Origin of the sequence: Paenibacillus turicensis, from assembly GCF_017873435.1 — a bacterium.
GTDB classification, from domain to species: Bacteria; Bacillota; Bacilli; order Paenibacillales; family Paenibacillaceae; genus Fontibacillus; species Fontibacillus turicensis.
Map to the genome: position 1 here is coordinate 1 of NZ_JAGGKG010000020.1, position 89,339 is coordinate 89,339.

At 40.3% G+C, this 89,339-nt stretch carries 69 protein-coding genes and 1 riboswitch; of the genes, 60 read left to right on the top strand and 9 right to left on the bottom strand.

Features of this window, described 5'->3' with window-relative positions:
- The first annotated feature begins 322 nt into the window (after positions 1-322).
- From J2Z32_RS17655 to J2Z32_RS17680, 6 genes are all read left to right on the top strand, one after another.
- Positions 323-1,180 carry an ABC transporter ATP-binding protein gene (locus tag J2Z32_RS17655; protein ID WP_210090515.1) on the top strand — a complete coding sequence of 286 codons (858 nt, stop codon included), beginning with the start codon at positions 323-325 and terminating at the stop codon, positions 1,178-1,180.
- 452 nt (positions 1,181-1,632) lie between these two features.
- Complete coding sequence (locus J2Z32_RS17660; protein WP_210090516.1) at positions 1,633-3,003, top strand: FAD-dependent oxidoreductase; 1,371 nt, start codon at positions 1,633-1,635, stop codon at positions 3,001-3,003.
- 221 nt (positions 3,004-3,224) lie between these two features.
- Positions 3,225-4,037, top strand: a complete 813-nt coding sequence (locus J2Z32_RS17665) for a formate/nitrite transporter family protein (RefSeq protein WP_210090517.1) — start codon at positions 3,225-3,227, stop codon at positions 4,035-4,037.
- Positions 4,038-4,213: 176 nt separating this feature from the next.
- The gene (locus tag J2Z32_RS17670; protein WP_210090518.1) at positions 4,214-5,431 is read left to right on the top strand and encodes an MFS transporter; all 1,218 of its coding nucleotides are present in this window, start codon (positions 4,214-4,216) and stop codon (positions 5,429-5,431) included.
- Positions 5,432-5,459: 28 nt separating this feature from the next.
- Positions 5,460-5,951 (top strand): GNAT family N-acetyltransferase, encoded by a 492-nt coding sequence (locus J2Z32_RS17675; protein WP_342453976.1) that lies wholly within the window; start codon positions 5,460-5,462, stop codon positions 5,949-5,951.
- A 111-nt stretch (positions 5,952-6,062) separates the two neighbouring features.
- Positions 6,063-7,754, top strand: a complete 1,692-nt coding sequence (locus tag J2Z32_RS17680; protein WP_210090520.1) for a glutamine--tRNA ligase/YqeY domain fusion protein — start codon at positions 6,063-6,065, stop codon at positions 7,752-7,754.
- Between the two features lie 460 nt (positions 7,755-8,214).
- Here the strand turns inward: J2Z32_RS17680 and J2Z32_RS17685 are convergent, their stop codons facing one another.
- The 3 genes from J2Z32_RS17685 to J2Z32_RS17695 all read right to left on the bottom strand — a co-directional run bounded on the left by J2Z32_RS17685 (position 8,215) and on the right by J2Z32_RS17695 (position 14,067).
- Complete coding sequence (locus J2Z32_RS17685; protein ID WP_342453975.1) at positions 8,215-9,456, bottom strand: MFS transporter; 1,242 nt, start codon at positions 9,454-9,456, stop codon at positions 8,215-8,217.
- Between the two features lie 424 nt (positions 9,457-9,880).
- Positions 9,881-13,123, bottom strand: coding sequence for an efflux RND transporter permease subunit (locus J2Z32_RS17690; RefSeq protein WP_210090521.1), 3,243 nt, complete (start codon positions 13,121-13,123; stop codon positions 9,881-9,883).
- A gap of 44 nt (positions 13,124-13,167) precedes the next feature.
- Entirely contained in the window at positions 13,168-14,067 is a 900-nt protein-coding gene (locus J2Z32_RS17695; protein ID WP_210090522.1) for a TetR/AcrR family transcriptional regulator, read from the bottom strand.
- A 241-nt stretch (positions 14,068-14,308) separates the two neighbouring features.
- Here J2Z32_RS17695 and cls point away from each other — a divergent pair, with 241 nt between their 5' ends.
- From cls to J2Z32_RS17725, 6 genes are all read left to right on the top strand, one after another.
- Positions 14,309-15,817 carry a cardiolipin synthase gene (gene cls, locus J2Z32_RS17700; RefSeq protein ID WP_210090523.1) on the top strand — a complete coding sequence of 503 codons (1,509 nt, stop codon included), beginning with the start codon at positions 14,309-14,311 and terminating at the stop codon, positions 15,815-15,817.
- 19 nt (positions 15,818-15,836) lie between these two features.
- A complete protein-coding gene (gene fni, locus J2Z32_RS17705; protein WP_210090524.1) occupies positions 15,837-16,865 on the top strand; it encodes a type 2 isopentenyl-diphosphate Delta-isomerase in 1,029 nt (342 codons plus the stop codon).
- 160 nt (positions 16,866-17,025) lie between these two features.
- A complete protein-coding gene (gene ychF, locus J2Z32_RS17710; protein WP_210090525.1) occupies positions 17,026-18,126 on the top strand; it encodes a redox-regulated ATPase YchF in 1,101 nt (366 codons plus the stop codon).
- Positions 18,127-18,216: 90 nt separating this feature from the next.
- Positions 18,217-19,284, top strand: a complete 1,068-nt coding sequence (prfA, locus tag J2Z32_RS17715) for a peptide chain release factor 1 (protein ID WP_210090526.1) — start codon at positions 18,217-18,219, stop codon at positions 19,282-19,284.
- 22 nt (positions 19,285-19,306) lie between these two features.
- Complete coding sequence (prmC, locus tag J2Z32_RS17720) at positions 19,307-20,239, top strand: peptide chain release factor N(5)-glutamine methyltransferase (protein WP_210090580.1); 933 nt, start codon at positions 19,307-19,309, stop codon at positions 20,237-20,239.
- Positions 20,240-20,273: 34 nt separating this feature from the next.
- Entirely contained in the window at positions 20,274-20,885 is a 612-nt protein-coding gene (locus J2Z32_RS17725) for a GNAT family N-acetyltransferase (protein ID WP_245251580.1), read from the top strand.
- A gap of 99 nt (positions 20,886-20,984) precedes the next feature.
- Here J2Z32_RS17725 and J2Z32_RS17730 read toward each other — a convergent pair whose 3' ends face one another.
- Entirely contained in the window at positions 20,985-21,860 is an 876-nt protein-coding gene (locus J2Z32_RS17730; RefSeq protein WP_210090527.1) for an AraC family transcriptional regulator, read from the bottom strand.
- Positions 21,861-21,879: 19 nt separating this feature from the next.
- Positions 21,880-22,998, bottom strand: a complete 1,119-nt coding sequence (locus J2Z32_RS17735) for a C45 family autoproteolytic acyltransferase/hydrolase (RefSeq protein ID WP_210090528.1) — start codon at positions 22,996-22,998, stop codon at positions 21,880-21,882.
- 235 nt (positions 22,999-23,233) lie between these two features.
- On the opposite strand from J2Z32_RS17735, the gene J2Z32_RS17740 reads away from it, so the two are divergent.
- The 28 genes from J2Z32_RS17740 to J2Z32_RS17875 all read left to right on the top strand — a co-directional run bounded on the left by J2Z32_RS17740 (position 23,234) and on the right by J2Z32_RS17875 (position 49,737).
- Positions 23,234-24,412, top strand: coding sequence for an FtsW/RodA/SpoVE family cell cycle protein (locus tag J2Z32_RS17740; RefSeq protein WP_210090529.1), 1,179 nt, complete (start codon positions 23,234-23,236; stop codon positions 24,410-24,412).
- A gap of 172 nt (positions 24,413-24,584) precedes the next feature.
- Positions 24,585-25,223: a stage II sporulation protein R gene (gene spoIIR, locus J2Z32_RS17745; RefSeq protein WP_210090530.1), complete on the top strand. Its 639-nt coding sequence runs from the start codon at positions 24,585-24,587 to the stop codon at positions 25,221-25,223.
- 61 nt (positions 25,224-25,284) lie between these two features.
- Positions 25,285-26,568, top strand: a complete 1,284-nt coding sequence (locus J2Z32_RS17750) for an L-threonylcarbamoyladenylate synthase (protein WP_245251581.1) — start codon at positions 25,285-25,287, stop codon at positions 26,566-26,568.
- A gap of 35 nt (positions 26,569-26,603) precedes the next feature.
- Positions 26,604-28,631, top strand: coding sequence for a Na+/H+ antiporter (locus J2Z32_RS17755; protein WP_210090532.1), 2,028 nt, complete (start codon positions 26,604-26,606; stop codon positions 28,629-28,631).
- 103 nt (positions 28,632-28,734) lie between these two features.
- A complete protein-coding gene (locus tag J2Z32_RS17760) occupies positions 28,735-29,295 on the top strand; it encodes a manganese efflux pump MntP (RefSeq protein ID WP_210090533.1) in 561 nt (186 codons plus the stop codon).
- 74 nt (positions 29,296-29,369) lie between these two features.
- On the top strand, positions 29,370-29,933 hold the full coding sequence (locus tag J2Z32_RS17765; RefSeq protein WP_210090534.1) for a low molecular weight protein arginine phosphatase: 564 nt from the start codon (positions 29,370-29,372) through the stop codon (positions 29,931-29,933).
- A gap of 61 nt (positions 29,934-29,994) precedes the next feature.
- Positions 29,995-30,076, top strand: a riboswitch (ZMP/ZTP riboswitch).
- A gap of 69 nt (positions 30,077-30,145) precedes the next feature.
- Positions 30,146-30,736 (top strand): TIGR01440 family protein, encoded by a 591-nt coding sequence (locus J2Z32_RS17770; RefSeq protein ID WP_210090535.1) that lies wholly within the window; start codon positions 30,146-30,148, stop codon positions 30,734-30,736.
- A 57-nt stretch (positions 30,737-30,793) separates the two neighbouring features.
- Complete coding sequence (locus tag J2Z32_RS17775) at positions 30,794-32,044, top strand: serine hydroxymethyltransferase (RefSeq protein ID WP_210090536.1); 1,251 nt, start codon at positions 30,794-30,796, stop codon at positions 32,042-32,044.
- A gap of 183 nt (positions 32,045-32,227) precedes the next feature.
- Complete coding sequence (gene upp / locus J2Z32_RS17780; protein ID WP_210090537.1) at positions 32,228-32,857, top strand: uracil phosphoribosyltransferase; 630 nt, start codon at positions 32,228-32,230, stop codon at positions 32,855-32,857.
- Positions 32,858-32,907: 50 nt separating this feature from the next.
- Complete coding sequence (gene wecB, locus J2Z32_RS17785; RefSeq protein ID WP_210090538.1) at positions 32,908-34,050, top strand: non-hydrolyzing UDP-N-acetylglucosamine 2-epimerase; 1,143 nt, start codon at positions 32,908-32,910, stop codon at positions 34,048-34,050.
- Between the two features lie 378 nt (positions 34,051-34,428).
- The gene (locus J2Z32_RS17790) at positions 34,429-34,806 is read left to right on the top strand and encodes an ATP synthase subunit I (RefSeq protein ID WP_210090539.1); all 378 of its coding nucleotides are present in this window, start codon (positions 34,429-34,431) and stop codon (positions 34,804-34,806) included.
- A 32-nt stretch (positions 34,807-34,838) separates the two neighbouring features.
- The gene (gene atpB, locus J2Z32_RS17795) at positions 34,839-35,606 is read left to right on the top strand and encodes a F0F1 ATP synthase subunit A (RefSeq protein ID WP_210090540.1); all 768 of its coding nucleotides are present in this window, start codon (positions 34,839-34,841) and stop codon (positions 35,604-35,606) included.
- 97 nt (positions 35,607-35,703) lie between these two features.
- Complete coding sequence (gene atpE, locus J2Z32_RS17800) at positions 35,704-35,916, top strand: F0F1 ATP synthase subunit C (protein WP_210090541.1); 213 nt, start codon at positions 35,704-35,706, stop codon at positions 35,914-35,916.
- A gap of 141 nt (positions 35,917-36,057) precedes the next feature.
- A complete protein-coding gene (atpF, locus tag J2Z32_RS17805) occupies positions 36,058-36,549 on the top strand; it encodes a F0F1 ATP synthase subunit B (RefSeq protein WP_210090542.1) in 492 nt (163 codons plus the stop codon).
- On the top strand, positions 36,546-37,094 hold the full coding sequence (locus J2Z32_RS17810) for a F0F1 ATP synthase subunit delta (RefSeq protein WP_210090543.1): 549 nt from the start codon (positions 36,546-36,548) through the stop codon (positions 37,092-37,094). Before atpF ends, J2Z32_RS17810 begins: the two co-directional genes overlap by 4 nt.
- A 15-nt stretch (positions 37,095-37,109) precedes the next feature.
- The gene (gene atpA / locus J2Z32_RS17815; RefSeq protein WP_210090544.1) at positions 37,110-38,624 is read left to right on the top strand and encodes a F0F1 ATP synthase subunit alpha; all 1,515 of its coding nucleotides are present in this window, start codon (positions 37,110-37,112) and stop codon (positions 38,622-38,624) included.
- A 146-nt stretch (positions 38,625-38,770) separates the two neighbouring features.
- Positions 38,771-39,631, top strand: coding sequence for an ATP synthase F1 subunit gamma (atpG, locus tag J2Z32_RS17820; RefSeq protein ID WP_210090545.1), 861 nt, complete (start codon positions 38,771-38,773; stop codon positions 39,629-39,631).
- Positions 39,632-39,704: 73 nt separating this feature from the next.
- Positions 39,705-41,105 carry a F0F1 ATP synthase subunit beta gene (gene atpD, locus J2Z32_RS17825; protein ID WP_210090546.1) on the top strand — a complete coding sequence of 467 codons (1,401 nt, stop codon included), beginning with the start codon at positions 39,705-39,707 and terminating at the stop codon, positions 41,103-41,105.
- Positions 41,106-41,166: 61 nt separating this feature from the next.
- Positions 41,167-41,580 (top strand): F0F1 ATP synthase subunit epsilon, encoded by a 414-nt coding sequence (locus J2Z32_RS17830; protein WP_210090547.1) that lies wholly within the window; start codon positions 41,167-41,169, stop codon positions 41,578-41,580.
- 225 nt (positions 41,581-41,805) lie between these two features.
- Positions 41,806-42,051, top strand: coding sequence for a DUF1146 family protein (locus J2Z32_RS17835; protein ID WP_210090582.1), 246 nt, complete (start codon positions 41,806-41,808; stop codon positions 42,049-42,051).
- Between the two features lie 266 nt (positions 42,052-42,317).
- Positions 42,318-43,661 (top strand): UDP-N-acetylglucosamine 1-carboxyvinyltransferase, encoded by a 1,344-nt coding sequence (gene murA / locus J2Z32_RS17840; protein ID WP_210090548.1) that lies wholly within the window; start codon positions 42,318-42,320, stop codon positions 43,659-43,661.
- 165 nt (positions 43,662-43,826) lie between these two features.
- Positions 43,827-45,014 (top strand): stage II sporulation protein D, encoded by a 1,188-nt coding sequence (gene spoIID / locus J2Z32_RS17845; RefSeq protein ID WP_245251583.1) that lies wholly within the window; start codon positions 43,827-43,829, stop codon positions 45,012-45,014.
- A 60-nt stretch (positions 45,015-45,074) separates the two neighbouring features.
- Positions 45,075-45,818 carry a M23 family metallopeptidase gene (locus J2Z32_RS17850; protein ID WP_210090549.1) on the top strand — a complete coding sequence of 248 codons (744 nt, stop codon included), beginning with the start codon at positions 45,075-45,077 and terminating at the stop codon, positions 45,816-45,818.
- Between the two features lie 216 nt (positions 45,819-46,034).
- The gene (gene spoIIID, locus J2Z32_RS17855; protein WP_210090550.1) at positions 46,035-46,319 is read left to right on the top strand and encodes a sporulation transcriptional regulator SpoIIID; all 285 of its coding nucleotides are present in this window, start codon (positions 46,035-46,037) and stop codon (positions 46,317-46,319) included.
- Between the two features lie 272 nt (positions 46,320-46,591).
- A complete protein-coding gene (gene mreB / locus J2Z32_RS17860) occupies positions 46,592-47,590 on the top strand; it encodes a rod shape-determining protein (RefSeq protein WP_342453977.1) in 999 nt (332 codons plus the stop codon).
- 104 nt (positions 47,591-47,694) lie between these two features.
- Positions 47,695-48,576 carry a flagellar hook-basal body protein gene (locus J2Z32_RS17865; protein ID WP_210090552.1) on the top strand — a complete coding sequence of 294 codons (882 nt, stop codon included), beginning with the start codon at positions 47,695-47,697 and terminating at the stop codon, positions 48,574-48,576.
- A gap of 15 nt (positions 48,577-48,591) precedes the next feature.
- A complete protein-coding gene (locus tag J2Z32_RS17870) occupies positions 48,592-49,467 on the top strand; it encodes a flagellar hook-basal body protein (protein ID WP_210090553.1) in 876 nt (291 codons plus the stop codon).
- Positions 49,468-49,479: 12 nt separating this feature from the next.
- Complete coding sequence (locus J2Z32_RS17875; RefSeq protein WP_210090554.1) at positions 49,480-49,737, top strand: DNA-directed RNA polymerase subunit beta; 258 nt, start codon at positions 49,480-49,482, stop codon at positions 49,735-49,737.
- A 127-nt stretch (positions 49,738-49,864) separates the two neighbouring features.
- Here the strand turns inward: J2Z32_RS17875 and J2Z32_RS17880 are convergent, their stop codons facing one another.
- Positions 49,865-50,788, bottom strand: a complete 924-nt coding sequence (locus J2Z32_RS17880; RefSeq protein WP_210090555.1) for an Rpn family recombination-promoting nuclease/putative transposase — start codon at positions 50,786-50,788, stop codon at positions 49,865-49,867.
- Positions 50,789-51,138: 350 nt separating this feature from the next.
- On the opposite strand from J2Z32_RS17880, the gene fabZ reads away from it, so the two are divergent.
- The 6 genes from fabZ to J2Z32_RS17910 all read left to right on the top strand — a co-directional run bounded on the left by fabZ (position 51,139) and on the right by J2Z32_RS17910 (position 58,691).
- Positions 51,139-51,561 (top strand): 3-hydroxyacyl-ACP dehydratase FabZ, encoded by a 423-nt coding sequence (fabZ, locus tag J2Z32_RS17885; protein ID WP_210090556.1) that lies wholly within the window; start codon positions 51,139-51,141, stop codon positions 51,559-51,561.
- Positions 51,562-51,612: 51 nt separating this feature from the next.
- On the top strand, positions 51,613-53,331 hold the full coding sequence (locus tag J2Z32_RS17890; protein WP_210090557.1) for a phospho-sugar mutase: 1,719 nt from the start codon (positions 51,613-51,615) through the stop codon (positions 53,329-53,331).
- A 108-nt stretch (positions 53,332-53,439) separates the two neighbouring features.
- Positions 53,440-55,461 (top strand): DUF5693 family protein, encoded by a 2,022-nt coding sequence (locus J2Z32_RS17895; RefSeq protein WP_210090558.1) that lies wholly within the window; start codon positions 53,440-53,442, stop codon positions 55,459-55,461.
- On the top strand, positions 55,431-56,696 hold the full coding sequence (gene csaB, locus J2Z32_RS17900; RefSeq protein WP_210090559.1) for a polysaccharide pyruvyl transferase CsaB: 1,266 nt from the start codon (positions 55,431-55,433) through the stop codon (positions 56,694-56,696). Before J2Z32_RS17895 ends, csaB begins: the two co-directional genes overlap by 31 nt.
- A gap of 5 nt (positions 56,697-56,701) precedes the next feature.
- Positions 56,702-57,460, top strand: coding sequence for a WecB/TagA/CpsF family glycosyltransferase (locus tag J2Z32_RS17905; protein WP_210090560.1), 759 nt, complete (start codon positions 56,702-56,704; stop codon positions 57,458-57,460).
- A 112-nt stretch (positions 57,461-57,572) separates the two neighbouring features.
- Complete coding sequence (locus J2Z32_RS17910) at positions 57,573-58,691, top strand: glycosyltransferase family 4 protein (RefSeq protein WP_210090561.1); 1,119 nt, start codon at positions 57,573-57,575, stop codon at positions 58,689-58,691.
- Between the two features lie 102 nt (positions 58,692-58,793).
- Here the strand turns inward: J2Z32_RS17910 and J2Z32_RS17915 are convergent, their stop codons facing one another.
- The 3 genes from J2Z32_RS17915 to J2Z32_RS17925 all read right to left on the bottom strand — a co-directional run bounded on the left by J2Z32_RS17915 (position 58,794) and on the right by J2Z32_RS17925 (position 61,252).
- Complete coding sequence (locus J2Z32_RS17915) at positions 58,794-59,375, bottom strand: stalk domain-containing protein (protein ID WP_210090562.1); 582 nt, start codon at positions 59,373-59,375, stop codon at positions 58,794-58,796.
- Positions 59,376-59,525: 150 nt separating this feature from the next.
- Positions 59,526-60,875: a M56 family metallopeptidase gene (locus tag J2Z32_RS17920; protein WP_210090563.1), complete on the bottom strand. Its 1,350-nt coding sequence runs from the start codon at positions 60,873-60,875 to the stop codon at positions 59,526-59,528.
- Positions 60,875-61,252: a BlaI/MecI/CopY family transcriptional regulator gene (locus J2Z32_RS17925; RefSeq protein WP_210090564.1), complete on the bottom strand. Its 378-nt coding sequence runs from the start codon at positions 61,250-61,252 to the stop codon at positions 60,875-60,877. The genes J2Z32_RS17920 and J2Z32_RS17925 overlap by 1 nt, the downstream gene beginning before the upstream one ends.
- Positions 61,253-61,563: 311 nt before the next feature.
- Between J2Z32_RS17925 and J2Z32_RS17930 the strand changes: the two genes are divergently transcribed.
- The 14 genes from J2Z32_RS17930 (at position 61,564) to J2Z32_RS17995 (ending at position 88,763) form a co-directional block, all read left to right on the top strand.
- The gene (locus J2Z32_RS17930; protein WP_210090565.1) at positions 61,564-65,526 is read left to right on the top strand and encodes an S-layer homology domain-containing protein; all 3,963 of its coding nucleotides are present in this window, start codon (positions 61,564-61,566) and stop codon (positions 65,524-65,526) included.
- 161 nt (positions 65,527-65,687) lie between these two features.
- Positions 65,688-66,029, top strand: a complete 342-nt coding sequence (locus J2Z32_RS17935) for a hypothetical protein (protein WP_210090566.1) — start codon at positions 65,688-65,690, stop codon at positions 66,027-66,029.
- 848 nt (positions 66,030-66,877) lie between these two features.
- Positions 66,878-70,210, top strand: a complete 3,333-nt coding sequence (locus tag J2Z32_RS17940; protein ID WP_210090567.1) for an S-layer homology domain-containing protein — start codon at positions 66,878-66,880, stop codon at positions 70,208-70,210.
- 246 nt (positions 70,211-70,456) lie between these two features.
- A complete protein-coding gene (locus J2Z32_RS17945) occupies positions 70,457-72,976 on the top strand; it encodes a hypothetical protein (protein ID WP_210090568.1) in 2,520 nt (839 codons plus the stop codon).
- Positions 72,977-73,139: 163 nt separating this feature from the next.
- Entirely contained in the window at positions 73,140-73,676 is a 537-nt protein-coding gene (locus tag J2Z32_RS17950; protein ID WP_210090569.1) for a hypothetical protein, read from the top strand.
- Positions 73,677-73,855: 179 nt separating this feature from the next.
- Positions 73,856-74,131 carry an alpha/beta-type small acid-soluble spore protein gene (locus tag J2Z32_RS17955; protein ID WP_210090570.1) on the top strand — a complete coding sequence of 92 codons (276 nt, stop codon included), beginning with the start codon at positions 73,856-73,858 and terminating at the stop codon, positions 74,129-74,131.
- Positions 74,132-74,591: 460 nt separating this feature from the next.
- The gene (locus tag J2Z32_RS17960; RefSeq protein WP_210090571.1) at positions 74,592-74,891 is read left to right on the top strand and encodes a hypothetical protein; all 300 of its coding nucleotides are present in this window, start codon (positions 74,592-74,594) and stop codon (positions 74,889-74,891) included.
- 247 nt (positions 74,892-75,138) lie between these two features.
- A complete protein-coding gene (gene metK / locus J2Z32_RS17965) occupies positions 75,139-76,341 on the top strand; it encodes a methionine adenosyltransferase (RefSeq protein WP_210090572.1) in 1,203 nt (400 codons plus the stop codon).
- A 259-nt stretch (positions 76,342-76,600) separates the two neighbouring features.
- Positions 76,601-77,998 (top strand): helix-turn-helix domain-containing protein, encoded by a 1,398-nt coding sequence (locus J2Z32_RS17970; RefSeq protein ID WP_425343017.1) that lies wholly within the window; start codon positions 76,601-76,603, stop codon positions 77,996-77,998.
- A 316-nt stretch (positions 77,999-78,314) separates the two neighbouring features.
- Complete coding sequence (locus tag J2Z32_RS17975) at positions 78,315-82,388, top strand: SwmB domain-containing protein (RefSeq protein WP_210090574.1); 4,074 nt, start codon at positions 78,315-78,317, stop codon at positions 82,386-82,388.
- Positions 82,389-83,358: 970 nt separating this feature from the next.
- A complete protein-coding gene (locus J2Z32_RS17980; RefSeq protein ID WP_245251584.1) occupies positions 83,359-86,100 on the top strand; it encodes a stalk domain-containing protein in 2,742 nt (913 codons plus the stop codon).
- A 48-nt stretch (positions 86,101-86,148) separates the two neighbouring features.
- The gene (locus J2Z32_RS17985; protein ID WP_210090576.1) at positions 86,149-87,321 is read left to right on the top strand and encodes a sensor histidine kinase; all 1,173 of its coding nucleotides are present in this window, start codon (positions 86,149-86,151) and stop codon (positions 87,319-87,321) included.
- A complete protein-coding gene (locus J2Z32_RS17990) occupies positions 87,314-88,030 on the top strand; it encodes a response regulator (protein WP_210090577.1) in 717 nt (238 codons plus the stop codon). The genes J2Z32_RS17985 and J2Z32_RS17990 overlap by 8 nt, the downstream gene beginning before the upstream one ends.
- A 232-nt stretch (positions 88,031-88,262) precedes the next feature.
- Positions 88,263-88,763: a hypothetical protein gene (locus J2Z32_RS17995; protein WP_210090578.1), complete on the top strand. Its 501-nt coding sequence runs from the start codon at positions 88,263-88,265 to the stop codon at positions 88,761-88,763.
- Positions 88,764-89,339: the final 576 nt, after the last annotated feature.

The following is an 89,339-nucleotide window of genomic DNA, read 5'->3' on the forward strand; positions in this document are numbered from 1 at the left end:
TAATTGTTGTTTTGGTAGACACCATTATCTTAAGGGAGTGCTCGTTTTATTTCAAAGACCAAATTTAAGGGAATACAGGAATGCTCTTAAAATCATATTCTAGCCATAAATATACTTCAATAAAGGGAATATGATTTTAACAACAACCGCAACAACTTTCTGGAACGTAGCTCGCTCTCTAGTGGCACTCAAGTATTAATTTCATAAATAATAGTTGACATCTGATAATGATTATCAGTATCTTTAAATTAATAAATTATTGTTCGTTATCTGTTTAAAGAGCAGCTCGTCAGTTTTGGTTCATAAAGAAAGGAAGAAGAAAATGTCCTTATTAAATACATCACATTTAGATATCGCATATGAAGATCGACTAATCGTCAAAGATCTGAATGTATCCATTCCCCAAGGCAAAATTACGGCACTTGTTGGCGCAAATGGTTCAGGTAAATCAACGATTTTAAAAACGATGGCACGCATCATGAACCCTAAAGGTGGAAGTGTTTTACTCAATGGGAAATCTATCCATAAGCAATCGACACGTGAGGTCGCTAAGCAGTTAGCAATTTTGCCACAAAACCCCACGGCGCCCCAAGGCTTAACCGTATATGAGCTTGTTTCCTATGGACGTTTTCCCCATCAAAAGGGCTTTGGTGGTCTAAAAAGCGAAGATAAAAAAATAGTAGAATGGGCGATTGAAGCTACAAAAATGGAGCAATTCGCAGAACGTGCCTTGGATCAATTATCTGGTGGACAACGTCAACGTGCTTGGATTGCAATGGCTTTAGCGCAAGAGACAGATATTTTATTCCTTGATGAGCCAACTACATTCCTCGATATGGCGCACCAGCTTGAGGTATTGCAGCTACTCGAGGAATTAAATCAGATGTCCAAACGTACGATTATTATGGTTGTGCATGATCTTAATCATGCGGCTCGTTATGCGCATCATATGATTGCAATTAAACAAGGGGTTGCTGTAGCGTCAGGAACACCTGAAGAAGTTGTTACTACCCCAGTACTTCGTGAAGTATTTGGCATTGAAGCAGATATTGTGACTGATCCGCGTAGTGGTGTGCCTCTGTGTCTTCCGTATGAACTGTATCGTGCGGCAACCAGCAAACGTAATGGTGTAACCCGTGAAGGTGAGTTAGAGCAGGCACCTAAATCTGCTTTGTTATAAGGTTCCTTTTCAAAGCTGTCCAATTTCAGCAAGTTCAGCAATTTCATTTTCTGAGGTTCATTTTCTCACCCATCAGGCTTCTCCCTTTATCAAACAGGGAGAGGTCTTTTTGGCGCTATTTAGCTTTTACATCACTTGATTATGCCTAACTTTAAAGTATGAATGAGAATGGCTGTTTTTCGGGCATATTATACACCGTAAGGTAGCTGATTTAAGTTCAGGTTCCGCCTACATATTTATGCTAAGGAAATCTGAATTCTTAAAAATAAATATTTAAAAATTTAATAAAAGTGTTGCAATGTGAAAAATGTCACACTATAATAGGGTTATAAGGTGAATAAATTCACAAGATTGAAGAATTGAAAGTGATAGTTTTCACAAAGTGAGTTTTGTAGCTGAGTTGCAATCATTATTAAACAAATAAATTTAACAGCATAGAGGAGGCACTACCTATGAAAGTTGCAGTAATTGGATGTACACATGCCGGAACAGCCGCTATTGTTAATATTGCTAAATTATACCCTGAAGCTGAAATCACTGTATTTGAACGTAATGATAATATTTCGTTTTTATCTTGTGGGATTGCATTGTATGTTGGTGGTGTAGTTGAGGATGCAGCAGGTTTGTTTTATTCCTCTCCGCAGCAGTTAGCAGACTTAGGTGTTACAACAAAAATGTTGCATGAAGTGACCAAGGTAGACTCTGATGCTAAATATTTAGAGGCACGTAACTTAGAGACTGGCGAGCAATTCCGCCACGAATTTGATAAATTAGTTGTGACTACAGGCTCTTGGCCAATCGTTCCGAAGCTAGACGGAATTGAACTCGACAACATTATTTTGTCTAAAAACTTCAATCATTCCAATACGATTATCGAAAAAGCGAAGGATGCTAAACGTATTGCAGTTGTGGGTGCAGGTTATATCGGTGTTGAACTGGTTGAAGCCTTCCAAATGAATGGCAAGCAAGTGACTTTAATTGATGCAGAGGATCGTGTGCTAAGTAAGTACTTAGACGAAGAATATACGAATGAAATTGAAGCTTCCTTACAATCACAAGGAATTGCACTTGGCCTAGGTGAGAAGGTAACTGGCTTTGTCGGTGAAAATGGCAAGGTAAGCCACGTGATTACGAGTCATGGCAAGCATGAAGCAGACTTAGTTATTTTGTGCATTGGTTTTCGTCCAAATACAGCATTGTTAGCAGGACAGGTGGATATGCTTGAAAATGGTGCGATACTTGTAGACGAATATATGCGTACCAGCAAAGCGGATGTATATGCAGCTGGCGATAGCTGTGCCGTTCATTACAACCCTACAGGTAAACACGCCTACATTCCACTTGCAACAAATGCAGTGCGTATGGGAACATTAGTAGCTAGAAACCTTGTTCAACCAACCGTAACATATATGGGTACACAAGGAACATCTGGTATTAAAATTTATGAAGATCATATTGCCGCTACAGGGATGACGGAGGCAGCTGCACAGGCAGCAGGCATTAATGCAGAGTCAGTGTCTGTAAAGGATAACTATCGTCCTGAATTTATGCCAACCCATGAAGAAGTGAAGCTGAAGGTTGTGTATGATAAAAAAACAAGAGTTATTTTAGGCGCACAAATTATGTCTAAAGTAGATCTTACCCAATCGATCAATACGTTATCGGTTTGTATCCAAAACAAAATGAAGATGGAAGAGCTCGCCTTTGTTGATTTCTTCTTCCAACCTCATTACAATAAACCTTGGAATTTCTTGAATACCGCTGGCTTAGCCGCATTGCCAGAAGTGATTAGTGAAAAAGTGCCGGTATCCGTAGGTAACTAAAGCTATAATTTACAGCCATTCCTCTGTAGGGATGGCTTTCCTTTCTTAGATTTATGTGAAATAATTCACTAAAGCCTATAAATTGTATATAATTAAGGGCGCAAACGTGATCTTTGTTATTTTTTAAGAATAAGGCCCACGTTACAATGGTTAGTGGATATTTTAGAGAGAGATTAGGGCTATAATGGGTGAATAGAGAAGAGAAAAAGGAGAATGGTGTCATGGCGTATTATAAACCTCACCAGATCGCGGCGATAACGGTGGAAAATGGAACAAAAAAAGCACATAATTCATTACTTGCAGTTTTGATTTTGGGTTTTTTGGGTGGCGCATTTATATCACTCGGTTTTTTACTTGATATTCGGGTTATTGCAAGTATGCCTAAGGAATGGGGAAGCTTTGCTAATTTTATTGGTGCGGCTGTCTTCCCGCTTGGTTTGATTCTAGTTCTACTTGCCGGTGGCGAGCTTTTAACTGGAAATATGATGGCTGTTCCCATTGCTAGAATGGCCAAAAAGATTAGTACAGTAGAAATGCTTAAAAACTTAATTTTGATTACACTAAGCAATTTTGTTGGTGCTTTATTTGTTGCTTATTTTTTTGGACATGTGGCTGGGTTAACGGCAGATGGAGCCTATTTAGAAAAGCTAGTTTATTTTGCAGAACATAAAATACATGATGGGTTTATTCCTGCCTTTGTGTCAGGTATTGGCTGTAACTGGTTAGTTGCTTTGGCAGTTTGGTTGTCCTATGGTGCAGATAATATGAGTGGAAAAATATTAGGGATCTGGTTCCCAACGATGGCGTTTGTTGCGATTGGCTTCCAGCACGTAGTTGCAAATATGTTTTTAATTCCGGCAGCTATTTTTGAAGGTTACTTCACATGGGGAGATTATATTAGAAACTTTGTCCCTGTATGGCTTGGTAATTTAGTAGGTGGCGGTATCTTTGTAGCTGGTGCTTATTATGCTGCTTATTTAAAAAATGATGATACAAATAAAGGAACTCACAACGATCAGCAAATGAGTGCTTAAAATCTACTTAAAGTAGACTAGCTAGAAACTTCGCAAGACTTCCTATCGAATGGGTGGATAGGGAGTTCTTTTTTTTGTTAAGAGTTATCTTGACGGGTTTCCTATTTTTAGACATACTATTATAATCTTGAATTTTACACTCATCGTTAAGGTGTGATATGTAAGGGGGAACAACAGTGAGATGGCTATCTACATATCCAAGGGAAATTAAAGCTTTTTTAGTTGCAAGTCTGATTAACTCTGTAGGTAGCTCAATTATGTGGCCGTTAATTACGATGTTCGTGTTTAAGCAGTTAGGTAGAACGGTTGCAGATGCTGGCATGGTCGTGATGTTTATGTCACTCGGCGGCATTATCGGTCAGCTTATTGGTGGCAGCTTGTATCATCGGATCGGTGTGAAGGTACTTATTGTAGGTGGATTAGGGCTAAATGCCTTGTCCTTAATATTTGTTCCATTTGTTAGTCATAATTGGTTGTTTTTTATGATCATGATGACATTATCAGGATTTTTTAATGCAATTTCAATGCCAGCAATTCAGGCGTTTATTGGATATCGATTTAAAAAGCAACGTTCAGAGCTATTTAACATCATTTATGTGGCGAACAACATTGGAGTGGCAATTGGGACCTCCTTGAGTGGTGTGCTTGCTTTTGTATCGTATGAATTAAGCTTTGCGCTAAATGGATTTACTTCACTTATTTTTGCGATCTTCTTTTTAATATATTTGAAGCAAATTGATAGTGATGATACGGGAATGCAGACCACTCAGCGCAAAACAATACCAAAAGAGCTATCCACATGGCAGCTACTCATGAACTATAAATTTTATCTATTTATGGGTCTAGGCTCCTTCTTAATTTGGTTTGGAAATTGTATTTGGAATAATGGGGTATCCCCGTATACGATTAATCAAGGAATGGCAGAATGGAATTATAGCATTTTATGGACATTGAATGGGGTATTGATCTTTGCAGGTCAGCCGATTACGTTGTGGATTAAAAATATGGTGGCAAAAACATCTGGCGTACAGCTTATCGTGAGTGCAATTTTTTACCTACTTGGTTATGCGGTTATATTGGTATTCCAAGACTATCCTAGTATGGTGTTGGGCATGGTGTTAACTACATTTGGTGAAATGTTGGTGTTGCCCGCAATCCCTACCTTTATTTCAGAACGAGGCGGGGCACAGGCTCCATTTTATTTAGGGCTGGTGGGCGGAATCGGTATAGGGGGTAAAGTGTTAGGACCTTATGCTTTTGGTGCGTTATTTGATTGGAATGGCTTACCACCAGTAGCATGGGTATCCCTTAGTTCTGCGATACTGGCAGTCCTTGTGTTTGCCATTCATGCCATTCTTCATAAAGGTGAAGAACAGCAGCTTGCTAGCATGTAATGAAGACAAGGTGGAGGTGTCTAGGTTAGTGACAAAATTACAAGACATTGAGCTTCGATTATCTCGATTTTCAGATGCAGAAGATATTATGGAATTAGATAAGCTGGTTTGGGATGAATCTACAACCCCAGGGCAAATTAAGTGGAACTCAAGGTCTCATTTTTTGCAGACATGTCCGCCAGGCAGTCAACTTGTTGCTGTTCTAAATGGGGGAGTATGTGGTTACCTTGGCTTTGCGCCACCTACCCCACTCCCAAGTAACAAGCATGTATATGAAATTAACATTGCCATCCATCCTAATTTTCAGGGTTATGGGGTTGGAGTGCAGTTAATTACTGAACTAAAGGAGTTAGCACGCCAGCAAGGGGTAAGGAAGCTGTCCCTGCGTGTATTATCTACGAACAAACGAGCGATTTCATTTTATAAACGTTGTGGTTTTATAGAGCAAGGCCGACTAGTGAAGGAATTTTATCTTCAAGGTCATTATGTGGATGATATATTAATGTATTATCTTTTATAGAGATCTGGAGACGTGAATTACTGGATTTATTATGTATCCTTAGGTATATTAATAAGAAGAAAAAACTAGACACTGATTAGTGCTGATTAGTCATTATTCGTGCTCTAAACCATGGAAAGGTTGATTTTCGTGAAGGATCATTTAACACCTCCCAATTTTATTAAAAATATTATTACGGAAGATTTAAAAAGTGGCAAGGTTCAAACCGTAGTAACACGTTTTCCTCCTGAGCCTAACGGTTATCTACATATTGGTCATGCGAAAGCGATCTGGATTGATTTTACACTTGCAGACGAGTTTGGTGGTAAAACCCATTTACGCTTTGATGATACGAACCCTGTGAAGGAAGACGTGGAATATGTAAATTCCATTAAAGAAGATGTAAGATGGCTTGGCTTTGAATGGGAAGAGCTTCGTTTTGCATCGGATTATTTTGACGAAATGTACGAGCGTGCGCTTATCTTAATTAAAAAAGGTAAAGCGTATGTTGATGATTCCACGCCTGACCAAATTCGCGAAATGAGAGGGACGTTAACCGAACCTGGGGTAAACAGCCCTTATCGTGATCGTTCTATCGAAGAAAACTTAGATTTGTTCACACGGATGAGAGCGGGCGAATTTAAGGACGGAGAAAGAGTTCTCCGCGCGAAGGTGGATATGGCATCACCAAATATGAATTTGCGTGACCCTGTCATTTACCGTATTTTACATGCTACACATCACAATACAGGAGATAAATGGTGCATTTATCCGATGTACACATTTGCCCATCCACTAGAGGATGCCATTGAAGGTGTGACTCACTCATTATGCTCCATGGAGTTTGAGGATCAACGTCCGTTTTATGATTGGGTTGTCAGAGAGACAGAGATGCCTCATACGCCTCACCAATATGAGTTTGGTCGTCTCAACCTTACCCAAACCATTACAAGTAAGAGAAAGCTAAAGCAGCTTGTAGACGAAGGTCATGTAGATGGCTGGGATGATCCAAGAATGCCAACTTTATCTGGTCTACGTCGTCGTGGCTTTACACCAGAGGCGATTAAGGCATTTGTGTACGAGACAGGAATCTCGAAGTCAGATGGTGCTGTAGACTGGAAAACACTAGAGCACTTTATCCGTGAGGATTTAAAGCTGAAGGCTCCTCGCACAATGGCCGTGTTAGACCCGCTTAAGGTGGTTATTACCAATTACCCTGAAGGTCAGACTGAAATGCTTCAAGCTGAAAACAATAGCGAAAATGAAGAACTGGGTCATCGTGAAATTCCGTTTTCTCGTGAGATTTATATTGAGCGTGAGGATTTTATGGAAAATCCGCCAAGTAAATATTTCCGCTTATTCCCGGGTAATGAAGTACGCTTAAAACATGCTTATTTCATCAAATGTAATGATGTTATTAAGGATGCTGAAGGGAATGTCACTGAAATTCATTGTACGTATGATGTGGAAACGAAAAGTGGTAGTGGCTTTACAGGACGTAAAGTAAAAGGCACAATCCATTGGGTTGATGCTAGCCAAGCTGTTCCTGCTGAATTCCGTTTATACGAGCCGCTAATTGCGAATGTAGAAGAGGATGACGAGCAATCTGAGGACAAAACCTTCCTAGATTACATCAATCCAAATTCACTCAAAATTGTACAAGGCTTCGTTGAGCCAGGAATGAAGGAGGTAAAACCACAGGATAAATTCCAATTTTTCCGTCATGGTTATTTTAATGTGGACTCCAAGCACACGACACCGGAAAAACCAGTGTTTAACTTGGTTGTTTCCTTGAAGAGCTCCTTCCAATTGCCGAAGGCATAAGGATAAATAAGCTTAGATGATCCAATGTTAAGGTGATCTGCTCTAAACGATAAATAGAGCAGCTGATAAGATGCCCCCTGTATGTGTGCAACAATCTAACACATACAGAGGGCTTTTTTACCCTGATATAAAGGAGGCTGGGACATAACTCATTTTAATGTTGTTAAAGTCGAATAATAGTTACTTCATGTAAGCATTACAAATTTTTCATTAGCTGAAATGCTTTTGTCCCAGCCTCTTATTTTATTTGGTTCATTATTAAATTAGGGGTTGTCAACATCCCAACCTAGCGGAGGGACAGAGGGATTTTGGAGAAGTGAAACGTTCATCTCTTAAAACCATGATTTCAACCCTCAAGTTGTCATAAATAATAAGAAATCTGGTTTTAACAATGATCGGAAGAACCCTCTGTCTTGTAGCTTCCATCCCCACCATTGACAACCACTAATTTTTTATTGTGCTACATGATTTCATGCTTAATAATCGGTTTATAGCCATTTTTATAAATGCGATACCACATCGCAGCAAGACCTATACCCCCTAACAGAGATGAAAAGCTCCCGAATTTGTACATGAGCACCCCGCCTAAATTTTCGAAAATCCATCCACCTAAAAAGGCCGCGATGATCGTAGCCAAGCCACTTAATGCAAAGGCATATACAGCTTGCCCTGATGAACGAAGAGGACGTGGCACAAACAGAGCTGTTAACAATGTACCGACATAAAAGTAGCCGCCATAAGTAACAGTATGTAATAGCTGAATAAAAATAATTTGGACAGGGAGTGTTGCAAATGACATGAGCTGCCAGCGGATCGTAAATAACAAGCTGACGACAACAATAGACCCCATGAGATAAGTAATTTTGTGCTTTAAAAGCCGCTTGAGTAACACAAAAACAGCAATTTCTAAAATCGTTGATAAAAAGATGGCTGCTCCTATTTGTACATAGGACCCACCTAGATCAAGAATATATAATGGCATGTAAATCACGTTTACAGTATTGGGAATAACAACGAGCATACTTAAGCAAATAAAGCTGACAAAGTATTTATATCTGAGCACCTGCTTAATGTCCCTTGCCTTAAACCATGGAGTAATGGGTGTAGAATTGCTCTTAGGAAGCGATAACACCATAATTATAGCTATAGATAATAGCACAATAAAAATATAAAACAGTTTATCCATTTCGTAATAGTCCAAAATAATGCCAGTGACAATGGCGGTAATTCCCCACCCTAATGAGCCCCAAAGGCGGTAGCTTGCAAATTTATCATTATTGTTATCGATATAGCTTAGCGTTACATTGTTGGACTGTGACATTAAGGCACTTTGGAAAAAGTAAAGCAGGGCAATACTCACATATAACATATAATACGTATGTACAGTAAACACAAAATAGCCAGTAACAACAAGTCCAAGTAGCATCAAAAACAAAGATAGCTTTACATTGCTGTATTGGTCAGTGAGTTGTCGCCAAAAGGGGTGTGCGATTAAAGAAACAAGGGGACCAAGTGCTAATAAGCTACCGATTTCCAGTATTCCCATGCCAATTTCGTGTAAGTAAACCTGAAAAAAGGCAGCAAATAAAACCATGTTTCCATATATAGCAAAGTTCAATATTTCTAGTGTAAATAATGAGCCATAGGGCTTTTTATTACTTTTGCTTAAGAACAAATAACCCATTCCTTTCATGCAATGCATATAATAAATCCTTGTGTCTAATTTTTACATGATTATCTTGTTATATACTACAACCGCTATGTTCAATGTAACACATGCATAAAAAAGGTGACAATCTATTGGTTGAGGAAACTTACCAACTTATGAAATGTTTATGAATCATTTAAAAAAATGATGTATCCGCTTACATTATACTATATAATTGAACCAGTGATACATAATCCCCTTAATTGTGTATCCGGTGGTATAAGTGGTATATGTGTTTAGATGATTTCCTCTGGTATAAGGAAGTCATCTTTTTTTATCTCTTATTAGCAGGACGAAGTGAGGTAAGAGCTAAAAATGTAAAGAAAGAAGCCCAGAATAAATACTGAGCTTCTTTATGCTGTTAATGTTGAGTAAAGCTTATAAGGAGTTTACATCAAATAAAGCAATAAAGGACAAATTATTTCGTGCTGTTGTTCGCTAAAACTTGTTTGTTCCCTTTGGTTCCTTTACGGTTTTTAAAGCCCATCAGGAATTCATACACGATAGGTACAATCACTAGCGTTAACAGAGTGGAGCTGATTAGACCACCAATTACAGTGACCCCTAGTCCCTTAGAAATAATCCCTGCACTACGCTCTAGTCCTGTAATTAACGGTAGTAATGCTCCGATTGTTGCTAAAGCCGTCATTAGAATTGGACGTAGACGTGTAGCCCCTGCTTCAAGCAACGCTTCGCGTGTAGATAAGCCTTCACGCTCTTTATGAATGACGCGGTCAACAAGGACAATCGCATTCGTAACTACGATACCAATGAGCATGAGAACGCCCATGAGCGCGGAGACGTTGATCGTTTCGCCTGCAAGCAGTAATGCAATCATTGCACCGATAATAATAAACGGTAATGAGAACAAGACTGCAAATGGTGCAAGCCCACCACCAAAGGTGACAACTAGGATGAAGTAAACGATCGCAACCGCAGCGATCATGGCAATCCCTAATTGACTAAATGTATCTGCGATTTGCTCTGTTACCCCACCAAACGTTACTTTAACGCCTTCAGGAAGCTTCAACGTATCAATTTTTTTCGAGATAGCATCAGAAGCAGATTGAACATTATCAGTTAAAATATTTGCATTCACGGTTACAACCATTTTTCCATCTATACGCATAATGGAGTTTGGTGATGTTCCTTTTTCAATTTTAGCAACATCTTTAATTTTTACTTCCATGCCTAGTGGAGAGGTGATGGTTGCATTTTCCATATCCTTAATGGAAGAATAAGCTTCACTGTCAGCATTCACATAAACTTTATATTCCTTGCCATCGACTTCAACATTGGTGAGTACAGGACGTTCACGTTCAGGGCTTAGCTTCATTGCAATTTGCCCTGCCGTTAAGCCTAAACTACTTAGCTTCTGTTGATCGGCAACGATTGTGTATTGCTCATAAGAAGTTGATAGACTTGTTTTTGCCTTTTCAAATGTTTTGGTGTCTTCCTTAATCCAAGTCAAAATCTGCTCGGATACCGGTTCAATATCCTTTAAGTTATCGCCAAACACATTAACCGTTAAGCCATTTCCGGTAAATCCACTAAACATTGCTGCGGAGTTATCCGCCCAAGTCCCTTTTGGAACCTCTGCTTCAAGGCCAGCGATTAACTCTTTCTTCACATTTTCAAAGTCTTTGACATCGTTGTGATAACCAACAAAAAATAGCGCAGATTTACTATTAGCGGACGCCATTGTTAATTGGTTGCCTCCACCAATTGAATATTGGACTTTCTCTACATCTTTTTGCTTCAATACATATTTTTCAGCCTTAAGCATTTTTTCCTGTACGTCCTCTAGCGTATCCCCAGGACCTGGTGTATAAGCAACGATGGCATATTTGTCACCTTGCTCAGGAATAAAGCTAACCCCGATAAGTGGGTACAACGCTGCACTACCAATAAGTAAAACAATCGCAGCTCCAAACGTAATCAGCTTATGAGAAAGGCTCCAGTTTAATATTTTTTGATATTGCTTTGCAAGACCACGTGGCTTGCCTTCATGATTATGTTGCTTACCCTTTACCCCATTACGGAATAAAGTATGTGCAAGTGCAGGCACAAGCGTAATCGCAACAACAAAGGAGGCTAGTAATGAAAATACCATCGTTAATGCAAATGGTTTAAATAATGCACCTACCATCCCACTCACGTAAGCTAACGGAAGGAATACGGCGATGGTAACAATGGTTGAAGATAAAATTGGGACAAGCATTTCGCGAGTAGCATCAATAATTAGCTCTCCGCCTTTAATCTTCTCATTTTTTAAGGAAAGACGACGATATACGTTTTCAATGACGACAATCGAGTCATCCACTACCCGACCAATCGCTACGGTCATTGCGCCAAGCGTCATCATATTTAATGAAATGTCCATTTCCTTTAAGGCTAAAACAGCAATTAACAAGGAAAGTGGAATTGAAATAATAGAGATAATAGTTGAACGAATATCACGTAAAAAGATTAAAATAATAAATATTGCAAAAATCGCACCAAATAATGCTTTAGATAACATCGTATTTACAGAATCAGTTACAGGTTGACCTTGATCCATAATGACATTAAATTGTACACTCGGATAATCTTTACCAAGCTGATAAATGGTATCCTTTACTGCGTTAACTACTTCTACAGTATTTGCGTCGTTAGATTTTACAACTTGAATACCAATCGCATCTTTTCCGTTTGTGCGAGAAATGGAGTGAACCTTCTTCACCGTTTCAATTTTAGCAATTTCACTTAATTTTACAGTTGGAATCCCTGTAGGAATTGCACCTTGAGGTGCTTGATTTGCTTGAGCCCCTTGAGCCGCTCCTTGTGCACCCTGAGCACCTTGCGCATTTGGCATTCCTTGTGCGCCTTGTGCACTTTGAGGGTTTTGCATGCCTTGAGCACGAGGGTCTTGGGTAGGCATATAAGGAATTTCAAGATTTTTTAGATTATCAATTGTGATAATATCGCCATCAACTACGACAGCCTTTTGTGCATCCTCCATCTCAAATAAACCAAGTGGGGCACGTAATACGGAGCCTTGAACGATCCCTTTAACGGTATCCTCGTCAAGGCCAAGCTGAGTCATTTTTTCTTTGTTAAAAGAAAGAACAACTTCCTTATTATAGTTACCTAATAGCTGGACAGCAGCTACTCCACTTACATCCTCAAGCTTAGGTACGATTTCATTTTCAGCCGTAAGAGTAAGCTTCTCTAAATCAGAAGAATCCTTATCGGATAAGCTTAATGTCGCAACTGGCATGGAGTTCATGCTGAAGCGTGAGATTTGTGGTTTATTAGCACCATCAGGTAATACGAATTCATTTAACACTTCACGTACCGTTGCGGTAGCGTTATCTAGGTTCGTATCATATTCAAATTCAATAAGTACAGATGATACGTTTTCCATCGAGGTGGAGGTTATTGTTTTTACGCCTTCAACGCCGTGGAGTTTTTGTTCCAGTGGCTTGGAAATATCCTTTACCACACCTTCTGGTGCAGCACCAGGATAAACGGTTGTAATGTTCAAATAAGGTACGTTGATATTCGGTAGTATCTCTTGCTTCATCGTAAGTCCACTGTATAGACCCACAGCAGTTACGATGATCGTAAGCAGCCATATGGCAAACTTATTTTTCAAAGAGAACTGAATTAAATTTTTCATCACAGTAGGGTAACTCCTCTCGCTTGCTATAAGCGTGTTGATTTTTAAAAGTATGAATCAAGTAATTGTTGTAGCTCTTGAATATAAGTATGTGTCTCAGGGAATTGACTAATATTAGCAAGCATGCCTGAAATAATTGCTCTTCTAGGCTTAAGCTGCTGCAATTCAAGCTCCAAGATAGCGACCGATTCAATCGCTTGTTGGACCTCGTTGTCGATCGTTCCTTGTTTAAGTACATGCTTGATATCCTTTAAAATGAGCAACGGATGTCTTTTGGAGCTGAGCTTGGAGCTAGAGGAATTAAACCATTCATGTATCATTTGTGATGAAATCAGGGGCTTAATTTGCTTGTCAACTGCTCCATTGGCTGAAATATCTAATATGTCTGTTGCAAACTCAGCCATTTGCTTAGTACCAATTTTCACCTCTGCATCGAGAAAAAGGTTGATATAGGTAAAGAGCAGTCCGTATATAATGGTGAGTAAATCTAAAGTGTAAGGCGAAACCTTCTCCCCATACATTTTAATAAGGTGATCGATAAAGTAGCCAGTAAGCTGCTTTAATTGCTCTTGATGCATCAGTATCTCCCCAGATGGACTTTTGCCATTTGCCATAATCTCGCGAGAGTAGTTCACGATCAAGTCCTTTAACTCTAGAACAAGCTCCAAAATGACTTCGATGTAACGCGTGAACCTTTGTCTTGGATTAAGCCCTTGTTCTTGTTCCACAAGTCTAAGCTGGTTTTTTAGCATGTCAAAGCAATACATATGAATACTTTTCTCTAGTTCTTCCTTCGATTTAAAATGCAGATACAGGCTTCCTTTAGATACACCACAAGCTTTAGCGATTTCCTGCATCGACGTTAACGCAACGCCTTTACTCGAAAAAAGCTGCATGGCTGTTCGTAATATCAGACTTTTTTTATCTCCTGACTTACTGATCAAGGTACAATCATCACCCTTTCTGACTATCCGGTTCTACACATGACTCATTAGTCAAAAAAATTATATTACAAAATTTTATGAATATCAATGGCGGATAAGCTCTAGGAAGAAGGACAATGTTACTGTACAATAAATCTATTACAATTTAATTGAGATTTATGAAATGAATTGAGATTAATGAAACGAACAGATACGATCGTTCGTATTGGCATATATGACATAAAGACAGAGGGGGCTTCTAATGAGGCGAGGATTGCAAATTATTTTAATTGTGGCTACATTATTTGCCTTTTATTATTTTGGTTTTGGCGTTTTTGGTAGCTTTGGCGGGACCTTACTAAGTATTTTTCAGACCTTAACGGTGATCACGATCGGACTTGCCATTTTTATGGAAAACCGCAACCCCTCCAGTACTGTCACTTGGATGCTCTTATTAGCCTTGTTGCCCGTCGTTGGACTTATTTTATATTTCTTTTTAGGACAAAATTATTTTAAACGCCGGAAATTTGATAAAAAGGCACAAGAGGATCGTAAGAGCTATGAGGCTCTTGATCGTCCGGGAAATCTCGCCCCACGTGACTTGTCGCAATTTACGCCTGAACAGCAACGACTGCTGCAGTTATCTCAGCGAATTGCTAGAACACCATTTTCAATGGCAACAACTACGCAAGTGCTGACTAATGGGGAAGAAACGTTCACTTCTCTTTTACAAGAGCTAAAAAAGGCAAAACATCATATTCATATGGAATATTATATTTACCGGGCAGACATGATTGGACGTGAAATTCAAAAGACATTGATCGAACGTGCACGTGCTGGGGTTGAAGTTAGATTTATGTATGATGCGGTAGGGAGTATTGGCTTGCCAGAATCCTTTGTGAAGGAGCTTAGAGATGCTGGTGTATCTGTAGGTATTTTTGGCGAGGTTCGTTTCCTTGCATTATCTAGTCGCGTGAACTATCGCAACCACCGCAAAATTGTTGTGATTGATGGCGATACGGGATTCATTGGTGGACTTAATGTAGGAGATGAGTACTTAAGTCGGAATAAAACGTATGGCTTCTGGCGTGATACCCATATGTTAGTGAAGGGCGAAGCGGTTCGTTCGCTTCAAATTATTTTTCTACAGGATTGGCAATATGTCACCGGTGAAAAAATTATGGATCTGAAATATTTTGCACCTGTTCCACGATTGGGCGAGATGGGTGCTGTACAAATCGTACCAAGTGGACCTGATAATGAGAGCAGTACACTTAAAAATATATTTTTCTCCATGATTACAACGGCAAAAAAATCAGTTTGGTTAGCAACGCCTTATTTTATTCCTGATGATGATATTTTAAGCGCTTTGCGAATGGCGGCGTTATCGGGTCTGGATGTCAGCATCTTGTTCCCTGCAAAACCTGATAAATGGTTGCCGTTTCTTGCTTCACATTCATATTTTCCAAGTTTACTTGAAGCAGGAGTTAAAATTTTCGAATATGAGAAAGGTTTTTTACATTCTAAAATATTGATTGCGGATGGTGAGGTTGCAACAGTTGGGACTGCAAATATGGATATGCGTAGCTTTCATTTGAACTTCGAGGTTAATGCGTTACTCGTTGGAACGGATACGGTGGATAAGGTGGTTAAGGATTTCCAACGTGATTTATTATCAGCCAAGCTACTGCGACCTGAGGATATTAAACGGAAACGGATTATGGTTCGCTTCATGGAATCCGCAGCACGTTTGATGTCTCCACTGTTATAGTGCAAGGAGGAAATCATAAATGAATGAGACGGAAAAGAGAAAAACGGAGCATATACGTATTTGCTTAAATGAGCAGGTCGCTGCGCAAGGTATTCAAAATGGATTGGAACGTTATCGCTTCAGACATAATGCCCTACCTGAAATCAATTTTGATGATATTGAACTTGGGACAAGCTTTTTAGGGGCACGTATACGTACTCCATTGTTAATGAGCTCCATGACAGGTGGTAGTGAGCTTGCAGGAGTTATTAATGAACGATTAGCGAAGGCAGCACAGCGGCGTGGCTGGAGTCTTGGCGTAGGTTCTGTACGTGCAGCTGTCGAAAACCGTGATCTTGCCTCCACCTTTCAGGTTCGGCGATTTGCACCGGATATTCCTGTAATTGCGAACATTGGGGCAGTTCAGTTTAATTATGGGTTTGGCATTGATGATTGTATGAGTGCCGTAAACATCACCGAAGCCGACATGCTTGTATTACACCTCAATAGTATGCAGGAGGTATTTCAGCCGGAGGGGAACACTTCTTTTAAAGGGCTGTTACAACAAATCGAAGCATTATGTTCCGCTCTTCCCATCCCGATTGGGGTAAAGGAAGTAGGCTGGGGAATTGATACAGATACTGCAAAACGATTGTATAATGCAGGTGTTTCATTTATAGATGTAGCTGGAGCAGGAGGAACGTCTTGGAGTCAAGTCGAGAAGTTTCGAGGCGATGATGTTGTCCGTCAAGCGGCTGCGGAGGCTTTTGCAGATTGGGGGATTCCAACGGCAAATTGTATACGTGAAGTACGGGCTGCTGTGCCAGAGGTTGCGTTGATTGGAAGTGGAGGTATAAGTACTGGGGTGGATGCTGCTAAAGCTATCGCATTGGGTGCAGACCTCGTCGGGATAGGCAGATCGCTACTTGCTGCTGCGGTGGAGTCAGAAGAAGCGCTAGATGCAGTGCTAGAGCGCATTGAACTAGAGCTGCGGATTGCGATGTTTGGGATTGGCGTAGAGCAAATCGAAGACTTACGCCATACACCAAGATTAGTACGCTTAGAATAATGTTTGTTTAACTTGGAATAAAATCTTCCTTGAAATATATGAGCTAGATATGTACTATGATTGAAGAGGATAAGCAAAAACGTACAAGTTAGCGTGAAATCATCCGATATAATGTAAAATAGTTTAGATAAATCAGATTAATGAGGAGTTGTCAGTTGTTATGGCTTTAAAAGCAGGAATTGTAGGTTTGCCTAACGTTGGGAAATCTACACTGTTTAACGCAATCACACAAGCAGGTGCAGAATCTGCAAACTATCCGTTTTGTACGATCGACCCTAACGTTGGTGTGGTAGAGGTTCCAGACGAACGTTTAAATAAATTAACGGAGCTTGTTGTGCCTAATCGTACTGTGCCTACTGCATTTGAATTTGTAGATATCGCAGGTTTAGTGCGTGGTGCAAGTAAAGGGGAAGGTCTTGGTAACAAGTTTCTTGCTCATATTCGTGAAGTGGATGCGATTGTCCATGTGGTTAGATGCTTTGAAGATGAGAACATCACGCATGTTGATGGTAAAATAAATCCGATTAGTGACATCCAAACGATCAATCTTGAGTTAATTTTAGCTGACTTGGATAGTGTAGAGAAAAAAATTGATCGTACCCGTAAAAACATGAAGGGTGGCAACAAGCAATTTGTTCAAGAGGTTGAAGTGCTTGAGCGTGTGAAGGAAGCCCTTTATAATGATCAGCCTGCACGTAGTGTAGAATTAACGGACGACGAATTGCTTATTATTCGTGATTTGCACTTGTTGACCTTAAAGCCTGTATTGTATGCGGCAAATGTAAGTGAAGGTGAAGTTGCAAACACAGAAGGTAACCCTTATGTACAGCAAGTGAAGGAATTTGCGGCTGCTGAGGGGGCAGAGGTTGTGCCGATTAGTGCGAAGGTGGAAGCGGAAATTGCTGAGCTAGAAGGCGAAGATAAAGAGATGTTCCTAGAGGAGCTTGGCTTGTCTGCATCAGGTCTTGATCGTTTGATTCAAGCTGCATATCGTCTGTTAGGTCTTTACACGTACTTTACAGCTGGTGTGCAAGAGGTTCGTGCTTGGACGATTCGTAAAGGAACAAAAGCACCTGGCGCAGCAGGTGTCATTCACTCTGACTTTGAGCGTGGCTTTATTCGTGCGGAAGTGGTGTCCTATGATGATCTTCTTGCGGCAGGCAGCATGAATGGTGCGAAGGAACGTGGACAATTACGCTTAGAAGGTAAGGAATATATTGTGCAAGATGGCGATGTTATGCACTTCCGTTTTAACGTATAATTATGATATAATTAAAAGTCGTCTACCCTCCCAGTTGATGTTGGTGAGGGTACGTTGACATCAGGAAATGTTAAGGTGAGGTGATCTTCCTTGTTGGACCGACTTCAATCCTTAGCTGATCGCTATGAGAAGCTGAGCGAATTATTATGTGATCCCGATGTAGCTAGTGATACGAAGAAGCTAAGAGATTACTCCAAGGAGCAATCTGATTTACAGCCTGCGTATGAAGCTTATACGGAATATAAAAATGTCATGTCAGAGCTAGAAGCTGCAAAAGCAATGCAAGCGGAAAAGCTCGATGATGAAATGCGTGAAATGGTAAAAATAGAGATTGATGAGTTAAGTACAAGACAACGTGAGCTAGAAGAAAATATTCGTGTATTGTTGCTCCCTAAAGATCCCAATGACGATAAAAACGTTATTGTGGAAATTCGTGGTGCAGCAGGTGGGGATGAGGCGGCATTATTTGCAGCAGACTTGTACCGAATGTATACACGTTTTGCAGATACACAAGGCTGGAAGGTCGATTTGATGGATGTGAATGAAAGTGATCTTGGTGGATTCAAAGAGGTTATTTTCATGATTAACGGACGTGGTGCTTACAGTAAAATGAAATACGAAAGTGGTGCACACCGTGTGCAACGTATTCCTGCGACAGAATCAGGAGGACGTATCCATACTTCAACTTCAACTGTAGCAGTAATGCCTGAGGCAGAAGAGGTCGACATTGAAATCTTGGACAAAGACATTCGTGTTGACACATTTTGTTCGAGTGGTGCAGGTGGTCAGTCCGTTAATACAACCAAATCAGCGGTACGTGTAACCCATATTCCTACAGGAATAGTGGCAACTTGTCAGGATGGAAAATCTCAAAACTCTAATAAAGATAAAGCATTACAGGTGCTTCGTGCGCGTATCTCGGATATGATGCGTCAAGAAGAGGAAGCCAAATATGCAGGTGAACGGAAAAGTAAGGTGGGTACAGGAGATCGTAGTGAACGTATCCGTACTTACAACTATCCACAAAGCCGCGTAACGGATCATCGTATCGGTTTAACTTTGCATAAATTGGATTCTGTGATGAACGGTGAAATTAATGAGTTTGTATCTGCATTAACGATTGCAGAGCAAGCAGAATTGATGGATAAAGGAGAATAACTCATTGAACGATTGCAGATATATGTTATCTGATTCGCTCAATATTGCAGAAGCCCGTAATGAGGCTTCTTCTTTTTTAGAGCGAGCAGGTGTGAGTGAGGCTAAATCTAATGTAGAGCTATTGCTTAGACATGTGTTAGGTCTGTCAGGTGCAGCTTATTTAGCTGCGCTTCGTGATCCTTTTCCACAGGATAAGGCGGCTTTATGGCAAGAGGTTATTGAGCGCAAAGCGAAGGGAGAACCCGCCCAATATATTATTGGGGAGCAGGAGTTTTATGGACTGCCCTTTAAGGTGACGCCTGCAGTGCTGATTCCACGTCCAGAGACGGAATTGCTTGTTGAAGCTGTGATTGAAGCGGGGGATGAGGTATGGTCGCGACAGAGATCGTCTACAACTACTTCATCTTCAACATTAAGAGAAGTGAAGCTCGATCAATTTGATACACAGCTTTTTCCCAAGGTGGTGGACATCGGTACAGGTAGTGGCGCCATTGCGGCGGCAGTGAAGCATCTACGTCCACAGTGGCAGGTAGAGGCAAGTGACATTTCTCCTGAAGCACTCCAAGTGGCGCGTGAAAATGTGGCTACACTTGGACTCGATGTTTCATTTCGTCAAGGTGATCTACTAGCTCCTTTTACAGGTGAGATGGTGGATATAGTCATTTCCAACCCTCCGTATATTCCTGCGTCTGATATGGAGGAGCTACAGCCAGAGGTGCGTGATTATGAGCCTAGAGGTGCACTGGATGGTGGGGATGATGGACTAAATCCATACCGAATCATGATGGAGCAGCTTCCTCTGTTGGCACAACCGCCTAAAGTAATCGGCTTTGAGCTTGGAATGGGACAAGCGGGAGAGGTAGCCGAGTTATTAAAGGAAACAGGGTTATTTAGAGAAATTCGCATTATACGTGATCTGGCGGATATAGAGCGACATGTTATTGGACTTATTTAAGTTTTGTTAAGTGGAAAAGGTAGGGGATATTAGTATGAATCTAGATTTAAATCAAAATGAAAGCATGAACACGAAACAAACACCTGCTATACAGTTTCAATTTGATCAATTCCCTATGCTTCATACAGAGCGTTGTAATTTAAGGGAAGCCATGGACGAGGATCATGTTTTGCTACTAGAATTGTATGGCAATCCTAAGGTGGTGGAATTTTTACCACTGGATACCTTCACATCACTAGAGGATGCTGAGGGAGAGATTAGTTGGTATCGTTCCATTTTTAAAAATAAAACTGGGCTACGCTGGATTATTGAGGATCGAGAATCTGGCAAAGCGATTGGCACTTGTGGATTTTTAGGGTACGAGTCCGAGCATTATCGGGCTGAGCTTGGTTATGATCTGCTTGAAGACTATTGGGGAAAAGGGATTATGCGAGAGGTTATACAGGAAATCTCTACTTTTGGCTTTGAAAATCTAGGCCTAAATAAAATTGAAGCCAAAATCACACCTGAAAATATAGCCTCACAACGGCTGCTAGAAAAGCTAGGGTTTTCCCGTGAAGGCCTACTAAGACAACATGAATTTGAAAAAGGAAGCTTTGTTGATATATTAGTGATGGCTAAGCTAAAAGCAGAACATCTTGGTTAATAAAAGGAACGTATTAGTTTATAAGATTGATATAACGGGGTCATGTGAGGTGTATACACAAGGCTCTTTTTTTATACCTTCATCCACGCATAAACAGAGCTATTTTATTGGAATATATAAATCTATCATAGAATCAGGATGATCATATCCTAAGTATCGGTGATCATATAACTCTAGATCCTCTCGATCATCGACCTCCTCTTTGGTGTTAAGAAGCCATGTCCCCCAAATATAATTAAAGGTCTGGAGAAGATTGCGTATAGAGCCCTTATGGGTGAATACAGCGTAACGTCCACCTGTAATCATCTTTTGAACAAAATGTCCAGGAAGCCCATTAAAAGAGTCCACTTCTATACCCACAACCTCTGTATATCGTATTTCAGGACTCATTGAATAGATATCGTTTTCGTTACAAGCTTCACAGATCCCAAAACAACGCTTTGGCACAGAGAGATGCGGAATCTGAGTATGCATATTAGAAAATTGATGCCATAGCATTGCGATTTTATTGTCCTGAAGTGAGGTCTCTCCACGTATTCCAGCCACCTTAATCTCAGGAAGTTCTACAATTTCAGGATGTACAGTCACATTTGAAGTAATGTGCTCAAGTAAGTCGGAGTGGAGCTTAGTTTTAGATCCAACAAACGTTTCAAGTCGATTGATACGGTATTCCTGTGGACTAACCTTATATATAAATTTAAAGGCACGACTATACGACTCAGGCGATTCAAAGCCGCTTTCAAGGGCAATATCTATAATCTTTTTGTTGGTAAATAGCAAGCTCTGTGCGCTATTCGCTAAACGACGTTTCTTAATGTAGCTACCGATACTTTCACCTAATATCGCAGTGAATTGACGGTTTAAATGATAATATGAGTATCCAGCCGCCTTCGCTACATCCTCTACCTTGATTGCCCCACCAAGGTTTTCCTCGATATATACAATTGCCTGTTCTAAAGTTAATCGATAGTCCACAGGAGCCCTCCTCTAATAATTACAATAAATTATGAACTTGAAACATCTCCTTAGGTGCTTTCTCCATAACAATTTGAATTTGGTTCGTAGTATCTGGTAAGGGATGCTTGATATCATATGTTCTCCATCCATTCTCAGCTCGGCCACCCCAACATAGTTCTAATAAACCGTCTGCGGGTGAAATCACCATACTTTTTGTCGTGCCAAAGAAGTCCTCAAAGTAATGAGCGCATAGCCCTTGGGGGTATTTAGACAGTAGCATATTCTTCAGATGTTCGCTGGTTATCCCAGATAACCCTTCTAACTGTGACTCGATCCATTTGCCTCGCACCAGTGAGTGAACTGCTGCTATAGGCTCATGGGGAAATAGCTCTGGGAAAACGGGATGATTGGTTGTCCAAAGGGATTGATCTTGTGTATCCGAATGAATCCATTTGGTTGCCTGATACCCGTCTATTATTTCTACTAAGGCAGCATTCCCCTTTTTATCTACTAGCATTAGGTTAACATTGCATGCAATTGGCATCCCCTTCATATACTTTAGACATTCTTCTACATCCTTACAATTCTCAAGTAAAGCCCGAATGACAGCCCAGAAATGAAGTCCCTTGATTTTTGGTGCACGCATAAAGGGGAGAGCTCCTACGGGGAATCCACAAGCGCTCATGGTTACAGCAAGTCCGTGTTCATTAAATCCATCATCTCGCCCGAAGCCGATCGTACTAGTACCCATGTGTGTATATTTGCCTTTCACCGAAGTTCTAACGAGCACAAAATCTTCAATCTGGTGATTAAATTCATAGTTACGGGCTAATAGAGGCTTATTATTTGCAGTTATGCTTGGTAAAACAGCAATTTGACTACATCTCGGAACCAGATATGTCATTGCATAGTATGCGATTTGTCTTGAATCCACTTCAAGTGCATCTGCGAAGCCTTGAATTTCTTCTGTAACTCCGAGACACCACCTATCTAATAAATTCATTGCTTCTTGAACCTGTTTTTGACCAAATCCTTCAAGTGGACGAGTGTGACTCTCCTTGAGTGCAGGAATTTGGGCAGCTATTGTCCCCAACTTAAAGCCGATCTCATAGTTGGAACCTTGTAAATTAAGTGTATGAGTTGGAATATTTAACATGGTGTTTGCCTCCTTTTTTTCAGTGTAACGTCAAGAAGGAAGGTATACATGATATTTTCTGCTGTTTTTAATTGTAAAGCTCATTAGAAACTTTTCCGTGTTTATTTTCGTTTAACTATTCATAAGCAATGGAATAGCCATGAAATCAAAATTTTTGTTATTAGACTTAACCACCTTTGTGCCGTACAATACAATAGAACAGAAATGAGCTAGTGGCTAGGAGGAGAACATACAAATGCTAAATAAGCTCAAAAAAATTGATTTTGTCATTGTAGTTATTCTGGCGCTGTTAATGGTGATCAGTATAACTGTGTTATACAGTGCAACGACAAACACAGCCTATCATGGGTATCATATAAAAATGCTTCGTTTTTATTTGTTAGGTTTTGTTGCCTTCGCTGGGATTTCATTAATTGATTTTAAAATTTTTATGAAATATGCACCTTATATTTACGGAGTGGGTTTGTTACTAATCATAGCAGTTATGTTTATTGGTAACACGTATTACAATGCAACAGGTTGGATGACCTTGCCTGGTGGGATTAGCTTTCAGCCTGCCGAATTTTTTAAATTAGTACTAATTATTTCATTGGCATATGTGCTTATTCGCAAGCGCAAGCAGAGCTTACGTTTTTGGCGCGATGTGATGCCGATTTGCCTCATCACCTTTATCCCTTTTGCGATCGTTATGAAACAAAACGACTTGGGGAATGCACTAAGCTACCTTGTTATATTAGTTGGCATGCTGTGGATTGGGAATGTAAAGTATACTCATGCGTTGATCGCATTGGCGATATTTGCAGGTTCTCTGTTTGGGGGAATTACTGCGTATAAAACCTATCATGATGATCTCTATAAATATTTTGAGAAAATTAATCGTGAGCACTGGGTTGAGCGGATTGATCCTTGGTTGGTGCCAGAAAAGGCGACAGACAAAGCGATTTATCACACCAAAAATGCGAAGCTAGCGATCGCATCTGGTGGTATGACAGGTGAAGGTTTTATGAAGGGCGAAACCGTTCAGTCTGAGCGTGTACCACTCACCTATTCAGATTCTATTTTTGTTGTGGTCGCAGAGGAATTTGGATTTATTGGTTCATCGATTTTGTTATTACTGTATTTTGTCCTTATTCACCGACTTATTTTGATTTGTTTGGAATCGCGAGACCATACAGGGCCGTACCTAATTGTAGGTATTGTAGCTATGCTACTGTATCAGATTTTTGAAAATATCGGTATGTTCATTGGCTTAATGCCATTAACAGGAATCACATTGCCATTTATAAGCTTTGGCGGTACGTCACTGATCATTAATATGGCATGTATGGGTGTAGCGATGAGTGTTAAAATATATGGTAACGAAAAAGAAGCGGAGCATGTTAGCGAATCTGGTTATACAATGTCCAAAGTATAAATTTTTGATAAGAATGATCGAGCTATTACTTCAAGCACACAATTATTGTGCAAGTAATGGCTCTTTTTTTTGAACTCTTTTAAAAGTTTAATAGATTACTAGTTTAGATCCCCTAATTGCTGGACATACTGAAAACATAAAGCAACGAAGTAATGAAGGGGTGTTTGTAATCATGAATTCATCTAAAAAGCAAGCTGCAATTATTGTATTTATTATTTTTATGTTAGTGATGTCATGGGAGTCTCAAAAAATAGATGCTGCTGTCGTAGACAATCAAATTCCGAGTGATGCGATTCGTCTTAGAATTTTAGCTAACTCTGATGGAGCAGGCGATCAAGTATTGAAACGTCGTGTGCGTGATGCGGTTGTTGAACAAATGAATGAGTGGGTGAAGCAGTTAGATGAACCCCAAAACGTTGAACATGCCCGTAAGCTGATCGCTTCCCATTTATCAGAAATCGAAACGACAGTAGGTAATACTTTGAAAGCAAGCGGGTATAACTATACTTATCATGTAGAGCTAGGTAAGGTTCCTTTCCCTACTAAAATGTATGGGGGCGCTGTTTATCCAGCAGGTGATTATGAGGCGGTTCGAGTAACTTTAGGCAAAGGGGAAGGGAAAAACTGGTGGTGTGTATTGTTTCCGCCGCTTTGCTTCGTAGATGCAGGAAGTGGAGATGCATTAGCTTCTGCGGATGCTGCAAATGTAACTGAGGGGACACAAGCAAGTCCAGAAAATACAGAAGTGCGCTTTTTCCTTTGGGACATGCTTACCTCCTTATGGGGATGGGTTACAGGTTTGTTTGCCTAATCCTTCGTGTTATAATCTAATATTATTAAACTATAATTGACATAGATTCGGGATGATAGAATTGACAAGTACAGATAACAATGGTGAACAGTATAATTTTAAGGCTGTCGACAAGCAAGGCTGGGGAGAGACACATTGGTGGAATGTGTTGCCCCTAGTTTCTAGCTTTGATCTAAGCTATGAGGGCGAAGGTCATGATGAAAATTACGTTGATGACAGTTCAGGTGAGCTAGAGGATGCTAGAGCAGCGATGCTAGAAGCGGCGGAGGTGCTTGCGCATGGGGGGACTGTTGCATTTCCGACAGAAACCGTATATGGGCTTGGGGCAGATGCAAGAAATACAGAAGCGGTACAGCGTATTTTTACTGCAAAAGGTAGACCCGCTGACAATCCACTTATCGTCCATATTGCGAAAAAAGAGCAGCTAGCTGAATTGGTGATGGGTATAAATAAAACCGAAGAGGTACTGATCCAGCATTTTTGGCCAGGACCGTTAACCTTAGTGCTCCCTGTAAAGCAGGGGGCTGTTTCGCCGTTGGTCACAGCAGGCTTATCTACAGTTGCGGTACGAATGCCTGATCATGAGATCGCATTACAGCTTATAGCAGCGTCTAACTGCCCAATCGCCGCACCAAGTGCGAATCGTTCTGGTCGCCCAAGTCCAACAAAAGCAAGACATGTTGGGGAGGATTTAGCTGGATCAATTTCTGGAATCGTGGATGGAGGAGCAACGGGAGTTGGTGTCGAATCTACAGTAGTGCAGGTGGAAAAAGAAGGGAATATCACGATCCTTCGCCCAGGTGGAATTACAATCGAGCAGCTATCTGCGCTCCAATTAGGTGAGGTTAAGCTTGATCCAGCTCTGCTAGTAGATACAACGAACCTAAACCCTGACGGAACACTGCAAAATGACATAAAAAGCTTCTTCATGGAAAATGCATCAAACAAAAATCAGGAACAAGCTTCTGTGACACCTAAGTCACCAGGCATGAAATACAAGCATTACGCACCACGTGGGCAATTATACATTGTTAGAGGGGAAGACCCTAACCAAATTTCCACTTATATTCAGGCAGGGCTAGCACGAGCCAAGGCACAACAGGAAAAGACTGGTGTAATTGCGTTTGAAGAACAGATTGCCAACTATGATGCAGATGTAGTGGTTTCTTTAGGGGCAATGAAGCATTTGGAAACGGCGGCTCATCGGCTCTATGATGCATTAAGAACAATGGACGAGCAAGAGGTCACTTTTATATTAGCAGAAGGTTGCTCAGAGCAAGGGGTTGGCGCTGCAATTATGAATCGGTTGCTAAAGGCGGCGGGCCATCGGATCGTTGATCTTTAACTTTTATATAAAAAACGAAAGGAGAGTGATCGCCTATGGAGATGTTTGAAATTGTACTCATTATGCTTATATTAATTGGGCTTTCTAACGTGCTTAATCGCTTTATTCCATTTATTCCGGTTCCCTTATTCCAAATTGTATTAGGAACAGGAGTTGCATTGCTCCCTACAGGCATACATATGGAGCTAAATACGGAGCTGTTTTTGCTCATGTTCATTGCTCCGCTACTTTATAACGATGGAAAAAGAACGCCTAGAGAAGAATTGTGGAACTTGCGCTCGCCTATATTGTTGTTAGCATTAGGGCTTGTATTTGTAACTGTATTTGCTGGTGGTTATTTGATTCATTGGTTAATTCCAACGATGCCGATGCCAGCCGCATTTGCACTTGCCGCGATCTTATCTCCTACAGATGCTGTAGCTGTTAGTGCTTTAGCGGGGAGAATATCGCTACCTAAAGGCATATTACGCTTGCTTGAAGGAGAATCGCTTGTTAATGATGCTTCAGGACTGGTTGCTTTTAAATTTGCAGTTGCGGCGATGGTCACAGGCACATTTTCGATAGGTGAAGCGACATGGAGCTTTATTTATATTGCTGTTGGAGGGTTTGTGTGTGGGGTTGTTGTCTCCTTTCTTATTGTATGGTTAAGAGTATTCTTACGCCGACTTGGGATGGAGGATGTGACGATCCATATGCTTCTACAGCTACTCACGCCCTTCGTCATTTATTTATTTGCGGAGGAGTTAGGGTTTTCAGGGATTTTAGCGGTGGTTGCAGGTGGAATTGTGCATGCGATTGAGCGTGATCGTACAGAATCGCTTCAGGCGGAGCTTCAGGTTGTGTCTAAAAATACATGGAGCGTCATCATTTACATTTTAAATGGACTCGTGTTTGTCATTATGGGATTGCAAATCCCAGATGCGACGGCAACGATTTGGCAAAATCCTGATTATAGCAACCTTCAAGTGTTAGGGTTTATCGGCATTATTTCTTTATCCTTGATTTTAATCCGCTTTATTTGGGTGTATTTATTTTGGGAAGGCTCTTGGTTGCTGGGGAGTGGCGAACAGATGGGGAAACCGAAGCTCATGTCTTCAGTGCTCATTTCCTTGTCAGGTGTACGCGGGGCAGTCACCCTTGCGGCAGCATTGTCAATTCCTTATGTTATATCAGGAGGTGCCCCTTTTCCAGAGAGGGATCTCATTATTTTCATCTCGGCTGGTGTCATTTTATTTTCATTAGTGATCGCAAGTGTCATGCTTCCGCTCCTATCTCAAAACCCGTCGGAGCATGCCGCAGAAGAAGCTAAGTGTGAGGATGAGGCTAAGGCCGCTTTGCTTAAAGCGGGTATTGTAGCTATTCGGGAACAAACGACCCCAGAAAATAGCTTTGCTGCCAATCTCGTTGTAGCACAATATGAGGAACGGTTGAGAAAATTGGAGAACAATGAAGAAGAAATCCCTGACGCAAAACGTCATAAGCAAGAGATTAAGCTTAGAATGATTGGGCTTGAGGCGGAACGAGCTGCCATTCAAAAAATGATAGATAATGAAGAGCTTACAGGAGAGCTTGCCCAGCGAATTGAACAAACGATGAATCAAATGGAGATGATTATTTCTAGTCGTTTCAAAATGTTGATCATGGTTTCTTGGATTCGTTTGCGTCGACTGCTCTTTAAACAGTTTTATAAAAAGCAAGCTGAATTACATGAATGTGATCTGCAGCGATTAAGACAAGTTCGGGTCGTGTCTTCTCAAGCTGCAATTAAAGCGATAAAAGGTCAGATGAATGTGACCAATCGAGTTGCGGGGTTAAACATTATTCAGCATTATAAGGATCTCATTGCACGATTGGAGCAGCAGGATATGACACGATCGGCGCAGGATGAATGGTTTAGTGAGCACAAAAATGAGCTACAAATAGCTGCCATTCAAGCAGAACGAAATGAAATTCAGCATATGTTCCAGCGTGGTGAAATTACGCGAGCCTATGCTGCTAAGCTTCGTCAATACATTAATTATATCGAAGCGGGCATTTTGTATTCTGATTTAGAAGAAGAATAGAAGAAAAGCTGAAGAAAAAATGTCTGTTTTAGCTCTGATAAGGTCTGATTTTCCTCCTTTGTGCATAGGTTGTACAAGACTAGTGAACATGGGGGAAAAGATAATGGCAGTTGCTTATGCTTATCTAGGTGAATGGGTAACAATTATATTGATGGCCTTAGCACTAGGTATGGATGCCTTTTCATTGGGGATTGGCATCGGAATGAAAGGGATTCGTAAAAAAGAAATTCTACTTATAGCAAGTGTTGTTGCTTTTTTTCATATATTAATGCCGTTGTTAGGCGTAGCAACTGGACAATATGTAGGTCGATTGCTAGGAGAGCTATCACAATACGTGGCAGGTGGCTTACTAGCTTTACTTGGTGGACATATGATTTATAATGCAATGAAGGAGGGGGAAGCTCAGATGATCTCCCACCAGTCCTTTCTTGGTATTGTATTGTTTTCACTCAGCGTAAGCATTGATTCCTTTTCGATCGGGATCACACTAGGGATGTTTCATGCCAATCTGTGGCTTATCGTCTTGTTGTTTGGATTTTGTGGTGGCTTATTGTCTATGATGGGTCTAATGTTAGGCAAAAAAGTAGGTCGTTCTTTAGGGGAATATGGTGAGGCGGTGGGCGGCGCCATCTTGTTAGCATTTGGACTACTGTTTATATTTTGATTAATAATACGAATTTGATAAACTATACGAATAAGTGTAGCAAAACAAGACAAGCTTCTGGGGGTGAACAATCAATGCTGCGAATCTTATTTGTTTGTACAGGGAATACATGTCGTAGCCCAATGGCAGAAGGAATATTACGTAAATTAGCAGCGGAGCGCAAGCTTGAGGTTGAGGTGTCTTCTGCGGGTGTAGCTGCGGTGGACGGGATGCCGATTTCGAAACATGCACAAGGTGTACTCGCAGATCAAGGCATCACAGATCAGATCAGTTCTAAGCAATTAAGCGCAGAGCTAGTAGGATGGGCGGATATCATTTTAACATTAACGAGTGCTCATCGTCGTTACGTTATTCAGAGCTTTCCAGAGGCAGTGGAGAAGACATATATTTTAAAGGAATACGTGACAGAGGATACAGAGCAAACTGAACTACGTGAGCTTATGGCTGAATTTGAAATGAATAAGGCGATCGGAAAGGAGCTTGAGCCCGCGCGGTTAGAGCGACTTAGAGATTTATACCATGCGATGCCAGGTTATGATGTTTCAGATCCGTTTGGTGGCTCAAGAGAAGATTATGATATTGTAGCTCAGGAGATTACAGAAGCGATTAATAAGCTATTGGACAAGCTTACTGAGTAAACTGCCAAAAAATCAAGGTTGCTTTTACTGCTATCATGTTTTATTCTTAATGAAGATAGCAAGGATCCGATGTAACTGGCGACGAAATGGAGTATACCATGATGGAGCATCGGAACATACGGCCGGTCGCCTGGGCAAAGAGCAAAACACAGTTACCTGTGTTCTGCTCTTTTTTTCAAAATATAGAGATATATGAGAAAGGACTTGCAGAAATGGAAACAGCTTTCGTACCAGATCAAATTGCAAAGCAAGCAACACTTGTATTAAAGGAGTTAGTTGAAGTAGGTCATCTTGGTCAAGGTAGCTTAGTCGTAATTGGAGCTAGCACAAGTGAGGTGGCGGGCAAAAAAATTGGAACAGCCGGTCAAATCGACATTGGTGCAGAGTTGTATGCAGGATTAACGGAGGTAAGCCGCGAGTTTGGGCTGCATCTTGTCTTTCAATGCTGTGAACATTTAAATCGTGCGCTTGTTGTCGAACGTCAAGTTTTGCGGCAGTTCAATTTAACAGAGGTTGCGGCGGTGCCGATTCCTGGCGCTGGGGGTTCAATGGCAGCAACTGCGTACAAATTGATGAATACTCCTTGTTTAGCTGAGAGCATTCAAGCTGACGCGGGCATCGATATTGGTGAAACGATGATTGGTATGCATCTTCGCCCTGTTGCAGTTCCAGTAAGAACCTACATTCGTTTTATTGGTCACGCTAGAGTAAACGCCGCTTGGACTCGTCCGAAGCTTATTGGTGGGGCAAGGGCGCAATATGCGCAAGCAGAGACATCTGGTAATACAAGTAGCTGTGAGTAAGGTATTAACAACTTTATCATAAATAATCAAATTCACTTATTCGGGAGGAAATGGAACATGGATCAATTGAAGAAGCAGGACCCTGCTGTATTAGAGGCAATGAATTTAGAGCTACATCGTCAACAAAACAATATTGAGCTAATTGCCTCTGAGAACATCGTCAGTGAAGCAGTAATTGAAGCAATGGGTTCTGTACTAACGAACAAGTATGCAGAAGGCTATCCGGGAAAACGTTACTATGGTGGCTGTGAGCATGTGGACATTGTTGAAAATATTGCTCGCGACCGTGCGAAGGAATTGTTTGGCGCAGACCATGCTAACGTACAACCTCATTCTGGTGCACAAGCGAATCTTGCGGTTTATTTGACAGCGTTAAAGCCAGGCGACACGGTACTTGGTATGAACCTTTCTCATGGCGGCCACCTTACGCATGGTAGTCCTGTAAATGCTTCAGGCTTACTTTATAATTTTGTTTCCTATGGCGTTCAAGAGGATAGCTTCTTGATTGATTATGATGAAGTACGGAAGGCAGCATTTAAGCATCGCCCTCGTCTAATTGTAGCTGGAGCAAGTGCTTATCCGCGTATTATCGATTTTGAAAAGCTAGGTCAAATTGCGAATGATGTAGGCGCATTGTTTATGGTGGATATGGCACACATCGCAGGTTTAGTTGCTGCGGGTCTTCATCCAAATCCAGTACCTCATGCACATTTTGTGACCACAACTACGCATAAAACGTTGCGTGGACCTCGTGGAGGTATGATTTTATGTCGTCAGCCATGGGCAGCAGCGATTGATAAAGCGGTATTCCCTGGTACACAAGGGGGACCATTGATGCATGTTATCGCTTCTAAAGCGGTAGCGCTTGGTGAAGCCTTAGCACCTGAATTTAAGACATATGCACAAAATGTAATTGATAATGCAGCAACTTTAGCGGAAACACTTATTGCAGAAGGTTTAAATCTTGTATCTGGCGGTACAGACAACCACTTAATGCTGATCGATACGCGTAATTTGAATATTACAGGTAAAGACGCTGAGCATGTGCTTGATGCTGTGGGTATTACTGTAAACAAAAACTCTATTCCATTTGATCCAACAAGTCCATTTGTAACAAGTGGAATTCGTGTAGGTACACCTGCGGTGACTTCCCGTGGTATGGATCAGGAAGCGATGAAGGTGATTGGTAAAACGATCGCACTTGTGTTAAAAAATCCGAAGGATGAAGCAAGCTTAGCAGAGGCTCGTAAAAATGTAGCAGAATTAGCTGCTAAGTTCCCGATTTACACAGGACTTCGCTACGAATAAAAGAGGATGCTCCTAGCTCATAATAGTTGAAGCTACTCTACCGTTGTTAAACAAACCTCTAGTCATAATGAACATTGTGATTAGAGGTTTTTGTTTGTATGCTCATGGCATTCGCTTAGCGACAGTGATATAATAAACGGGATTTGTAGAAAAAGACTCAGCAATATACCGGAGGGACTAACAATGCCAAAATTGGTGGTATGCGATCATCCGTTGATCCAACACAAACTTACAATGATTCGCGATATGCGGACAAACACGAAAGACTTTCGTGAATTAGTAGATGAAGTAGCTACATTGATGGCTTACGAAATTACGCGCGAAATTCCTTTAGAGGAAATTACAGTACAGACTCCAGTGGCAGAAGCGAAGGTGCGCGTGATTGCAGGACGTATGCTTGGGCTAATTCCAATCTTAAGAGCGGGACTTGGTATGCTTGATGGTGTTCTGAAATTGTTACCAGCAGCAAAGGTGGGGCATGTTGGTCTATTCCGTGATCCTGTCACTTTACAGCCTGTAGAGTACTATTTGAAGCTACCTACAGATGTACAAGAGCGCGAGCTTATTGTCATTGATCCTATGCTAGCTACTGGGGGATCTGCGATTGCTGCGATTGATGCACTTAAAAATCGTGGTTGTACTCAAATTAAAATGATGAATCTTATTGCAGCACCTGAAGGTGTACAAGCCGTACATGAAGCGCATCCTGATGTTGATATTTATGTCGCCGCTTTAGATGAACGATTAGATGAACATGGCTACATTATTCCAGGTCTTGGAGACGCTGGTGACCGTCTATACGGAACGAAGTAATATACCCTTGTAGGTGACTATAAGAGATAATCTATGGAAAGGAAGCCATTATGTCTAAAATTAAAGTGATGACGATATTTGGTGTGCGACCTGAAGCGATTAAAATGGCGCCACTTATTCTCGAATTACAAAAGCATCCTGAACATATTGAATCAATTGTATGTGTAACCGCACAGCACCGTGAAATGCTGGACCAAGTGCTTGATGTATTTAAAATTGAACCTGACTATGATTTGGATGTCATGAAGCCAAGCCAGACGTTAAACGAGATTACAATTCGTGTGCTCCAAGGCTTGGAGGGAGTGCTGCGTGAAGCGAAGCCTGATATTGTGTTGGTGCATGGAGATACACTCACTACTTTCCTTGCCAGCTATGCCGCCTTTTTACAAGGAATTAAGGTTGGACATGTGGAAGCGGGCTTGCGCACGTGGAATAAAATGTCTCCTTATCCAGAGGAAATGAACCGTCAATTAACGGGTGTTTTAGCTGATTTACACTTTGCGCCAACCTCAGGTGCAGCTGGGAATTTGTTAAAGGAAAATAAGCCAAAGTCAAGCATATATATCACAGGCAATACAGTAATAGATGTGTTTCAATATACTGTACAGCCCGATTATAGGGATTCTGTGCTTGAATGGGCCCAAGGCAAACGCCTTATTTTAATGACGGCTCATCGTCGTGAATCGCAAGGAGAACCACATTTAAACATTTTCCGTGCAATCCGTAGAATTGCAGATGAATTTGAGGATATTGCCATCGTTTATCCTGTTCATCCAAGCCCTGCGGTTAAGATTCCGGCGTATGAACACTTGGGAAATCATCCTAGAATTAAGCTCATCGACCCTCTTGATGTTGTGGATTTGCATAACTACTATCCACATACACATCTGATCCTAACGGATTCTGGTGGTCTGCAAGAAGAAGCGCCTACACATGGCGTACCTGTACTCGTCTTGCGTGACACAACAGAGCGTCCAGAAGGGATTGAGGCCGGTACGCTAGAGCTTGTTGGCACCGATGAGGAGATGGTTTATGAACGTACGAAGGTATTGCTCAGTGACAAGGAAACCTATAACAAGATGAGTCTTGCAGCCAATCCATTTGGAGATGGGCATGCATCAAGAAGAATTGTGGAAGCAATTTTACATCATTTTGGAGTAGTAAGTGAGCGTCCTGAGGAATTTAAGGTATAAAATGGAACAAAAGTACTAATGTTCTAGTCCAGAAGCACTGACCATACATATGAACTGTATGGTTTGACGCTTTCACAGTGATCATTATCACATTTGTTTGCTTTTTTAAGTAATTGACAAAAAGTCGTCACATTCAGTAAAATGAGTTGGGATTAGTTGAAATAAGCTTAAAGGCTTATGAACAAGCTGCAATAGCGGTAGAATTGTGTCGAATTTTGTACAATCTTCTAAAATGTAGCTCCATGCATAAACTCCTTGCCAAAAAATTCCGATTATAATAAGGGAGCAAAGCGGTATATGCTGGTAAGGGTTATCGTTTTATATGCGTGTGACTGATATGCAGGACTTTTAATGATCAAAGTCAATGGAGGGAATGAAATGGATCAGTTACACTCCATTACTGTGACCGTAACGAGGATCACGATAATTATATTATCTGCCTTGTTTATGGGATGGGCTTTTCTTCCTGCACACCGAACTATCCTATCTGGAGTTATGTTGGGTCTGGTTGTTGGTTTGGTGAATACCACCTATCTTTCTAACAGAGTACGTAGACTAGCTCAAATTGTGGTAACTCAGGAGAATAGTCGCTTTAGTTTTGGCTTTCTAACGAGAATGTGTCTTGTGGTGCTTACCTTTGCGGTTGCATTTAGGCTTGATACTTTATCTATGGAAGCAACGATTTGTGCGCTATTTGTCCCACAGCTTCTTACGATCCCTGTCGGTATTTTTGTATCGCTTCGGAACAAGTCTTAACCAGTCTAAAGCGAAAGGAGGGAATCATATTTATGCATGATGCACCAATTATTAACCTTGGAGGCTTTCACCTAGATCTGTCTGCGGTTTTAATGTTGCTTGTTACGATGATTATCGTATTTGTTTTATGTTGGTTGGCAACAAGAAACCTGTCAGTTGAAAATCCATCTAAGATTCAAAACTTTATGGAATGGATCGTTGAATTTGTACAAGGGATTATTGGAAGTGCCATGGATTCAAAGAAGGGAAGACCTTATTTATCTTTAGGTTTAACACTTATTCTTTTCATCTTTGTATCTAACTTGCTTGGTTTGCCACTAGGTATTGCCACAGAAGCACATGAACCGGTCAGTATTTTTGGTTATGTGATTGAGGCAACTCGAAGTTTATCAGGCGGAGCACATGCCGAGATAATGTGGTGGAAATCACCAACCGCTGATATTTCTGTGACTGCAGGTTTAGCGATGATTATCTTCATCCTGATGAACTATTTAGGTATTAGAAATAATCGCAAGCATTATTTCAAGCATTTTATTGAACCATTCCCAATCTTCTTGCCTCTAAATATTATCGAGAACTTATCGAAGCCAATTGCGCTTGCTATCCGGTTGTTCGCGAATATTTTTGCAGGTGAGGTACTGATTACCGTAATTCTTAAATTGAAATTTATTGGTATTCCGTTCATGGGATTATGGCAAGGGTTCAGTGTTTTCGTAGGTGGACTTCAAGCATACATTTTCACCATTCTAACCATGGTGTATATTGCTCAATATACAATCCATGATGAGAAGGCGCATTAAGGAAAGACATTAATAAACTCTAAAGGAACATCATGATGTTCATATGAAAGAGTTATTATATTAAAAAAACTTTTCAAATTCTAAGGAGGATTTTTAAATGAACTTTTTAGCAGCAGCAATAGCAGTTGGTCTAGGAGCACTTGGTGCAGGTCTTGGTAACGGTATGATCGTAAGTAGAACAGTAGAATCTATCGCACGTCAACCAGAAGCTACAAGCTCACTTCAAACAACAATGTTTATCGGTGTAGGTATCGTAGAGGTTGTTCCTTTGGCAGCAACAGTAATTTCATTCCTAATCATGTTTTCTTAATAATAAGGTTTGGCGGGGACGGCCGATGCCATCCGCGCCTTCGTTTTTAAAATGTAGATTTGTTGAGTAGTAACAGAAAGCTAACAATCTATATTTTCTACACGAAGCACCATAGTGCTTAATGGAAAGGGGTGCCATCAGTTGACAGTCTTATGGGAAAATATTTTGATTACCATGCTTGCATTTGGAATCTTGTATTGGCTATTGAATAAGTTTGCATTTGGGAAGCTATTTGCAGTTATGGAGCAACGTCGTGAACTGGTGCTTGGCCAATTAGAGGAAGCAAAGAAAACCAGAGAACAAGCTACTGTATACGTAGAAGAGCAAAAAGATGCGCTTAAACAGGCACGTCAAGAAGCCTTTGAAATTATCGAGCAATCGAAGCAAAGCAGCAGCAAGCAAGCTAAAGATTTGCTTGAACAAGCTAAAGTCGATGCTACTCGTATCAAAACAGAGGCAGTGCGTGATATCGAAAGTGAACGTAACAAAGCAGTGGAGGCATTACGTGCTGAAATTGGTTCGTACTCCGTAGATATCGCATCTAAATTAATTCAACGTGAGGTTGAAACTAATCCGGCAGAGCAAGAAAAACTCGTTGATCAATATCTCGAAGAGGTAGGTAAAAAATCATGAGTCGCGAGGCTGTAGTTGCAAGCAGATATGCTAAAGCAATGTATGAAATTGCAGCACAGGAAGGTCGCACCTTAGAAACTGAGGATGAACTTCGTAGCTTAGTGGTCGTGTTAAATGAAGATCAGCTAGTGAAGCAATTTATTGACAGTCCTAACGTTTCTGAAGCTGAGAAATGGAAGGTTCTTGCGGCTGGATTAGAAGAAAAGGTTTCTAAGCCTGTTTTATCATTAGCGAAATTGATTATAGAACGAGGTCGTGTAGAGATTTTGCCGGAGCTTTTGAACAGCTATATCAAAATCACTAGTGATGCACTAGGTTTGGCTAATGCTACTGTCTATACAACATATCCTTTGAGCGAGCAGGAAAAGGACAATGTAGCCACTGAGTTTGGCGCTTTACTAAACAAAAAGATTCGTGTCATTAATGAAATTGACTCGGAGCTATTGGGCGGGATGAAGGTCAGAATTGGTGATACATTGTATGATGGTAGTTTGGCTGGTAAATTAAAACGGCTTGAGAAGTCGTTTCGAAGACAAGCACTGTAGATAGGGGTGAAACACTTGAGTATCAGACCTGAAGAAATCAGTACACTGATTAAAAGTCAGATTGAACAATATAAATCAGAAATTGAAGTGGCCGAAGTTGGTACCGTTATTCAAGTTGGTGATGGTATTGCTCGTGTACATGGACTTGAGAACGCCATGGCAAACGAATTGCTTGAGTTTGAAAACGGCGTTTTTGGTCTTGCCCTCAACCTAGAGGAATCTAATGTCGGGGTCGTTATTTTAGGACCATACAGCGACATTCGTGAGGGGAATCAAGTGAAGCGGACTGGACAAATTATGCAGGTTCCAGTTGGTGAAGCATTACTAGGACGTGTTGTAAATCCATTGGGCCAACCTGTTGATGGTAAAGGCGCAATTGAAACAACGGAATTCCGTCCAGTTGAAAATAACGCACCAGGCGTTATTGATCGTAAGTCTGTACACGAACCAATGCAAACAGGGATTAAAGCGATTGATTCCATGGTTCCAATCGGTCGTGGACAACGTGAGTTGGTTATCGGTGACCGTCAAACAGGTAAAACTGCGATTGCGATCGATACGATCATCAATCAAAAGGGCAACGGCGTAAAATGTATTTATGTTGCTATCGGTCAAAAGCAATCCACTGTCGTAAACGTGGTTGAAACATTACGTCGTCATGGCGCTTTGGATTATACCATCGTAGTTACAGCAGCTGCTTCTGAGCCATCTCCACTCTTGTACATCGCTCCATATGCTGGTGTAGCTATGGCTGAGTACTTCATGTACAAAGGTGAGCATGTGCTGATCATCTATGATGACTTGTCTAAGCAAGCAGCAGCTTATCGTGAATTGTCCTTGCTGCTTCGTCGCCCACCGGGTCGTGAAGCGTTCCCAGGTGACGTATTCTACTTGCACTCCCGTTTGTTAGAGCGTGCAGCTAAACTAAGTGATGAGCTAGGTGGAGGTTCCATTACAGCACTTCCATTTATCGAAACTCAAGCATCTGACGTATCGGCGTACATTCCGACGAACGTAATTTCCATTACAGATGGACAGATCTTCCTTGAGTCTGACCTATTCTACTCCGGTCAACGTCCAGCGATCAACGTTGGTATTTCCGTTTCCCGTGTAGGGGGTTCAGCACAGATCAAAGCGATGAAGAAGGTTGCTGGTTCCTTGCGTCTAGACTTGGCGCAATATCGTGAGCTTCAAGCGTTCTCTCAATTTGGCTCTGACCTTGATAAATCAACACAAGCTCGTTTGACTCGTGGTTCTCGTATGATGGAAATCCTGAAGCAAGGTGTTAACCAACCACTTCCAGTTGAGAAGCAAGTTGTGTCCTTGTACACTGCCGTTAAAGGATATCTTGATGACATTGCATTAAACGATGTTAGACGTTTTGAAGCAGAATTTTTAGCATTTGTAGATAGCGAGCATCCAGAAGTGTTGCAATCTATTACAGATACTAAGGATTTAACTGCGGACAACGAAGCAGCATTAAAAGCAGCAATCGAGAAATTTAAACGTGGATTTGCATCCTCTCATTAATTTTTTCGCGTAATAGCTGTGAAATATAGATTTATGCTTACGAAGTAACTTTGACCTCGTCAAAGTTTAAGTTAATGCTTACGAAGTAAAGTTAATGCTTACGAAGTAACTTTAACCTTCAGTTAAAGTTTTGAGGTGGTGAAATCATGGCAAAAGGGATTCGTGAAATTAAGCGTCAGATCAAAAGTATTCAAAGTACACGTCAGATTACTAAGGCGATGGAAATGGTTGCTTCGGCAAAGCTTAGAAAAGCACAAGAGAAAGCGCAAGCCTCTCGTCCTTATGCTGAGAAGCTAAAGGAAGTCGTGTCTAGTATTGCAGCAGCAGGTTCTGATGGTATTACTCATCCGATGTTAGTCACTCGTCCAGTTAAGCGTGTGGCATATATCGTTATTACGTCTGATGGTGGCTTGGTAGGTGGTTATAACACTAACCTATTGCGTAAAGTAATGGACCAATTAAAGGGTCATGCCTCCAAAGATGAATACGGCTTGTTTGTCATCGGACGTAAAGGTCGGGACTACTTTAATCGTCGTGAGCTTCCAGTCGTGAATGAAATTACAGAATTGACGGATACCCCTAAATTCGCTGATATCAAATCATTAGCTTACGCTGCTGTTCAAGGCTTTGAAAATGAAGAGTATGATGAGCTATATGTGTGCTATAACAAATTTGTGAATGCCATCACACAAGTTCCAACAATCGAACGATTGCTTCCTTTTGATCGTGTAGAGGTGCATGGAACAGCGGCAAACTATGAGTATGAGCCTTCACCTGAGGTAGTACTTGAAGTATTGTTGCCAAAATATGCAGAAACTCTGATTTTTGGTGCTCTTCTGGAAGGTAAAGCAAGTGAGCTTGGTGCAAAAATGACAGCGATGGGTAGCGCAACAAAAAATGCAACAAAAATGATTGGTGAGCTTACCTTGACGTTTAACCGTGCTCGTCAGGCTGCAATTACCCAGGAAATTACGGAAATTGTTGCTGGCGCTAATGCGCAGAGCTAATCAATTTCATATTTGGTACATGGATGTATGAGATTGATTCGTAATAGTACGGATTTTTAGGAGGGAAACATAAATGAACAAAGGACGCGTGGTTAGCGTAATGGGTCCGGTTGTTGATATTGAGTTTGAACGTGGACAACTTCCGGAAATTTTTAACGCTATTAAAATTGTGAATCCAAACGCGGAAAATGGTGCTGGCGACTTAATCTTGGAAGCCTCCAACCATCTTGGTGATAATCTTGTACGTTGTATTGCAATGTCTACAACAGATGGTCTCGTTCGTGGAACAGAAGCTATTGACATGGGATCACCAATTTCCGTACCTGTAGGTGAAGCTACACTTAGCCGGGTATTTAACGTACTTGGTAATACGATTGATAATGAAGGCGATGTGGCAACAGATGCTAGAAAGCCAATTCACCGTCAACCTCCTTCATTTGAAGAGTTATCAACCCAATCTGAGATCCTTGAAACAGGGATTAAGGTTATTGACTTGTTAGCTCCTTATGCTAAGGGTGGTAAAATCGGATTGTTTGGTGGTGCCGGTGTAGGTAAAACCGTTACAATCCAAGAATTGATTAACAATATCGCGCAAGAGCATGGTGGTATTTCCGTATTTGCCGGTGTAGGTGAACGTACTCGTGAAGGAAATGACTTGTACCATGAAATGAAAGATTCTGGCGTTATCAACAAAACAGCGATGGTATTCGGACAAATGAACGAACCACCTGGCGCACGTCTTCGTGTTGCGTTAACTGGTTTGACCATGGCAGAATATTTCCGTGACGAAGAAGGCCGCGACGTGCTTCTGTTCATCGATAATATTTTCCGGTTTACTCAAGCTGGTTCAGAAGTATCCGCGTTATTGGGACGTATGCCATCTGCGGTAGGTTACCAACCAACACTTGCAACTGAAATGGGTCAGCTTCAAGAGCGTATTACTTCCACGAAAAAGGGTTCGGTTACATCAATTCAGGCGATTTACGTACCTGCGGATGACTATACTGACCCTGCTCCTGCAACAACGTTTGCTCACCTTGATGCAACAACGAACTTGGAACGTAAAATTTCTGAAAAAGGGATTTTCCCAGCGGTAGATCCGTTGGCATCCAGTTCTCGTATGCTTGCACCAGAAATCGTAGGTGAAGAGCACTATAACGTTGCGCAAGGCGTTAAACAACTATTGGCTCGTTATAAAGAGCTTCAGGATATTATTGCGATCTTGGGGATGGATGAATTGTCTGAAGACGATAAATTGATCGTTGCTCGCGCACGTAAAATTGAACGCTTCTTGTCACAACCATTCCACGTAGCTGAACAATTTACTGGCTTCAAAGGTAAATATGTACCTATTGCTGAAACTGTACGTAGTTTCAAAGAAATTCTTGATGGTAAGCATGATGATCTTCCTGAAGCAGCATTCTTGTTCGTAGGTACAATTGAAGAAGCTGTTGAAAAAGCGAAGACCTTGTAGAAGAAACCGTTAAGGCGGATACTTCAGAAATGAACTGTCCCGCGAATAGGAGGGATAATAGGTGAGTACCTTTTTATTAGAAATCGTTACACCAGAGCATGTCGTGTTCTCGCAAGAGGTGGATAGCTTAGCTGTCCGTGGTCTTGAAGGAGAACTAGGGATTTTAGCAAAACATATTCCACTTGTCACTCCACTTCAAGTTGCACCTATTACTGCGAAGATAAATGGTAAAGCAATATCCATCGCGGTACATGGAGGATTTGTTGAAGTACAAGGCGACAAGGTCATTGTTCTTGCTGAGAGTGCAGAGCTACCTGAAGCAATCGATATCGAGCGCGCCAAGGCAGCACGTGAACGTGCAGAACGCCGTTTATCCGCACGTAGCAATCAAGATCGTATTGATCATCGTCGGGCAGAGCTTTCTTTACAGAGAGCGATCACTCGCATTAATGTATCTAGTCGTACAAAGGAATAGAAGGATACCGGGCATCTTTAAGGATGTCCGGTCTTTTTTCAGAAATAATATTAAAAATATTTCAAAAAATATATAGTGTAAGCCCTCTCAATGACAAACTAGGACTGGATTATTATTACAAGTCCAAGTATGATATATAAGGTCACTATTTTTATAGAGGATTAACAAAAGCTAGGTGAGTAGCATAGATATATACATGAGTAGGAGGTACACTTAGCGGTGGAGATGAGAGATACATTTCAAGGGATGGCTGGAATAAGTGGTCTTACTGCAATTATTGTTTCTTTAATTTGTATTGGATTATCCTGGTGGGCCATGCAAAATGTGAAATGGGAATTATTCATACGACATCCACAAGGAGCACAAGGTAAATTATTGCAATTGCTATTTGCCATAATCATCGGTCATTTTGTAGCTGCCTTTGTTATCGACTATTTAAGCTATACGATCATGCTACGTTACATGTTTTGACATAATCTATGTAGTTAGACCTACAGTCTTTGAGCTAACTGGTTCTAAAATTGTCGAATAACATCAGCACAAATTGCTAACAATGGGGAATAAGGACTATATCTTATTACTTATGGAATGTGGCATAATATTTCAGAATGCGACATTAGTGTTTTAATTATGAGTTTATTCGACAGCAATAGAGCCTTGTATGTATGGGGTATATAATGCTATTATGAAGTTTAGGGGATTTTAAGGAGAAAATGATACGCGCGGAGGGAACCAAGATGAGCAAATTTATCGTCCGCGGTGGCAATGTTTTGACCGGGAACGTTAAAGTTAGCGGAGCAAAAAATTCAGTGCTGCCGATCATTGCAGCATCACTACTAGGAGAAGAGGAAATTAGCATTATTCGTGATGCGCCTCCTTTGGATGATGTAATGACCATTAATAAAGTATTGGAAGCGTTAGGTGCAGAGGTATCTTATGACCGTGAGGTTATTACCGTTAATGCACAAAATATAGCTTCCTGTGAAGCACCTTATGAGCTGGTGCGCAAAATGCGGGCGTCTTTTCTTGTCATGGGCCCTTTGTTAACGAGAAAAGGATATACACGTATTTCTCTTCCAGGTGGTTGTGCGATTGGAACTAGACCCATTGATCAGCACTTAAAAGGCTTTGAAGCGATGGGAGCAGAAATTACGTTAGGTCAAGGTTTTATTGAAGCTCGTTCCAATGGCCGTTTGCATGGCGCTAAAATATATTTGGATGTAGCGAGTGTAGGTGCTACTGAAAATATTATGATGGCGGCAACCCTTGCTGAAGGAACTACGGTAATTGAAAATGCAGCGAAGGAACCTGAAATTGTTGATCTCGCTAACTATTTAAATAGTATGGGTGCAGTTGTACGTGGTGCAGGCACTGGTGTTATTCGTATTGAGGGTGTAGAAAAGCTACGTGGTACAGATCATACCGTAATTCCAGATCGCGTTGAGGCGGGAACCTTTATGATTGCCGCAGCAATGACGGGTGGAAATGTATTTGTAGAAGGAGCTATCGCAGACCATTTAGGTCCAGTGATCTCTAAGCTTGAAGAAATGGGCGTTACCGTTGATGCTCAAGAAAACGGAATTCGTGTTATTGCGGATAAGCCGTTAAAAGCAGTGGATGTAAAAACATTACCTTATCCTGGATTCCCAACAGATATGCAATCTCAAATGATGGCCTTATTATTGATTTCCCAAGGAACAAGTGTTGTAACTGAGACTGTATTTGAAAATCGCTTCATGCATGTGGAGCAATTTCAATTAATGAACGCAGAAATTAAAGTAGAAGGTCGCAGTGCGATTGTAACGGGTGGGTCTAAGCTTAGCGGTGCTAAAGTATGTGCTACTGATCTTCGCGCAGGCGCAGCCTTAATTATCGCTGGACTTGTCGCAGAAGGCACTACTGAGGTTAGCGGTACACATCATATCGATCGTGGATATGTACATTTAGCAGAGAAATTAGCTGGTTTAGGCGCAGACATTTATCGGATTAGTCTAAATGAAGATGCAAAATCAGCGGCTGCTGAAGGTGCTACGAATAAGAAAGTGTTCCAAAAGCTCAATATTCAGCCAACTTTGGCGTAACTTGTATATAATTAAGACGGAGCAGGTCTGCAAAAGGTTTCTCAAATTGCAGACTTGTTTTTTATTTTGACAAATAAATCATCTCCCTACTTTTTCGTTCTATTAAAACCTTCAAAATCATAGGCTATAAATATAGCAGTCACAGATGATGGAGGTAATCAATAGATGTCATTAAATAAACGCTACCATTCGTTGCAATCGTTACGCCAAGCCTATCGCCGATTTATCCGCTATAAATATTTCCCTCACCTCATGAGCTGTCTAGCTATCGTAACTCTAGCTATCGTGATTCCAGCTTTACTTACACTTGGTCGACCCTTTCCTGTCCCTACTGATTCTAATGTGCAAGAAGATACCAAGACAAATAAACCAATACACGCTAGTAAATCAAATAAAGAAATTCAGAGTGAACAGCAGGTTTTATCTCAATTTGGACTCACAGGTGCTCTACTTTCTCCTAAGCAAACGATAAGTGTATATTTGCATAAAACAAAACAAGTTGAGGTTGTTTCACTAGAACAATATATAATGGGTGTTATTGCAGCGGAAATGCCTGCCAAGTTCAAGCTAGAAGCCTTAAAGGCACAGGCGGTTGCAGCGCGTACTTTTATCGCACGACGACTCGCGGCAGGTGATGTTAGTGGTGTTCCTGATAATAAGGCAGATGTAACGGATACAGTTGCACACCAGGCCTATATATCGAAGGAGGAGCTAGCAGGCTGGTCTAGTAATGGGAATGGGGACAAGCTAGCGAAGCTTAAGCAGGCAGTGAAAGAAACAGAAGGCATTATTATGACTTATAAAGGTAAACCAATTACAGCCTCTTTTTTTTCAGCGAGTGGTGGATATACGGAAAATTCAGAGGATTATTGGAGCCAAGCCGTTCCTTATTTACGGAGTGTTCCTAGCCCATGGGATCCCAAGCTACAGGAAAATAACGAGGTGACCGTGAGCTTTTCTCTTGATGAATTGTTTCGTAAGCTAGATTTGAGTCCCCCTGCTATTCCGGCCACATCCATGTCAGAAAAATCGATAGCTAGTCTCTTCAAAACTTTATCTACTACTAAAGGGGGAAAAGTAAAAGAGATTTCCGTTAATGGTATTAGAATGAAAGGCAGAGAAGTAAGAGAGAAATTAGATTTGCGTTCGAGTCAGTTTAAGATTGGCTATAAGGATAATAAAATACAGATTACAACCTATGGTTATGGTCATGGCGTAGGGATGAGTCAATGGGGAGCGGAAGGGATGGCACGTAGTGGCTATAGCGCGCCGCAAATATTAAAATATTACTATACTGGTATTTCCTTCGATCAGGTAGAGAAGCTACTCTCAAATAAACTTTCAAAAAAATGATATATTGGGAGTATAAAAGATTTAGCCCTCGGTAACAATGGTTATTGAGGTGATGATCAAATGAAAGAAGAAAACCAAAAAAAGCAGAACCATGAGGAATCTCCTAAAAATTCGATAGGAGTAACGGAGCCAACCACATCCACATGGAAGAAACTGTTATCTAAGAGATGGGTATATCCAGCAGCTTATGTAGCAGCAGCGGCAATTATATTAACTTTAGTATGGGTCTATCAGGATGCCGGTTCTAACAAACCGCTTCAATCCGATACTACAGTTACAAATTCCGCAACGCTACCAGCAGGGGGCTCACCAGAAGTAGATAATGGTAGTGACAAAACAGTAAATACGATGGCAGTTTCAGAAGATTTTGCATGGCCGGTTGCAAATGCCAAAGAGGTTAAAATTGTGAAGCCGTTCTATGAAAAAGAAGGAACACCAGAAGACCATCAAGCAGCATTAGTGCAATACAACGATACATTTATTCCAAACACAGGTATTGACTTAGCGCGTGAGGATGGTAAGCCATTTGAAGTTAAGGCTGCAATGAGTGGTAAAGTAACACGAGTTGAGGATCATGCGGTTTTAGGGTATGTCGTAGAAATTACACATGCTAAAAATTTAAAAACAGTGTATGAAAGCTTAACCGATGTTGCAGTGAAGCAAGGTCAGGAAGTAAAGCTTGGTGACAAACTTGCATCAGCTGGACGGAATGAAATGGAGAAGGACCTTGGAAATCATGTACACTTTGCTGTGTATGAAAATGATGAATTGGTGAACCCAACCACTGTACTTCCTCAAAATTAATTTAAAATTACGCTAGCAGAGGGAATTTGCCCTCTGCTTTTTTTATTTTGTACAACTTTTTAAAAATGCTGTTACTACGCAGGATGTACAAGTTATTTTTATCATAAAAATTGCAAAAACCAGGCTTGACCAAGCTTGTCACGTTTTAAAACAAAGAATATATAGTCACGCCCCTCATATAATGTACCAAACTATCTCGAATAGGGAGGCGGGAGCGTGCATGATTACATCAAGGAACGTACAATTAAAATTGGCCGCTGCATCGTAGAAACCAAACACACAGTTAGAACAATTGCCAAAGAATTTGGGGTTTCTAAAAGTACGGTGCATAAGGATTTAACAGAACGTCTACCTGAAATAAATCCAGACCTAGCAGATCAGGTGAAGAACATACTTGAATATCATAAGTCGATCCGCCATCTGCGCGGGGGAGAAGCAACTAAGATAAAATACAAGAAGAAGGGAAAAGAAGAGCGAGAGGTGATTAGCTCGGCAAAATAAAGGGTAAATATTCTGTTTCGTTATCGTGGAAGTTTATTGAATAAACCCCCTAAAGTATGGTATTTTTAAATATGGTATGAGAATGTGGAATTTTATCGATATTCCTTGAAATCTTGGCCATTTTGCAGAATTTCATCGATCTATATTAAATTTTCTGTAAATCACTCTCGTATCAGTACATTTTGCATGAATTTGATTAAACCGGTTAGACCCGCTCATCATGTAATTATGCAGAATGTTAGGTTCAATAAAATACGCTTTGGGGGATCACGATAATGAGTAAGGATATCGGTATTGATTTAGGTACAGCGAATGTGCTTATACATGTTAAAGGAAAAGGTGTTGTATTAGACGAACCGTCTGTTGTTGCCATTGATAGCGATGCAAAACGTGTACTTGCAGTAGGTGAAGATGCGAGAAAAATGGTAGGTCGTACGCCAGGTAATATCGTGGCAATTCGTCCGCTTCGAGATGGAGTTATTGCGGATTTTGAAATTACAGAAATGATGCTTAAGCATTTTATTGATCGGGTGGGGGCGCGTAGCTGGTATAGCCGTCCACGCATTCTAATTTGTGCACCAACAAATATTACGTCTGTGGAGCAAAAGTCTATTCGTGAAGCTGCAGAACGTAGTGGTGCTAAGGATGTATTTTTGGAAGAAGAACCTAAAGCCGCAGCTATCGGTGCTGGCATGGATATTTATGAGCCAAGTGGCAATATGGTCGTAGATATCGGTGGGGGTACAACAGATGTGGCGGTGCTCTCGATGGGAGATATCGTCACAGCTTCCTCCATTAAGATTGCTGGTGACAAGTTTGATGCTGCGATTATTAAATATATTAAAACTAAATATAAGCTTATGATTGGTGAACGCACTGCTGAGGATATTAAAATTGGCATTGGTACTGTTCATCCTTCTGGTCGCAAGGACGAAATGGATATTCGTGGTCGTGATATGGTATCGGGGCTACCACTTACGATTACAGTTACTGCTGCAGAAGTTCAAGAAGCTTTAAATGACTCTGTAGTTGCGATCATAGCTGCTGCAAAATCTGTGCTTGAGCGTACTCCGCCAGAGTTGTCTGCTGATATTATCGACCGTGGTGTTATTCTTACAGGCGGTGGCGCGTTGCTTAATGGATTGGACGAGCTGCTTGCTGAAGAGCTACGTGTACCTGTTCTAATTGCAGAGGATCCAATGCATTGTGTTGTAAAAGGGACAGGCATTATGCTAGATAATCTTGATCGTGCTATTAAGAAAAAATTCTAATTTGCCGATAACAAGAGGTAAGTGTTGTTAATTTTAAACAGAAGTATTGTACGGTAAATAAGTTAGTCTAATTTTATGCAGATACTTGTCTGGAGGTTTGTTCCATGTTGAGAGGGCTTTACACCGCAACTGCGGGTATGATTGCAGAGCAACGTCGTCATGATACGGTGACACAAAATATTGCCAATATGAATACACCGGGTTATAAGCAGGTGAATAGCATTTCACGTACTTTTCCGGAAATGCTGGTGGCACTCCAAAGCAATGGTCAAAAACCAACGTCACGTAACATTGGTAGACTTGCAACAGGGGTATTTGCTGAGGAAAGTATGCCTTCTTATGCCCAAGGTGAGATTAGAGATACGGGTAGAAATAGTGATCTTTCCCTTAAAAGTAATATTGAAGTTAATGATCCTGCAACTGGACAAGCTATTCCTTTTGACTCCTCAGGCAAGTATGTCAATGAAAATGGAGAGGTTATGTATCGTCCAGAAGCCTTTTTCTCTGTGATGGACAATAACAATAACGTGAAATATACACGGGATGGTTCCTTTCAGATTAATGCAAACGGAGAGCTAATTACCGCACAGGGATATCGTTTACTGGATCAAGCTGGAGAGCCAATTACGTTTCCTGAAGGCATGTCTGTTGAGAATTTGACCATTAATGCGGCAGGAGTAATGACAGACGGAGAGAATGAGCTTGGACAGCTTGGCATTAAGATTGTAAATCGTCCTCAAGAGTTGGTTAGTGAGGGTAGCAACACGTATCGGGTTGAAGATGAAGAGGTAGCTGACATTCGGGATTTGGAGGAAAATGATGCTGTTGAGATGAGACAAGGTGCATTAGAAGGCTCGACAGTAGATCCAACTCAATCGATGGTTGATTTAATGGCTGCACAGAAGGCGTATGAATCGAATCAGAAGGTCATTCAATTTTATGATAAAAGCTTAGACAAAGCCGTTAATGAAATTGGCAGAGTGTAGAATAGGAGGCTCCAGATGAATAACTCCATGATAAGTGCGATGGTTTCTCTTGGTGGGACACAGCAACGACTTGACCTGCTGGCAGATAATCTAGCAAACGCAAATACAGCGGGTTATAAAAGTAAGCAAGCGACATTTGAAGAAACTTTAACTGCTGTAAAAAAGCAAGGGGACAAATTTAAGCTAGATGGACGAGCTACACCGATGGGAATACAGATGGGCTTTGGTTCTAAGCTTTCATATATATCGCAAAATAATAAGCAAGGTAATCTGATTGAGACGGGGAATAAAACAGACCTTGCCATCCAAGGAAATGCTTTATTCAAGGTTTCATTATCTGAGGAGGGTCCCACCGCTTATACAAGAGGGGGAGACTTTCATTTACAGCCTAACCCTGAAAACGAGGAGGAAGCTTATCTCGTAAATAGTCAGGGCTACTTTGTGCTGAATGAAGAAAATGAACGTATTACCGTCCCCGCGAACGGAGAGTTTAATATTGATCCCGATGGGAATATTACAGCTTTGCAAGGAGATGAAGTTGTAGGATTAGGTGCAATTAATGTGTCTGTTGTTATTCGCCCTGATGCATTAGAGCGCCGTGACAATGGTCTATATGTTATTCGCGCTGATGCAGGTCTAAATGTTAATGCTGCTGGACCACAAGGAGAAGTAAGAGTACTAGAACAAGCTGTACTCCAAAACAACAATACGATTGATCCCCAATCTTCACAGCGGGCTAAATTACAACAAGGTGTAATTGAAAACTCCAATGTAGATATATCTGGAACGATGGCAGAATTAATTCAGGTTCAGCGCACATATCAGCTTGCAGCACGCGCATTAACTTCTAGTGACAACATGATGAATTTAGCCAATAATTTGCGTGGGTAGGTGATGAAGGGCATGAGTCAGGAAAATCCCCCCGTAAAGGAAAAAGAGACACAAGAGAAGAAGGACATAAAGGACACAAAAAAAGATAAAGAGCAAGGGAAGTCAGGCTGGTGGGTACTTCTCCGCATTGTCATTATTATTGTGGTCTTAATTTTGGTCTTTTTTGGGGGAGCGGTTGTAGGATTTGTAGTGTTAGGTAAACAAGATCTTACGCACGTGTGGGATCTTAATACATGGAAGCATGTATATGACCTAGTTTTTGCGCCATAGCGGTGCATGGTAGCTTAGCGTTCGCAAGTGTGAAATAGTCTTTTAACAAAAAAGAGCCATTCTATCTAATGAGGTTCGGGGTTAGCACCCGAGGCGTATCATTAGGATTGAATGGCTCTTTTGTTTATTATTTATTGTCCTGCTTCAAGGCTGTAATTTCAGCATCAGATAGACCGCTTGTTTTGGCAATGATGTGGACGGGAATACCTTCGGCGAGTAGGCCTTTAGCCATTTCTATTGCTTTTTTGTGCTCGCCTTCCTGTACTCCTTCCTGTCGTCCTTCCTGTCGTCCTTCTTGTCGTCCTTCTTGTCGCCCTTCTTCTATCCCCTGCTTGAACCCCTTTTCTAGAAAAAACTCCATTGAAGAGGCTTCGTCATGTAGAAACTTTTGTCGCTGTTCGTAACGTATTCTAGCCTCTTGATCTTGACTCAAATACTCAAGTGTATCCATCGCCTTTTTCAGTTTAGGTTCATTCATTTGAAGCACCTCCCAATTTGATTTATCTGTTCCTTTTAAGAAAAGAAGCCAATTAATTAATCCACCTTGTATTGGAACAGACATTTGTTCTAATTTGGCTAACTCTAAAAAATGAATTTCAATATCATCACACAAGGTAATGTCAGTATGGTCTTCTCTTAAATGAAATATATTATGATACCTATCATTTGGCAAGAATGAATAGTTCAAAATGTTAATGGTAACACACTTTTTAAGTTCTCTATAGGATTGACTTTCTTGTAGTTGAGAAGAGTAGCGTTTGCTCCAATAGAATAGTGTACGCTTCTCAATGTCGTATTTGTTAAATAACTGCATTTCTACATTAATAAGCTCACCTGTCTTTGTTTTTGCCCAAATATCAAAAATAGATTGTTTATCAAGTGGAGCGTCTTTGTCGGTATATGGATTCAGTAATGTAATCTCACTAAGAGGCTCTTCTCCTGCTTCAATAAAAGTCTGGTTGAGGAAGGCTAATAGGACATCCTTATTCGCTTCACTTCCAAAAATTCGCTTGAATACAAAATCGTTGCGTGGATTAAGTAGCTCACTCATGAATTCATCTCCCTTTCTTTCTTAAATTATATCATAGAAGACTGCTTACCTTAGTGAGTCTCTATGTTAGTGTCTTAGTTAATCTCTGAGTGAATATAAAGGGAGTGAACAGGGAAGTTTACGCTGGCAGTTGGAAAAGGTATAATTAGATGGATGTATTATGTGAATAAATAGGCATATAGCTCTTTGATGACAAAAGGGCTGACGTCTCCTTTATAGCTTGTGAGCTACAAAGGAGACCAGCCCCTTATCTGAACCTTCGCTTCTGCAGAGGCGAAGGATATACACAGTATTGCCCTTTGAAGTCATTTTTATGCCAATTTTCGTAAATATTGAAGGAGGATTTATCCATGTTAGATTCTAAACAAATTCAAGAAATTATCCCACATCGCCCGCCATTTCTACTTGTAGATAAAATCGTGGAGATGGAAGAAGGTAAACGGGCAGTTGGTATTAAAAATGTTACAATTAATGAGCCGTTTTTCCTTGGTCATTTCCCGCAGCATCCCGTTATGCCTGGTGTATTGATTACAGAAGCATTAGCACAGGTAGGTGCGGCTGCGATTTTATCTTTGGAGCAAAACAAAGGGAAAATAGGCTTTTTGGCTAAGTTGGACAATTTCCGCTTCCGTGAACAGGTTGTTCCTGGCGATACACTTCGTCTTGAGGTTGAGATCATACGTGTGAAGGGTCCAATCGGCAGAGGATATGGTATAGCCAAGGTTGAGGATAAGGTTGTAGCTGAAGGCGAAATTACATTTGCTTTATCGTAATAGTAGAACCGTACAATATTTTTATTATATTGGATAAGGGAGTATGTAAATATGTCAGAAATGATCAGCAAGGTTAAGGAAAAAGTGCAAGAATGGTTAAATGACCCTACGATTGATGACCAGACTAAAGAAGAGCTACGTCGTCTACAGGACAATCCTGCTGAGCTAGAGGATTCATTTTATCGTGACCTTGAGTTTGGCACAGGTGGGCTTCGTGGTGTCATTGGGGTAGGCAGCAATCGAATGAATGTATATACAGTAGGCTTAGCGACACAAGGCTTTGCACAATATATTTTGAAGGCGCACGGAGCGAAGGCAGGAAAACCTTCTGTTGTTATTGCCCATGATTGTCGTCACTTCTCTCCTGAATTTGCATTAGAGGCGGCTTTGGTATTAGCCGGTAACGGGATCGTTGCTAAACTATTCCCATCACTTCGTCCTACACCTCAGCTTTCGTTTTCTGTACGTGATTTACAAGCTACGGGTGGTATTGTCGTGACAGCGAGTCACAACCCACCAGAATACAATGGCTACAAGGTTTACAATGCAAGTGGAGGTCAATTAGTTCCTGATGAGGCAGCTGAAGTCATTGAGAATATTGGAGCATTACATTCCTTCGCCCAAATTAAACGTTTAACCAAAGCGCAGGCAGAACAACAAGGGTTACTTGTGTGGTTAGGTGAAGAAGAAGATGCTAAATTCGCTCAGACCGTAGCTGAGATGAGCTTAAATGAGGAGCTACTCCAACAAGGTGCTGGAGATAATCTTGTAGTGGTATACACGCCTTTACATGGTACTGGTAACATTCCAGTTCGCCAAGTGCTTGCTAGAAATCACTTTAACAATGTACATATTGTACAAGAGCAGGAGTTGCCTGATGGTAATTTCTCTACAGTGAAGTCCCCAAATCCTGAAGAGCGTGAAGCCTTTACGCTAGCGATCAAGCTAGGGGAGCAGGTGAATGCAGATATTTTGATTGGAACAGACCCTGATGCAGACCGCATGGGTGCGGTGGTTCGTAACGCTAAAGGTGAATATGAGATTTTAACGGGTAACCAATCGGGCTCTTTACTCGTTTACTATTTGTTAAGTCAAATGAAGGAACGTGGTGCATTGCCAAGTAATGGGGCGGTTGTGAAAACCATCGTAACAAGTGAGTTTGGGGCAGCCATTGCTGAGCATTACGGTGCAACTGTATTTAACACATTAACCGGCTTCAAATATATCGGTGAGAAAATGAATCAATTTGAGCAGTCTGGTGAATACACGTACCTATTTGGCTATGAGGAAAGCTATGGTTACCTTGCAGGCAATTATGCGCGTGATAAAGATGCTGTTGTCGCTTCGATGCTAATTTGTGAAGCAGCAGCTTATTATAAACAGCAAGGTAAGACGTTGATGGATGTACTGGAGGAGCTATACCAGCAGTTTGGTTATTATCGTGAATCGCTTGTATCTCGTACCTTAAAAGGAAAAGATGGGCTTGCGAAAATTGGAGAGCTAATGAGCAGCTTCCGTAACGATCCACCTAAGCAGGTCGCAGGCATCAATGTATCCCAATTACTTGACTACTCACTTGGACTTGATGGCTTGCCAAAAGAAAATGTGCTTAAATTTTTGCTAGAGGATGGCTCATGGTTCACTTTACGCCCATCAGGCACGGAGCCTAAAATTAAATTTTACTTTGCCGTACGCGGAGCGTCCATGGCTCATGCTCAAGACTTACTTGCAAATATTGAGGCAGAGGTTTTAGTGCGAGTAGATGCATAACTTTTAACTTTAGCAAACTCAGTCCGATCATATTCAACAAATAACAAGCGGCGATTAGCTCGAAATATTGGGCAGCCGCTTTCGTAGCGATTAAGAGGAGGTAAATAAGTGAATCAGAATTGGCAACGATGGAACAAAGCATCGCACAAATGGTTGTGGGTGCTCGTAATTGTCGGAATTATCGCCACTCTACCGATGATCATTGACCGTTTAAAAACAGAATCTTCATCTAATAAGGTGGAGGTTGTATTCAATTTTCGTAATTTGTTAGAAATTTCAACCTATAAGGGAAACCCTGATCAGTACTTAGATCATCAGTTATCAGAGCTGAAACAAACAGGCGTAACTACGATGGCGTTGTTTGAAAGCACATTGGATGAAATGGCTAAGGCACACCAGATTATGACCTTTAGCTCTCTAGACTTAGCAAAAATGGAGCAAAGTTTATTGACTGGGCAGGAAAACAAAACTTACGTTGCGTTTACAAGTGCGGAAAATGAAAAAATACTTTCGCCAATTATTGAAAAAGCATTCCGTAATTTAGATATCCCTGTCTCTCCTTGGACATATAAAAACTATGCTGGGCTTGAAATTGGTGCCGCTTTAGATGAAGCAAATCTGAAGGTGATGCAGCCTAATCCAATCCTTATGTCTAAGCTACATGAGCTTGGGTTTTATATTCTTCCTCGGATGAGTGATAATGCACCATACAATCAGCAGGATATGGATGACTTACTGTCACAATATAAACAGCTTGGTATCACAAAAATATTGTTTGATGGTGAGGCTGTGAAGGGCTTTAATGATAATGAGGATATGAACAGCCTAGAAGGCTTTGCTGATTTGTTAAAAAAATATGACATCGGCATTGTAACGATTGAAAACTTAAAGATGCCGCAAAAAGGTTTTAGTAAATTAGCTTACTTGACGGACTATAACGTTGTGAGATTGTTCTCATTACCGGATAGTGATGCCAGTTTGGGACCAGAGCAGTTAGCAGATAAGTTTGTATTAGCAACAAAAGATCGTAATATTCGTATGATTTACTTAAATGCTCAGCCAGTTAAGGATGGCTTAAAGGGAAGCGTTACGAATCCGGTTAATAATTTAATTGAGTCATTGGGCGAACCGGGTAATGCTTTAAAGTCGATTGAAAAAAACGGTTTTGAATTTGGACAAGCCGAAAGCTTTACGGTATACCACTCTACTTTGCAAAAATTTAGCGAGCCAATTGTTATCCTTGGTGCGGTTGCCTTTATCGCTTTGCTTGTCTCTTACTTTGCATCACCATTTACATTGCTTGCATTCATCCTTGGTTTGTTAGGAAGTGCAGGACTGTTTGTGCTAAAACCAGCATTGCTAGAGCAGGCACTTGCATTATTTGTATCGATTAGTGCGCCTACGATTGCGGTAGTACTTGCCATTCGCAAGGTGGAAGAAATGAGAAGTAATAACGCTTCAATAAGTACAGGACGTCGAGTCGCACATTCCGTTGTGTTGTACTTTAAAACTGCGTTAATTTCACTTGCAGCGGTACCTTTTATTATTGCGTTATTAAACAATATTACGTATAGCTTGGTTATTACACAATTCCGAGGCGTTAGCTTACTTCACTTAGTCCCTATTATGCTCATCGTCTTGTATGTATTCCTTTACTTAGGAAAGTCCGTATGGCAGGAGTTGCAAAATTGGCTTAAAATGCCGATTACTCTATTATGGGTTGTACTGCTCGTTGTTTTGGCGGGCGTAGCCTTTTTCTACTTATCTCGTACAGGCAATGGGGGCACATTATTACCAGGTGAGGCGCCACTTCGTGCCTTCTTAGAAAATAATTTTGGCGTAAGACCAAGAAACAAAGAGTTCCTATTCGCACATCCAATTTTCCTTGCAGGCGTATTTGCAGCATTCCGTTATCGCAAAGCGCTGTATGCCATGATTATTGTTGTGATTGGTCAGCTTTCCATGGTGGATACCTTTGCCCATATTCATACTCCGATGGTATTGTCACTCATTCGCGGATTGCTAGGCTTAGGTTTAGGTTTAATTGTTGGATTCGTTCTTCTACTAGTGTGGTATATAGTTGAAAGGTGTTGGGATAGATGGTCGCCAAGACTGCTCAAAAAATTATAATATCCGGTTATTATGGCTTTAAAAATAGCGGTGATGAAGCGGTATTGACATCTATTTTGTATGCTTTAGAGGAAGCAGGACAAGCGGCGGGAATACAGATTACACCAATTGTATTATCGATTGATCCTGAATGGACAACAAAGACCTATGGCGTAGAGGCTGTTCATCGGATGAAATTGGGAGAAGTAAAAAAGGCGATTCAGCAAGGTGATGGCCTCATTAGCGGGGGCGGTAGCTTATTGCAGGACGTTACAGGCTTAGGGACCATTCCTTACTATTTAGGTGTAATTAAGCTGGCGCAATGGTTAGGCAAGCCAACGTTTATTTATGCCCAAGGTGTAGGCCCTGTTCAGCGAGGTTTTTTCCATCCCTTCATTAAAAGTGTCATGAAAAAATGCAAATATATTTCCGTACGCGACCAACAATCTGCTGCATATCTTCAAAAAATCGGGATCGGGCAAGAGCGTATTCACGTTGTGCCTGATCCTGTCATGGGATTTGTGCTTCCAGAGCAAGTACAAAATCATGTTGAGCACCATCATGGTGAAGATCGAGTTCTGGATCAAGAGGTATCCAAAGATATATCTCGGGATGTATCCGAACATGAATCTCAAGATATAGTTGAAGATATGCCTCAAGATGTAATCAAAGAAGGATCTCAAATAAAAGTCACAAATAAAGTGAAAAAAGTAAAACCTGTTGTAGGTGTATCCGTACGTTTTTGGAATGAGGATCGTTCCGAGCTGCGTAGTTTAGCACAAGGGTTATCAAAGCTAACTGCTGAAATGGATGTCACATTAAAGTTTCTTCCTTTTTATTTCCCAGGTGATGATGAAGCATCACGCTTTGTCATACAGCACATGGAGCATGGAGCAGAGGTTGCCTCTGTCATTGGTGAATGTGAGCATCCGTCCGAAATGGTGCAGGAAGTGAAAAATTGTGATTTGCTAATTGGGATGAGACTACACAGCTTAATTTATGCGGCATCACAAGGTGTCCCAATGATGGGGATTTCCTATGATCCGAAAATTGATCAGTTCCTTGCTCGGTTGAACATTTCGCCAGTTGGCAGTCATAAAGCATTAGATGGTGATCAAGTAGCTATAACAGCAGCATCGATATTAACAAATAAAGAAGCATGGTTAAATGAACATATAGAATACATGGAAGTCATGCGACGTGATGCTAGGGTGCCTGCTCATCAAATTACGCAATTTTTAAAAGGTAGAGGGTGAATGACATGGATGAAAAAAAGATACCGAGCGTTTCCATCTTTGGTATTCCTGTGTGCAAGTGGGGGATGAAGGATGTGGTATCCTATTTGACAGAAGTTATTTTGTCTGAGCAATACCATCAAGTCATTACCGCCAATCCGATTATGATCAATGAGGCGTTGCATAACCCTCAGTTTAATAAAGTCATGACCGAAGCAGAGCTTGTCATTCCAGATGGAACGGGTGTCGTCTGGGCTGCAAAAATGGGTGGAGAGCCTGTAGAGGAGCGTGTTCCTGGCATTGAACTGTTGCATGAACTGATGAAGCAGGGTGAAAAGCATCGTTGGAGAGTATACCTGTTGGGCTCTACCGCTGAGGTGGTGCAGGAGGCGGCGAAAAGGTTAGCAATCGAATATCCGTTAACACATATTGTAGGTGTACGTGATGGTTATTTTAATTCCGAACAGGATGCGGAGATCATTGCACAGATTAAAGACTCTAAACCACATTTATTGTTTGTGGCAAGAGGTTTGGATACGCAGGAGCCTTGGATTGCCAAGCATAAAGAGCATTTAGCTGTCCCTGTCATGATGGGGGTTGGTGGAAGCTTTGATGTTATCTCTGGTAAAGTAAAACGTGCACCAAAGGTTGTCCAAAAGCTACGTATGGAATGGTTATATCGCGCACTAAAGGAGCCTTCCAGAATACCAAGATTGATGGCAATTCCTAAGTTCGTTTTGCGTGTTTTGCGAGAAAAGGATACAATAACTAAAGTGAAGCAATAAAATCGTAACATTAATGATTGAAATTTCCCATCAAAGAGCGTAATATTGCTAAGGATGATACTAAGATAATTTTTATCATTTTTTGGCAGAACAATTGGGGGTTGGAATTTACATGTGGATGATATATACCATGGGTTTCCTAGTTGCTATGGGCTTAGCTGCAGCATTGACACCACTGGTAAAGAAATTTGCTTTTAAAGTAGGCGCCGTAGATATGCCTAATGCTCGTAAGGTACATACGCGAGTGATGCCACGTCTTGGGGGCTTAGGGATTTATATCGCATTTGTTGTTGTATTTGCTGGATTTATCATGTTTATACCTGAGACCTTTACAGTACGAGAAGGCAACTTCATTAAAGCATTTCTTGTTGGTGGGACAATGACGATTTTGCTAGGCGCGTTCGATGATAAATTTGATCTGCCTGCTAAATTCAAGTTTTTATATCAAATTGCAACAGCTTGTATTGTTGTGTTCGTATTCGATATTCAACTCGAATTTGCGAACATTCCTTTTCATACGTATGGCTCTGTTCAAGATTGGATTGGAATTCCGTTTACAATTCTTTGGATTGTTGGCGTAACGAATGCGATAAATCTGATTGATGGACTTGATGGGCTTGCTGCAGGGGTGTCTGCGATTGCAATTGGAACGATTGCGGTCATGGCATTTATTATGGGAAATGTGTTAGTTGCACTCATTAGTTTATTGTTACTTGGAAGCATTATCGGATTTTTATTTTTTAACTTCCATCCAGCTAAAATATTTATGGGCGATTCGGGAGCCTTGTTCCTCGGATTTTCACTAGCGATGTTATCCTTGCTTGGCTTTAAGCAGGTTGCGATTGTATCCTTCTTGACGCCACTCATTTTGATTGGTGTGCCATTGTCCGATACATTTTTTGCAATCATTCGCCGTTGGAAATCTAAAAAGCCGATTTTCGCTCCAGATAAAGGACACTTGCACCATTGCTTACGTGAGTTAGGTTTTACTCATCGTCAGACTGTACTTATTATTTACGGCATTGCAGCATTTTTTGGTGTACTTGCCATTATTCAATCTACTGCGGCATTAGCAAATGCTAACTGGGTGACCTTTGTTGTTATTTGCGTTATGGTATTCTTTATGCAAATTGGCGCAGAAGTGATTGGGCTCATCGGCAAAACAAAACGTCCAGTACTCGATTTCATTGCTCGCCTTCGTATGAAGGGTGTGGAGCGGGGCTCGAAATAATCATTAATTTCAAACGTTATTGAATAAATTAAAGGTACCTAGCACTATACACGATTAATAAGTGTACAAGCGCATAGGTACCTTTTTGTTTATTAGCAATTACTATTTCTCAGTAAATGTAGCGGTCCTCGTAGCTGAGTCCCACTTGACTTCAATACCCAGAGCTTCAGCAAGCTCTCTTATAGGCAGAAAGGTTGTATTATTTTTAATCATTGGGGCTGTATTGGAGTTTAGTTTATTATCGTTAACCCAAATCCCCGTTTTCCCCACCACCATTGTAATAACCACATTTTCTTTTGTTAACGTAATTTTCTTTTCGCCTTGATCCCATTTCACTTCAAAGCCAAATACATCAGCTAGGGCTTTGAGTGGAACCAATGTACGACCTTTCTCAACGAAAGGCTCTATTCCTGCTCCTGCTACAATATGCAAATATTGTCCATTCACTTGAACCAACACACGACTTTTTTTTGCTTTTTCACAGGTTTGCACCTCTAGAGGGATTTTCATACCATCCTTAGTCAAGCTTAATTTATCCTTTGCATCGTCTTCTGGCCCATCATAACATGTTGGGAAAGGTATTGAGTCTGACCAAAAAAAGTTACGCTCCTCAGCATACGATATAACTCCACTTGATAAAAATAGTAGCAAGGCTAATATACCAGTTAACCATCTCAATTTCACGGAATAGTACCTCCATCACTTTTGAATTTAAACTCAAATTTAGGATTAAATGAAATTTACGAATTTATGAATTTATGCATTTATGAAATTAAGAGTTTGTGAGTTTATTATTACTTCATGAGGATGTGAGTTGTATGAGCTTCATGAGTTTTATCTATTAAAGTTATACGGACGAAGTCCGTCCTTGTCATAGACATACCCACTGATTTGCTCGAGTGCAGCTAAGACTTCTTCCGTTCCAAGTTCATCTAGTATACTTTGAGGAACGGGCACACCTTTGTTTAAATAGGACTGAATCGTACGCTGGAATTCATCCACTTTCTTTTGTGTTTTTTCATCAAGCTGTTTTTTCCGTTGTTTGGTCTTTTCAACCCATTCATTGGTTACATCAGTAACTTTGCCGTATCTGTCATAATGTAATACCGTCCCATCCTCGGATTGAATATAAATGTTCCGACCATCTGTCCCCTTACCAGTCGGGATATTGATATGAGAACTTATAGACGTTCCTGCTGCATATACCGTGTAGGCCGCAGTGCCACCGCTAATAACTAAAACAAGTGCTGAGAATAACGATAATATAATCACTTTCGTTTTCATTTTTTTGTTGTTCATAACATTTAACAGTCTCCATTTCATTTCTGATTTTGGGCTACAAAAGCTACTAGTGAATACTACATTTCTTTGACTAACGCTATATTCCAGCATAGATAATAACGTTTTGCCGTAAAGTCTCCGATTGTCCATGTCCATTTTACGAACAACCTTTTCATCACAGGAGAGCTCACATAACACATTTAATTGTCTATTAAGAATGTAAACGATCGGGTTAAACCAATAAATTGTGTTTGCAATAAGAAGTAACAGCTTTACAATAAGATCGCCACGTTGTAGATGAGTAAGTTCGTGGGACATAATCATGGAAAGCTCTTTTTCCCCAAGCTGGGTATTCGGTAAAATCACCACAGGCCTCCATATACCTACAAGCATTGGGGTGGTAGCCTTTGGACTAATCATCACCTTCACAGGATAATTTCCCATTTTGCTTTCCCAGCTTTCTCGTAGGAGTGAACGTTTAAACATCCGATATTTTAGAACGTTGAGTAAAAGATAAACGATGGCTCCGCTTGCCCATATTATAGTGGCAATTAGAAGAATTACACTTAGTTGTTGCGCTTGTAAGAGAGAAGAAAATACATTTTTCAAATAAGTATAGTTTTCTTTGGCTTCCGCCAATAAACCACCTTGAACAGATTGCTGCAACTTAATTTGCGGCTCATAACTTGAAGTTTGGTAAAACGAGACTGAAATAAACCAACGAAGGAGCCTAATGAATAGCTCTGAACCACCTAGCAGAAGAAAGATCGGAATTAAGCCCGTATAGTAATGCCAAGCCTGTGAAAAGACTTTATGGGTTAGGGGCTTTAAGCAGTTTTGTAACATCCAAATGAGTGTGCTAACCACTGACGCAACAAGGAGGGAGAAAATGAGTGAGCTCATCATTGATCCTCCTTACGATTGAACCACTCCTTTAATTCCTTGATGTCATCAGAGCTAAGCTCTTCATCATCAACGAGTGCGGCTAGAAAATTTTTAGCCTTTCCATTGTATAAGCGATCTAAAAAGGAGTGAGTTTCAATCTTCTTGTACTCTTCTAGCGTCACAACGGGGGTATAGTAATTAACTTTACCTTCCATTGATTTTGTTAAAAAGCCTTTTTCGATAAGACGCTTCAGCAGGGTTGATATCGTTGATGTTTTCCAATCTTTATTTTCAAAAATGTCCAACAACTGATTTACTGTTACAGATGATGTTGCTGCCCAAACCACCTCCATAACCTCTAATTCTGTTTCTGATAGTCTTCCTAATTTTTTCATAAGGTGCGCACCTCTAATTTTAATCTGCGACAACTTGTCGTAGTTTCGATAGTACGACAAGTTGTCGCAGAAGTCAATATTATAAATAGCTTGATTAACTAGTTGGAATTCAAAATAATTCAAATTAAATTTGATTTAGTAACATTTGGTCTTTTTCCATGTTATTAGACTGAATTTTAAGAAATGACTAAAAGTTCGGGTTGCCTTGTCCGATAAACTACATATATGACGATTTTTTCCCATGTTGCTTTTGGGCAGTGTTTTTACGCAGGAAAATCTTAATTTATTATACAAAAGGAGTGGATATCTACATGCAACGCATGAAAAAGTCATTAGTATGGCTTACCTTATTTTCAATGATTATTGCGCTATTTCCAGTGGGATTGATTTCTACGGCGGAGGCGGCAAGTGCGACTTATTTTATTCCAAATGATCAGGAATTGCTCAAAACAGCCAATGATGGCGCTAATATTGAGAACAGTGAAAATCCCAGAGGTAAGGTGAAGATTGTAAATACACCTACGTTATCAATTTCGGGTGCATATTCTAAGCTCTCAAAGGACTCCTTGTCCGGCGAAGTTGAATTGCTAACTTGGGATTCTATTAATAGTAATTGGCAAGCAAATAAACAATTTGCTACAAATGCAACGGTGACTGCAGATGAGAGTAATAATAATCGTTTTATAGCTTCAGGTGTGACTTTATTCCCTGGGCTTAACCGAATTACATTAAAGGGTAAGTTTGGTAATGCAGAAGGTAGCGATGTGTTTTATGTGTTGTATGATAAAATTCCTTATTTTACTAAGCTGACATTAACAGGAAGTGGCTTGGGTAATGAAATTAACTTGGATGAAGATACAAGGGTAATATCTAGAAACCCAATGGTAAGCATTAGTGGTGAGGTATACAATGCTAATAAGGTTACAGTTGCTGTTAATGATGGCAAAGAAATTTCCACTGATGTATTCAACAATCTTATGGGAAGTTCTCCAGTTTCATTGACAGAAGGCTTAAATAAATTAAAAATTACATTTACGAATGGCTCTGACTCTTTTAGTGTAACTAGAGAGGTGTACTATTTTACAAATGATAACCCATTTGTTGGAGTGTATGTAGGTAATGATAGTGGGGGATATACGAATATTTTAAATACTGTCCCTAACATTAAAAAAGGAAACAGAACCTCAGCAGATTATATTGTACAGGTGATGTTGCCTTATAACTCGGCAAAACCTGAGGATGAGTTCTTTGCTCAAGATAATCATAGGGTAACTGTAGGAGGAACTGAGTATACGTTAGGAACAGGTCCAAATACGTATGAAATATTATCTTCGAAGTTATTTAATGATGCAGGGCAGATAGATCCTAAGCCAGCTACGACTGAAAAAGAGACAATTATTAATGATGCAACGGGACCTGCTTATCGTCAGATTACATTGAGGCTTCACGCGGTTCCTTTTACGAGTGATGTTTTACAAAGACCACAGATTGAAATTGATTATAGTAGAGTAGGTACTGATACACCTGCAGTATATAAGACAAAAGCGAAGATTGCACCATCGTTTAATCTATCAGATCAAGCAACGATAACAAGTATTAATTATTTGCCTGACTTTGATGAGAGCAATCTTAATATAGCAAATAGACAACCAATTAATGGTGCAGTCATTACGAAGTCACCTTATTACATTGAGGTAACTACAGATAGTGCTGTATCAGGGACGTTTAATTTAAGTTATCTACCGGGTGGTAAAGCTATCGCACAAACTCCAGTAGCAGGAACTATTGCTGGTCTAGGTACAAATAGCAAGGTTTATAAAGTAACAGAAAGTGCATCTGGAGAGAAGAGAATCCAGGCACAATATGCTGATCCAAACGGGACATTGCCAAAGGAGTTTAGCGTCTCCTTTAGTACAGCAGCTGGAATTATCATTAGCAACCTTGTTGATGGTCAAAGCTATGAGGTTGATAGCAATCAGACTGGATCAATTAATGTAATGGGTGAATACTCTAACAGTGTAAAATGGGAGCAAAAGGAGTATTTTGCTAATGGTATTCCAGGAGATAAAACACTACCGGTAGCAGATGCTGGTTTTTCAGTGGATATTGCAATTAATCCTGTAAGTGGCCCGCTTACAATGGGTGAAAATGTTATTGAGTTTAAAGGTATTTATTTAGATTATCTTAATAATAAAGTTCCTGTAAGTAAAAAGGTACGAATTTATATTTCTGATAAAAATATTTCATCAATTACACAATTTTCACCTGGTAAAGTGATTTCAAATACTTCACAGGATACACCTTTTCCTACTTCTTTAACAGATGATACAAAGAAAATGGAAGTTGTAAACTTTTTGAAATTACCGAAGGAGTTCTCTTTCAACGACGATAAATATACAACAAATCTTGATGAGTATACAGTTGTTATACGTGGAGGTAATGCGAGTAAATTAAACCTCAGCTTAGGCTCATCCAAAATATTTGAGCTTGATATCCCGTCAGCTGCTGTAGAGAATCCTACACCACTTATAAAAGATGACTACAAATATGAACTCGTAGGAAGTCAAAAAGATTTTGTCATTAGAATAAGTAATTCAGATAGCTCTAAAGGTGCTTTTCGTTTTGATCGAGGAGTTACTGGTACGCACGTATATTCCCTAGAATTAATTAACGCTGCGGGTGCACGTATTTCCCAACGTTTAGAAATTAATCGTGAGCTTACTGGGTATAGAATTATTTCTCCTATTGCGACAACTGGAGATCAAATTATCGTAAATAAAAACTTTGTACGTTTTGAAATTGAGGCTGAAGGTGCAAGCAAAGTAATTATCGGTAAGGAAGAAGCAACCAGAAGAACTGAAGCTGGTATGACGGATCGCTTCACCTATGATTATGTTGGCTTGAAGCCGGATAAATTAAATAGTATTAAGATCCAGATTGTTAGAACTGGTGCTAATATTAATGATTCAATTAACGTGTATTATACAGGTTCGGTAGGTATTGATACGCAATACATGGCAGAAAAAGTATCAAATAAATACACAGCATTTAACAAAGCGTTAACATTAAACTTCCCTAAGGGAACAATCATGCAGTCTATTAATAGAAGTAATCCTCAAAGCAAAGAGCGTAAATTCTATCCTAACAATAAATTGTTGTTTGGGATTGCAGATCCAAGAAATGGTGTAGTTGAGCGTGTAGACGACGAGGGTAGATATTATGGTAATTACATTGATCCTAATAACTCCCTACTTGCTTCTTACTTTGCTAACTTTACTACAACTGCACAAACCTTTAACTTTACTCGTATCTCTGATATTTATTGGATTAATGGTGGATTAGGGGAGCTTGGAGATTTGCAGGCAACCAATGGTGTAGCACCGTATTCTGTTCATGGCTTCTTTACTTCTACGGAGCTAGGACAACGTGAAATTGTTCCTTCTCAGCGAGGAACCTTGACAATTGCTTATGACAAAAATGTCGTAAGTGATGCAGGTACTCAGGTTACTGTTTTCAAATACACAGATAAAGGTGGACGTGGATTGTGGGAGCGTGTTCCTGGAACAGTAAATACGAGCCAGAATACTGTAACTATTCCGTTTGATGAATTTGGTTATTATGCTGTATACAAGCTAAATCGTAGCTTTAGCGATATTACAAACCACCCTTGGGCACGTAACATTTTAAATGCATTGTATTCTAAAGGAATTATGGATTACTTGCGTGCCGATGCGTTTGGTGCAGATGATCAGACAACAAGAGGTGAATTCGCAACATTATTAGTAAAAGGACTTAGCTTGCCAATTAATGCAGATAATTCCCAACAAGCATTCTTTGACGTACCTTTTGGTACTAAAACGACCACATGGGATTATGAGCATTTAGAAACGGCTGCTAGAGCAGGGATTATTACAGGTAAAGTGGAGGGCTTCTTCTCCCCTAATATGCCAATTACTAGACAAGAGGCAGCGGTGATGATCGCTAGAGCGGCTAAGCTGAAGTTAGATACGAATGATGATAAGCTTGCAGCGAAGCTAGCTAAATCATATTTGGATTCAGGGAAAATTGAATATTACGCTAGACCGTCTGTTCAGGCAGTATCTTCAGCTAAAATTATGTCTGGTAGTCCAGTTACGCTACAAGGGGCGAAAAAAGCTTCCTATAATTTTAACCCAACAGGGAATATGACCAGAGCAGAGGCTGGAAAGATTGCAGTAGAGTTATTTAAGAAGAACAAGTCTACGAAAGATATGTTCCCTAAAAACTTTAACTAAAAATTTGCTATAAAAGAGCGACTGCAGGGAGTTCCTGTGGTCGTTTCTCTTATTTTCCAGTCAATACATTTTGTAATTTGCCAGAGATTGCGTTACAATGTAACTTGTATGAATCTGGTACTAGGAATTAGATTTTAATGCTAAAGGGTGAATATGAGTAAATGAAACCGATTTTATCGAAGGCACAATTGGCTTATATGAAGGCAAAGAATAAATTTGAGGATAGATCCAGAGTTTTGGAGAAGAAGATTGAAGAAACTGCCAAGCTACAGGAAGTAACTCAAGAGGTAATGGAAGGGCTTGTAGTAGAAACAGGCTTCCATGATGCATTTAATGAAATGCGTAATGCAGAGCAAGAGCTTATTGATTGGTCCCATGTGACAATGAAGCACGAGAAATCGTATAAAGACAATAAGCAAGCCATTGACGACATGTACGAGAAGCTGGAGACTGATCCTAAAATGCGTGCGCGTATTATCCAATTGGCGATGAAGGTAAGATAGGGAATTTGTAGTTTGAATAATATATTCTCTATGAACTGTATAATATGAAGGAAGTGACCTAGAAGGCAATCTTTTGCCATGATGGGGTCGCTTCTTTTTTGCGCGTTTTTGTTACACTTAAGTCATATTTGTGGTTCGCATTCATACATTTAAGGGTATGTACATAATAGAAGTTAGGATACTTTATATGGCTCGATTTAGAAATTAGTCCATGACAACGATAGGAGTCAGGAAGCTACGATCCAGAGCGTTCTTGCGATTGTTGTTAAAATCATATTCCTTTTTATTAAAGCCTATTCAGGGATGGAATATGACTTTAAGAGACAACCTTCAGAATCGCTCTGTCTCTTCGCTAGCTTGGGTTTAGCAGTCAAGCACTAATTTCAATATTGAGCCCTTTATAAAGTTGAATTTATAAATGAATTTGGAAAAAGTTGCTTAATGACTGGCATATTCAGGTATGATATACTAATTTCCGTCAGCAGGTAAGCTAGACAAAATGATGTAAAAGTGGTTAGCCTTAACAAAGGTAACATTCTTGAAATATTTTTTTTTAAGAATGTGCAACTTTTTGAAACCTACTGCGTTTAAGAGTATGAGCATGAATGATGGGAGAGAAAGACGTCAAGATTTGACATCCAAGAAGTCCCTGATAGGGAAACTTGTCTTTCTATTAGAAAAATTAGCTTTACTGCACTACTTGCCCATTGTATAATGTTTAGGTAGGATTAGGAAACTACTCTAGTTTCTTATGTTTGATTTTAAATTGTTTACAAGTTTCTGTGGCTCTCGTCGCAGACCTAAATTATAGGAAACCGCTCAAACTCTGGAAAGGGGGTGCAATGACTATGAGTAACAAGAGCTTTTCAATTAAAGAAAACCCTTATATGAAAGATATTCAAGGAGGAGAAAAAAAGGTTATGAAGAAAATTTTATCCGTAGCGTTGTCTACAGCAATGGCATTCTCAATGTTTGCATCTGTTGCATTTGGTGCTGACGCAGAAAAATTAACACCTGAACAACAATTTAATGTACTTAAGGAAGCTGGTATCGTTGACGGGTTCCCAGACGGTTTGGCTCACTTAGACCAAACAGTAACTCGTGCACAATTAGCTAAAATCATCGTTAAATCTTTGGCTCTTGAAGAAGTAACTGGCGTTGCTACTTACAAAGACAAAAACTACACTGCAAAACACTGGGCAGCTCCATTCATCGAAGCAGCTACTAAAGCTGGTATCCTTGAAGGTCAAAGTACTAACCCTGCTAACCCAATTTTCAACCCAACTGGCAACGTAACAGTTCAAGAATTGGCTAAAGTATTAGTAGTAGCTAACAAATTGGAAGTTCCAACTGAAGCTAACAACACTGCTTCTGAATGGGCTAAAGGTTATGTAGCTGCTGCAATCAAAGCTGGTTACATTGCTGAAGGTATCAACTACCAAGCAAACGCTACTCGCGCACAAACAGTTGTAGCTGCTCATGCAATCTATGAGTTCAACAACTTCAAAGTAACTAAAGCAGAAGCAATCGATGCTAACAACGTTAAATTGACTTTGTCTACTGGTGAAGTAGTAGAAGTTAAACTTGAAAAAGCATTGGAAGCTAACAAAGCTACTGAATTGACTTACAAAGCTAAAGACGGCCGTGAGTTGAAATATACAGTAACTTATGTAGTAACTGCAGCGACTAAAATCGAATCTGTAACTGCTACTAACTTGAAAGAGTTGACAGTTAAGTTTGATGGTGATGTTGATGCTAAAACTGCTGAAACTAAAGGAAACTATAAAGTTGATGGAGTTTCAAATGTGAAATTTGAATCAGCAACATTGTCTGCTGACAAAAAAGAAGTGAAATTGCTATTAACTGCTGATGAATCTTCCAAATTGCCAGCACAAAAAGAATTAACTTTAGAAGTTAAAAATGTGAAGAATGCAAATGGTTCTAAAACATTTGATGAAAAAGTTAAATTCACTGCAGTTGATACACAATTGCCAACTGTAACTGAAGTTAAAGCTCTTGGAACTAAAGCAATCAAAGTTGTTTTCTCTGAGCCAGTTAGATCTGTAACAGCTAATAACTTGTCTAACTATAAAATTGATGGTAAATCCATTAATGCAAGCACTAAATTCTCTTATCCAAACGTATTGATTATTTCTGCTGATGTAAGTGTTGGAGAACACAAATTGTCAGTACAAGGTATTGAAGACTTCAATAGCTTTAAAGTGAGTCCTGTTGAGATCGACTTCACAGTAGTTGAAGATACAACTGCACCTGAAGTAGTTTCAACTAAAGTGACTGACCTGCAAAAAGTTGAAGTTGTATTCAATGAGCCAGTTAAATCTGTTAAAAAAGCTTATCATTCAACTTCAAGCAAAACACCTGAGTCCATTGACATCAATGACAATAAGGTAACATTAAACTTCAAATATGAAGATCGTTTAGGTTTAGGCGATACTACAGTGTATTTGGAAGGTGTAACGGATTACAGTAATAACGCTGCAGACCGTAACACAGTTGTTAAACCAGAATTGGATACATCTCGTCCAACTCTAAACTCAGTAACAGCTGAAAATAAAACAAACAGCACAGAAATCACTATTGATTTCTCTAAAAAAGTAGATAGCAAAGATATTGAAAATGCTGTTAACTATGTTTTGAGAAATGACAAAGGTGAAATCGTTGCTACTAAAGGGTTTAACTCTAAAGGTAACCCAGTAAAAACTCCGTATTATGGAACAAAAGATAGCAAGCAAGCTCAAGATAGAGTTATTATTGAATCAATTGGTAAACTTGATGCAGGTAAATATACTATCGAAGTAGCGGGTATTAGAGACCAAGCATCTGTAGCTAACACAATGGAACCAGCTAAATATGACTTTAATGTGACAGATAACTCTGCACTATCATTGTCAGCAGCTTGGTACAAAACTGATTATGACAATGTAAGATTCTACTTGCAATTTAACAGAAACTTACAAAGCTCTGGTAATGGTAGAGCAGATGATATTAACAAGTATAGCTACACAGTAGCTGGAGTTAACTATCCATTCCCTACTAAATCAGCTACAGCAAACCTTTATAGCTCTGATACGGTTGAAATCGTTGTGCCAGCTAAAGATTTGCAAAGTGGATGGGCTAGTGCAACAACAACAATTCGTGCTGTTAACGTTGCAGATGTAAATGATAATTTCATTAACTCTGCTGCAACTCCTACACCACTTAAAGACCAAAATTCTACTGCTGTTGAAGCTGATAGCGTAAAAGCAACTGACAGAAAAACAATTGTAATTAATACTAAAACACCTGTAAGTTCTGTTGATGCAAGTAAAATCAAAGTAGGTGGACTAAGCTTCAATGCAACTGTTAACAATAGCAATAACAAACAAGTTGTTCTAACATTTGCTACTGATGCTATCCCTTACAAAGCAGATACACTTAGTGTAGTTGTTGAGTCTGGTGCGATTCAAGATTCTTACGGACGTTTCTTAGAAGCAAAAACTTACCCAGTTAAAGATGAAGTTGCTCCTGTTGTTTCAACTGGACACAGTGCATTAGGTAATACAGTTAATGTTAAATTCTCTGAAGCAATTAGCGTAGTTTACAATCCAGCAGTCATCAAAGTTTATGTTGATGGTACTGAAGTGAAGACAGCTACAGCAACAGCTTCAACTGATACATTAGTTATTACTTTGGATGCTGCTGTACCTTCCGTAAATGGTAAAAATGTTAATGTTGTTATCAACAACAACGATACTGCGAAAGTAGTTACTGACATAGCTGGTAACCCAGTAGCAAATGTTAACGTAAATGTTACTGGTACTCCAACAACTGATGAACAAACTGCTATTGATACTGCTGCTGTTGCTGCTGCTAAAACTTCTTTAGTAGCTAGTCAATTGACAGTAACAGGTGCTAGTACTGCAACAGCTACAATTGCTCTACCTGCAACTACTACTAATGGTGTTGCTGTAACTTGGGCAGTTCCTGTTAACACAGTATTAACTCAAGCTACTGCTGGTGCGGTTAGTGGAACATTAACTACTGTAGATAGAGCTGATGCATCGTTTGTAGCTGGAACTACTACAGTAACTGCTACATTTACTAAGGGTTCAATAACTGATACTAAAGAGTTTACAATTACTGTTCCTGTAAATGGAACTGCTGTGACTGTATCAGAGTAATTAGATTGATTTTGTTCAAAACAGACTGGGTGGTCCCAGTCTGTTTTTATTATTTTTAAATGTTTTTTTAGTGTGATTTTATTGATACATAGTGTGACTTTATGGAGACTTGAAAAAATAAATTATGGCCCAGTAGAGTATAAGTCTCTTTTTTAATATTTGTAAACTACATTACTTAATCGCAACCTTTCCCTCGCCCATACGTCTATATAATATAGACTTTTCACGTATAGGAGGAAATACGTTTTGAAGAAAATCCCCGTAACTGCGGCTGCGCTTAGTGTAGCGTTGTTGTTGGCTTGTGTGCCAGATGCTTCAGCAGCAAAAGCTACTTCAACGAAAGCTGAGCCCACAACAACAAAAGCTACGACTAAGAAACCAGTCGTACATACCCTTGCTAACCTTCCAGCGGTAAAGATTTCTGCGAAGAGCAGTGTGTCTCTAACAGATATTAATATTATGACCCAAGATAATGAAAGTATACTTACGTATACTCTTACAATTCGTAATGGCGACAGCAAAACGTTAAATTTAGTCGATTATTGGTCTAAAGTGAAAACAAATGGTGGGACAACCTATAGCACAACTTTAATGAGTAAAGACAAGGATAAGAAAAAGGTTGCTGCTGGTGCATCAACTACTTTGACTTATGTTGCAACTGTGGCGAAAAATACAAAACCCCAAGATCTTATTTTTCAAGTTGTAAAATGGGATTTTAGTCAACCAGGATATGAAGCGCTAAAAGGACAATTTAAAATTCCAGCAAGTTATGTCACAGCTACACCAGCAGGTGGTGTGTTAACTTTACGTGTAAATGATATCCCTGTGAAAGCAAGAGTACGTCAAATCGCTTCCTTTAAATCAGGCGACTACAACTATGTAAGTGTTGGGCTAAACCTAACCAATGGCGGCTACCGTATATTTGAGGACCCTAAGTTAAAATTTGTAATTAAAACTGGGGATGGTGTAAGTTACCCACTTTCTGCTGACCCTACGAGTGTAGAGTACAAAATTCAACCTCAAGACAATAAAACGTTAAATCTCATGACTGCAATCCCTAAAAGCATTAATTTGGACAAGATGGAGCTGCAGGTGTTGCAGGATGATGAGACGGCAAAATTAACATTACCGATTGGTACAATCCAAATGCCAAATGCAACGAATAAATCGCTTGCTACAGAACCAAACCAAGATGCTACTGTACAAATTGGTAACGGCAAAGTAGAGGTGAGTGTAACTGGTATGACGACCAACCAAAGCTTTGATGAGCATAATGTGTCGATTCGTGTTCGTATTTTAAATTCAAGCGGTAAAGTCGTTACATTACCTAAATATCAATTTGAGTTACAAACCATAGATGGCTATCGCTTGCCTATTTCTACTACGGCTCTAGATAATGCAAAAATGCAGCCATTAGAAGAAAAAAATGTTACGTTAACTACAACGATTCCTGCAAATGTAAGTGCAGAAAGTCCACAGCTCTTTATGAGTGTACCAAGTGCAGAGGATAGCAAGGACAACTTTAATTATCCTGTAGCTATTTTTAATATGCCAGAAGGTGTACCAGCACAAAATACGATTGGCGAAAAACAATTTGTTCAAACAAATCAAGGCTTAGTTGGTTTCTCTCTAGATTCCTTACAACGTTTGCCTTGGACAGATGGTGATCTAGTTGTTGCGAAGGTCACAATCCGTAATCCGAATATGAAAACGATGCTTGTCCCTGAATTGTTAGGTGAATTGAAGATTGATTCAGCGAAGCTGACAAGCGATACGAAGCTTGTTTCTGCACAAGCTGGACGTCTACTTGGTGGATTGACCTCTACTGAGGTATATGCAGTAGCTAAGGTTCCAAGCTTCTTGGATTTCCAACAGGTTCAAGTATCCTTACTTGAAAAAGTAGGAGAAAGCAGCTCTGAATGGATGCAGTTCAGCTATGCAGGTAAGCTACCAAGCTTGCCAGTTATTAGGAAGGATAAGAGCTATAAGCTAGAGGCATCAGGTCGTACGCAGGACTTCCGTGTCCATCGTTCCTTTGTATATTCAGGTACATCATCCGATATTATCTATACTGAGCTTGAGGCAACTAACCTAGAGGATCGTCAACTTGATTTATCACAAATTACAGGTGCTTATCAAGCAAGTGGTGGTCAAACATACAAAGCAACTGCGAAGCAAATTGAAACCTCTACAGGACCAGAAGAGAAGAGCATCATTACGTTATGGGCAAAAATCCCTAAAAAGATTTCCACTACAGATATGAAGCTCGTTATTGGAGAAGGTATAGCGGATAACAAGCTAGCGCCTGTAAAGGGTGATATTACTGGTTACGTTAATGCTGCAGCAATGGAGCTAAATGTAGTACAACCAAGTGTAAAAGGCAACTTGAGCTCTCTCGACATGTTCCCTTACACACTTAATGTGAAAAATGTACGCGCAACGTTAAGTGGTTCTACTTCGGTAAGCCTTGTGTTTGATTATTCTCAAACTCGCAATATGGATTATGCGATTGGGGAATTTGAACATAAATATCTAGTCGAGGTTGTGGATTCAACAGGTCGTACGTTTGAGAAGGAATTTACTCCTGAAACCGACTTGAAGGTAAGTAACGGCGCAAGCGCAAGCTTTAGCTTTGATGATGCTGTCTTTGAGAGCCGTAGAAGTGGTTCATTTACGTTTAACGTTTATGACTTGTTCCAAGGTCAAAAGGTTAAATTAGGTGGTCAAGGCTTCTATTATATGAATTCTAATTACTTGGATAGATAGTACTATATTGCCGTTATTAAGAGATAATGATATATACTTTAATGAGTTAGTATTTAAATGATGGTATGTAAAAAAAGCTAATCGTAGTTGTATCTAGATGTAAGCCGTAAAAACTTATCACTAGATACACTACGTTACATATTTACAAACACTGGAGGGAAACATGAAAAACACTTGGAAAGTAGTAGCGGCAGCAATACTTATTGGTGGTGGCGTATGGGCAGGATCTTTGTTAAATACAACCGCAGAAGGTGCAGGTGTCACAAACCAACCTGGAACAGCGGATGATCCTGTTGTCACTAAAAGCTATGTGGATCAGCAGATTCGTCAAGCTTTAAATGGCGGAGTACCTTCAACCCCTGTTGAGGATAACGATGGTAGTTCAGAAGTTAAACCATCAACTAATCAAAGCAGTAGCAGCAATGCTCAAACGCTAGAAATTGTAACCGTTAAGCCAGGACAAAAGCTAATGGCAGCAGGTGGCACGGAATTTATTGTGCGCATTGGACAAGCTGTAGTTTATACCGCAGATGCTAATGGTATCTCTGATCTAACGGATGGTGTAGATGTTGCCCCAGGGGCAAGTGTAGCTAACAATCATTTATTGCTATTCCCTCGTGATGGACGTGGACTAGCCGTTAAAGAAGGAGCTGCAGGCGGTTTAACCGTTATGGTACGTGGCAGCTATGAATTAAAATAATCAGTTTTAACAATGACTTGTGATTTGTTAACAATAAGTTATTTCCATTTAAATAATGGTAGGGGTAACAAACATTACGTTGTGTAACAATGAGGACGACGAAGCATATTAATCCTGAGCAATGATTCATAAATGATTTCATTTATAAATTTATACAATTCTCAGGAGGTGTATGGAACATGGCACGTAATAACCGCACAGTCGTTCCTGAATGTAGACAAGTTTTGCACAACTGGAAATATGAAATTGCTGCTGAATTAGGTTTACCTGTAGGTTATGGTGGTGGCTATTCTGCTACTGATACTGAATTTGCGGGTGAGCTTGGGGAAGCAGGTAGCACTTCAATGGGTAGCTATGGTGGAAGCTGGGGACATTTGACCTCGCGTGAAAATGGTTCTGTTGGTGGAGAAATCACCAAACGTCTCATTGCAGAGGCGCAAAAAAGCTTGCTATAGCATTGAGCACCAAGTAAGTGAATGAATAGCAAATAAGTTTTTGCAAAAGTAAAGTGAACTAATTTAAATCTCTAACTATGTTAATAAGTACAACCAAAACAAAACCTGAAGCTAAAATTTGTTTGAAATGTAAAGTGAAACGTGCATTGAATTTTGAATATATAAGGAAAGCTACTGATTGAGGGGTAACCTATCTTTCAGTAGTTTTTTATATATAGTATTACTTTTGATTCGTAATTTAAAGTAATTCTATTTTAATGAATGTTTTAAATGAATTCTTAAAACTGAGCGAAATATTGATAGAGTATATTAATAAGGGTATTATGATTTATATATACCCAAAGTTGTTTTTTGATAAACTTATAGTTCAAATAATATACAAATATTTTCAACAATTACTATAGAACTCCCCGATTATATTTGCTACAATTGCATTATTAAGTAATAAGGAGCGATAGTCATGGCGAACGATGAACTAAAGGATTTGTTACGTTCGGTAATACAGGAGGAGCTTAAGCCAGTCCATGAGCAACTTTCAGAGATCAAGCAAGAACAGCAGTCAATGAAGCAGGATATCACAGAGATCAAGCAAGAACAGCAGTCCATGAAGCAAGATATTGCTGAAATCAAACAAGCTGTGTTAGAAACAAATGAAAGAGTGGTTAGAATTGAAGCAACGGTGGACAAGCAACAGGGAGTTATTGAATTGTTAGCTGCTCGATCCATACAGCAGGAAGCACAGTTGAAAAAGATTATATGATGATAACAAAAATTTCTGATGCATAGTTGGCATCATTTTTTTTGTCCCATTTTGACAATAGAGCGCAAAATAAGTTAATATGACTGAGAGGATATTTAAATGTCGCCTTTTCCGCTAGGGGAAGGTTTATTTTAAAATATTGAAGTGATGGCTTCCTAAAATCATGAAGATGAGGGGAGCCTTTAGGCTTGTACTGGTGTATCGATTACATAAAGTACACGATTTAGAGGGAGAGGAATGAAGAAGCATGGCGATTCAAGGTAAACATTTATTTACGTCCGAATCTGTAACAGAAGGACATCCAGATAAAATTTGCGACCAAATATCTGATGCGGTATTGGATGCATTTTTGGCAAATGATCCTAACGCACGTGTAGCTTGTGAGGTTTCTGTAGCTACTGGTCTAGTTTTAGTTATCGGTGAAATTAGCACGAAGTCAGAGTATGTAGATATTCCTGCGCTTGTACGCAAAACGTTAAAGGAAATTGGCTACACTCGTGCTAAATACGGGTTTGATTCAGATACGTGTGCAGTATTAACATCACTAAATGAACAATCCGCAGATATTGCCCAAGGCGTAAACGCGGCATTAGAGCATCGTGATCCTGCTTCAGTGGACAAGGAAACGGCGAATATTGGTGCAGGCGACCAAGGCTTGATGTTTGGCTTTGCAACCAATGAAACACCTGAGCTTATGCCGATACCGATCGCATTGTCTCACCGCTTGGCACGTCGTTTGTCTGAAGTACGTAAGGATGGTACGTTAGATTACCTTCGTCCAGATGGTAAAACCCAAGTGACGATTGAATATGTAGATGGTCAACCAAAACGTGTAGATACGATCGTTGTGTCGACGCAGCATGCTGAAGAGGTTACCTTGGAGCAAATTCAACGTGAGATCAAAGAGCATGTTATTTTACCAGTAGTTCCTGCAGAGCTATTAGATGAAGAAACAAAATATTTTATTAATCCAACTGGTCGTTTTGTGATTGGTGGGCCTCAAGGAGATGCGGGTCTAACTGGACGTAAAATTATCGTAGATACTTATGGTGGTTATGCTCGTCATGGCGGCGGTGCTTTCTCTGGTAAGGATCCTACTAAAGTAGACCGTTCTGCTGCTTATGCGGCTAGATATGTGGCGAAAAACCTCGTTGCTGCTGGACTAGCGGATAAAGTAGAAATTCAGTTAGCGTATGCGATTGGTGTTGCTTCCCCTGTATCAGTGAACGTAGACACCTATGGCACGGGTAAAGTATCAGAAGAAACATTAGTAGAGTTAGTACGTGAGCATTTTGACTTGCGTCCTGCTGGTATTATTTCGATGCTTGATTTACGTCGTCCAATTTATCGTCAGACTGCGGCTTACGGTCACTTTGGCCGTACAGACCTTGATCTTCCGTGGGAACGTGTAGATAAAGCGGAAGAGCTTAGAAAACACGCAGGAATTTAACGAGTTAGACACAAATACTTTAAATTTTTCTTGATTGACACATTAAAGATTCGCAATATATACAATGTAATATTAAAATGAGAAGTGGTCTATGAAGGTTTACCGCCTGATATGGATCACTTCTTTTTGCGTGTTTTCTAAATTGGATATCTTTTTTGGAAACATATTTTGAAGTAAAAGATGTAATATATTGACAAGTTCTGCTTAGAGCCATAATATATACATATGTAATTTATGTCAGTCGTTTTGCTGAAGGGTGGTGGCAATCTTGGACTCATTGACCTCAATTCGTACGCAATTAGAAGTTTTTTTGAGAGAAAATAAATTAACCCTTCGTCAATTTGCAGCAATGACTGGCATCAATCAGGGTTCGATCAGTAATATTTTGAATGGTCATCGTTTTATTGCAATTGGACAGTTAGATGAGATCACTTCAGGGATGGGATTGCCTGAGGGACATTTTTATGAGTTATATATTGATGAATGTTTATTTAGTGCGAGTCCGCATTGGCGGCGGATTGGTGCTTATTTGGAGCGTTGTGCGCAGTTAAATAAATTAGATTGTATTAAGCGTGTTGTAGATCGATTGATGGATAACTTAGCTTATGCCCCCATGTTGTTTGAGAAGGGCGAGCTATTTTATGAGCAAGGTTATTTTGAGGCAGCTCGTATTTTATATACAGGTGTAGCAGAAAGTGAAAGATACCAGCATTCAGAGCGCTTGGCACTTTGTCATTATCGTCTTTTTAAGCTTGATTTGGGTGAGGATCAGTCGGCAAACTTAGTTGCGGCGTTGACCTTTGAGCCGTTTGTGGATCGGCTGGACGAGGAGTATCAGTTGGATGCGTTGAGAGAGTTGATTAACTTAAATGTATCCTTACATCGTTTAGATGTAGTGGATTTACTTGCTGAAAAGTTGGGAAGAAAAGCACTAGCTCAATATAATAGTGTGGGCAAAGCTAGTAGACTGAAGCAAGAAGGGCCAAGACCACTTTTGTTCTATATTTTATACGCTTATTTAATTAGATCTAGTGTTTGCTTTGAACGAGGAGACTATGAGCAATTTATTTATTATGTAAAAAAGTCTCATATTGTAGAATGGCTGACAGAGCCAAATGAGATAGAGAAAAAAACAATAGAGCAATTTACAGAATGGTCTGTAGGAAATTACCATCTTTATGGCCTCATGACGGGAGATCCTAAAGCACTACAGGAGTATGTAGAGTATATTGCAGTTAGTGAAGATGAAACCTTTCTTGGGTTATGTCATATCATGCTAGCGGCAAACATTCATCATTACGCTGTTGATGATATTATAGAACGTTTCTCAAGTTACTTATCCTATGCGGATCAAAAATCTGAAATAGGTAAGGTCAACGAGCAGATTACTGCTGATCGCTATAGTCGTTTGTTGGGTGAATTAGGTGCATATTATTTAAGTACAGATCGTATACATTTAGGGATAAAATACGTGCTTGATAGTTTGAATTTTTGCATTAAAATTGGAAGTGATCGTGGTATAATTAGGTGTGTGGGACTGTTTGAGCAGTTTCGCGAATATACAAATATGGAGACGCAATTACTCTATAAAAAATTAATAGGTGAGGTGCACAAAAGTAATGAAAACAAAATTGGCTGCTCTATTAGTTATAGTTAGTCTTGTTTTTGCTGTTAGTGCTTCAACTTCTGTCCATGCAGAAGAAGATGTTGTTATTAAACCGCTTGTACATGGTGTAGGCAATTAAAGCATTACATTAGTTTTTTTAATTTAACCACAGACATTCTCACTCCGAGAGTGTCTTTTTTGATGATTTCAAAAATAAACTTCAACTAAACGTGCCATCCGCTCAAACTTCCCTAAAGTAAATAGCATATTTAACCGTTAATAAATATAGGTGTCTCTTTTTGACGTAGGGAGATTATTTGAAGAATAAGGGATGTACATAGTATAGAGAAATGAGAGGAGTATTTAGATGTTTAAAAGGAAAATTTCACTAGGCTTAATTATAGTGCTGGTGATGAATTTAATGATGAGTATGGGGGTGTTGGCGGCAGAGGGGGATAATACTTCCTTTGTTACGGTTACAATGACGCCAGCTAGTAGCACTCAAGATGTGGATCCGGCAAAGACCTCAAGTCAACAAATAAAATTAACTTTTTCTGAAATGGTTACAGGTAACATTAACGCAATCAGTGTAAAGAAAAAAGAGGCATATACTAACTTAGATGCAACAGAAGTAGCAATTCAATCAAAAGAATTTACTGGTGGTGCAGGAGAAAGCGCCACGGGATTCACTCAATTGACTTTAACCTTAGGGGCGCTAGACTATAATGCCATCTATTATATCTATTTTCCTAATGAAACGTTTACTGCTGTAAATACTCCGGGTAAAAAAATAAATACAGGAAATCTTCCACTATCATTCCAGACAACGTATTCAAAGGAGCGCCCAAAACTAGTTACTACTGGTGGTCTTTCTCCTGCAAAAGATGCAACCGTAATAGGAAGTAAACAGACTTTATCTGTTAAATTTAATAAGCCTGTGAAAAGGTTATATCCAACTGCAAATGAAACCACTGGAAATGCTAAATATATCAATGTTATTGGACCTAATGATAAAAAATACTCAATTATTAATGAGAGTTTTGAATCAAATAATATGACCTATAAATGGGATGTGGATAGACTTGTTCCAGGGAATTATTATGTGAATGTTGGTCCTCAAACCTTTGTAGATGGTCTTGGGGAATACTTCCTAGGCATTACCGACACTACGACATGGAAATTTACCGTGAAAGGTAACACAATAGGTTGGGCAGGTGCACCTACAAGTAATGCGCAGATTAATACGCCGTTAACTTTAAGCTTTAATACAGAGATGTATGCGAACGCTGGTGTAATTCAAATCTATGAAAATTCTACGGCTGGGACAGCAGTCATGGATATTCCTGTAGATGACAGTCGATATGTTAATCAGACCGCAGGTAATAAGCAAGTTCAAATTAAGCTACCTAGCTCGTTACAATATAGCAAAACCTATGTTGTAAAGGTCCCTGAGGGTGCATTTGTAGATAAAGAAGGAAAAACCTTCTCTCAAGCTAATCAGTGGTCGTTTACCACAGGCACACAAGTTTCAACTGCTTTAGCTATCGAAAGTCTTAATCCAAGTCGTGGAAGTGCAAGTGTTGCGTTGACAACGAGACCAACTATTACTTTTAATCGAAACATTTCAGTAGTGAAGCCATCTGATATTACGCTTTATCGTGAAGATTTATATACGAAAGCACTAACTAGTGTTTCAAGGGGAATAGAGGTTGCGGGTCGGAATTTAATCATTAACCCGACTAGTAATCTAGTGGACAATTCTAGGTATTATATAGAAATTACACCAGATGCGATTGTAGATGCGGTGACAGGAAGTCGATTTGGTGGAATCCTTGGTATGAATTATTCAGATTCTTGGAACTTCCAAACCAGCTCTAACGACAAAACCCCACCCGTCCTACAGGACGCTACGATGTACAATAACAATACAATCCGCCTTCGTTATAATGAAGCGTTGTATTCGGTAGGTAATCTATCTACGTCCGCATTCACGGTTTCTATTAATGGGGAGAATCGTAGAATCTCCAATGCTTACGTATCTGGAGAATATGTGTACATTACTTTAGATTTAGGAGTTGCGGTTGGACAGGTCATTCGAGTTAGCTATTCAGCAAATAGTACGTGGGGTAGAATTCAAGACTTGGCTAGTAACCCTGCGGCGGGCTTCTCTAATCGTGAGGTAACAAATGGTGTGGATTCCGTATTACCTAAGCCAAAGGATGGATATATAAGCGGAAATACGTTGTCTCTTACCTTTAGCGAAAGCTTGAAGGGATTATCTAGCTCCTACGCTTACGAGCAATTTACAGTTACTGCAAATGGCTCTGCCAAATCAATTAAATCGATCTCTTCCTACAGCGGGGGTAGCAGTATTACGTTAACCTTGGATAGCTCAGTAGGAAATGGCGAGGTCATTAAGGTTTCCTATCAACCGGGCTCTTATCCATTACAGGATTTCCGTGGCAATAAGATTGCGCCATTTACAGACTTTTTTGTTCGTAACTACAATGACTCTATTGCACCTGAATTTACAGGCGTATCGGGCTCTGGCAACAAAATTGTTTTAACTTATAATGAGCCACTAAGAACGTCTCCACTTCCCCTGAAAAGTCAATTTTCAGTGCTAGTGAACAATGCGGCGGTTTATGTGAATGCAGTGGAAATTGTCTCTAACCAAGTTATTTTAACGTTGGCTTCTTCCTTTACCCAAGAGCAGGCAGTGACGTTATCTTATGTATCAGGTTATGGGGGAACGGCGGACTTAAATGGTAACCTTGCTGGATTTATTAATTTACAGCCAGTCACCTACAGCAATGTAGCACAAGGTATACAGTCAGCAACAGTAAATGGGAATACCATTACAATTACTTATAATAGTACGTTACGTGCGGTGAGCTTTTTGCCACCAAATCAATTTGCGGTGTTAGTTAACAATGCCCAAGTTGGCGTGCAATCTGCATCGATCAGTGGCAACACAGTGACGTTAAAGCTATCTTCGCAGGTGGCAGCTAATCAGTCTGTAACCTTATCCTATATGACTGGCTCCACTCCGTTATATAGTGCAACAGGCGAGAAGCTAAATACGTTCTCAAATATGACAGTCTCTTATGTTAATAACACAACGAACAACAATACTGGTGCAAATGGCCAACCAAGCTATTTGTCGGTGATGTCCAGCTCAACCTTTAACAAAATTGGCTATGTTTTAAATGTATCTACAGCAAAAACATCTTCAAGCCAATCCTATCGAGGCGTGTCTACGAACAGATATACGATCGATACGGTACAAATGGAAAATGCATTTAAGTTTTTAACGACATTAGCTGCAAATCGGATGCTAGTGTTTGAGGTTCCACCTTCTGAGCGAGCTGCGGAGGTAGCCATTCCTTTAAGTGCTTTATCTACAGTCATTGGTGGGACACAGACGTATTCGATTGCGGTGAAATATAAGGAAAGCTTATATGAGATTCCGCTAGAGGGGATTTCGCTTTCGGAAATAACTCGTGCCTTGAATGTGAGTACATTAAATTCTGTCTACTTAATTATTCAGCTAGAATCTGTGCAACGATCCCAACTAAATATGCCAACCGTGATTAATGGCGTATCTGTAAGTACACTAATGGAGCCTATTGAAATCCGTGTCGTAGCAGTAAATGGAAATGGCTCTACAAATAGTGGCATCAGCGTTGGGCATTCTGGCAATTATTATTTACGGATGAGTGGTAGTCGTGTCACGACAACTCAAACGACGTTAGTCAATTACAATCTCACGCTCAACATCATGGAACGTATGCTGGCATCTGTAGCTGGTGGAAACGGAAATCTTCTATTTGTTGCAAAGGTAAACGGGAATTCGATTATTGGTCCTGTAATGGGTTCCGTCTTTTACCCAGATATTAATAACCATTGGGGCAAAGGCGACATTAACGAGCTTACCTCGAAGCTAATTGTCAGCCCACGTTCCGCTTCATCAACTGTGTTCGAGCCTAATCGCAACATTACTAGAGGTGAGTTTGGTGAATATATCGCTAAAGCGTTAGGTTTAACAAGCAAAACAACTGCAAGTAGCTTCCCGGATGTGCCAGCAAATACTAGAGGTGGTTATATTGCTTCTGCTGTAGAGGCGGGGATTATTACGGGTTACCCGGATGGTACCTTTAAGCCGGATCAACCAATTACGCGTGAGCATATGGCATTGATGATGGTACGTGCAATGAGCTATGCGAAGCAAAATGTAACCTTAAATGGCACTGCGGCACAAACCTTATCGAGATTTAAGGATGCAAATAAAATCCAAGATAAAGATACTGTAGCAAAAGCAGTCCAATCTGGTATTATCCAAGGCATGAGTGCAACCTCATTCCAGCCAAAAAGCAATGCAACACGTGCGCAAGCGGTCGCTATGATTAAACGGGTGTTAAGCAAACTAAATTACTTGTAATTCTAAAGATTTATAAAAATTAGTGGCTGGCAAAGAAGATGGAGGCTACGTAACAGAGAGATCTTCCAGTCGTTGTTAAAACCAGATTCCTTTTTACGCATAACAAATTTAAAGGCTGGAATCTGGTTTGAAAGACGAATGTTTCACTTTTCCAGAATCCCTCTGCTCCTTCGCTAACATGAGAGTGCCAACCACTAATTTAGTATTTAACCTTTTCTAATTAGCGATCACAAACTGTAATTTTAAAAAACAAAGTGTAGTAGTAATTGCCTCTTATCTGGGATGAATCTCAATCCCTTAGAGATAAGGGGCTTTTTCTATGTCCATAAGTCCTGTCCATAAGTTCAACACTAGCATCTTCACTAGCAAATCCAAAGTTTAAATGCTTTTAAAAGAACTCAACTTAGAAATTAGTGGTTGAGAGGAAGCGAAAATAGCGAAGGGGTAGAGGGATGGTGGAGAAGTGAACACGTCCGCCTTTACAGCCTGTTTTTCATCGATAAATATTACATTCAAGAAAATCAGGCTGTAACAGGGGTCGAAGCCACCCTCTGCACCGTAGCTGCTTTCCTCGGAAGTTAGCAACCACTAATTTTTGTTTTGAGCTTTTAAAAGATAAAGTTATTTATTTTTCGTAACTTTTTCAAAGTTTTGGAGTCTATTAAAGTGACAATGAACTTTGGTAGATAACATGAATAGATGAAATTAAGGCTCAATCTTGTAATCAGTCCTTGACAGCCAACCCAAACTAGCGAAGAGACAGAGAGATTCTGAAGATTGTCTCTTAAAATTAAATTCCACCAATATATTTACTTCAATAAGACGGAATTTAATTTTAACAACAATCGCAACAACTCTCTGGATCGTAGCTTCTAGCTTGCAGTGGTTGTTAAGTACTGATTTATAAATGGAGTCGAAATTATAGAGTGATAATCATATTTTGCTAGAGATGGGAGCGGTAAAAAAGAAAATGGTAGTTAAAACTGGGGAGAATCAACACGGACAGGTGAAATGGAAGCAGGTTGCGCTTAAACAAGGGAAAAGGTTAGCTTTAGTAGGTTTGGCAGGATTGCTGTGGATACAACCGGTTTTGGAATTAAATTGGCTTAGCAACAAATCAAGTATTGTAGCGGCGGCAGAAGCAACCAAGACAGGCGAAGAGATGATTACTTCAGGTGCGAAGCTCATGAAATACACCTATACCACTACACGTTCAGGCAAAGCAGTTAAAGTATTAATGGATGTTGTCGAGGTAGATTTAAGCAATCCGTATGTACAAATGGATGTTATGACAGGTAAAAATAATCAGCTTACGACACGCCAAACGGTGGAAAAAATGGTACAAGAAACAGGTGCTGTTGCAGGGATAAACGGTGATTTTTTTGTGATGAGTGGTCAAGGTGTGCCGATGGGTGCTGCCGTCTCAAAAGGAACGTTAGTGAGTAGCCCTGCTCAGCTGTCAGGGATGTATGCTTTTGCTGTGAGCAAGGATGGCAATCCAATGATCGATTTATTCAGATTTAACGGTAGTGTAACGGCAGAGGATGGCTCAACCTATCCTTTAGCGGGGATCAACCAAGAATCGTATAAGCTAGAGCCTGAAAATGTGTATAGTCACGTTAATAATATGTTTATTTATACAAGTGCATGGAAATCTACAGAGCGTCCAAAGGCAAGCTTTACTACACCAACAGAGGTGCTTGTCCAAGGGGATGTCGTTCAGCAAATTTCTCTTCAAGCACCAATTGAAGGTACGATCCCAGAGGGAGCGTATATTTTGCGTGCGCATGGCACAGCAGCAGATTACATTGCTCAGCATTTAAGCGTAGGGCAACGAGTGAGCGCTGCGTATCAGCTTGTGGCACAGTCTAGTGGGCAAACGGTCGACCCTGCAAGCCTACAAATGATGATAGGTGGACATACGTTGCTCGTAGACCAAGGGAAAGCCTCTGGTTTTACACGTTCCACTACAGGCATTAGCGGTGGTAGTGCGGTAGCTAGAACGGCTGTAGGGTACTCTAAGGACGGCAAAAAGGCGTATATGATTACCGCCGAAAATAATAGTAGTAGCTCAGGCTTGACGTTAAAGGAGCTCCAAAGCTTTATGGTGAGCATCGGGGTTTGGAAAGGGCTTAACCTAGATGGTGGTGGCTCCACAACGATGGTTAATCGTCCATTGGCAGAGACAAATGCAAGCTTAACCTTCACCACCTCCAACGGAGCGGCAGGACAACGTGCGGTCGTAAATGGTTTAGGGGTGTTTAGTACAGCGCCACAAGGCACACTTAAAGGGCTTAAGGTAAGTGGTAACACAAGACTATTGATCGGTGAAACTGCATCGTATACGCTAAAAGGTTATGATACCTATTACAACCCAATCGATACTTCTACTATCGGGGCAACATGGAGCGCTAGCAATAGCAATCTAGTAGAAAGCAATGGTAGCTTCAAGGCGGCTAAGTCAGGAGCATCTCAAGTTGTTGCAACGAGTAACGGGGTAAAAACAAGCTTAAATGTAACCGTGCTTGGTGGCAAAGACCTTGAAAGCTTAACGCCTTCTACCACATTTGCTCCCCTAGAATCTGGAACTAGCATTAACGTGCCAGTAACTGCTAAACTGAAAAGTACCGTAAGTACAGTGAATGTACCTGCGGAATCTATTAAATGGAAATTTAATGGCATTGATGCTGTCGTGAAGGATGGCGTTTTAAAAATAAATAAAGTGAATGCAGGTGTGAAGGTCGCTTACGCTACACCAGAATATGATGGCTTTAGTGGTACGCCAATCGTCTTCTCTACTTCTGAAGAGCAAGTATGGGAAAACTTTGAAAAGGTGAGCTACCCGCTTAGCTTTACAGGACTTCCAGCAGGCACGACTGGGACGGTATCTGTGGTTCAAGGTACAAGCTCAGCTACAGGAAATGCAGGTCAAGGTGCTAAAGTGCTGAAGCTGGACTACGATATGACTAACGGAACTGGAAACCGTTTTGCATATGCTCAGTTTAACGGAACCTCAGGAAAGGCGATTCCAACAGGCGCAACTCAATTGTCGATTGATGTATTAGGGGATGCAAGTCAAAACTGGCTAAGAGTAGAATTTGAAGATGCTAACGGTAAAGCGGTTTATGGCGACCTTACGAAGCAAATTGACTTTAACAACTGGCAAACGCTGAAGCTGGATCTAAGCACGTTAAACCTGAAGCAACCAGCGAAGCTAAAACGGATTTACCTCGTGAATTTAGAGGAAGGTCAAGATGAGAGAACACTACAAGGTAGTATTTCGTTAGATAACATCAAATTTACAGCACCAGCAAGCCAAGGCGGAAGCACCGTTAATACTGGAGTTACTGCGGTAATGACGATCGGCAAAAAAGAAATGACGGTAAATAATAGCACGAAGACATTAGATGTTGCCCCTGTTTTGCAAAATGGCGTAACCTATGTCCCGATTAAATATATTATTGATTACTTTGGTGGCGAAGCGAACTGGGATGGACTAAATAAAAAGCTTACAGTCATCCAAGGTAAGACGACTTTAGAGCTAACCGTAAATAAAAAAGAATTTTTATTAGGTGGCGTGAAAAAACAAGGCGAAGCAGCACCGATTATTTTGAGTAATAGGACTTTAGTCCCGTTGAGACTTGTGTCTGAACAACTAGGTATCGAAGTAAAATGGGAAAAGATGACCAAATCCATCACTTTAAAATCATGATATGATAGGTTGAGATATTCTGGGATTTGAGGGAATGGAGAAGGGACCGTGGACTTTCAAGCAGATGCTATAGACAGAGTAATAAAAAATGCAATCGGAGTCATGGAGAGCAGTAAGGTCCAGATTCTTGAAATTCTTGAAACAGCGCGTAGAGAGCTGACTACACTTAACAATGAGCTTCAGCAGGTGATGAAGGAAACTGCCGAAACCGTTGAAAAGGTTGACCAGCTTGAAATTAATTATCGTCGCTCACGTATCCGGCTAACCGAGGTTAGCCGTGATTTCGTGCGGTATAAAGAAGAAGATATAAAGCAGGCCTATGAGAATGCAACGCAATTGCAGCTCGACCTGCTTATTTATCGTGAAAAGGAAATGTACTTGAAGGCTCGCCGAGATGATTTGCAGCAACGGGCGCGAAGTGTGGAGAAATCCGTAGAACGTGCCGAGACCATTGGTTCGCAAATTGGTGTGGTTATGGAATATTTGTCAGGCGAGTTAGGTCAGGTGACACGTATTTTAGAAACTGCGAAAACGCGCCAGCTTATTGGACTTAAAATTATTCTTGCTCAAGAGGAAGAACGCAAACGAATTTCCAGAGAAATCCATGACGGTCCCGCTCAGCTACTAGCTAATCTAGTACTAAGGACGGAAATTGTCGAAAGAATGATCGTGAAGCAGGAATTTAAGCTAGTGCAGGACGAAATAGTTGACTTGAAGGGTCAAGTACGTGCTAGCTTGGAGGAAATGAGAAAAGTAATCTTTAATCTTCGTCCAATGGCACTAGATGATCTAGGCTTAATCCCAACCTTACGCAAATATGTGCATGATTACGAAGAAAAGACTAAAATAAGAACTACATTTGAAACGAGGGGCAAGGAATGTAGACTATCGTCTGCGATGGAAGCCGCCGTCTTCAGACTCATACAGGAAGCGTTAAGCAATGCAGCAAAACATGCTTTGCCTTCTTATGTCGGGGTAGAAATTACGTATCAAGCACAAATGGTTAAAATTATGGTTAGCGATAACGGACTAGGATTTAAAGTAGAGCAGCTAGAGGAAAAAACAAAATCTCATGCTCATTTTGGCCTCATTGGTATGCGTGAGCGGGTAGAATTGCTAGATGGTAGAATGGAAATAGAATCAACGGCAAATGTCGGAACAAAGATTATTATTCATATTCCAATTAATACGGACAAAGGAAAGGAGAATCAGGATGGATAGTATTAAACCAACAATTAAAGTCCTTTTAGCGGACGATCATCAGTTATTTCGTGAAGGCTTAAAGCGCATTTTGAACATGGAACAGGATATTGAGGTTGTAGGAGAATGCGGAGATGGCTCTCAGGTGTTAAGTAGTTGTGCCATGTATCGTCCCGAAATCGTCTTAATGGACATTAATATGCCTTTGCTAAATGGTGTAGACGCGACAGCACAGCTTCGCCAATCTTCCCCTGATATTAAAGTTATCATTTTATCAATTCATGATGATGAGAGTTATGTGTTTGAAACGTTGCGTAAGGGTGCAACAGGATATTTGTTGAAGGATATGGAGGCAGAATCATTAATTAATGCCATCCGTACAGTAGCAGAAGGTAACGGATTTATTCACCCTAAAGTAACAGGGAAGCTTATTCAACAGCTTCGTCGTATGGAATATGTAAGTGAGACAGGTGCAATGGCACAGGATCACGAGCTACATGAAGCAGGCGTTAAATTTGTTGCAGGCGATAACAACCCATTAACCCGTCGTGAAGCAGAAGTACTTCGTCTAATGGCGGAAGGACGTAGCAATAAAGTCATCGGCGAGCACCTGTTTATTAGTGAAAAAACAGTTAAAAACCATGTGAGTAGCATCTTGCAAAAAATGGATGTGGATGATCGTACACAAGCTGTTATTAACGCGATTAAATTTGGCTGGGTAACATTGTAATCATCGTAATGAATCAAGTTAATAAGGTTATTCTTTGATTTGATGATGAGACAGTAAGTAGGACAGTAGGACAGTAATGAATTAGGTTGTTAATTTTGTTGGTAATTTTATTTGGTAATTTTTATAATGAACTGAAATTGTACATATGTGAGCATTTGGCATATAGGCAATGCCCCGCCCAGTAACAGAAGCATCCTCTACGGCATACATTGTCGTATGGGAGGTGAGCTCCATGATTCCCTTCATGGGTTACATTTTATTATGTTACGGTGTGGCTGCAATTGCGGTTCATGCCATGTATAGATGGCACGTCCATAGACATCCAAAGTCTGTAAAGCGTGTTCATTATGTTCTAATTACGCAAAATCACGAAAATCAAATGGAGTGGGTACTAAGAGCATTACACTGGTACTCCAAAATGAAGGGCGTTGCACTTCGCGTCACTTTGCTAGATAATGAATCTAACGATGACACCTTGGCCATTGCTCAGAAGATGGAGAAACACGGCATGGAAATCACCGTGGTTCAGGCTAAGGATCAGCAAGCGGAAGAACTTCTTTCGAGACCTTTTTCGCAAAAGGGAACGGTAAATGAGACTACAGAGTTCACTAAAGCTAAGCTAGGTGATGGAACTAAAAAAACTCTAGAAGTTGAATTTAACGAGGAAAAGCAGTTTTGCATTGACCTTCGGCTTCCACAGGAAGTGAATCGAATTCCTTATGTGCAAGTTTAAAGAACCAAACAATTTAGACCATGTGAAGTTAAAGCTGAGCAATCTTGCTGATTTCTGTACATGGATAGTGTGAAGCACACACTTTAGGAAAAAACCTAAAGCTGTGTGCTTTTTTTGTTGTCTTGCGTGCCCAGAGGCACGCATCATCTAGTTGGTGTAAGTCCGACCGAAGGAGGGACCAAGCCACCTTCGTAGCTAGGATACCTACGTATAGCGAAATCTGTACGTAGAAGCGTATCGACGAAAGTACCTGTCAGAGACAGGGCGAGCAACATACCAGGCCGTAACATAAAGTGAATCCTGCCGCGTCGTCAAAAAGGCCTCGCAAGAGGGAAAAGAGGAAGTCGAGTCCCGAGGATATGGACGAAGACCACGGAAACTGTATCGAACTTGGGGCAACAGTGAAGAATCCTTCGGCGTAAGGGGATCGGCATGGTATGAAAGATGGTGCAGTGAACTGGGGAGACCCTCCCCTGCACAGAAAAAAAAAAACTGTAAAGAGGTGCCCTATAAACCCTAAAGGTGAAATGGGTGATCTGTAGGAAGGGAGTCCGAGGGGCTCATAGTACCGAGGAG

Excerpts from the sequence above, each read along its gene's own strand:
- J2Z32_RS17655 (WP_210090515.1), top strand. The coding sequence starts at position 323 with ATGTCCTTATTAAATACATCACATTTAGATATCGCATATGAAGATCGA.
- J2Z32_RS17660 (WP_210090516.1), top strand. The coding sequence starts at position 1,633 with ATGAAAGTTGCAGTAATTGGATGTACACATGCCGGAACAGCCGCTATT.
- J2Z32_RS17665 (WP_210090517.1), top strand. The coding sequence starts at position 3,225 with ATGGCGTATTATAAACCTCACCAGATCGCGGCGATAACGGTGGAAAAT.
- J2Z32_RS17680 (WP_210090520.1), top strand. The coding sequence starts at position 6,063 with ATGGAAAGGTTGATTTTCGTGAAGGATCATTTAACACCTCCCAATTTT.
- J2Z32_RS17685 (WP_342453975.1), bottom strand. The coding sequence starts at position 9,456 with ATGCATTGCATGAAAGGAATGGGTTATTTGTTCTTAAGCAAAAGTAAT.
- J2Z32_RS17690 (WP_210090521.1), bottom strand. The coding sequence starts at position 13,123 with ATGAAAAATTTAATTCAGTTCTCTTTGAAAAATAAGTTTGCCATATGG.
- cls (WP_210090523.1), top strand. The coding sequence starts at position 14,309 with ATGAGGCGAGGATTGCAAATTATTTTAATTGTGGCTACATTATTTGCC.
- fni (WP_210090524.1), top strand. The coding sequence starts at position 15,837 with ATGAATGAGACGGAAAAGAGAAAAACGGAGCATATACGTATTTGCTTA.
- ychF (WP_210090525.1), top strand. The coding sequence starts at position 17,026 with ATGGCTTTAAAAGCAGGAATTGTAGGTTTGCCTAACGTTGGGAAATCT.
- prmC (WP_210090580.1), top strand. The coding sequence starts at position 19,307 with ATGTTATCTGATTCGCTCAATATTGCAGAAGCCCGTAATGAGGCTTCT.
- J2Z32_RS17725 (WP_245251580.1), top strand. The coding sequence starts at position 20,274 with ATGAATCTAGATTTAAATCAAAATGAAAGCATGAACACGAAACAAACA.
- J2Z32_RS17735 (WP_210090528.1), bottom strand. The coding sequence starts at position 22,998 with ATGTTAAATATTCCAACTCATACACTTAATTTACAAGGTTCCAACTAT.
- J2Z32_RS17740 (WP_210090529.1), top strand. The coding sequence starts at position 23,234 with ATGCTAAATAAGCTCAAAAAAATTGATTTTGTCATTGTAGTTATTCTG.
- spoIIR (WP_210090530.1), top strand. The coding sequence starts at position 24,585 with ATGAATTCATCTAAAAAGCAAGCTGCAATTATTGTATTTATTATTTTT.
- J2Z32_RS17755 (WP_210090532.1), top strand. The coding sequence starts at position 26,604 with ATGGAGATGTTTGAAATTGTACTCATTATGCTTATATTAATTGGGCTT.
- J2Z32_RS17760 (WP_210090533.1), top strand. The coding sequence starts at position 28,735 with ATGGCAGTTGCTTATGCTTATCTAGGTGAATGGGTAACAATTATATTG.
- J2Z32_RS17765 (WP_210090534.1), top strand. The coding sequence starts at position 29,370 with ATGCTGCGAATCTTATTTGTTTGTACAGGGAATACATGTCGTAGCCCA.
- J2Z32_RS17770 (WP_210090535.1), top strand. The coding sequence starts at position 30,146 with ATGGAAACAGCTTTCGTACCAGATCAAATTGCAAAGCAAGCAACACTT.
- J2Z32_RS17775 (WP_210090536.1), top strand. The coding sequence starts at position 30,794 with ATGGATCAATTGAAGAAGCAGGACCCTGCTGTATTAGAGGCAATGAAT.
- upp (WP_210090537.1), top strand. The coding sequence starts at position 32,228 with ATGCCAAAATTGGTGGTATGCGATCATCCGTTGATCCAACACAAACTT.
- wecB (WP_210090538.1), top strand. The coding sequence starts at position 32,908 with ATGTCTAAAATTAAAGTGATGACGATATTTGGTGTGCGACCTGAAGCG.
- J2Z32_RS17790 (WP_210090539.1), top strand. The coding sequence starts at position 34,429 with ATGGATCAGTTACACTCCATTACTGTGACCGTAACGAGGATCACGATA.
- atpB (WP_210090540.1), top strand. The coding sequence starts at position 34,839 with ATGCATGATGCACCAATTATTAACCTTGGAGGCTTTCACCTAGATCTG.
- atpE (WP_210090541.1), top strand. The coding sequence starts at position 35,704 with ATGAACTTTTTAGCAGCAGCAATAGCAGTTGGTCTAGGAGCACTTGGT.
- J2Z32_RS17810 (WP_210090543.1), top strand. The coding sequence starts at position 36,546 with ATGAGTCGCGAGGCTGTAGTTGCAAGCAGATATGCTAAAGCAATGTAT.
- atpG (WP_210090545.1), top strand. The coding sequence starts at position 38,771 with ATGGCAAAAGGGATTCGTGAAATTAAGCGTCAGATCAAAAGTATTCAA.
- atpD (WP_210090546.1), top strand. The coding sequence starts at position 39,705 with ATGAACAAAGGACGCGTGGTTAGCGTAATGGGTCCGGTTGTTGATATT.
- J2Z32_RS17835 (WP_210090582.1), top strand. The coding sequence starts at position 41,806 with ATGAGAGATACATTTCAAGGGATGGCTGGAATAAGTGGTCTTACTGCA.
- murA (WP_210090548.1), top strand. The coding sequence starts at position 42,318 with ATGAGCAAATTTATCGTCCGCGGTGGCAATGTTTTGACCGGGAACGTT.
- spoIID (WP_245251583.1), top strand. The coding sequence starts at position 43,827 with ATGTCATTAAATAAACGCTACCATTCGTTGCAATCGTTACGCCAAGCC.
- J2Z32_RS17850 (WP_210090549.1), top strand. The coding sequence starts at position 45,075 with ATGAAAGAAGAAAACCAAAAAAAGCAGAACCATGAGGAATCTCCTAAA.
- J2Z32_RS17865 (WP_210090552.1), top strand. The coding sequence starts at position 47,695 with ATGTTGAGAGGGCTTTACACCGCAACTGCGGGTATGATTGCAGAGCAA.
- J2Z32_RS17870 (WP_210090553.1), top strand. The coding sequence starts at position 48,592 with ATGAATAACTCCATGATAAGTGCGATGGTTTCTCTTGGTGGGACACAG.
- J2Z32_RS17875 (WP_210090554.1), top strand. The coding sequence starts at position 49,480 with ATGAGTCAGGAAAATCCCCCCGTAAAGGAAAAAGAGACACAAGAGAAG.
- J2Z32_RS17880 (WP_210090555.1), bottom strand. The coding sequence starts at position 50,788 with ATGAGTGAGCTACTTAATCCACGCAACGATTTTGTATTCAAGCGAATT.
- fabZ (WP_210090556.1), top strand. The coding sequence starts at position 51,139 with ATGTTAGATTCTAAACAAATTCAAGAAATTATCCCACATCGCCCGCCA.
- J2Z32_RS17890 (WP_210090557.1), top strand. The coding sequence starts at position 51,613 with ATGTCAGAAATGATCAGCAAGGTTAAGGAAAAAGTGCAAGAATGGTTA.
- csaB (WP_210090559.1), top strand. The coding sequence starts at position 55,431 with ATGGTCGCCAAGACTGCTCAAAAAATTATAATATCCGGTTATTATGGC.
- J2Z32_RS17905 (WP_210090560.1), top strand. The coding sequence starts at position 56,702 with ATGGATGAAAAAAAGATACCGAGCGTTTCCATCTTTGGTATTCCTGTG.
- J2Z32_RS17910 (WP_210090561.1), top strand. The coding sequence starts at position 57,573 with ATGTGGATGATATATACCATGGGTTTCCTAGTTGCTATGGGCTTAGCT.
- J2Z32_RS17920 (WP_210090563.1), bottom strand. The coding sequence starts at position 60,875 with ATGAGCTCACTCATTTTCTCCCTCCTTGTTGCGTCAGTGGTTAGCACA.
- J2Z32_RS17925 (WP_210090564.1), bottom strand. The coding sequence starts at position 61,252 with ATGAAAAAATTAGGAAGACTATCAGAAACAGAATTAGAGGTTATGGAG.
- J2Z32_RS17930 (WP_210090565.1), top strand. The coding sequence starts at position 61,564 with ATGCAACGCATGAAAAAGTCATTAGTATGGCTTACCTTATTTTCAATG.
- J2Z32_RS17935 (WP_210090566.1), top strand. The coding sequence starts at position 65,688 with ATGAAACCGATTTTATCGAAGGCACAATTGGCTTATATGAAGGCAAAG.
- J2Z32_RS17940 (WP_210090567.1), top strand. The coding sequence starts at position 66,878 with ATGAGTAACAAGAGCTTTTCAATTAAAGAAAACCCTTATATGAAAGAT.
- J2Z32_RS17950 (WP_210090569.1), top strand. The coding sequence starts at position 73,140 with ATGAAAAACACTTGGAAAGTAGTAGCGGCAGCAATACTTATTGGTGGT.
- J2Z32_RS17955 (WP_210090570.1), top strand. The coding sequence starts at position 73,856 with ATGGCACGTAATAACCGCACAGTCGTTCCTGAATGTAGACAAGTTTTG.
- J2Z32_RS17960 (WP_210090571.1), top strand. The coding sequence starts at position 74,592 with ATGGCGAACGATGAACTAAAGGATTTGTTACGTTCGGTAATACAGGAG.
- metK (WP_210090572.1), top strand. The coding sequence starts at position 75,139 with ATGGCGATTCAAGGTAAACATTTATTTACGTCCGAATCTGTAACAGAA.
- J2Z32_RS17975 (WP_210090574.1), top strand. The coding sequence starts at position 78,315 with ATGTTTAAAAGGAAAATTTCACTAGGCTTAATTATAGTGCTGGTGATG.
- J2Z32_RS17980 (WP_245251584.1), top strand. The coding sequence starts at position 83,359 with ATGGTAGTTAAAACTGGGGAGAATCAACACGGACAGGTGAAATGGAAG.
- J2Z32_RS17990 (WP_210090577.1), top strand. The coding sequence starts at position 87,314 with ATGGATAGTATTAAACCAACAATTAAAGTCCTTTTAGCGGACGATCAT.
- J2Z32_RS17995 (WP_210090578.1), top strand. The coding sequence starts at position 88,263 with ATGATTCCCTTCATGGGTTACATTTTATTATGTTACGGTGTGGCTGCA.